Source organism: Escherichia sp. TC-EC600-tetX4 (genome assembly GCF_019356055.1).
GTDB lineage: Bacteria > Pseudomonadota > Gammaproteobacteria > Enterobacterales > Enterobacteriaceae.
On sequence record NZ_CP079924.1, the window covers coordinates 3,623,877 to 3,739,219 of the forward strand.

General features: G+C 51.7%; 99 protein-coding genes, 2 tRNA genes and 2 rRNA genes (1 of these 103 only partly in view). 45 read left to right on the forward strand and 58 right to left on the reverse strand.

Annotated elements, in window-relative coordinates; all coding sequences use genetic code 11:
- The 6 genes from KXD89_RS22605 to gmhB all read right to left on the reverse strand — a co-directional run.
- A protein-coding gene (locus KXD89_RS22605) for an IS1-like element transposase (RefSeq protein ID WP_024133889.1) crosses the window boundary here: on the reverse strand, positions 1 to 78 show its 5' portion. The gene continues 24 nt to the left of window position 1, outside the view; the window shows 78 of its 102 coding nt (coding positions 1-78); it begins with the start codon at positions 76 to 78; its stop codon lies beyond the left edge, outside the window.
- Positions 79 to 101: 23 nt separating this feature from the next.
- Positions 102 to 3,006 (reverse strand): 23S ribosomal RNA (locus KXD89_RS17665).
- A gap of 183 nt (positions 3,007 to 3,189) precedes the next feature.
- Positions 3,190 to 3,265: transfer RNA gene (locus KXD89_RS17670), tRNA-Ala, on the reverse strand.
- A gap of 42 nt (positions 3,266 to 3,307) precedes the next feature.
- Positions 3,308 to 3,384, reverse strand: a tRNA-Ile gene (locus KXD89_RS17675).
- Positions 3,385 to 3,452: 68 nt separating this feature from the next.
- Positions 3,453 to 4,994, reverse strand: a 16S ribosomal RNA gene (locus tag KXD89_RS17680).
- The 16S and 23S rRNA genes sit together here with 2 tRNA genes alongside, the layout of an rRNA operon.
- A 362-nt stretch (positions 4,995 to 5,356) precedes the next feature.
- Positions 5,357 to 5,932: a D-glycero-beta-D-manno-heptose 1,7-bisphosphate 7-phosphatase gene (gene gmhB / locus KXD89_RS17685; protein WP_001140187.1), complete on the reverse strand. Its 576-nt coding sequence runs from the start codon at positions 5,930 to 5,932 to the stop codon at positions 5,357 to 5,359.
- A gap of 187 nt (positions 5,933 to 6,119) precedes the next feature.
- Between gmhB and metN the strand changes: the two genes are divergently transcribed.
- The 7 genes from metN (at position 6,120) to KXD89_RS17720 (ending at position 12,586) form a co-directional block, all read left to right on the forward strand.
- Complete coding sequence (metN, locus tag KXD89_RS17690) at positions 6,120 to 7,151, forward strand: methionine ABC transporter ATP-binding protein MetN (protein ID WP_000594006.1); 1,032 nt, start codon at positions 6,120 to 6,122, stop codon at positions 7,149 to 7,151.
- Positions 7,144 to 7,797 (forward strand): methionine ABC transporter permease MetI, encoded by a 654-nt coding sequence (locus KXD89_RS17695; protein WP_001294600.1) that lies wholly within the window; start codon positions 7,144 to 7,146, stop codon positions 7,795 to 7,797. The genes metN and KXD89_RS17695 overlap by 8 nt, the downstream gene beginning before the upstream one ends.
- A gap of 39 nt (positions 7,798 to 7,836) precedes the next feature.
- Entirely contained in the window at positions 7,837 to 8,652 is an 816-nt protein-coding gene (metQ, locus tag KXD89_RS17700) for a methionine ABC transporter substrate-binding lipoprotein MetQ (protein WP_000874226.1), read from the forward strand.
- 117 nt (positions 8,653 to 8,769) lie between these two features.
- The gene (gene rcsF / locus KXD89_RS17705; RefSeq protein WP_001202329.1) at positions 8,770 to 9,174 is read left to right on the forward strand and encodes an Rcs stress response system protein RcsF; all 405 of its coding nucleotides are present in this window, start codon (positions 8,770 to 8,772) and stop codon (positions 9,172 to 9,174) included.
- Complete coding sequence (tsaA, locus tag KXD89_RS17710; RefSeq protein WP_000094011.1) at positions 9,171 to 9,878, forward strand: tRNA (N6-threonylcarbamoyladenosine(37)-N6)-methyltransferase TrmO; 708 nt, start codon at positions 9,171 to 9,173, stop codon at positions 9,876 to 9,878. Before rcsF ends, tsaA begins: the two co-directional genes overlap by 4 nt.
- A 111-nt stretch (positions 9,879 to 9,989) precedes the next feature.
- On the forward strand, positions 9,990 to 11,708 hold the full coding sequence (gene proS / locus KXD89_RS17715; RefSeq protein ID WP_001260717.1) for a proline--tRNA ligase: 1,719 nt from the start codon (positions 9,990 to 9,992) through the stop codon (positions 11,706 to 11,708).
- Positions 11,709 to 11,761: 53 nt separating this feature from the next.
- Positions 11,762 to 12,586 (forward strand): YaeF family permuted papain-like enzyme, encoded by an 825-nt coding sequence (locus KXD89_RS17720; RefSeq protein ID WP_001336393.1) that lies wholly within the window; start codon positions 11,762 to 11,764, stop codon positions 12,584 to 12,586.
- 199 nt (positions 12,587 to 12,785) lie between these two features.
- Here KXD89_RS17720 and nlpE read toward each other — a convergent pair whose 3' ends face one another.
- Genes nlpE through KXD89_RS17735 form a run of 3 tightly spaced genes read right to left on the reverse strand, consistent with a single transcriptional unit; the run spans position 12,786 to position 14,474 of the window.
- Complete coding sequence (gene nlpE, locus KXD89_RS17725; protein ID WP_000239163.1) at positions 12,786 to 13,496, reverse strand: envelope stress response activation lipoprotein NlpE; 711 nt, start codon at positions 13,494 to 13,496, stop codon at positions 12,786 to 12,788.
- Positions 13,497 to 13,509: 13 nt separating this feature from the next.
- Positions 13,510 to 13,932 (reverse strand): alternative ribosome rescue aminoacyl-tRNA hydrolase ArfB, encoded by a 423-nt coding sequence (arfB, locus tag KXD89_RS17730; RefSeq protein ID WP_000635537.1) that lies wholly within the window; start codon positions 13,930 to 13,932, stop codon positions 13,510 to 13,512.
- Entirely contained in the window at positions 13,929 to 14,474 is a 546-nt protein-coding gene (locus tag KXD89_RS17735) for a YaeQ family protein (RefSeq protein ID WP_001185290.1), read from the reverse strand. The genes arfB and KXD89_RS17735 overlap by 4 nt, the downstream gene beginning before the upstream one ends.
- A gap of 165 nt (positions 14,475 to 14,639) precedes the next feature.
- Here KXD89_RS17735 and KXD89_RS17740 point away from each other — a divergent pair, with 165 nt between their 5' ends.
- Positions 14,640 to 14,840 (forward strand): YaeP family protein, encoded by a 201-nt coding sequence (locus KXD89_RS17740; protein WP_000417058.1) that lies wholly within the window; start codon positions 14,640 to 14,642, stop codon positions 14,838 to 14,840.
- Entirely contained in the window at positions 14,827 to 15,087 is a 261-nt protein-coding gene (gene rof, locus KXD89_RS17745) for a Rho-binding antiterminator (RefSeq protein WP_000062312.1), read from the forward strand. Before KXD89_RS17740 ends, rof begins: the two co-directional genes overlap by 14 nt.
- A 48-nt stretch (positions 15,088 to 15,135) precedes the next feature.
- Here rof and tilS read toward each other — a convergent pair whose 3' ends face one another.
- From tilS to rpsB, 20 genes are all read right to left on the reverse strand, one after another.
- A complete protein-coding gene (tilS, locus tag KXD89_RS17750) occupies positions 15,136 to 16,434 on the reverse strand; it encodes a tRNA lysidine(34) synthetase TilS (RefSeq protein WP_000176549.1) in 1,299 nt (432 codons plus the stop codon).
- 64 nt (positions 16,435 to 16,498) lie between these two features.
- Complete coding sequence (locus tag KXD89_RS17755) at positions 16,499 to 16,888, reverse strand: VOC family protein (RefSeq protein WP_000901099.1); 390 nt, start codon at positions 16,886 to 16,888, stop codon at positions 16,499 to 16,501.
- Positions 16,889 to 16,944: 56 nt separating this feature from the next.
- On the reverse strand, positions 16,945 to 19,086 hold the full coding sequence (gene ldcC, locus KXD89_RS17760) for a lysine decarboxylase LdcC (protein WP_001020973.1): 2,142 nt from the start codon (positions 19,084 to 19,086) through the stop codon (positions 16,945 to 16,947).
- 98 nt (positions 19,087 to 19,184) lie between these two features.
- Entirely contained in the window at positions 19,185 to 20,144 is a 960-nt protein-coding gene (gene accA / locus KXD89_RS17765) for an acetyl-CoA carboxylase carboxyl transferase subunit alpha (RefSeq protein WP_000055741.1), read from the reverse strand.
- 12 nt (positions 20,145 to 20,156) lie between these two features.
- Positions 20,157 to 23,639: a DNA polymerase III subunit alpha gene (dnaE, locus tag KXD89_RS17770; RefSeq protein WP_001294757.1), complete on the reverse strand. Its 3,483-nt coding sequence runs from the start codon at positions 23,637 to 23,639 to the stop codon at positions 20,157 to 20,159.
- 36 nt (positions 23,640 to 23,675) lie between these two features.
- Complete coding sequence (rnhB, locus tag KXD89_RS17775; RefSeq protein ID WP_000569430.1) at positions 23,676 to 24,272, reverse strand: ribonuclease HII; 597 nt, start codon at positions 24,270 to 24,272, stop codon at positions 23,676 to 23,678.
- Positions 24,269 to 25,417 (reverse strand): lipid-A-disaccharide synthase, encoded by a 1,149-nt coding sequence (gene lpxB / locus KXD89_RS17780; protein ID WP_000139654.1) that lies wholly within the window; start codon positions 25,415 to 25,417, stop codon positions 24,269 to 24,271. Before lpxB ends, rnhB begins: the two co-directional genes overlap by 4 nt.
- On the reverse strand, positions 25,417 to 26,205 hold the full coding sequence (lpxA, locus tag KXD89_RS17785; protein WP_000565966.1) for an acyl-ACP--UDP-N-acetylglucosamine O-acyltransferase: 789 nt from the start codon (positions 26,203 to 26,205) through the stop codon (positions 25,417 to 25,419). Before lpxA ends, lpxB begins: the two co-directional genes overlap by 1 nt.
- Before the next feature lie 3 nt (positions 26,206 to 26,208).
- Entirely contained in the window at positions 26,209 to 26,664 is a 456-nt protein-coding gene (gene fabZ, locus KXD89_RS17790) for a 3-hydroxyacyl-ACP dehydratase FabZ (RefSeq protein WP_000210739.1), read from the reverse strand.
- Between the two features lie 104 nt (positions 26,665 to 26,768).
- A complete protein-coding gene (gene lpxD, locus KXD89_RS17795; protein ID WP_001139279.1) occupies positions 26,769 to 27,794 on the reverse strand; it encodes a UDP-3-O-(3-hydroxymyristoyl)glucosamine N-acyltransferase in 1,026 nt (341 codons plus the stop codon).
- 3 nt (positions 27,795 to 27,797) lie between these two features.
- A complete protein-coding gene (skp, locus tag KXD89_RS17800; protein ID WP_000758956.1) occupies positions 27,798 to 28,283 on the reverse strand; it encodes a molecular chaperone Skp in 486 nt (161 codons plus the stop codon).
- Between the two features lie 121 nt (positions 28,284 to 28,404).
- Positions 28,405 to 30,837 (reverse strand): outer membrane protein assembly factor BamA, encoded by a 2,433-nt coding sequence (gene bamA / locus KXD89_RS17805; RefSeq protein WP_001240896.1) that lies wholly within the window; start codon positions 30,835 to 30,837, stop codon positions 28,405 to 28,407.
- 29 nt (positions 30,838 to 30,866) lie between these two features.
- Positions 30,867 to 32,219, reverse strand: a complete 1,353-nt coding sequence (gene rseP, locus KXD89_RS17810; protein WP_001295561.1) for a sigma E protease regulator RseP — start codon at positions 32,217 to 32,219, stop codon at positions 30,867 to 30,869.
- Between the two features lie 11 nt (positions 32,220 to 32,230).
- Complete coding sequence (cdsA, locus tag KXD89_RS17815; protein ID WP_000922446.1) at positions 32,231 to 33,088, reverse strand: phosphatidate cytidylyltransferase; 858 nt, start codon at positions 33,086 to 33,088, stop codon at positions 32,231 to 32,233.
- A gap of 12 nt (positions 33,089 to 33,100) precedes the next feature.
- On the reverse strand, positions 33,101 to 33,859 hold the full coding sequence (ispU, locus tag KXD89_RS17820; protein WP_001295562.1) for a (2E,6E)-farnesyl-diphosphate-specific ditrans,polycis-undecaprenyl-diphosphate synthase: 759 nt from the start codon (positions 33,857 to 33,859) through the stop codon (positions 33,101 to 33,103).
- 188 nt (positions 33,860 to 34,047) lie between these two features.
- Positions 34,048 to 35,244, reverse strand: a complete 1,197-nt coding sequence (gene ispC, locus KXD89_RS17825) for a 1-deoxy-D-xylulose-5-phosphate reductoisomerase (RefSeq protein WP_000811923.1) — start codon at positions 35,242 to 35,244, stop codon at positions 34,048 to 34,050.
- Between the two features lie 91 nt (positions 35,245 to 35,335).
- Entirely contained in the window at positions 35,336 to 35,893 is a 558-nt protein-coding gene (gene frr, locus KXD89_RS17830; protein WP_000622418.1) for a ribosome recycling factor, read from the reverse strand.
- Positions 35,894 to 36,184: 291 nt separating this feature from the next.
- Positions 36,185 to 36,910, reverse strand: coding sequence for a UMP kinase (gene pyrH / locus KXD89_RS17835; protein WP_000224573.1), 726 nt, complete (start codon positions 36,908 to 36,910; stop codon positions 36,185 to 36,187).
- Positions 36,911 to 37,056: 146 nt separating this feature from the next.
- Positions 37,057 to 37,908, reverse strand: coding sequence for a translation elongation factor Ts (gene tsf / locus KXD89_RS17840; RefSeq protein WP_000818114.1), 852 nt, complete (start codon positions 37,906 to 37,908; stop codon positions 37,057 to 37,059).
- Between the two features lie 257 nt (positions 37,909 to 38,165).
- Positions 38,166 to 38,891 (reverse strand): 30S ribosomal protein S2, encoded by a 726-nt coding sequence (gene rpsB, locus KXD89_RS17845; RefSeq protein WP_000246882.1) that lies wholly within the window; start codon positions 38,889 to 38,891, stop codon positions 38,166 to 38,168.
- A 367-nt stretch (positions 38,892 to 39,258) separates the two neighbouring features.
- Between rpsB and map the strand changes: the two genes are divergently transcribed.
- From map to KXD89_RS17870, 5 genes are all read left to right on the forward strand, one after another.
- Positions 39,259 to 40,053, forward strand: coding sequence for a type I methionyl aminopeptidase (map, locus tag KXD89_RS17850; protein WP_001018194.1), 795 nt, complete (start codon positions 39,259 to 39,261; stop codon positions 40,051 to 40,053).
- Between the two features lie 61 nt (positions 40,054 to 40,114).
- On the forward strand, positions 40,115 to 42,787 hold the full coding sequence (glnD, locus tag KXD89_RS17855; protein ID WP_001094586.1) for a bifunctional uridylyltransferase/uridylyl-removing protein GlnD: 2,673 nt from the start codon (positions 40,115 to 40,117) through the stop codon (positions 42,785 to 42,787).
- Positions 42,788 to 42,817: 30 nt separating this feature from the next.
- Positions 42,818 to 43,642 (forward strand): 2,3,4,5-tetrahydropyridine-2,6-dicarboxylate N-succinyltransferase, encoded by an 825-nt coding sequence (gene dapD / locus KXD89_RS17860; RefSeq protein ID WP_001186650.1) that lies wholly within the window; start codon positions 42,818 to 42,820, stop codon positions 43,640 to 43,642.
- Between the two features lie 53 nt (positions 43,643 to 43,695).
- Complete coding sequence (gene yaeI / locus KXD89_RS17865; protein WP_000625631.1) at positions 43,696 to 44,508, forward strand: phosphodiesterase YaeI; 813 nt, start codon at positions 43,696 to 43,698, stop codon at positions 44,506 to 44,508.
- A 161-nt stretch (positions 44,509 to 44,669) separates the two neighbouring features.
- Positions 44,670 to 45,056, forward strand: a complete 387-nt coding sequence (locus KXD89_RS17870; protein WP_000272188.1) for a DUF3461 family protein — start codon at positions 44,670 to 44,672, stop codon at positions 45,054 to 45,056.
- A gap of 88 nt (positions 45,057 to 45,144) precedes the next feature.
- Here the strand turns inward: KXD89_RS17870 and cdaR are convergent, their stop codons facing one another.
- The 3 genes from cdaR to dgt all read right to left on the reverse strand — a co-directional run bounded on the left by cdaR (position 45,145) and on the right by dgt (position 49,528).
- A complete protein-coding gene (cdaR, locus tag KXD89_RS17875; RefSeq protein WP_000929443.1) occupies positions 45,145 to 46,302 on the reverse strand; it encodes a DNA-binding transcriptional regulator CdaR in 1,158 nt (385 codons plus the stop codon).
- Positions 46,303 to 46,456: 154 nt separating this feature from the next.
- The gene (gene degP / locus KXD89_RS17880) at positions 46,457 to 47,881 is read right to left on the reverse strand and encodes a serine endoprotease DegP (protein WP_000753946.1); all 1,425 of its coding nucleotides are present in this window, start codon (positions 47,879 to 47,881) and stop codon (positions 46,457 to 46,459) included.
- Positions 47,882 to 48,010: 129 nt separating this feature from the next.
- Complete coding sequence (gene dgt, locus KXD89_RS17885) at positions 48,011 to 49,528, reverse strand: dGTPase (RefSeq protein ID WP_000057073.1); 1,518 nt, start codon at positions 49,526 to 49,528, stop codon at positions 48,011 to 48,013.
- Positions 49,529 to 49,611: 83 nt separating this feature from the next.
- Here dgt and mtnN point away from each other — a divergent pair, with 83 nt between their 5' ends.
- From mtnN to KXD89_RS17900, 3 genes are read left to right on the forward strand one after another with little or no spacing between them, the layout of a single operon-like run.
- Positions 49,612 to 50,310, forward strand: coding sequence for a 5'-methylthioadenosine/S-adenosylhomocysteine nucleosidase (gene mtnN, locus KXD89_RS17890; RefSeq protein ID WP_000689844.1), 699 nt, complete (start codon positions 49,612 to 49,614; stop codon positions 50,308 to 50,310).
- The gene (btuF, locus tag KXD89_RS17895; RefSeq protein ID WP_001129927.1) at positions 50,303 to 51,103 is read left to right on the forward strand and encodes a vitamin B12 ABC transporter substrate-binding protein BtuF; all 801 of its coding nucleotides are present in this window, start codon (positions 50,303 to 50,305) and stop codon (positions 51,101 to 51,103) included. Before mtnN ends, btuF begins: the two co-directional genes overlap by 8 nt.
- A gap of 37 nt (positions 51,104 to 51,140) precedes the next feature.
- On the forward strand, positions 51,141 to 51,764 hold the full coding sequence (locus tag KXD89_RS17900; protein ID WP_000964221.1) for a TRIC cation channel family protein: 624 nt from the start codon (positions 51,141 to 51,143) through the stop codon (positions 51,762 to 51,764).
- Between the two features lie 46 nt (positions 51,765 to 51,810).
- Here the strand turns inward: KXD89_RS17900 and erpA are convergent, their stop codons facing one another.
- From erpA to yadX, 4 genes are read right to left on the reverse strand one after another with little or no spacing between them, the layout of a single operon-like run.
- The gene (gene erpA, locus KXD89_RS17905; RefSeq protein ID WP_001295564.1) at positions 51,811 to 52,155 is read right to left on the reverse strand and encodes an iron-sulfur cluster insertion protein ErpA; all 345 of its coding nucleotides are present in this window, start codon (positions 52,153 to 52,155) and stop codon (positions 51,811 to 51,813) included.
- Entirely contained in the window at positions 52,148 to 52,213 is a 66-nt protein-coding gene (gene yadW, locus KXD89_RS17910; RefSeq protein ID WP_120795373.1) for a small protein YadW, read from the reverse strand. Before yadW ends, erpA begins: the two co-directional genes overlap by 8 nt.
- Before the next feature lie 23 nt (positions 52,214 to 52,236).
- Entirely contained in the window at positions 52,237 to 53,658 is a 1,422-nt protein-coding gene (clcA, locus tag KXD89_RS17915) for a H(+)/Cl(-) exchange transporter ClcA (protein ID WP_000845394.1), read from the reverse strand.
- Positions 53,659 to 53,669: 11 nt separating this feature from the next.
- Complete coding sequence (gene yadX, locus KXD89_RS17920) at positions 53,670 to 53,717, reverse strand: protein YadX (RefSeq protein ID WP_211180485.1); 48 nt, start codon at positions 53,715 to 53,717, stop codon at positions 53,670 to 53,672.
- Positions 53,718 to 53,882: 165 nt separating this feature from the next.
- Here yadX and hemL point away from each other — a divergent pair, with 165 nt between their 5' ends.
- A complete protein-coding gene (gene hemL, locus KXD89_RS17925) occupies positions 53,883 to 55,163 on the forward strand; it encodes a glutamate-1-semialdehyde 2,1-aminomutase (protein ID WP_000045315.1) in 1,281 nt (426 codons plus the stop codon).
- 157 nt (positions 55,164 to 55,320) lie between these two features.
- Here hemL and fhuB read toward each other — a convergent pair whose 3' ends face one another.
- The 6 genes from fhuB to hrpB all read right to left on the reverse strand — a co-directional run bounded on the left by fhuB (position 55,321) and on the right by hrpB (position 66,660).
- Complete coding sequence (gene fhuB, locus KXD89_RS17930) at positions 55,321 to 57,303, reverse strand: Fe(3+)-hydroxamate ABC transporter permease FhuB (RefSeq protein WP_000044072.1); 1,983 nt, start codon at positions 57,301 to 57,303, stop codon at positions 55,321 to 55,323.
- Positions 57,300 to 58,190, reverse strand: a complete 891-nt coding sequence (gene fhuD / locus KXD89_RS17935; RefSeq protein WP_001310529.1) for a Fe(3+)-hydroxamate ABC transporter substrate-binding protein FhuD — start codon at positions 58,188 to 58,190, stop codon at positions 57,300 to 57,302. The genes fhuB and fhuD overlap by 4 nt, the downstream gene beginning before the upstream one ends.
- Complete coding sequence (gene fhuC / locus KXD89_RS17940) at positions 58,190 to 58,987, reverse strand: Fe3+-hydroxamate ABC transporter ATP-binding protein FhuC (RefSeq protein ID WP_001158931.1); 798 nt, start codon at positions 58,985 to 58,987, stop codon at positions 58,190 to 58,192. Before fhuC ends, fhuD begins: the two co-directional genes overlap by 1 nt.
- Positions 58,988 to 59,037: 50 nt before the next feature.
- Positions 59,038 to 61,281, reverse strand: coding sequence for a ferrichrome porin FhuA (gene fhuA / locus KXD89_RS17945; protein ID WP_000124438.1), 2,244 nt, complete (start codon positions 61,279 to 61,281; stop codon positions 59,038 to 59,040).
- Positions 61,282 to 61,500: 219 nt separating this feature from the next.
- On the reverse strand, positions 61,501 to 64,035 hold the full coding sequence (gene mrcB / locus KXD89_RS17950; protein WP_000918162.1) for a bifunctional glycosyl transferase/transpeptidase: 2,535 nt from the start codon (positions 64,033 to 64,035) through the stop codon (positions 61,501 to 61,503).
- A 195-nt stretch (positions 64,036 to 64,230) separates the two neighbouring features.
- Positions 64,231 to 66,660: an ATP-dependent helicase HrpB gene (gene hrpB / locus KXD89_RS17955; protein WP_001350480.1), complete on the reverse strand. Its 2,430-nt coding sequence runs from the start codon at positions 66,658 to 66,660 to the stop codon at positions 64,231 to 64,233.
- Positions 66,661 to 66,733: 73 nt separating this feature from the next.
- Between hrpB and thpR the strand changes: the two genes are divergently transcribed.
- From thpR to panC, 15 genes are all read left to right on the forward strand, one after another.
- Positions 66,734 to 67,264, forward strand: coding sequence for an RNA 2',3'-cyclic phosphodiesterase (gene thpR, locus KXD89_RS17960; protein ID WP_001294700.1), 531 nt, complete (start codon positions 66,734 to 66,736; stop codon positions 67,262 to 67,264).
- Positions 67,265 to 67,278: 14 nt separating this feature from the next.
- The gene (gene sfsA, locus KXD89_RS17965; protein WP_000396036.1) at positions 67,279 to 67,983 is read left to right on the forward strand and encodes a DNA/RNA nuclease SfsA; all 705 of its coding nucleotides are present in this window, start codon (positions 67,279 to 67,281) and stop codon (positions 67,981 to 67,983) included.
- A 177-nt stretch (positions 67,984 to 68,160) separates the two neighbouring features.
- Positions 68,161 to 68,616, forward strand: a complete 456-nt coding sequence (dksA, locus tag KXD89_RS17970; RefSeq protein WP_001155227.1) for an RNA polymerase-binding protein DksA — start codon at positions 68,161 to 68,163, stop codon at positions 68,614 to 68,616.
- A 66-nt stretch (positions 68,617 to 68,682) separates the two neighbouring features.
- Positions 68,683 to 69,579: a tRNA glutamyl-Q(34) synthetase GluQRS gene (gene gluQRS / locus KXD89_RS17975; protein ID WP_000132715.1), complete on the forward strand. Its 897-nt coding sequence runs from the start codon at positions 68,683 to 68,685 to the stop codon at positions 69,577 to 69,579.
- A gap of 59 nt (positions 69,580 to 69,638) precedes the next feature.
- On the forward strand, positions 69,639 to 71,036 hold the full coding sequence (gene pcnB, locus KXD89_RS17980; protein ID WP_010723084.1) for a polynucleotide adenylyltransferase PcnB: 1,398 nt from the start codon (positions 69,639 to 69,641) through the stop codon (positions 71,034 to 71,036).
- Entirely contained in the window at positions 71,033 to 71,512 is a 480-nt protein-coding gene (gene folK, locus KXD89_RS17985) for a 2-amino-4-hydroxy-6-hydroxymethyldihydropteridine diphosphokinase (protein WP_000215139.1), read from the forward strand. The genes pcnB and folK overlap by 4 nt, the downstream gene beginning before the upstream one ends.
- Positions 71,513 to 71,881: 369 nt before the next feature.
- Positions 71,882 to 72,466, forward strand: coding sequence for a fimbrial protein (locus KXD89_RS17990; RefSeq protein ID WP_072647333.1), 585 nt, complete (start codon positions 71,882 to 71,884; stop codon positions 72,464 to 72,466).
- A gap of 97 nt (positions 72,467 to 72,563) precedes the next feature.
- Entirely contained in the window at positions 72,564 to 73,304 is a 741-nt protein-coding gene (locus KXD89_RS17995) for a fimbrial chaperone (RefSeq protein WP_000465923.1), read from the forward strand.
- 34 nt (positions 73,305 to 73,338) lie between these two features.
- Complete coding sequence (gene htrE / locus KXD89_RS18000) at positions 73,339 to 75,936, forward strand: Yad fimbria usher protein HtrE (RefSeq protein ID WP_000151605.1); 2,598 nt, start codon at positions 73,339 to 73,341, stop codon at positions 75,934 to 75,936.
- Between the two features lie 16 nt (positions 75,937 to 75,952).
- Positions 75,953 to 76,522: a fimbrial protein gene (locus KXD89_RS18005; RefSeq protein ID WP_000598300.1), complete on the forward strand. Its 570-nt coding sequence runs from the start codon at positions 75,953 to 75,955 to the stop codon at positions 76,520 to 76,522.
- Between the two features lie 11 nt (positions 76,523 to 76,533).
- Positions 76,534 to 77,139 carry a fimbrial-like protein YadL gene (yadL, locus tag KXD89_RS18010; protein ID WP_001310526.1) on the forward strand — a complete coding sequence of 202 codons (606 nt, stop codon included), beginning with the start codon at positions 76,534 to 76,536 and terminating at the stop codon, positions 77,137 to 77,139.
- Positions 77,140 to 77,165: 26 nt separating this feature from the next.
- Positions 77,166 to 77,762 (forward strand): fimbrial-like protein, encoded by a 597-nt coding sequence (locus KXD89_RS18015; protein ID WP_000553749.1) that lies wholly within the window; start codon positions 77,166 to 77,168, stop codon positions 77,760 to 77,762.
- 49 nt (positions 77,763 to 77,811) lie between these two features.
- Entirely contained in the window at positions 77,812 to 79,050 is a 1,239-nt protein-coding gene (gene yadC, locus KXD89_RS18020; protein ID WP_000848455.1) for a fimbrial tip-adhesin YadC, read from the forward strand.
- 113 nt (positions 79,051 to 79,163) lie between these two features.
- Positions 79,164 to 79,958: a 3-methyl-2-oxobutanoate hydroxymethyltransferase gene (panB, locus tag KXD89_RS18025; protein WP_000805497.1), complete on the forward strand. Its 795-nt coding sequence runs from the start codon at positions 79,164 to 79,166 to the stop codon at positions 79,956 to 79,958.
- 11 nt (positions 79,959 to 79,969) lie between these two features.
- Complete coding sequence (panC, locus tag KXD89_RS18030; RefSeq protein WP_000905383.1) at positions 79,970 to 80,821, forward strand: pantoate--beta-alanine ligase; 852 nt, start codon at positions 79,970 to 79,972, stop codon at positions 80,819 to 80,821.
- A gap of 73 nt (positions 80,822 to 80,894) precedes the next feature.
- Here panC and rpnC read toward each other — a convergent pair whose 3' ends face one another.
- Complete coding sequence (gene rpnC / locus KXD89_RS18035; RefSeq protein ID WP_000339954.1) at positions 80,895 to 81,797, reverse strand: recombination-promoting nuclease RpnC; 903 nt, start codon at positions 81,795 to 81,797, stop codon at positions 80,895 to 80,897.
- Between the two features lie 273 nt (positions 81,798 to 82,070).
- On the opposite strand from rpnC, the gene panD reads away from it, so the two are divergent.
- On the forward strand, positions 82,071 to 82,451 hold the full coding sequence (gene panD / locus KXD89_RS18040; protein ID WP_000621515.1) for an aspartate 1-decarboxylase: 381 nt from the start codon (positions 82,071 to 82,073) through the stop codon (positions 82,449 to 82,451).
- Positions 82,452 to 82,454: 3 nt separating this feature from the next.
- On the opposite strand, the gene KXD89_RS18045 is transcribed toward panD, so the two are convergent.
- The 4 genes from KXD89_RS18045 to KXD89_RS18060 all read right to left on the reverse strand — a co-directional run bounded on the left by KXD89_RS18045 (position 82,455) and on the right by KXD89_RS18060 (position 85,986).
- Positions 82,455 to 83,684 (reverse strand): polysaccharide deacetylase family protein, encoded by a 1,230-nt coding sequence (locus KXD89_RS18045; RefSeq protein ID WP_000277917.1) that lies wholly within the window; start codon positions 83,682 to 83,684, stop codon positions 82,455 to 82,457.
- Between the two features lie 63 nt (positions 83,685 to 83,747).
- A complete protein-coding gene (locus tag KXD89_RS18050) occupies positions 83,748 to 84,188 on the reverse strand; it encodes a PTS sugar transporter subunit IIA (RefSeq protein ID WP_000901987.1) in 441 nt (146 codons plus the stop codon).
- 104 nt (positions 84,189 to 84,292) lie between these two features.
- Positions 84,293 to 85,063, reverse strand: coding sequence for an ABC transporter permease (locus tag KXD89_RS18055; protein WP_000972203.1), 771 nt, complete (start codon positions 85,061 to 85,063; stop codon positions 84,293 to 84,295).
- Positions 85,060 to 85,986 carry an ABC transporter ATP-binding protein gene (locus KXD89_RS18060; RefSeq protein ID WP_000150637.1) on the reverse strand — a complete coding sequence of 309 codons (927 nt, stop codon included), beginning with the start codon at positions 85,984 to 85,986 and terminating at the stop codon, positions 85,060 to 85,062. The genes KXD89_RS18055 and KXD89_RS18060 overlap by 4 nt, the downstream gene beginning before the upstream one ends.
- Before the next feature lie 108 nt (positions 85,987 to 86,094).
- On the opposite strand from KXD89_RS18060, the gene can reads away from it, so the two are divergent.
- The gene (gene can / locus KXD89_RS18065) at positions 86,095 to 86,757 is read left to right on the forward strand and encodes a carbonate dehydratase (protein WP_000651599.1); all 663 of its coding nucleotides are present in this window, start codon (positions 86,095 to 86,097) and stop codon (positions 86,755 to 86,757) included.
- 40 nt (positions 86,758 to 86,797) lie between these two features.
- On the opposite strand, the gene hpt is transcribed toward can, so the two are convergent.
- A complete protein-coding gene (gene hpt, locus KXD89_RS18070; protein WP_000683335.1) occupies positions 86,798 to 87,334 on the reverse strand; it encodes a hypoxanthine phosphoribosyltransferase in 537 nt (178 codons plus the stop codon).
- A gap of 205 nt (positions 87,335 to 87,539) precedes the next feature.
- On the opposite strand from hpt, the gene gcd reads away from it, so the two are divergent.
- The gene (gene gcd, locus KXD89_RS18075) at positions 87,540 to 89,930 is read left to right on the forward strand and encodes a quinoprotein glucose dehydrogenase (protein WP_001306211.1); all 2,391 of its coding nucleotides are present in this window, start codon (positions 87,540 to 87,542) and stop codon (positions 89,928 to 89,930) included.
- A gap of 201 nt (positions 89,931 to 90,131) precedes the next feature.
- Here gcd and cueO read toward each other — a convergent pair whose 3' ends face one another.
- The gene (cueO, locus tag KXD89_RS18080; protein ID WP_072647334.1) at positions 90,132 to 91,682 is read right to left on the reverse strand and encodes a multicopper oxidase CueO; all 1,551 of its coding nucleotides are present in this window, start codon (positions 91,680 to 91,682) and stop codon (positions 90,132 to 90,134) included.
- A 165-nt stretch (positions 91,683 to 91,847) separates the two neighbouring features.
- On the opposite strand from cueO, the gene KXD89_RS18085 reads away from it, so the two are divergent.
- The 3 genes from KXD89_RS18085 (at position 91,848) to speD (ending at position 93,977) form a co-directional block, all read left to right on the forward strand.
- Complete coding sequence (locus tag KXD89_RS18085; protein WP_001295568.1) at positions 91,848 to 92,195, forward strand: YacC family pilotin-like protein; 348 nt, start codon at positions 91,848 to 91,850, stop codon at positions 92,193 to 92,195.
- 105 nt (positions 92,196 to 92,300) lie between these two features.
- On the forward strand, positions 92,301 to 93,167 hold the full coding sequence (speE, locus tag KXD89_RS18090) for a polyamine aminopropyltransferase (RefSeq protein ID WP_000818411.1): 867 nt from the start codon (positions 92,301 to 92,303) through the stop codon (positions 93,165 to 93,167).
- A 15-nt stretch (positions 93,168 to 93,182) separates the two neighbouring features.
- Positions 93,183 to 93,977 (forward strand): adenosylmethionine decarboxylase, encoded by a 795-nt coding sequence (speD, locus tag KXD89_RS18095; protein WP_000734287.1) that lies wholly within the window; start codon positions 93,183 to 93,185, stop codon positions 93,975 to 93,977.
- Between the two features lie 37 nt (positions 93,978 to 94,014).
- Here speD and yacL read toward each other — a convergent pair whose 3' ends face one another.
- Both yacL and acnB read right to left on the reverse strand, forming a co-directional pair.
- A complete protein-coding gene (gene yacL / locus KXD89_RS18100) occupies positions 94,015 to 94,377 on the reverse strand; it encodes a protein YacL (protein WP_000384306.1) in 363 nt (120 codons plus the stop codon).
- Positions 94,378 to 94,552: 175 nt separating this feature from the next.
- Entirely contained in the window at positions 94,553 to 97,150 is a 2,598-nt protein-coding gene (acnB, locus tag KXD89_RS18105) for a bifunctional aconitate hydratase 2/2-methylisocitrate dehydratase (RefSeq protein ID WP_001307570.1), read from the reverse strand.
- Positions 97,151 to 97,504: 354 nt separating this feature from the next.
- Between acnB and KXD89_RS18110 the strand changes: the two genes are divergently transcribed.
- Positions 97,505 to 99,358 carry a DUF3300 domain-containing protein gene (locus tag KXD89_RS18110; protein ID WP_000784470.1) on the forward strand — a complete coding sequence of 618 codons (1,854 nt, stop codon included), beginning with the start codon at positions 97,505 to 97,507 and terminating at the stop codon, positions 99,356 to 99,358.
- A gap of 70 nt (positions 99,359 to 99,428) precedes the next feature.
- Here the strand turns inward: KXD89_RS18110 and lpdA are convergent, their stop codons facing one another.
- From lpdA to pdhR, 4 genes are all read right to left on the reverse strand, one after another.
- The gene (lpdA, locus tag KXD89_RS18115) at positions 99,429 to 100,853 is read right to left on the reverse strand and encodes a dihydrolipoyl dehydrogenase (protein WP_000102485.1); all 1,425 of its coding nucleotides are present in this window, start codon (positions 100,851 to 100,853) and stop codon (positions 99,429 to 99,431) included.
- A 324-nt stretch (positions 100,854 to 101,177) separates the two neighbouring features.
- The gene (gene aceF, locus KXD89_RS18120; protein ID WP_000963518.1) at positions 101,178 to 103,070 is read right to left on the reverse strand and encodes a pyruvate dehydrogenase complex dihydrolipoyllysine-residue acetyltransferase; all 1,893 of its coding nucleotides are present in this window, start codon (positions 103,068 to 103,070) and stop codon (positions 101,178 to 101,180) included.
- A 14-nt stretch (positions 103,071 to 103,084) separates the two neighbouring features.
- Positions 103,085 to 105,748 (reverse strand): pyruvate dehydrogenase (acetyl-transferring), homodimeric type, encoded by a 2,664-nt coding sequence (gene aceE, locus KXD89_RS18125; RefSeq protein WP_072647335.1) that lies wholly within the window; start codon positions 105,746 to 105,748, stop codon positions 103,085 to 103,087.
- 160 nt (positions 105,749 to 105,908) lie between these two features.
- The gene (gene pdhR / locus KXD89_RS18130) at positions 105,909 to 106,673 is read right to left on the reverse strand and encodes a pyruvate dehydrogenase complex transcriptional repressor PdhR (RefSeq protein ID WP_000331776.1); all 765 of its coding nucleotides are present in this window, start codon (positions 106,671 to 106,673) and stop codon (positions 105,909 to 105,911) included.
- Between the two features lie 540 nt (positions 106,674 to 107,213).
- Between pdhR and aroP the strand changes: the two genes are divergently transcribed.
- Positions 107,214 to 108,587: an aromatic amino acid transporter AroP gene (aroP, locus tag KXD89_RS18135; RefSeq protein WP_000969915.1), complete on the forward strand. Its 1,374-nt coding sequence runs from the start codon at positions 107,214 to 107,216 to the stop codon at positions 108,585 to 108,587.
- 42 nt (positions 108,588 to 108,629) lie between these two features.
- On the opposite strand, the gene ampE is transcribed toward aroP, so the two are convergent.
- The gene (gene ampE, locus KXD89_RS18140; RefSeq protein ID WP_000172005.1) at positions 108,630 to 109,484 is read right to left on the reverse strand and encodes a beta-lactamase regulator AmpE; all 855 of its coding nucleotides are present in this window, start codon (positions 109,482 to 109,484) and stop codon (positions 108,630 to 108,632) included.
- Positions 109,481 to 110,032, reverse strand: coding sequence for a 1,6-anhydro-N-acetylmuramyl-L-alanine amidase AmpD (gene ampD, locus KXD89_RS18145; RefSeq protein ID WP_000923721.1), 552 nt, complete (start codon positions 110,030 to 110,032; stop codon positions 109,481 to 109,483). The genes ampE and ampD overlap by 4 nt, the downstream gene beginning before the upstream one ends.
- A gap of 87 nt (positions 110,033 to 110,119) precedes the next feature.
- Here ampD and nadC point away from each other — a divergent pair, with 87 nt between their 5' ends.
- The 4 genes from nadC (at position 110,120) to hofC (ending at position 114,243) form a co-directional block, all read left to right on the forward strand.
- Positions 110,120 to 111,013, forward strand: coding sequence for a carboxylating nicotinate-nucleotide diphosphorylase (gene nadC, locus KXD89_RS18150; protein ID WP_001135174.1), 894 nt, complete (start codon positions 110,120 to 110,122; stop codon positions 111,011 to 111,013).
- A 202-nt stretch (positions 111,014 to 111,215) separates the two neighbouring features.
- On the forward strand, positions 111,216 to 111,656 hold the full coding sequence (ppdD, locus tag KXD89_RS18155) for a prepilin peptidase-dependent pilin (RefSeq protein ID WP_000360904.1): 441 nt from the start codon (positions 111,216 to 111,218) through the stop codon (positions 111,654 to 111,656).
- Between the two features lie 9 nt (positions 111,657 to 111,665).
- Positions 111,666 to 113,051, forward strand: a complete 1,386-nt coding sequence (gene gspE / locus KXD89_RS18160) for a type II secretion system protein GspE (RefSeq protein ID WP_001025145.1) — start codon at positions 111,666 to 111,668, stop codon at positions 113,049 to 113,051.
- Positions 113,041 to 114,243 carry a protein transport protein HofC gene (gene hofC, locus KXD89_RS18165; protein WP_000157266.1) on the forward strand — a complete coding sequence of 401 codons (1,203 nt, stop codon included), beginning with the start codon at positions 113,041 to 113,043 and terminating at the stop codon, positions 114,241 to 114,243. The genes gspE and hofC overlap by 11 nt, the downstream gene beginning before the upstream one ends.
- Positions 114,244 to 114,277: 34 nt before the next feature.
- Here the strand turns inward: hofC and guaC are convergent, their stop codons facing one another.
- Positions 114,278 to 115,321: a GMP reductase gene (gene guaC / locus KXD89_RS18170; protein WP_001217338.1), complete on the reverse strand. Its 1,044-nt coding sequence runs from the start codon at positions 115,319 to 115,321 to the stop codon at positions 114,278 to 114,280.
- Positions 115,322 to 115,343 lie beyond the last annotated feature (22 nt).

Consider the following 115,343-nt stretch of genomic DNA (forward strand, 5'->3'; position numbering starts at 1 on the left):
TAAGTGACGTAAAATCGTGTTGAGGCCAACGCCCATAATGCGGGCAGTTGCCCGGCATCCAACGCCATTCATGGCCATATCAATGATTTTCTGGTGCGTACCGGGTTGAGAAGCGGTGTAAGTGAACTGCAGTTGCCATGTTTTACGGCAGTGAGAGCAGAGATAGCGCTGATGTCCGGCGGTGCTTTTGCCGTTACGCACCACCCCGTCAGTAGCTGAACAGGAGGGACGGCTGATAGAAACAGAAGCCACTGGAGCACCTCAAAAACACCATCATACACTAAATCAGTAAGTTGGCAGCATCACCGACAACCCGAACACCAGTGATGCGTCCACTCCGGTCCTCTCGTACTAGGAGCAGCCCCCCTCAGTTCTCCAGCGCCCACGGCAGATAGGGACCGAACTGTCTCACGACGTTCTAAACCCAGCTCGCGTACCACTTTAAATGGCGAACAGCCATACCCTTGGGACCTACTTCAGCCCCAGGATGTGATGAGCCGACATCGAGGTGCCAAACACCGCCGTCGATATGAACTCTTGGGCGGTATCAGCCTGTTATCCCCGGAGTACCTTTTATCCGTTGAGCGATGGCCCTTCCATTCAGAACCACCGGATCACTATGACCTGCTTTCGCACCTGCTCGCGCCGTCACGCTCGCAGTCAAGCTGGCTTATGCCATTGCACTAACCTCCTGATGTCCGACCAGGATTAGCCAACCTTCGTGCTCCTCCGTTACTCTTTAGGAGGAGACCGCCCCAGTCAAACTACCCACCAGACACTGTCCGCAACCCGGATTACGGGTCAACGTTAGAACATCAAACATTAAAGGGTGGTATTTCAAGGTCGGCTCCATGCAGACTGGCGTCCACACTTCAAAGCCTCCCACCTATCCTACACATCAAGGCTCAATGTTCAGTGTCAAGCTATAGTAAAGGTTCACGGGGTCTTTCCGTCTTGCCGCGGGTACACTGCATCTTCACAGCGAGTTCAATTTCACTGAGTCTCGGGTGGAGACAGCCTGGCCATCATTACGCCATTCGTGCAGGTCGGAACTTACCCGACAAGGAATTTCGCTACCTTAGGACCGTTATAGTTACGGCCGCCGTTTACCGGGGCTTCGATCAAGAGCTTCGCTTGCGCTAACCCCATCAATTAACCTTCCGGCACCGGGCAGGCGTCACACCGTATACGTCCACTTTCGTGTTTGCACAGTGCTGTGTTTTTAATAAACAGTTGCAGCCAGCTGGTATCTTCGACTGATTTCAGCTCCATCCGCGAGGGACCTCACCTACATATCAGCGTGCCTTCTCCCGAAGTTACGGCACCATTTTGCCTAGTTCCTTCACCCGAGTTCTCTCAAGCGCCTTGGTATTCTCTACCTGACCACCTGTGTCGGTTTGGGGTACGATTTGATGTTACCTGATGCTTAGAGGCTTTTCCTGGAAGCAGGGCATTTGTTGCTTCAGCACCGTAGTGCCTCGTCATCACGCCTCAGCCTTGATTTTCCGGATTTGCCTGGAAAACCAGCCTACACGCTTAAACCGGGACAACCGTCGCCCGGCCAACATAGCCTTCTCCGTCCCCCCTTCGCAGTAACACCAAGTACAGGAATATTAACCTGTTTCCCATCGACTACGCCTTTCGGCCTCGCCTTAGGGGTCGACTCACCCTGCCCCGATTAACGTTGGACAGGAACCCTTGGTCTTCCGGCGAGCGGGCTTTTCACCCGCTTTATCGTTACTTATGTCAGCATTCGCACTTCTGATACCTCCAGCATGCCTCACAGCACACCTTCGCAGGCTTACAGAACGCTCCCCTACCCAACAACGCATAAGCGTCGCTGCCGCAGCTTCGGTGCATGGTTTAGCCCCGTTACATCTTCCGCGCAGGCCGACTCGACCAGTGAGCTATTACGCTTTCTTTAAATGATGGCTGCTTCTAAGCCAACATCCTGGCTGTCTGGGCCTTCCCACATCGTTTCCCACTTAACCATGACTTTGGGACCTTAGCTGGCGGTCTGGGTTGTTTCCCTCTTCACGACGGACGTTAGCACCCGCCGTGTGTCTCCCGTGATAACATTCTCCGGTATTCGCAGTTTGCATCGGGTTGGTAAGTCGGGATGACCCCCTTGCCGAAACAGTGCTCTACCCCCGGAGATGAATTCACGAGGCGCTACCTAAATAGCTTTCGGGGAGAACCAGCTATCTCCCGGTTTGATTGGCCTTTCACCCCCAGCCACAAGTCATCCGCTAATTTTTCAACATTAGTCGGTTCGGTCCTCCAGTTAGTGTTACCCAACCTTCAACCTGCCCATGGCTAGATCACCGGGTTTCGGGTCTATACCCTGCAACTTAACGCCCAGTTAAGACTCGGTTTCCCTTCGGCTCCCCTATTCGGTTAACCTTGCTACAGAATATAAGTCGCTGACCCATTATACAAAAGGTACGCAGTCACACGCCTAAGCGTGCTCCCACTGCTTGTACGTACACGGTTTCAGGTTCTTTTTCACTCCCCTCGCCGGGGTTCTTTTCGCCTTTCCCTCACGGTACTGGTTCACTATCGGTCAGTCAGGAGTATTTAGCCTTGGAGGATGGTCCCCCCATATTCAGACAGGATACCACGTGTCCCGCCCTACTCATCGAGCTCACAGCATGTGCATTTTTGTGTACGGGGCTGTCACCCTGTATCGCGCGCCTTTCCAGACGCTTCCACTAACACACACACTGATTCAGGCTCTGGGCTGCTCCCCGTTCGCTCGCCGCTACTGGGGGAATCTCGGTTGATTTCTTTTCCTCGGGGTACTTAGATGTTTCAGTTCCCCCGGTTCGCCTCATTAACCTATGGATTCAGTTAATGATAGTGTGTCGAAACACACTGGGTTTCCCCATTCGGAAATCGCCGGTTATAACGGTTCATATCACCTTACCGACGCTTATCGCAGATTAGCACGTCCTTCATCGCCTCTGACTGCCAGGGCATCCACCGTGTACGCTTAGTCGCTTAACCTCACAACCCGAAGATGTTTCTTTCGATTCATCATCGTGTTGCGAAAATTTGAGAGACTCACGAACAACTTTCGTTGTTCAGTGTTTCAATTTTCAGCTTGATCCAGATTTTTAAAGAGCAAAACTTCGCAGTGAACCTTTGCAGGTACACTCTGAAGTATTTTTTATTTAATCACTACAGAGATGGTGGAGCTATGCGGGATCGAACCGCAGACCTCCTGCGTGCAAAGCAGGCGCTCTCCCAGCTGAGCTATAGCCCCATAACATGTAGTTAAAACCTCTTCAAATTTGCCGTGCAAATTTGGTAGGCCTGAGTGGACTTGAACCACCGACCTCACCCTTATCAGGGGTGCGCTCTAACCACCTGAGCTACAAGCCTGTAGAGGTTTTACTGCTCATTTTCATCAGACAATCTGTGTGAGCACTGCAAAGTACGCTTCTTTAAGGTAAGGAGGTGATCCAACCGCAGGTTCCCCTACGGTTACCTTGTTACGACTTCACCCCAGTCATGAATCACAAAGTGGTAAGCGCCCTCCCGAAGGTTAAGCTACCTACTTCTTTTGCAACCCACTCCCATGGTGTGACGGGCGGTGTGTACAAGGCCCGGGAACGTATTCACCGTGGCATTCTGATCCACGATTACTAGCGATTCCGACTTCATGGAGTCGAGTTGCAGACTCCAATCCGGACTACGACGCACTTTATGAGGTCCGCTTGCTCTCGCGAGGTCGCTTCTCTTTGTATGCGCCATTGTAGCACGTGTGTAGCCCTGGTCGTAAGGGCCATGATGACTTGACGTCATCCCCACCTTCCTCCAGTTTATCACTGGCAGTCTCCTTTGAGTTCCCGGCCGGACCGCTGGCAACAAAGGATAAGGGTTGCGCTCGTTGCGGGACTTAACCCAACATTTCACAACACGAGCTGACGACAGCCATGCAGCACCTGTCTCACGGTTCCCGAAGGCACATTCTCATCTCTGAAAACTTCCGTGGATGTCAAGACCAGGTAAGGTTCTTCGCGTTGCATCGAATTAAACCACATGCTCCACCGCTTGTGCGGGCCCCCGTCAATTCATTTGAGTTTTAACCTTGCGGCCGTACTCCCCAGGCGGTCGACTTAACGCGTTAGCTCCGGAAGCCACGCCTCAAGGGCACAACCTCCAAGTCGACATCGTTTACGGCGTGGACTACCAGGGTATCTAATCCTGTTTGCTCCCCACGCTTTCGCACCTGAGCGTCAGTCTTCGTCCAGGGGGCCGCCTTCGCCACCGGTATTCCTCCAGATCTCTACGCATTTCACCGCTACACCTGGAATTCTACCCCCCTCTACGAGACTCAAGCTTGCCAGTATCAGATGCAGTTCCCAGGTTGAGCCCGGGGATTTCACATCTGACTTAACAAACCGCCTGCGTGCGCTTTACGCCCAGTAATTCCGATTAACGCTTGCACCCTCCGTATTACCGCGGCTGCTGGCACGGAGTTAGCCGGTGCTTCTTCTGCGGGTAACGTCAATGAGCAAAGGTATTAACTTTACTCCCTTCCTCCCCGCTGAAAGTACTTTACAACCCGAAGGCCTTCTTCATACACGCGGCATGGCTGCATCAGGCTTGCGCCCATTGTGCAATATTCCCCACTGCTGCCTCCCGTAGGAGTCTGGACCGTGTCTCAGTTCCAGTGTGGCTGGTCATCCTCTCAGACCAGCTAGGGATCGTCGCCTAGGTGAGCCGTTACCCCACCTACTAGCTAATCCCATCTGGGCACATCCGATGGCAAGAGGCCCGAAGGTCCCCCTCTTTGGTCTTGCGACGTTATGCGGTATTAGCTACCGTTTCCAGTAGTTATCCCCCTCCATCAGGCAGTTTCCCAGACATTACTCACCCGTCCGCCACTCGTCAGCAAAGAAGCAAGCTTCTTCCTGTTACCGTTCGACTTGCATGTGTTAGGCCTGCCGCCAGCGTTCAATCTGAGCCATGATCAAACTCTTCAATTTAAAAGTTTGATGCTCAAAGAATTAAACTTTGTAATGAATTACGTGTTCACTCTTGAGACTTGGTATTCATTTTTCGTCTTGCGACGTTAAGAATCCGTATCTTCGAGTGCCCACACAGATTGTCTGATAAATTGTTAAAGAGCAGTTGCGACGCGGCTTTCAGCTCACTGTCGCGAGGTGGCGTATATTACGCTTTCCTCTTTCAGAGTCAACCCTGAATTTCAGGATTTTTCTCTTCAACCGAACCGGCTGTTTGTGTGAAGTGATTCACATCCGCCGTGTCGATGGAGGCGCATTATAGGGAGTCGGCTCAGGAAGACAAGCGGAAAAATGCATTTTTATTTCAACCGCTCATCTTTTAATCATTGTGCCGGTTTTTGCTGCTTTTTTATCGCTTGCGGCAGGTCTGCCAGGCTATTTAACACCCAATCCGCCGCGTTTTCTGCTTCAGGCGTAATAGGTTTACCCGTACGCACCAGCACTTTTGTTCCCACGTTCGCCGCAACCGCTGCCTGCATATCTTCTAATTTATCGCCCACCATATAAGAAGCGGCCATATCAATATGCAAATAATCGCGTGCTGACAAAAGCATCCCCGGATGTGGTTTGCGGCAATCGCAGACCTGGCGAAACTCTTCAACACTACCCTGCGGATGATGCGGGCAATAATAGATACCATCCAGATCGACATCTCGGTCCGCCAGCGACCAGTCCATCCACTCGGTCAGCGTTTCAAACTGTGCTTCGGTAAATTTACCGCGAGCAATGCCAGACTGGTTGGTTACTACCACCAGCGCAAAGCCCATTTTTTTTAGCTCGCGCATGGCGTCAATAACACCGTCGATAAATTCAAAGTTGTCGATCTCATGGACATAGCCGTGATCGACATTAATGGTGCCATCACGGTCAAGAAAAATTGCGGGTACGCTCTTCGCCACCTTTTATAGCTCCTTAATAAGGCATGTGACGCTAGTATCGCATGTTTCGACCTGCAAGAAAGTGCTCTTCGCATAAACCTGATTGATTTAGACGTCTGGATGCCTTAACATCCATTTCATTGACGGCGTTGCCCGTTTCAGGCATTCGAGATGCCACGACTAACTTAATGACGATAATAAATAATCAATGATAAAACTTTCGAATATCACCAAAGTGTTCCACCAGGGCACCCGCACCATCCAGGCGTTGAACAACGTCAGCCTGCATGTGCCAGCTGGACAAATTTATGGCGTTATCGGTGCCTCAGGCGCGGGTAAGAGTACGCTTATACGTTGTGTAAACCTGCTGGAGCGCCCAACCGAGGGTAGCGTGCTGGTCGATGGCCAGGAACTGACCACGCTGTCAGAATCCGAGTTGACCAAAGCTCGCCGCCAGATTGGTATGATTTTCCAGCATTTTAACCTGCTCTCTTCGCGTACTGTTTTTGGCAACGTGGCTCTGCCGCTGGAGCTGGACAACACACCGAAAGACGAGGTCAAACGTCGCGTGACGGAATTGCTGTCATTGGTTGGTCTTGGCGATAAGCATGATAGCTACCCGTCGAATCTTTCCGGTGGGCAGAAACAACGTGTGGCAATTGCCCGTGCGTTAGCCAGCAATCCCAAAGTATTGCTGTGTGATGAAGCCACCAGCGCGCTGGACCCGGCAACGACACGTTCTATTCTCGAACTGCTGAAAGACATCAACCGCCGTCTGGGGTTGACGATTCTGTTGATCACCCACGAAATGGACGTTGTGAAGCGCATTTGTGATTGCGTGGCGGTCATCAGCAATGGAGAACTGATCGAGCAGGACACGGTAAGTGAAGTGTTCTCGCATCCGAAAACGCCGCTGGCGCAGAAGTTTATTCAGTCGACCCTGCATCTGGATATCCCGGAAGATTACCAGGAACGTCTGCAAGCGGAGCCATTTACTGACTGCGTGCCGATGCTGCGTCTGGAGTTTACCGGTCAATCGGTCGATGCCCCACTGCTTTCTGAAACCGCGCGTCGTTTCAACGTCAACAACAACATTATTAGCGCGCAGATGGATTACGCCGGTGGCGTTAAGTTCGGCATCATGCTGACTGAAATGCACGGCACACAACAAGATACGCAAGCCGCCATTGCCTGGCTGCAGGAACACCATGTAAAAGTAGAGGTACTGGGTTATGTCTGAGCCGATGATGTGGCTGCTGGTTCGTGGCGTATGGGAAACGCTGGCAATGACCTTCGTATCCGGTTTTTTTGGCTTTGTGATTGGTCTGCCGGTTGGCGTTCTGCTTTATGTCACGCGTCCGGGGCAAATTATTGCTAACGCGAAGCTGTATCGTACCGTTTCTGCGATTGTGAACATTTTCCGTTCCATCCCGTTCATTATCTTGCTTGTATGGATGATTCCGTTTACCCGCGTTATTGTCGGTACATCGATTGGTTTGCAGGCAGCGATTGTTCCGTTAACCGTTGGTGCAGCACCGTTTATTGCCCGTATGGTCGAGAACGCTCTGCTGGAGATCCCAACCGGGTTAATTGAAGCTTCCCGCGCAATGGGTGCCACGCCGATGCAGATCGTCCGTAAGGTGCTGTTACCGGAAGCGCTGCCGGGTCTGGTGAATGCGGCAACTATCACCCTGATTACCCTGGTCGGTTATTCCGCGATGGGTGGTGCAGTCGGTGCCGGTGGTTTAGGTCAGATTGGCTATCAGTATGGCTACATCGGCTATAACGCGACGGTGATGAATACGGTACTGGTATTGCTGGTCATTCTGGTTTATTTAATTCAGTTCGCAGGCGACCGCATCGTCCGGGCTGTCACTCGCAAGTAACGTTCAACACAACATAAATAATTGAAGAAGGAATAAGGTATGGCGTTCAAATTCAAAACCTTTGCGGCAGTGGGAGCCCTGATCGGATCACTGGCACTGGTAGGCTGCGGTCAGGATGAAAAAGATCCAAACCACATTAAAGTCGGCGTGATTGTTGGTGCCGAACAGCAGGTTGCAGAAGTCGCGCAGAAAGTTGCGAAAGACAAATATGGCCTGGACGTTGAGCTGGTAACCTTCAACGACTATGTTCTGCCAAACGAAGCATTGAGCAAAGGCGATATCGACGCCAACGCCTTCCAGCATAAACCGTACCTTGATCAGCAACTGAAAGATCGTGGCTACAAACTGGTCGCAGTAGGCAACACTTTTGTTTATCCGATTGCTGGTTACTCCAAGAAAATCAAATCACTGGATGAACTGCAGGATGGTTCGCAGGTTGCCGTGCCAAACGACCCAACTAACCTTGGTCGTTCACTGCTGCTGCTGCAAAAAGTGGGCTTGATCAAACTGAAAGATGGCGTTGGCCTGCTGCCGACCGTTCTTGATGTTGTTGAGAACCCCAAAAATCTGAAAATTGTTGAACTGGAAGCACCGCAACTGCCGCGTTCTCTGGACGACGCGCAAATCGCTCTGGCAGTTATCAATACCACCTATGCCAGCCAGATTGGCCTGACTCCGGCGAAAGACGGTATCTTTGTTGAAGATAAAGAGTCCCCGTACGTAAACCTGATCGTGACGCGTGAAGATAACAAAGACGCCGAGAACGTGAAGAAATTCGTCCAGGCTTATCAGTCTGACGAAGTTTACGAAGCAGCAAACAAAGTGTTTAACGGCGGAGCTGTTAAAGGCTGGTAATTTTTAGGCTGTTTCCACAATTTGTAATATCATTCAGGACGGGCGCTTGCCCGTCTTGTCATTTTTACAAGCTCCTGATTCAATATTGACGTTTTGATCATACATTGAGGAAATACTATGCGTGCTTTACCGATCTGTTTAGTAGCACTCATGCTAAGCGGCTGTTCCATGTTAAGCAGATCCCCTGTCGAACCCGTTCAAAGCACTGCACCCCAGCCGAAAGCGGAGCCTGCAAAACCGAAAGCGCCGCGCGCCACGCCGGTCCGAATTTATACCAATGCAGAAGAATTAGTCGGCAAACCGTTCCGCGATCTCGGTGAAGTCAGTGGCGACTCTTGCCAGGCCTCTAATCAGGACTCTCCGCCGAGCATTCCAACCGCACGTAAGCGGATGCAAATCAACGCCTCTAAAATGAAAGCCAATGCTGTATTACTGCATAGCTGCGAAGTCACCAGCGGTACGCCAGGCTGCTATCGTCAGGCTGTATGTATCGGTTCTGCGCTTAACATTACGGCGAAATGAGCAGTTTCCAGTTCGAGCAAATAGGCGTTATTCGCTCGCCCTATAAAGAAAAGTTCGCCGTTCCGCGCCAGCCAGGTCTGGTAAAAAGCGCCAACGGCGAACTGCATCTCATTGCTCCCTACAACCAGGCCGACGCCGTTCGCGGCCTGGAAGCGTTCAGCCATTTATGGATCCTTTTCGTCTTTCATCAAACGATGGAAGGCGGCTGGCGTCCGACTGTGCGTCCACCGCGCCTCGGCGGTAACGCCAGAATGGGGGTTTTCGCAACACGCTCTACTTTCCGCCCTAACCCAATTGGCATGTCGCTGGTAGAGCTGAAAGAGGTTGTTTGCCATAAAGACAGCGTGATTCTGAAGCTCGGCAGTCTGGATCTGGTCGATGGTACGCCGGTAGTGGATATCAAACCGTATCTCCCCTTTGCCGAATCGCTTCCCGATGCCAGTGCCAGCTATGCGCAAAGTGCGCCAGCTGCAGAGATGGCGGTGAGTTTTACCGCAGAGGTCGAAAAGCAGCTTTTGACGCTGGAGAAGCGTTATCCGCAGTTAACGCTGTTTATCCGCGAAGTACTGGCGCAGGACCCGCGCCCGGCCTATCGTAAAGGTGAGGAAACGGGCAAAACCTATGCCGTCTGGCTACATGATTTTAACGTTCGCTGGCGCGTCACCGACGCAGGTTTTGAAGTCTTTGCGCTGGAACCGCGTTAAATTCACGCCCTTCTCTTTTGACATTTCTTTTGCACTGGTAAACTAAATCACTTTTTTTTGTCCCAGGCTCGCCTTGAGCCTGTTCTACCTTCCAACTGGAACCGTAACAACATGCGTACTAGCCAATACCTGCTCTCCACTCTCAAGGAGACACCTGCCGACGCCGAGGTGATCAGCCATCAGCTGATGCTGCGCGCCGGGATGATCCGCAAGCTGGCCTCCGGGTTATATACCTGGCTGCCGACCGGCGTGCGCGTTCTGAAAAAAGTCGAAAACATCGTGCGTGAAGAGATGAACAACGCCGGTGCGATCGAGGTGTCGATGCCGGTGGTTCAGCCAGCCGATTTGTGGCAAGAGAGTGGTCGTTGGGAACAGTACGGTCCGGAACTGCTGCGTTTTGTTGACCGTGGCGAGCGTCCGTTCGTACTCGGCCCAACTCATGAAGAAGTTATCACTGACCTGATTCGTAACGAGCTTAGCTCTTACAAACAGCTGCCGCTGAACTTCTATCAGATCCAGACCAAGTTCCGCGACGAAGTGCGTCCGCGTTTCGGCGTCATGCGTTCCCGCGAATTCCTGATGAAAGATGCTTACTCTTTCCATACTTCTCAGGAATCCCTGCAGGAAACCTACGATGCAATGTATGCGGCCTACAGCAAAATCTTCAGCCGCATGGGGCTGGATTTCCGCGCCGTACAAGCCGACACCGGTTCTATCGGCGGCAGCGCCTCTCACGAATTCCAGGTGCTGGCGCAGAGCGGTGAAGACGATGTGGTCTTCTCCGACACCTCTGACTATGCAGCGAACATTGAACTGGCAGAAGCTATCGCGCCGAAAGAACCGCGCGCTGCTGCTACCCAGGAAATGACGCTGGTTGATACGCCGAACGCGAAAACCATCGCGGAACTGGTTGAACAGTTCAATCTGCCGATTGAGAAAACGGTTAAGACTCTGCTGGTTAAAGCGGTTGAAGGCAGCAGCTTCCCGCAGGTTGCGCTGCTGGTGCGCGGTGATCACGAGCTGAACGAAGTTAAAGCAGAAAAACTGCCGCAGGTTGCAAGCCCGCTGACTTTCGCGACCGAAGAAGAAATTCGTGCCGTGGTTAAAGCCGGTCCGGGTTCACTGGGTCCGGTAAACATGCCGATTCCGGTGGTGATTGACCGTACCGTTGCGGCGATGAGTGATTTCGCTGCTGGTGCTAACATCGATGGTAAACACTACTTCGGCATCAACTGGGATCGCGATGTCGCTACCCCGGAAGTTGCAGATATCCGTAACGTGGTGGCTGGCGATCCAAGCCCGGATGGCCAGGGTAGGCTGCTGATCAAACGTGGTATCGAAGTTGGTCACATCTTCCAGCTGGGTACCAAGTACTCCGAAGCACTGAAAGCCTCCGTACAGGGTGAAGATGGCCGTAACCAAATCCTGACGATGGGTTGCTACGGTATCGGGGTAACGCGTGTGGTAGCTGCGGCGATTGAGCAGAACTACGACGAACGAGGCATCGTATGGCCTGACGCTATCGCGCCGTTCCAGGTGGCGATTCTGCCGATGAACATGCACAAATCCTTCCGCGTACAAGAGCTTGCTGAGAAACTGTACAGCGAACTGCGTGCACAAGGTATCGAAGTGCTGCTGGATGACCGCAAAGAGCGTCCGGGCGTGATGTTTGCTGATATGGAACTGATCGGTATTCCGCACACTATTGTGCTGGGCGACCGTAACCTCGACAACGACGATATCGAATATAAATATCGTCGCAACGGCGAGAAACAGTTAATTAAGACTGGTGACATCGTCGAATATCTGGTGAAACAGATTAAAGGCTGATGCCAGAAAGGGTCCTGAATTTCAGGGCCCTTTTTTTACATGGATTGTATAAAATGGATAAACCAAAGGCGTACTGCCGCCTGTTTCTCCCCAGCTTTCTTTTACTTTCGGCTTGTACCGTTGATATCAGCCAGCCAGACCCATCAGCCACAGCAGTAGATGCCGAGGCAAAAACATGGGCTGTCAAATTCCAGCATCAAAGCTCTTTCACCGAACAATCAATAAAAGAAATAACGGCACCTGATCTCAAACCCGGCGATTTGCTGTTCTCCTCAAGCCTTGGGGTAACCTCATTTGGAATCCGCGTCTTCAGCACTTCCTCTGTGAGTCACGTTGCAATCTTTCTGGGTGATAATAACGTTGCAGAAGCGACAGGCGCTGGCGTCCAGATCGTTTCCCTTAAAAAAGCGATGAAGCATAGTGATAAGCTTTTCGTCTTACGAGTCCCGGATCTTACCCCGCAACAAGCCACAGATATCACCGCGTTTGCCAATAAAATCAAAGATAGCGGTTATAACTATCGCGGCATTGTCGAATTTATTCCCTTTATGGTGACTCGCCAGATGTGCTCACTGAATCCGTTCTCCGAGGATTTTCGCCAACAGTGCGTCAGCGGCCTGGCGAAAGCGCAGTTAAGCAGTGTGGGCGAAGGAGACAAAAAGTCGTGGTTTTGTTCGGAATTTGTCACGGATGCCTTTGCCAAAGCCGGGCATCCACTTACACTGGCGCAATCGGGCTGGATTAGCCCTGCCGATCTGATGCATATGCGTATTGGTGATGTCTCTGCGTTTAAGCCAGAAACGCAGTTACAGTATGTTGGGCACCTGAAGCCTGGGATTTATATCAAGGCGGGTCGCTTTGTTGGTTTGACCCGGTGATAAAGTAAATGCCTTATCCGCCTTAAGGTATGAGGGGGGTTGTAGGCATGATAAGACGCGCCAGCGTCGCATCAGGCGTTGAGCACCATTGCCGGATGCGGCGTAAACGCCTTATCCGGCCTACAAAAAACGTGCAAATTCAAAATGTTGAAATATATCCTTCTGGCCTGTTTTGCGTTTGTTTCTGTCTCAAGACGGGTTACTGCCCCAAACTACTGCAATCCTGGTTGGGGTAAAATTTCCCTGCCGTATCGGGTGCCAATACTTTAGTCGGCGCACCGGTATCCGGATTACCCTCAAGCGTAAAGTGACCTTCTACTGACAGTAACACCGGTTTTTCACTGTGACCGCGCGCAGCCAGGTAGCTACGCTCCAGCTCTGCGTTATTCGCTACCATGAAACGTTTTCCGGTCGCGCAATCAGTGAAGGTCGCCGCATCAGCCATATAAAAATACATGCCCCGCAGGGTCATCGGCGTCATAGGTAAACTGGATTGTGCCGCTTCCAGCGTATAGTTGAACTGCGATTCAATCGGATTGCCTTCACGATCGAGCATCTCCAGCGCATCGCCTTTCGCCCGATAATATGACTTTTCACCTTTGCTGTCGGTTAATACCAGCTTGTCAGCGGTTCGCGCCCATGTACCGTAGGAAGCGAAGGAGGAAGGTTCTTCACGAGCACCGAGATAACGCTCATTCATCACCCATGTTCCGTCTTTTTCGAGGAACAGAGAGGTTTCGATTCCTTCGCAATCGGCACACGGCAGCACGCCGCGCCAACTTTGCGGCATCGGTTTCAGTTCGGCAGCCTGCGCCGGAGAAAGCGTATCGACTTCGGCCCGATTATTACATCCCATCAGAGTAAAGAGGCTGATTACAGCCATCGCTGTCACTATCGCTTTTTTCACCATCCATTCCTTCTTTTTATTCCCGACCGCTGCGCACTTTGCCGCGCATCGCCTTCACGCTTGATTTTTGTGCTTTCGATGCCAGCCTGCGCTCTTTCGATGCACGGGTGGGCCGCGTGGGTCGTCGGGCTTTTTTTTCTGTTGTTAATTCTTTAATCATAGCCACCAGCCGGGCCAGAGCTGCTTCGCGGTTCAGTTCCTGACTGCGGTATTCCTGTGCCTTAATGACAATCACGCCATCACTGCTGATCAAATGATGGCTGGCGGCGAGCAGACGCTCTTTGTAATACTCTGGCAGGCTGGACGCCCGAATGTCAAAACGCAGATGAATAGCCGTTGAGGTCTTATTAACATGCTGCCCGCCCGCGCCCTGCGCACGAATGGCGGTGATCTCAAGCTCACCATCGGGAATAGCAACATGTCGGGAAATCACAATCATGAAGGTTGTTGCCAGGCGGTTAAGTTCACTTCCAGATTATTCTTATCATCCGATAACCAGATCACGCCATCCTGAATCGTTGCCTGCAGCGTCATGGTACGATCGGCAAAGGCGCTTACTTTCGCCAGTTGTTCATCGTCCAGATACCAGACGGAAAGATTGGCAAACTGCACACATTTGCTCTGATTTTGCTGCCACCAGATTTGCGCCGCCCGACTATTATAGGTAAACAGCGCCACTTCTGCGGCCTGGGTGCAGGCTTTCTTAATCCGCCGCTCATCCGGCAGCCCCAGCTCAATCCACAAATCAATGCCCAGGTGATCGTTACGCAGCCACGCTTCCGGCTCATCATCGGCACACAAACCACGGGTAAATTGCAGACGTTCATCAGCATATTTCAGCCACGCCAGCAAGCGCAGCATCATACGCTCCTGGGTTTCTGAAGGATGGCGCGCCAGCGTCAGAGAGGCATCGAGAAACTGGTTGCGGTCGAGATCGGCCACATTAACCGTCGCTTTATAAATTGTCGCTTTAAGCGCCATAAGAAAACTCCTTTCGAATCAGGAGGCCATTGTAACGGAATACGTGCAGTTGCGGCGCTGATATTGCAGAAATGAGTGTGGTATAGTCACCTTGCGAAACAGAGTTTATCTTCGTAGGCTTAGACTTGCATCCACGGTTAAGTCAGAGTGCTGACAGGAGGGCATGTGGAAAAATATTGTGAGTTAATACGCAAGCGGTACGCGGAAATCGCCAGCGGAGACTTAGGATACGTTCCGGACGCGCTGGGCTGCGTTTTGAAAGTGCTGAATGAAATGGCTGCCGACGACGCCCTTTCTGAGGCTGTCAGGGAAAAAGCAGCATACGCTGCGGCAAACTTACTGGTGAGCGATTATGTCAATGAATGATACGTATCAACCAATCAATTGTGATGATTACGATAATCTTGAGCTCGCCTGCCAGCATCATTTAATGCTGACACTTGAGCTGAAAGATGGCGAAAAATTGCAGGCAAAAGCCAGTGATTTAGTCTCCCGCAAAAATGTGGAGTACCTGGTCGTCGAGGCCGCTGGCGAAACCCGCGAGCTGCGTCTGGATAAAATTACCAGCTTTAGCCACCCGGAAATCGGTACGGTGGTGGTAAGCGAATCCTGATTGACTTTCGCCGGATGCGACGTTTGATGCGTCTTATCCGGCTTTCACTTAACTAAGCGTTTTCTGCCAGACAAAACTTACGCCATTCTCACCTTCAGCCACACCTTCTTGCGTCACAAATACCCCTGCCGCCGCAATCAGCGTTTCGCCATAAAACAGCAGTGGCGTGGTGTCACGTAGCCACGGCGGCACGCCCAGCTCTTGCCAGATTTTCTTTAGCTTACGTCCGCCGTTACGCCCGACAATATGCAGCAATCCTGGCGCTTTGAAACGCACGCTGACCGCTTCGTCTGCACGCGGAGGGCGAATATCGCCTCCCGCATTAAGCTGTACACTTCCCAGCCCCGCCGGTAATTCCAGCGGTTGAAGCCACGTCTGCCACGGCACAATGTTTTCGCTTTGCCCGGTGACGGATTTAATCCACCACAGTTGCGACTGATAGCGTCGGATTTCAAACGCGCCCAAACGTAAACAGGGTGAGGCATCTTCCCGCGCCAGCGCCACTTCCTGCCAGATCCTCACCAACGCGTCGCGGGAAGGCATCGGTGCATTCTGCCCTGCCAGCCAGCGGCGGATAATCGCCGCGCGGCGGGCATCACTCATCGCCAGCATTGGCACAATCTGCAGCGTCCCCTGCGGCGATTGACAGTGTGCTAAATCATCTGCCAGCAGTTCATCCAGCAGGCTCTCTTGTTCAGCACAAAGTGCGGCGCTGCGGGCCGTTGCTTCGGCAAAATGCGGCCAACGCTGCTGCAATAACGGCACTACGCGCAGGCGCAGAAAGTTACGATCGTATGAGTCGTCCTGATTACTTTCGTCTTCAATCCAGCGTAAATCATACTGACGCGCCCACTGCACCAGTTCCCCCCGCGTGCGGGCGAGCAACGGGCGAATAAGCCGCGTTCCGGCAAACTCCGAGACTTCCGCCATAGCCGAAAGCCCGGCAGGGCCACTGCCGCGTTTTAGCGCCAGCAGAAAGGTTTCACATTGATCGTCGAGATGTTGCGCGGTGACCAGCACTTCACCGGGCAACAAGGTGCGGGCAAATGCCTGATAACGTGCCTGCCGCGCCTGGGCCTCAATGCCCAGTCCTTCTTGCGCAAGTTGTACGCGTTCGACCACCAGCGGCACCTGCCACTGTTGGCAGACGTTTTCGCAATGCGTAACCCAGGCATCGGCATTGGCACTTAAACCGTGATGCACATGAATAGCGCGCAGAGCGACACCCGGATTTTCCGTCCGCCACTGCACCAACTGATGCAGCAGAACGGTGGAGTCAAGCCCGCCGCTAAAGGCCACCAGAATCTGGCGTGAGGTGAGAAGTTGTCTATTGAGCGTGAGTGTCATGATGGTGCGATTTTACAGTAGCAATGCCCGGCACGTTACCGGGCAAATGCGGCGATGACAAGCCTTACTGCTCATACAGTTCCAACGGCAGCCCGTCCGGATCGTTAAAGAAGGTGAAGCGTTTTTGCGTGTATGGATCGACACGGATGGTTTCACACTTCACGTTATGGCTTTCAAGGTGCGCCACTGCCGCATCGATGTCATCAACGCTAAAAGCCAGATGACGCAGACCGCAAGCTTCCGGTCGGCTGGGTCGTTCCGGCGGGAACGGAAATGAGAAAAGCTCAATCACATATTGCCCATTAAGCGCCAAATCCCCTTTCCATGAGTCGCGCGCTTCGCGATAGACTTCGCTTTGCAGCGTGAAACCAAGAATATCGCAGTAGAAAGCTTTGCTCACCGCATAATCCGTCGCAATAATCGCAATATGGTGAACCTGTTTTAAACCCAGCATAACGTCTCCTTTATTTGTTAACAGCACGTTACTCGCCCGGAAGCCGCTCTGGCAAGTTATCCCGCCATTTTTAGGACTCGTACGCGGTAAACGCCGTCTTCGTCCTGTTTCGCGCCGTGAATATCCGTTTCAAAACCGGGGTAATGTTGCCCGACGGAACAAAGCATCAGTAGAAAATCGAGTACTGTGCGGCTCTCTTTGGTCAGCATTTCTCCAGGCATCAACAGCGGTACGCCCGGTGGATAAGGCAGGATCATATTTGCCGATACTCTACCGACCAGTTGTTCCAGCGCAATGGTTTCTACTTCGCCTTTAATTTGTCGTTGCCATGCCTGATGTGGCGTCATGATCATCTCCGGCAAAGTATCGAATGCCCGCAACATCAAACCGGGAAGATCGTGTTTACGAATCAGCTTATGGATCCCTTGTGCCAGATCCTGAATACGCATATTGCGGTAGAAATCGGGATCTTCTGCATAGAGATCGGGTAGCATATTTTTGATCCGCAGGTTGAGATCGTAAGAGCGTTTGAATTCCGTCAACCCACGCAATAATCCCATTGCTTTGGTTTTATCGATGCCAATACTAAAGAGAAACAGCAGGTTATAAGGGCCGGTTTTCTCTACTACGATCCCACGTTCGTCGAGGAATTTTGCTACCAGCGCCGCCGGGATCCCCTCCTCGCTCATATTGCCCTGCTCGTCCATCCCCGGTGTCAAAATAGTGACTTTAACCGGATCGAGAAACATATGATCGGCATCCGCATCGTTAAAGCCGTGCCACTGTTCGCCAGGCGCAACGGGCCAGCATTCGGCTTCATCCACCTGCGGCGGTTGCCAGATATCGAAAAACCAACCGTCAGACTCTTCCCGCAGCCGCTGGACCTCTTTGCGAAAATGCAGAGCTCGTTCTACTGAACGGTTAATCAGCCGTTTGCCCGGATTACCACGCAGCATCGCCGCCGCCGTCTCAACCGAAGCAACAATGGGATAACTGGGCGAGGTGGTGGTATGCATCATAAAGGCTTCGTTAAAGGCCTCTTCGTCATACTCGCCTTTAATGTGGATCAGCGAAGCCTGCGATAACGCCGCCAGCATTTTGTGGGTCGATTGCGTTTCGAAGATCACTTTTCCCGCAACACGCTCGCCGCTCATACCACTTTTACCCTGGTAGATCGGATGAAAATGGGTGTACGGCACCCAGGCAGAATCGAAGTGAATCGACGGGACATCCAGCGTCTGTTTGATCCAGTCGGTGTTGTAGAGCAAGCCATCATAGGTGGAGTTGGTGATCACCGCATGAACCGGCCATTGTGCTTGCGTGGTAGCAGCGACTTTCTCTTCGATGCTGTCGCGAGTAAATTCACGGCGCGGGATCCCACCAAGAATCCCCAACGCATTACGCGTCGGTTTCAGCCAGACTGGCACTACATCGTTCATCATCAACAGATGCGCCAGCGATTTATGACAATTGCGGTCGATCAACAGCGTACTGCCGGATGGCGCGGCGTACATACCCACAATTTTGTTCGACGTCGATGTTCCGTTGGTAACGATATAACTCTGTTCCGCGCCAAAAGTCCGCGCGATGTACTCTTCCGCTTCCAGGTGTGGCCCGGTGTGGTCGAGCAACGAACCAAGCTCGGTGACCGAAATAGAGACATCAGCCTTAAGAGTATTCCCGCCGAAAAAATCATAAAACAGACAGCCAACCGGGCTTTTTTGATATGCGGTGCCGCCCATATGCCCCGGCGTACAAAAGGTGTACTTCCGCTCTTTGACGTAGGTAAACAAGGCTTTCGTGAACGGCGGTGTAATGTTATCAAGATATTCGTCGGTGTACTGACGCATACGAATGGCGATATCTTCCGCCTGCCCCAGCGCATATTCAAAAAACCAGAGCGCCATCCGCATATCCTGCACGCTGACATCCATCGTCGAGTGGGTGTTGATGAAGGCATAAAGCGGGAGATATTCATTAAGCTGATTGATATCGCTACATAAATCGAGACTGTACTCATCCCAGTCAAAAATCACGCCGCAAATTCGAGGGTTATGCTCGATAAATTTCAGCAAATCAACGCTGTTTTGTGGCCAGATAATCTGAAAGCCTTGCGCCACCAGCGCCGACTCCAGTTCTTTGATGGGCTCATCTTTATAAAAGACGCCATGCGGTCCCATAATGGCAATGATGTTCATGTGTTCCTCCTGGAAAATCCTTCCTTAATCATAGCCTGCTCAAACCGTGGCGATAAAAAAGGGCCACCGAAGTGACCCTTTTTCAGAACTTTTGCGAATTACGCGTAACCGTAGCTCATCAGGCGCTGATAACGACGATTTTTTAAATCTTCAGTGCTTAACACGTCGAGATCGGCCAGATCCGCCAGCAGTTGCGCTTTCAACGATGCCGCCATCGCTTCCGGGTTACGGTGAGCACCACCCAGTGGTTCCGGGATGATGGAGTCGATCAGTTTCAGTTCTTTCAGACGCGGAGCAATGATACCCATCGCTTCAGCCGCCAGCGGCGCTTTGTCGGCGCTCTTCCACAGAATGGACGCACAACCTTCCGGCGAGATAACGGAATAGGTGCTGTATTGCAGCATATTCACTTTATCGCCCACGCCAATCGCCAGCGCACCGCCAGAACCACCTTCACCGATAACCGTACAAACTACCGGTACGCCGAGGCGAGACATTTCACGCAGGTTGCGTGCAATGGCTTCAGACTGACCACGCTCTTCTGCGCCCACGCCAGGATAAGCCCCCGGGGTGTCGATAAAGGTGATGATAGGCATCTTAAAGCGTTCAGCCATTTGCATCAGACGCAGTGCTTTGCGGTAACCTTCTGGCGCTGGCATACCAAAGTTACGGCGAATTTTTTCTTTGGTTTCACGACCTTTTTGATGACCAATGATCATCACCGGACGACCATCGAGACGGGCGATACCACCGACGATAGCTTTATCGTCTGCATACGCGCGGTCGCCAGCCAGTTCGTCAAATTCATCAAATGCCAGGCGAACGTAATCCAGGGTATAAGGACGCTGTGGATGGCGTGCCAGTTGCGCAATCTGCCATGCACCGAGATCGGCGAAGATTTTACGTGTCAGTTCTACGCTTTTTTCACGCAGACGATGCACTTCTTCATCGATGTTAATATCCAGTTTCTCATCCTGACGGCTAACCGCAGTCAGAGAATCGATTTTCGCTTCCAGCTCTGCAATCGGCTGTTCAAAATCAAGGAAATTCAGACTCATAGTATTCCTGTATTAGTCAAACTCCAGTTCCACCTGCTCCGAACCAATGAGGCCACGGAGATCGTTTAATAAACGATCGCTCGGAGAGACACGCCACGTCGCGCCAAAACGCAACCGCGCGCGTGCATCCGCCCTCTGATAGTAGAGATGTACTGGAATTGTCCCAGAGCGGTGGGGTTCCAGAGACTGACGGAGTCGGTTTAAAAGCTGGTCATCAATTTGCCTGTCCGTCAGCGAGATAGCAAGCCCGCGAGCATATTTTTCCCGGGCTTCGTCAATATCCATCACTTCGCGAGCGGTCATTTTAAGCCCACCGCTGAAGTCATCAAAGCTGACCTGTCCGCTGACGATAAGTATGCGGTCTTTTTCCAGCAATTGCTGGTATTTATCCAGGGCGTCAGTAAACAACATCACTTCCAGCCGCCCGGAACGGTCATCCAGCGTGCAGATACCGATACGATTGCCGCGCTTGGTGACCATAACCCGCGCGGCAACAACGAGCCCCGCAGCCGTGATGACTTTACCACGTTCTGTCGGGTGCATGTCTTTCAGCCTTACGCCTCCGACATAACGCTCAATCTCTTTTAAATACTGGTTGATAGGGTGTCCGGTCAGGTACAGGCCTAACGTTTCACGTTCCCCATCTAATACCACCTGCTCCGGCCACGGTTGGCAGCTGGCGTAGGATTGTTCAATTTGTTCCGGCTCTTCGGCCAGCACGCCGAACATATCGGCCTGACCGATAGCTTCCGCTTTCGCGTGTTGATCTGCCGCTTTTAACGCATCGCCCAGCGAGTTCATCAGCGCTGCGCGATGTGGCCCAAGACGGTCAAACGCCCCGGACATGATCAGTTTTTCCAGCACGCGACGGTTCAACTTTTTGGTGTCGGTACGGGCGCAGAGATCAAACAGTTCGCGGAAGTAGCCGCCTTTATTACGGGCTTCGATGATGGCCTCAATCGGACCTTCACCGACCCCTTTGATCGCGCCAATACCATACACGATTTCGCCGTCGTCGTTGACGTGGAAATGGTAAAGACCGGAGTTTATATCTGGTGGCAGGATTTTCAGCCCCATCCGCCAGCACTCATCCACCAGACCCACCACCTTCTCGGTGTTGTCCATATCGGCGGTCATTACCGCCGCCATAAACTCCGCAGGATAGTGCGCTTTCAGCCATAACGTTTGATATGACACCAAAGCATAGGCCGCAGAGTGCGATTTGTTAAATCCGTAACCAGCGAATTTCTCCACCAGGTCGAAGATTTTCATCGCCAGTTCAGCGTTGATTCCGTTCTTTTCTGCACCTTCAGCAAATACAGAACGTTGCTTAGCCATCTCTTCCGGCTTTTTCTTACCCATCGCACGACGCAGCATATCCGCGCCACCGAGGGTATAACCAGAAAGCACCTGCGCAATCTGCATGACCTGTTCCTGATACAGGATAATGCCGTAGGTTGGCTCCAGTACCGGTTTCAGGCTTTCATGCTGCCACTGTACGTCCGGATAGGAGATCTCTTCACGACCATGTTTACGGTCGATAAAGTTATCCACCATCCCTGATTGCAACGGACCGGGGCGGAACAGTGCCACTAGGGCGATCATATCTTCGAAGCAGTCAGGTTGTAGACGCTTGATCAGGTCCTTCATGCCGCGCGATTCAAGCTGGAATACCGCCGTGGTTTCCGAGCGTTGCAGCATGTCGAAGCTTTTCTTATCATCCAGCGGGATCGCAGCGATATCCAGCGGCGGCTCGCCATTCTTCGCCCGCCGCTTGTTGATCATCTCCAGCGCCCAGTTGATGATGGTGAGCGTACGCAAACCAAGGAAGTCGAACTTCACCAGTCCGGCGTATTCAACGTCGCTTTTATCAAACTGGGTGACCGGATGTTTGCCCTCTTCATCGCAGTAAAGCGGCGCAAAATCGGTAATTTTGGTCGGCGCGATAACCACCCCACCGGCGTGCTTACCGGCGTTACGGGTGACCCCTTCCAGTTTGCGCGCCATGTCGATCAGCGCCTTAACTTCTTCATCCGCTTCGTAGATTTCCGGCAGCTGCGGCTCGGCTTCAAACGCTTTCGCCAGCGTCATCCCCGGATCGGGCGGGATCAGTTTCGAGATACGATCGACAAAGCCGTACGGATGCCCCAGCACGCGGCCTACGTCGCGGATCACCGCTTTCGCCGCCATTGTACCGAAGGTGATGATCTGCGATACCGCATCACGACCGTACATGTCCGCTACGTGCTCGATAACCTGATCGCGTTTCTCCATACAGAAGTCAACGTCGAAGTCAGGCATGGAGACACGTTCCGGGTTAAGGAAACGTTCGAACAGCAGGTCAAATTCCAGCGGATCGAGGTCGGTGATTTTCAGCGCGTAGGCCACCAGTGAACCCGCACCGGAGCCACGGCCTGGCCCTACCGGTACGCCGTTATCTTTCGACCACTGGATAAATTCCATAACGATGAGGAAGTAGCCCGGGAAGCCCATCTGGTTGATAACCTGAAGTTCAGTCTCCAGACGTTCGTCATATTCCGGGCGGCGCTTAAGACGTTCTTCCTCATCAGGGAATAAAAAGGCCAGACGCTCTTCCAGGCCCTCTTTTGCACGCTTGACCAGATAATCTTCGGTGCTCATGTCCCCGGTCGGGAACTGCGGCAGGAAGTATTCACCAAGACGCACGGTTACGTTACAGCGTTTGGCGATCTCAACGGTGTTGGCAAGGGCTTCGGGGATGTCGGCAAACAGCTCACACATCTCCTCTTCGCTACGCATATATTGCTGCGGCGAATAGTTACGCGGGCGTTTAGGATCGTCGAGGGTAAAGCCGTCGTGGATCGCGACGCGGATTTCGTGTGCGTCAAAGTCGCTGCTGTCGATAAAGCGCACGTCGTTGGTCGCCACGACGGGCAAACCGCGCGCTTCCGCCAGTTCCACCGCCGCGTGCAGATAGCTTTCTTCATCCGGCCTGCCGGTGCGGATCAGCTCGAGAAAATAGCGATCCGGGAAGTGTTCTTCATAAAACGCGACACACTCATCTACCAGCGCGCTGTTACCACGCAAAAGACTGCGTCCGACGTCGCCCATGCGTCCGCCGGAAAGAAGGATCAACCCTTCGTTTAATTCGATAAGCCAGTCGCGATCGATGATCGGCCCGGCGGCACCGTACCCGCGCTGATACGCTTTTGAGATCAGCAACGTCAGATTCTGATAGCCGGTATTGTTCGCCGCCAGTACCGTCAGGTGGGTTAACTCATCACCCAGCAGGTCGCACTGGACGTTAAAATCTGCCCCGACGATAGGCTTAATCCCTGCGCCATGTCCCGCTCCGTAGAACTTCACCAGACCACAAAGGTTGGTGAAATCGGTGATCGCCAGTGCTGGCATACCCAACGCCGCCGCCTTTTTTACCAACGGTGCGGTTTTGGCCAGGCCATCGATCATCGAGTAGTCGCTGTGCACCCGCAGGTGTACGAAACGTGGTTCAGACATCTTCAGATTCCGGTTTACTTAATCTCGACACAAGAATCAGGACGCAAGTCCCAGTGCGCGTTTGACAGGCCCAAAGCTGCGCCGATGGTGTTCGGTCGCGCCGTGTTCAGCCAGTTTTTCCAGATGAAAAGCGGTTGGGTACCCTTTGTGTTGGGCAAAACCATATTGCGGGAAAACAATATCCAGCGCCGCCATTTCGGCGTCACGCGTCACTTTCGCCAGGATAGACGCGGCACTGATTTCCGGTACGCGGCTATCGCCTTTCACCACAGCCATCGCAGGCATCGGTAATTTCGGGCAGCGGTTACCATCAATCAACACATATTCCGGCGCAATATGCAGCCCAGCGACGGCACGCTGCATCGCCAGCATGGTCGCATGAAGAATGTTCAGCTCGTCGATTTCGTGGGGTTCCGCGCGGCCCAGACTCCAGCTCAACGCTTTCTCTTTGATCTCTTCATAGAGCGCCAGACGGCGTTTTTCGCTCAGCTTTTTGGAATCATTCAGCCCGGCAATCGGGCGCGCCGGGTCAAGGATCACCGCAGCGGTGACGACCGCGCCAACTAACGGCCCGCGTCCGACTTCATCCACACCCGCAACCAGCTGCGTGTGCGGATAAACAAATTCGATCATTGTGCTAACTCCAGAACGGCTTGTGCCGCCTGCTCATCGGCATTGCAGCGGATCTGCTGATGCAGTTCACGGAAGGTATCGTGCATCGCGTGGCTGGTTTTCCCGTTCGCCAACAGCGGTAACAGCGCCGCAGCCAGTTTTTGCGGCTCACACTCTTCCTGCAATAATTCTTTGACTAACTCTCTGCCCGCCAGCAGATTTGGCAGCGAGACATAATCAGTTTTCACCAGCCGCTTCGCCAACCAGAAGGTAAAAGGCTTCATGCGATATCCCACCACCATCGGGCATTTCGCCAGCATACACTCCAGGGCTGCCGTACCCGACGCCAGTAGCGCCGCATCGCTGGCGACCATCGCCTCACGGCCCATCCCATCCAGCAAATGAACTGAAAGGTCTGGCGCGACTTCAGCTTTGATGCGTTCAAACTGCTCGCGGCGTTTGGCATTCACCAGTGGCACCACGATTTCGAGATCCGGATATGTCTGGCGCAAAAGCTGGGCCGTTTTCAGGAAATCGGCACTAAGCATTTCAACTTCTGCACCACGGCTCCCCGGTAGCAACGCCAGGCAGTGGGCATCGTGAGGGATCCCCAGCACATCACGGGCGGCATTTTTATCTGGATCTAATGGCATGGCATCAGCCATGGTATGACCGATAAAGCGGCACGGTACGTTGTATTTGTCATAAAACGCTTTTTCGAAAGGCAGAAATGCGAGCACCAGATCGGTGGCTCTGCCTATTTTGAAAACACGTTTCTGTCGCCACGCCCAGACTGACGGACTGACGTAATGAATGGTTTTGATACCCTGCTTTTTGAGGTTACCTTCAAGAGTAATATTGAAGTCAGGCGCATCAATACCAACAAAAACATCTGGCTTCAGTTCGCCAAAACGCTTTGTCAGATCGGCACGAATATGCAGTAAGCGACGCAGACGACCGAGCACTTCAACAATGCCCATCACCGCCAGTTCTTCCATTTCGTACCAGGCTTCGCAGCCTTCAGCCTGCATTCGTGGCCCGGCAACACCAACAAAGCGGGCGTTGGGCACATGTTCTTTCAGAGCGCGGATTAAACCGGCCCCCAGGATATCGCCGGAGGTTTCTCCGGCGACCAGGGCAATCGTTAATGGACGCTGTTCAGTCATTAACGAATCAGACCGCGCGTTGAGCGTGCAAAGAAATCGGTAAAGGCTTTCACTTCCGGATATGTTTCCGCCAGTTCAGCAATTTCCGGTTTCACTTCATCGAGCGTTTTACCGCTACGATAAATCAGCTTATACGCATTGCGGATAGCGGTAATCGCCTCACGGCTGAATCCGCGGCGCTTCAGCCCTTCGATATTGACACCGAACGGCGTTGCGTGGTTACCCTGCGCAATGACATAAGGAGGGACGTCCTGCGCCACACCGGAGCAGCCGCCAACCATCACGTGCGCACCAATGATGCAGAACTGATGGACTGCGGTCATGCCGCCGATGATCGCGAAGTCGTCAACCGATACGTGACCCGCCAGCGTTGCGTTGTTGGCGAGAATACAGCGGTTACCTACCGTACAATCGTGCGCAATGTGCGCGTTGATCATCAGTAAGTTGTCGCTGCCCACCTTCGTCAATCCACCGCCCTGGACTGTGCCACGATGAATGGTGACGCTTTCGCGAATGCGGTTACGATCGCCGATTTCCACACGGGTCGGTTCGCCAGCATATTTCAGATCCTGGTTAACTTCGCCGATGGAGGCGAACTGATAAATCTCATTATCGCGGCCAATTTTAGTATGACCATTCACGACAACGTGAGATTTCAGTACGGTACCCTCACCAATTTCGACATGGGGTCCAACGATACAAAAAGGACCAATGTGTGCGTTCGCGCCAATTGACGCGCCCTCTTCCACAATGGCGGTTGGATGCACAAAGGCGGATTTATCAATCACGTATCAGGCCTCCCGGCTACGAGCACACATCATCGTTGCTTCGCAAACTACTTTACCATCGACCAGAGCAACCCCTTTAAAACGGGTCAGGCCGCGGCGCGTTTTTTCGAAAGTGACTTCCATGATCATTTGATCGCCAGGCACGACCGGGCGCTTGAAGCGCGCTTCGTCAATACCAGCGAAGTAGTACAGCTCACCCGGTTCCAGTTTTCCTACGCTTTTAAACGCCAGAATACCTGTTGCCTGTGCCATTGCTTCCAGAATCAGCACACCCGGGAAAATCGGTTTTCCAGGGAAATGGCCCTGGAAGAATGGCTCATTGACAGAGACATTTTTTACTGCGCGCAGAAAACGACCTTCTTCAAAATCCAGCACGCGATCCACCAGTAAGAACGGGAAACGGTGCGGCAGAAGTTCTAAAATCTCTTCAATCTGCAGAGTATGAGTGTTAGTAGTCAAGATACTCTTCCTGTCAAAATATAAGAAACGACAATAATAACACGGCCTGCCGCAATCGTAAGAATGAGACAGGCCGTAAAGTTTGGCGAACAAAAGATGGAACGTTAGTCTTGTTGATTAACCTTGCGCTCAAGCGATTTCAGACGCTTGCTCATGTCATCAATGTTCATCACCAGTGCAGCGGTTTTGCGCCAGACTTTGTTGGGTTGCAGCGGAATGCCTGAGGAATAGACGCCTGGTTCAGTGATGGGACGCATCACCATACCCATGCCCGTAACCGTCACTTTGTCGCATATTTCCATATGCCCGTTGATTACGCTGGCTCCGCCGATCATGCAGTAACGACCAATTTTCAGGCTGCCCGCCATAATGACGCCACCGGCAACCGCCGTATTGTCGCCAATCACGACGTTATGTGCAATCTGGCACTGGTTATCAATGATCACGCCATTGCCAATAATAGTGTCATCCAGCGCGCCGCGATCGATGGTTGTGCAGGCACCGATCTCCACGCGATCGCCAATAATTACGCGACCAATCTGTGGGATCTTCACCCAGTTACCACGATCGTTGGCATAACCAAAGCCGTCTGCGCCTACCACTGTTCCGGACTGGATCAGGCAATTCTGACCGATCTGGATCTCATGGTAAATGGTTACGTTCGCCCAGAGACGCGAACCTGCACCGATTTTGCTGTTTTTACCTACGAAGCAACCGGCACCGATAATCACGTTATCGCCCAGTTCAACGCCGGACTCAATCACCGCGTTAGCGCCAATCGATACGTTGTTACCCAGCTTCGCCGTCGCGTCGATCACCGCACTGGGTGCAATGTTCTGCGCGGGCTGCGGCGTGGTATCTAAAATTTGCGCCATGCGCGCGTAAGTCAGGTAGGGATTCTTCACTACCAGTGCGGCACTTTTCGCGAAAGGAAGATCGTCCTGGGTCATGACAACCGCGGACGCCTGGCACAAGCCTAAATGCTCACGGTATTTTGGGTTAACCATGAACGTAATGTGACCTGTTTGTGCAGATTGCATGGACGCAACGCCGGTGATGACGATATCGCCATCACCGTGTAGTTCTGCATCCAACTGCTGCGCTAAATCAGCCAGTCGAATTGAAGGCATTACTTATTTAACCTGTTTCAGTACGTCGGCAGTGATGTCTTTTACATCGCTGCTGTTGTAAGCAACGGCGTTTGCATCAACAACCAGATCGATATCCTGGCTGTTGGCAACGGATTTCACAGCAGTCTGGATACGAGTAACCAGTTTGCCGCGTTCTTCGTTGGAACGACGTGCGCGATCCTGCTCAAAAGCCTGCGCTTTCTGAGCAAAAGTCTGGCGCTGAGCCATCACGTCTTTTTCCAGCTTAGTGCGATCGCTGCCCGCTTTCATGGACTGCAGCTTTTTCATTTTAGCCTGCAGATCGGTTTCCATACGCTGCAGTTCGCTGGCACGGCCTTTGAACTCATTTTCCAGCGTGTTAGAAACACCGGTTTTCTGCGCTACCTGCTGGAACAGGCTGCCCATGTTGACGATTGCAATTTTGTCAGCCGCCTGAGCAGAAGTTGCCAGTGCTAAACCGAGACCTGCAGCTAATAACCACTTTTTCACAATAAACTCCTTACCATCCCATTTGCACCGGAGGGTGCAGTTCTTTGCGTGGCCCGGCGATCTTATATTGATCGCCTAAAGTCATCGCTACACTACCACTACATTCCTTTGTGGAGAACACTTACCAGGTTTTACCGATGTTAAACTGGAACTGTTCTGCCTTGTCTCCATCGTACTTTTTGAACGGCTGGGCGTAGGAGAACACCAACGGCCCCAATGGGGACATCCATTGTAATGCGATACCCGCAGACATACGGATATTGCTTGGATCACTATAGTCCGGATATCCAGAATATTGGCTGGAATCCCAGTTTGTATCCCAAACGGTACCCATATCCCAGAAGAAGGAAGTACGAACCGAGTTAGCATACTTATCGCTAATAAACGGCGTCGGGGTGATGAACTCGAGGCTGGCAACCGCCATGGCGTTACCGCCTACAGCATCATCCGATTTACACAGGTCTTTCGCGCCGTCCTGAGTCGCACATTCGTAATCATAGTCCGGATCATAATTACTGGCCTGATGCGGGAAGTAAACTGCTTTCGGACCAATGGTATTGGACTGGAAGCCACGCACGGTGCTGGAACCACCGGCATAGAAGTTCTCGTAGAACGGCATCTCTTTGCCGCCTAAACCATCACCATAACCCCAGCGGGTACGCCCCAGAACAACCCATTTGTGATCGTCATCGATCGGCACATAAGTCGCCGTGTCTAACGTCACTTTGTAGTATTCGTTATCCGATCCAGGAATGGTCACTTTACCGGTCAGGTTGACACGTGAACCATCTGTCGGGAAGTAACCACGGTCAAGCTTGTTATAGGTCCAACCATAGTTGAACGTGAAGTCGTCCGTTTTGAAGCTGTTATCCTGATCAGAGGTGCTCGGATGTTCACCCATAGAGTACAGATAACGCCACATCGCAACCTGAGGCTGCATGTTGGACAGGGAGTTATGTACATAACCCAGACCTGCACGCAGCGAGTTATATTCGTTAATCGGGAAGCCCAACGTCACGTCTGTACCATAACTCTTGTTGGTATAGTCGGACAGGTCGGCGTCATCTGCCTGGAAGTCATTATAGAAGAGACGACCACCGAGGCTTACGCCATCTACGGTGAAGTACGGGTTGGTTACCGACAGTTCAGCATAGGTCTGGTAATCGTTTTTGGTCCCGTTGATACCAACAGCATAACCTGTACCTAACCAGTTATCCTGCTGCACACCAGCCTGGAAGCTCACGCCACTTTCAGTACCGTAACCAATACCAAAGTTGAAGCTACCGGTGTTGCGCTCTTTTACCTTGTAGACGACATCAACCTGGTCCGGGCTACCCGGAACACGTTGGGTATCGGTATCGACAGTTTCAAAGAAGCCCAGACGATTCAGACGCTCCTTACCCTGATCGACCAGATCGCTCCCCAGCCATGCACCTTCCATCTGACGCATTTCGCGACGCAGGACGGCATCTTTCGAGGTATCGTTACCTTCAAAACGGATCTTACGCACGTAGAAACGGTTACCCGCATCAACGTTCACACGTAATTTAACGGTTTTGTCGGCATCGTTAATTTCGGGCATCGACTGTACGCGCGGATAGGCATAACCATAGCGACCGAGAAGCTTTTTGATGTCATCTTCCATCTTGGTCACTTTGGTGCCGTTATACAGCTCACCCGGCTCGATCTTAGTCAGCTGCTCAATTTCAGCGGAGTGCCCGGCAAGGTTGCCGCTCACTTCAACGCCAGAAAGCTTGTACTGATCGCCTTCGGTGATGTTCACCGTGACGTAAATACCTTTTTTATCTGGCGTCAGACTGACCTGGGTAGAGTCGATGTTGAAACGGGCATAACCGCGATCCAGATAGTAGCTGCGCAGGGTTTCAAGGTCGCCCGCCAGTTTCTGTTTCTGGTATTTACGATCGCCTACCACGTTCCACCACGGCACTTCGTCACGCAGTTGGAAATGAGAGATCAGTTCGTCGGTGGTGAAAGCATGGTTACCAACAATGTTAATTTGCTGGATTTCAGCTGACACACCTTCCTGGAACACCAGTTTTAGGTCAACACGGTTGCGCGGCAGCGGGGTCACGACAGCTTTTACGCTGGCGCTATATTTACCGACGCTGTAGTAGAAGTCTTCCAGACCTTTCTCGATATCGGCAATGGTGGTGCGATCGAGGGATTCGCCCACACGCACACCAGAAGCCTCGAGGTTTTGCTTCAGCATGTCATCTTTCACCGATTTGTTACCGGAGAAAGTAATGCTGGCAATGGTCGGACGTTCTTTTACCTGAACCAGAAGGGTATCACCATCACGAAGGACGCGAACATCCTCAAAGTTGCCGGTAGCAAACAGAGCGCGAATGGTATTACTGATATCTTCATCATTAACCGTGTCGCCTGTGCGCACCGGCATACTGAGGAGGGCCGCACCAACGGCGACACGCTGAAGGCCTTCGAAATGAATATCTTTCACTACGAACCCTTCAGCACCGTATACGGTGGCGCTGCTAAACAGCAGCGACGCTATGAGCAACTTTTTCATCGCCATCGTTATTATGCGTTCTTCCTAACTAACTCTCATAACCGAGAGAAATCATTGAAAAGTGCAAGCCCCATTAACAGCACCAGCAGAATCGAGCCAATGCGATAACAAAAGTCTTGAACCCGCTCGGATACCGGTCCGCCCTTGATCTTTTCGATCGCAAGGAACAGCAGATGCCCCCCGTCAAGTACGGGCAACGGAAACAGGTTAATTATCCCTAAGTTCACGCTAATAAGCGCAAGAAACGGCAGGTAATAAACAACCCCGAGTTCCGCTGTCATCCCAGCCCCCTTGGCGATAGAGATCGGCCCACTGAGGTTGTTCAGTTTCACATCACCGGTGATCAATTTTCCCAGCATACTGACCGTCAGCTTCATCAGCTGCCACGTTTTGTCCGTGGCTTCGACGATGGCGTTGAACGGCCCATACTGGCGTACAACTTTATACTCATCTGGCAAAGGAATGACTTTCGGCTCAATACCGACAAAACCAATCGCTTTACCATTACCCGGTTTACTCTCCGGGATTAATGTCAAAGACAAGGGACTCCCCTGCCTTTCGATTTCTAACGCTAAGGATTTACCCGGGTTATCCCGGACAAGCATCACAAAGGTCACCCACTGCGTTAAGGGCTGACCATCGACTTTAACGATCCTGTCGCCTGCTTGCAAACCTGCCTTGCTTGCCGCCGAGTTTGGCTGCACATTTTCCAGTACAGGTTCAATTTGCGGCCCACGAGGACGAATCCCCAGCGAAGATACCGGATCTTCTTTATCAGGCTCAAACGCCCAGTGACGTAAATCGAGCTTTACATCCCGCCGTTGGTCGCTGCCAAATGGCGCTACTGTAATGGTGGTGCTTTCATCGCCAATTTTATCGACCAACTGCAAACGCACGGCATCCCAATCAGGCGTTTCGATACCATCTACGGCTTTTAGTTCCGTACCTGGTGCAATTTGTGCTTCCGCAGCTATCGAATTGGCTGCTATTTCGCCAACCACCGGACGTACGCCAGGCACACCAATAATAAAAACCAGCCAGTAGGCAAAGATAGCAAAAATGAAGTTTGCAACCGGACCTGCGGCAATAATCGCCGCTCGTTGGCCGACAGATTTATTATTGAAGGCATGGTGGCGGAGTTCCGGAACGACCGGTTCTGCGCGCTCATCCAGCATTTTGACATAACCGCCCAACGGGATCAGGGCGATAACATATTCGGTGCCGAGCTTATCAGTTCGCCGCCAGAGCGCCTTACCAAACCCTATTGAGAAACGCTCAACGCGAACACCACAACGCCGGGCAACCCAGAAATGACCAAATTCATGCACGGTGATAAGTACACCCAGTGCAACGATGAACGAAGCCAAATCCCAGAGAAAACTCAGCATATTACCTTCCGTTAAAGCGTCCTGAATACCAGTAACAACAAGCAAGCAAAGACCGGTACCGCAGCCGTCAGGCTATCAATACGATCTAAAATACCACCGTGTCCTGGAATTAAATGACCGCTGTCCTTAATTCCTGCTTCACGCTTAAACATACTCTCGGTCAGATCGCCGAGCACTGAGGCTAACGCTGCGACAATAGAGCAAATGAGTAAGGTGACGGGAGCGACGTCGAGATTCGCCCACATGCCATAACCCCATGAGATTACCGCTGCAGTAGCGAGTCCACCGATAAAGCCTTGCCAGGTTTTACCCGGAGAAACCTTCGGTGCCAGCTTATGTTTACCAAACAATTTGCCAAACATATATGCGCCGGAGTCAGCGCCCCATACCAGGATCATGACATAGAGCAGCCATATTGCGCCACTGTAATGATTCTCGTCATAGTGCCAGGCCCGTAACGCCAGCATGCCCCAGAAGAAGGGAACAATGGTTAGCACGCCAAAAATAAGGCGCAATGTTTTAGAGTTACGCCAGATTGCTGCGGAACCTGGGTAAAACAGCACCAGCAATAGCGCGACAATCCACCAACCCAGCGAAGCCCAAAGTGAGATTTCAACCAGCGGTTGATGAATATTTCGGTGATATTCCGGCAACAGAAAAAGCATCAGCGCCAACAATAACCCGCATAACACCGCCAACCATACTCGCTGCGAACGAGTGGTAAAACCGCTAAGCTGTCCCCATTCCCACGCTGCCAGCATGCAGACCACCAGCGTTACAATGGCGAACCCCACCGGCGGCAACAGAAACAACGCCGCGATGACGACGGGTATTAACACAAAAGCAGATATCAGGCGATACTTCAGCAAAAGCGACCCCCATCAGGCTGTTTCATCACCGGGCTCGGTGCCGCCGAAACGACGCTCTCGATTAGCAAAGGCATTTAACGCCCCTTCAAAGTCTTGTTCATCGAAATCGGGCCAGAGAACATCTGTAAAGTAAAGTTCGGCATAGGCAATTTGCCAAAGCAAAAAGTTACTAATGCGATGCTCCCCCCCAGTCCTAATTACTAAATCTACAGGGGCCAGTTCATGCATACAGACATGCTGGTTTAGCATCTCTTCATCTATCTGATCTGGTTGCAGGTTTCCTTGCTGCACCTTTTCAGCCAGTTGCCTGACTCCCTGGACTATATCCCAACGTCCACCGTAGTTCGCCGCAATATTCAGCGTCAGACCGGTATTCCCGGCTGTTAGCGCTTCAGATTTACGAATACGTTCTTGCAAACGCGAGTTAAAGCGACTGGTATCGCCAATAATACGCAGACGCACGTTATGTCGGTGCAGACTTTTTACTTCGCTATCGAGCGCCCACACAAACAGTTCCATTAACGCACTGACTTCCTGCGCTGGTCGGTTCCAGTTTTCACTACTAAAGGCATACAGCGTTAACGCCTCAATACCGTTGTTGGCCGCAAAAGAGACAGCCCGGCGGACGGATTTTGCCCCGGCTTTATGCCCAAAGGCACGAATCTTCCCTTGCTTTTTTGCCCAGCGGCCATTGCCGTCCATAATGATCGCAACATGACGGCAGCCATGCGCTGGCAATTTTTCGCTAAGTGGTTGAGTAGCAGACAACATCACGCGTTTTTTATTCCCTGACAGGGTTTACGGTACTCAGGAATACTGAAGCCTATACAAAAAAAAGCCGTGTAAAACCACGGCATATCTGACCTTATAAAGCCAACTACTTACGATCAGATGGCGCAGACTATATCACTGAAGCCCTACGCTAACAAATAGCGCGACTCTCTGTAGCCGGATTATCCTCAGCTTGCGAGACGCATCACCTCTTTTCTGGCGACTTCACGCGCGTTCGCATCAACAGATAACACATCGTCCACACATTGTGGTTCGCGCATATCCATTTTTTCCAGTACGGATAAATTCAACGCAGCGATATCCGTAAAGCGGATTTGTTGCGCAAGAAAAGCAGCAACGGTGATTTCGTTTGCGGCATTCAATGCTGTCGTCGCTGCCTGGCCTTGTTCGAACGCCTCCATCGCCAGTTTCAGGCATGGATAACGATCATAATCCGGTGCGGCAAATGTCAACGCACTTAGTTTGCAAAAATCGAGCGGCTTCACGCCAGAGTTCACGCGATTCGGCCATGCCATGGTGTGGGCAATTGGCGTACGCATATCCGGTTCCCCCAGCTGCGCCAGAACACTGCCGTCCTGATAGCGCACCATTGAGTGAATCACTGACTGCGGGTGAATCAGCACTTCCATCTGGCTGGCGCTGGCGTTAAACAGCCAACGCGCTTCAATGTATTCCAGACCTTTGTTCATCATGGTAGCCGAATCGACAGAAATTTTACGCCCCATCGACCAGTTCGGATGACGGCAGGCTTGATCCGGCGTCATTGTTGCCAAATCGCGCAATGGCGTCTCACGGAAAGGGCCACCAGACCCGGTAAGTAAAATGGACACCACGCCATTTTGCTCAAGGTCAGCGTATCCCAGATTATGCTGGATAGGTTGCGGTAAACTCTGAAAAATGGCGTTATGTTCGCTATCGACCGGTAACAATTGCGCTTTGCTCTGCTTTACGGCGTCCATAAACAGACGTCCGCAGGTAACCAGTGATTCTTTATTGGCCAGCAAAATGGTTTTACCCGCGCGGATCGCAGCAAGCGTAGGTAACAGCCCAGCAGCGCCAACAATGGCTGCCATCACCTGATCAACATCCTCAAGCGCTGCCATATCGCAAGCGGCTTGTTGCCCACTTAAGACTTCGGTGCGGCTACCCTGTTGCTGTAGCATCGTTTTAAGAAGTTTCGCACTCGCTTCATCGTCCATTACGGCATAGCGGGGAGAGAATTCCAGGCACTGTTCTACCATGCGAGTGACATTTTTGCCTGCCACCAGCGCAACTACGCGGAAGTGTTCGGGATTATGGCGCACCACGTCCAGCGTGCTGCAACCAATCGAGCCGGTCGAGCCCAGAATGGTGAGTTGCTTCATGAAACATCCAGAGTTGAGACAGAATAAAAAGCAAAACGCCGCCAGCCGATCCGCAAGGATCTACTGAGCGGCGTTTTTGTCGTTCAAGAAATCAGAACTGCATCAGTTCTGCTTCTTTGTCTGCCAGCGCCGCTTCAATTTTCTTGATTGCAGCATCAGTCAGTTTCTGTACATCGTCCTGAGAACGGCGATCGTCGTCTTCGCTGATCTCTTTATCTTTCAACAGTGCTTTCACTTTGTCGTTCGCGTCACGACGCACGTTACGTACTGCAACACGCGCTTGTTCTGCTTCACCACGAACGATTTTGGTCAGATCTTTACGACGTTCTTCCGTCAGCGGCGGCAGCGGAACACGGATGTCGCTACCCGCAGAGTTCGGGTTCAGGCCAAGATCGGACGCCATAATCGCTTTTTCAACGGCCGGAGACATTGAACGATCAAACACGTTGATTTTCAGTGTACGGGAATCTTCTACCGTTACGCTTGCCAGCTGACGCAGCGGCGTCGGCGTGCCGTAATATTCCACGACAATGCCATCCAGCAGGCTGGGAGAAGCACGACCCGTGCGTATTTTGCTGATTTGGGTTTTGAACGCTTCTACGCATTTGTCCATGCGTACTTCAGCATCTTTTCTGATATCGCTAATCACGTTACGAATCCTTGAAAACTTGTCTCAGTCAGACCAGACAGTCACACACAGTGGAAGTGTGCTAAGTATAGCCCTGATTAAACATATTACGGGTAATCGTCTGGATTATTAGGCTATTTTATTTGCCATTTTGGCCCCGGGCAGTGCTCGCCATCCTCACGTACTTTTGTACGCTCCGGTTGCTGCGCGCTGGCCGTGACCAAACTGCCTGCAACAATAACGCCTTATAACCAGACTTACGCCCCCGCGATACTTACGCGGAATCTTACCCTTATTTATCCATCACGGGAATTATTCCGTGATTAAAGTCCCTTCTTTTTCACCCATTACCACACGGCGCAGCGCACCCGGTTTGTTCATATTGAAAACACGAATCGGTAATTTATGGTCACGAGCCAGCGTGAAGGCCGCCAGGTCCATGACTTTCAGCTCTTTTTCCAGCACTTCGCTGTAAGTCAGTTGCTCGTACATGGTTGCGGTTGGATCTTTCGCCGGATCAGCGGTAAACACGCCGTCAACTTTGGTTGCTTTCAGCACCACATCGGCTTCAATTTCGATACCACGCAGGCAAGCTGCTGAGTCGGTGGTAAAGAACGGGTTACCTGTACCGGCGGAGAGGATCACCACACGGTTGTTGCGCAACAGGCTGATAGCTTCTGCCCAGCTGTAGCTGTCGCACACGCCATTCAATGGAATAGCGGACATCAGACGAGCGTTCACATAGGCGCGGTGCAGTGCATCACGCATTGCCAGGCCGTTCATTACGGTCGCCAGCATCCCCATGTGGTCGCCCACAACGCGGTTCATACCCGCTTTCGCCAGACCAGCGCCACGGAACAGGTTACCCCCACCAATCACCACACCAACCTGAATACCCAGTTCAACCAGTTCTTTGATTTCCTGAGCCATACGATCCAGTATGCTTGCATCAATACCGAAGCCTTCAGTGCCCTGCAGAGCTTCGCCACTCAACTTAAGCAGAATGCGTTTATAGACGGGTTTTGCATTGGTAGCCATGTTTCTTTCCTGAGACTGTCAACGATTGAAATGAATTAATACTAGCGACATTGTACGTCGCTTTTCAGCGCAGCCCCACAAGGGTTAGCTGAATTTACAAGATGGGCACAAAAAGAAGCCGCCCTCAGGCGGCTCCTTTTTGATAATTAAGACTGCTTGGACATCGCAGCAACTTCTGCTGCAAAGTCAGTCTCAACTTTCTCGATGCCTTCACCCACTTCGAAGCGGATGAAGCCAGTCACTTCAGCGTTATGCTCTTTCAGCAGCTGACCAACAGTTTTGCTTGGTTCCATAACGAACGGCTGACCGGTCAGAGAAACTTCGCCGGTGAATTTCTTCATGCGGCCTTCAACCATTTTCTCTGCGATTTCTTTCGGCTTACCAGACTGCATCGCGATATCCAGCTGTACCTGGTATTCTTTTTCTACCACTTCAGCGGATACGTCTTCCGGTTTGATGAATTCTGGCTTGCTTGCAGCAACGTGCATAGCGATGTGTTTAACCAGCTCTTCGTCAGCGCCTTTAGCAGCAACCAGAACGCCGATACGCGCACCGTGCTGATAAGAACCCAGAACGTCGCCTTCCAGCGCAGCAACGCGGCGAATGTTGATGTTTTCACCAATTTTCGCTACCAGCGCAACACGTTCTTCTTCGAACTGTGCTTTCAGAACTTCAACGTCAGTGATTTTGCCAGCAACAGCTGCGTCCAGAACTTTGTCTGCGAACGCCTGGAAACCAGCGTCTTTTGCAACGAAGTCAGTCTGGCAGTTAACTTCCAGAATGATGCCGTAGTTGCCGTCGATTTTGGTTTTGATCACGCCGTCAGCAGCAACGTTGCCTGCTTTTTTCGCTGCTTTAATAGCACCGGACTTACGCATGTTTTCGATTGCCAGCTCGATGTCGCCGTTAGCTTCAGTCAGTGCTTTTTTGCAATCCATCATGCCTGCGCCAGTACGCTCACGCAGCTCTTTTACCAGGGATGCGGTAATTTCAGCCATTCTAAAATCCTCGGAGATGTGATCTGCCCGGCATTAAACCGCACAGATATAAAAGTGAAAAAGGGGGCCATATGCAGGCCCCCTAACCAAACGTGTACTACCTGGTCTATAAGGGCTCTCCCCCTTCATATTTCGCGCCGCAGATGCGTTATCTTCGCTCGCTCATCCCGGTCACTTACTGATGTAAGCTCCCGGGAATTCTCGAGCTTGCCGCCTTTCTGCAACTCGAACTATTTTGGGGGAGTTATCAAGCCTTATTACTCAGCTTCTACGAAGCTTTCTTCCGCCTGGGAAGCCAGATCCTGAGAACGGCCTTCACGTACGGTTGCAGCAACAGCGCCCAGGTACAGGGTCACAGCACGGATTGCGTCGTCGTTACCCGGGATAACGAAGTCAACACCGTCCGGATCAGAGTTGGTATCAACGATAGCAAATACCGGAATACCCAGGTTGTTTGCTTCTTTGATAGCAATGTGTTCGTGGTCAGCATCGATTACAAACAGAGCGTCCGGCAGACCGCCCATGTCTTTGATACCGCCCAGGCTGTTTTCCAGTTTCTCCAGCTCACGAGTGCGCATCAGCGCTTCTTTCTTGGTCAGCTTGTCGAAAGTACCGTCCTGAGACTGAGTTTCCAGGTCTTTCAGACGTTTGATGGACTGACGAACGGTTTTCCAGTTAGTCAGCATACCGCCCAGCCAGCGATGGTTCACGAAGAACTGGTCGCAGCTCAGAGCAGCGTCTTTCACCGCTTCGCTTGCAGCGCGTTTAGTACCAACGAAAAGGATTTTACCTTTGCGAGAAGCAATCTTGTTCAGTTCAGCCAGAGCTTCGTTGAACATCGGTACAGTTTTCTCAAGGTTGATGATGTGAACTTTGTTACGCGCACCGAAGATGAACGGCTTCATTTTCGGGTTCCAGTAACGGGTCTGGTGACCGAAGTGAACACCAGCCTTGAGCATGTCGCGCATGGAAACAGTTGCCATGATTAAAACCTCTATATAAAAGTTGGGGTTATGCCTCCACGTATCCCATATTACCGACCCCAAAGGGCACCCCGGAATATGTGCCGATACGTGTGTGTTGTTACACAAAGTGAGATTGTCGCTTCCGTCCAGTCTGTGTATACGAAATGGATCGGAAGTCCGGCGCGCTTTATACCACAAATACGTCGTGGACACCAATAATTGTTGGCGCTGTGTACAGCATCAGACGTCGAATTTTCTATTATAGAAAACCTTCAGTGGCACGTTTGGCGAAATTCAGAATGATTCTCAATTTGCCCGGGTGTGATACCATTGACGGCACTTACATATATATTGTCGGTATCACCGACGCTGATGGACAGAATTAATGGCTATCTCAATCAAGACCCCAGAAGATATCGAAAAAATGCGCGTCGCTGGCCGACTGGCTGCCGAAGTGCTGGAGATGATCGAACCGTATGTTAAACCGGGCGTCAGCACCGGCGAGCTGGATCGCATCTGTAATGATTACATTGTTAATGAACAACACGCGGTTTCTGCCTGCCTCGGCTATCACGGCTATCCGAAATCCGTTTGCATCTCTATTAATGAAGTGGTGTGCCACGGTATCCCGGACGATGCTAAGCTGCTGAAAGATGGCGATATCGTTAACATTGATGTCACCGTAATCAAAGATGGTTTCCACGGCGATACCTCGAAAATGTTTATCGTCGGTAAGCCGACCATCATGGGCGAACGTCTGTGCCGCATCACGCAAGAAAGCCTGTACCTGGCGCTACGCATGGTAAAACCAGGCATTAATCTGCGCGAAATCGGTGCGGCGATTCAGAAATTTGTCGAAGCAGAAGGCTTCTCCGTCGTTCGTGAATATTGCGGACACGGTATTGGTCGCGGCTTCCATGAAGAACCGCAGGTGCTGCACTATGACTCCCGTGAAACCAACGTCGTACTGAAACCTGGGATGACGTTCACCATCGAGCCAATGGTCAACGCGGGTAAAAAAGAGATCCGCACCATGAAAGATGGCTGGACGGTAAAAACCAAAGATCGCAGCTTGTCTGCACAATATGAGCATACTATTGTGGTGACTGATAACGGCTGCGAAATTCTGACGCTACGCAAGGATGACACCATCCCGGCGATAATCTCGCACGACGAATAAGATGAAGCCGGCGAATGCCGGCTTTTTTAATGCGATAATTTAATCTTATGGGTGGCGCACAATGAATACCCTTCCAGAACAGTACGCAAACACCGCTCTCCCCACCCTGCCCGGTCAACCGCAAAATCCATGCGTCTGGCCCCGTGATGAATTAACCGTCGGTGGGATAAAAGCCCATATCGATACTTTCCAGCGTTGGCTGGGTGATGCCTTTGACAATGGGATCTCTGCAGAACAGTTGATTGAGGCGCGCACCGAGTTTATCGACCAGCTCCTGCAACGATTATGGATTGAAGCGGGATTCAGCCAGATTGCCGACCTGGCATTGGTCGCCGTCGGTGGCTACGGTCGTGGCGAGCTGCATCCACTTTCAGACGTCGATTTACTGATTTTAAGCCGTAAAAAGCTCCCGGACGATCAGGCGCAAAAAGTGGGCGAGCTGTTAACGCTGCTCTGGGATGTAAAGCTGGAAGTCGGTCATAGCGTGCGCACGCTTGAAGAGTGCATGCTGGAAGGGTTATCGGATTTAACCGTCGCCACCAATTTAATCGAATCCCGCTTATTAATTGGCGATGTTGCGCTGTTCCTCGAACTGCAAAAACATATTTTCAGCGAAGGATTCTGGCCTTCCGACAAGTTCTACGCGGCGAAAGTTGAAGAACAGAACCAGCGCCATCAGCGTTACCATGGCACCAGCTACAACCTTGAACCAGACATCAAAAGCAGCCCTGGCGGCTTGCGCGATATCCACACTCTGCAATGGGTGGCCCGCCGTCATTTTGGCGCAACATCGCTGGATGAAATGGTCGGGTTTGGCTTCTTAACCTCAGCGGAGCGGGCGGAATTAAACGAATGTCTGCATATATTGTGGCGTATTCGCTTTGCCCTGCATCTGGTCGTCAGCCGTTACGATAATCGCCTGTTATTCGATCGCCAGCTTAGCGTCGCCCAGCGTCTGAATTACAGTGGTGAAGGTAACGAACCGGTCGAGCGGATGATGAAGGATTACTTCCGCGTTACACGCCGCGTCAGTGAACTCAACCAGATGCTGCTGCAACTGTTCGATGAAGCCATCCTCGCCCTTCCCGCCGACGAAAAACCACGTCCAATCGACGATGAGTTTCAGCTACGCGGTACGCTAATCGACCTGCGTGATGAAACACTATTTATGCGCCAGCCGGAAGCCATCTTGCGTATGTTCTACACCATGGTGCACAACAGTGCGATCACCGGCATTTACTCCACCACGCTGCGCCAGTTACGCCATGCCCGTCGCCATCTGCAACAACCGCTGTGTAATATTCCGGAAGCACGAAAACTGTTTTTGAGCATTCTGCGTCACCCCGGAGCGGTGCGGCGCGGGCTATTGCCAATGCATCGCCATAGCGTGCTCGGCGCGTATATGCCGCAATGGTCGCATATCGTCGGGCAGATGCAGTTTGATCTGTTCCACGCCTACACGGTGGATGAACATACTATCCGCGTGATGCTGAAACTGGAGAGTTTTGCCAGTGAAGAAACGCGCCAGCGCCATCCGTTGTGTGTGGACGTCTGGCCGCGCCTGCCGTCAACTGAGCTGATTTTCATCGCCGCGCTGTTTCACGATATCGCCAAAGGACGCGGCGGCGACCACTCCATTCTCGGTGCTCAGGATGTAGTGCATTTTGCCGAACTCCACGGGCTGAACTCACGCGAAACACAGCTGGTCGCCTGGCTGGTTCGCCAGCACCTGTTGATGTCGGTGACCGCCCAACGCCGCGATATTCAGGACCCGGAAGTCATCAAGCAGTTTGCCGAAGAAGTGCAAACGGAAAATCGTCTGCGCTATCTGGTATGCCTGACTGTGGCTGACATTTGCGCCACCAACGAAACGCTGTGGAATAGCTGGAAGCAAAGTCTGTTGCGTGAGCTCTACTTTGCCACCGAAAAGCAGCTACGACGCGGAATGCAAAACACGCCGGATATGCGCGAACGGGTTCGCCATCACCAACTCCAGGCACTGGCACTACTGCGCATGGATAACATCGACGAAGAGGCGCTGCACCAAATTTGGTCACGCTGTCGTGCTAACTATTTTGTCCGCCATAGCCCAAATCAACTGGCCTGGCATGCCCGCCATTTATTACAGCATGATTTAAGCAAACCGCTGGTATTGCTTAGCCCGCAGGCTACGCGTGGAGGCACCGAGATTTTTATCTGGAGCCCGGACCGCCCTTATCTGTTTGCCGCCGTCTGTGCCGAATTAGACCGCCGCAATTTAAGTGTTCACGACGCACAAATTTTCACCACTCGCGACGGTATGGCGATGGATACCTTTATCGTGCTGGAACCCGATGGCAACCCGCTGTCCGCAGATCGTCATGAGGTTATTCGGTTTGGTCTGGAGCAAGTACTGACGCAAAGTAGCTGGCAGCCACCGCAGCCCCGTCGCCAACCCGCCAAATTACGCCATTTTACTGTTGAAACCGAAGTAACGTTTTTGCCGACCCATACCGACCGCAAATCGTTCCTCGAACTGATCGCCCTCGACCAACCTGGACTGCTGGCGCGAGTCGGGAAAATTTTTGCCGATCTGGGAATTTCGCTTCATGGTGCCCGAATTACAACCATTGGCGAGCGAGTAGAAGATTTATTCATAATTGCCACCGCTGACCGGCGTGCGCTTAATAACGAGTTGCAGCAGGAAGTGCATCAGCGGTTGACAGAGGCCCTCAATCCAAACGATAAAGGGTGATGTGTTTACTGATATGAAAAGAGTTTAACAATGCAGCAGTTACAGAACATTATTGAAACCGCTTTTGAACGCCGTGCCGAGATCACGCCAGCCAATGCAGACACCGTTACCCGCGAAGCGGTAAATCAGGTGATCGCCCTGCTGGATTCCGGCGCACTGCGTGTAGCGGAAAAAATTGACGGTCAGTGGGTGACGCATCAGTGGTTGAAAAAAGCGGTGCTGCTCTCTTTCCGTATTAATGATAATCAGGTGATCGAAGGGGCAGAAAGCCGCTACTTCGACAAAGTGCCGATGAAATTCGCCGACTACGACGAAGCACGTTTCCAGAAAGAAGGCTTCCGCGTTGTGCCACCAGCGGCGGTACGTCAGGGTGCGTTTATTGCCCGTAACACCGTGCTGATGCCGTCTTACGTCAACATCGGCGCATATGTTGATGAAGGCACCATGGTTGATACCTGGGCGACCGTCGGTTCTTGTGCGCAGATTGGTAAAAACGTCCACCTTTCCGGTGGCGTGGGCATCGGCGGCGTGCTGGAACCGCTGCAGGCTAACCCAACCATCATTGAAGATAATTGCTTCATCGGCGCGCGCTCTGAAGTGGTTGAAGGGGTGATTGTCGAAGAAGGTTCCGTCATTTCCATGGGCGTATACATTGGTCAGAGCACCCGTATTTACGACCGTGAAACCGGCGAAATCCACTACGGTCGCGTTCCGGCGGGGTCTGTGGTTGTTTCAGGTAATCTGCCGTCAAAAGATGGCAAATACAGCCTCTACTGTGCGGTTATCGTTAAGAAAGTTGACGCGAAAACTCGCGGCAAAGTCGGCATTAACGAACTGCTGCGTACCATCGACTAAAAGTATGCACACGGGCAGCACGACGCTGCCCGATTTTTTTGCAGGGATGAGCGATGATTTCACGCCGCCGATTTTTGCAGGCTACTGCCGCGACGATAGCCACGAGCTCAGGTTTCGGTTATATGCATTACTGTGAGCCAGGCTGGTTTGAATTAATCCGTCACCGCCTCGCCTTTTTTAAAGACAACGCAGCACCATTCAAAATTCTTTTTCTGGCCGATCTCCATTACTCTCGTTTTGTTCCTTTAAGCCTGATTTCTGACGCGATTGCTCTTGGCATAGAACAAAAGCCCGATTTGATATTACTGGGCGGCGATTACGTATTATTTGATATGTCGCTGAATTTTTCGGCGTTTAGTGACGTACTCTCCCCCCTTGCCGAATGTGCGCCGACGTTTGCCTGCTTCGGCAACCACGATCGCCCTGTTGGTACAGAAAAAAATCACTTAATTGGCGAGACGTTGAAATCAGCGGGCATCACGGTGTTGTTTAACCAGGCTACGGTGATCGCCACGCCGAACAGGCAATTCGAACTGGTAGGCACTGGTGACTTATGGGCCGGACAATGCAAACCGCCTCCCGCCAGCGAAGCCAATCTGCCAAGACTGGTGCTGGCGCATAATCCCGACAGCAAAGAAGTCATGCGTGATGAACCCTGGGATCTGATGCTGTGCGGCCATACTCACGGCGGGCAACTGCGCGTACCGTTGGTTGGTGAACCTTTTGCCCCTGTCGAAGATAAACGTTACGTCGCCGGATTAAATGCCTTTGGCGAAAGACACATCTACACAACCCGTGGCGTGGGCAGTTTGTATGGTTTGCGTCTGAACTGCCGCCCGGAAGTAACGATGCTGGAACTGGTGTAGATCGTGAATTTTATCACCAGAATAAAGCAGGTAATTTTTTGATTTTTACGCCATGATAGAAGTCTGGAAGAAAAAGGCTTTCTGCGATCACAGTCGAGCCGGGCGGGCCAGGCCAAATGCTAAAATAAGCACAATTTACTGACTCATTTTGAGGTAACGCTATGTACGACAATCTGAAAAGTCTGGGTATTACCAATCCTGAAGAAATTGATCGTTACAGCCTCCGGCAGGAAGCCAACAACGATATTCTGAAAATCTATTTCCAGAAAGACAAAGGCGAGTTTTTCGCCAAGAGCGTTAAGTTTAAATATCCGCGTCAGCGTAAAACGGTCGTCGCTGATGGTGTGGGTCAGGGTTATAAAGAAGTCCAGGAAATCAGCCCGAATCTACGGTATATCATTGATGAGCTTGATCAAATCTGCCAGCGTGACCGCAGCGAAGTTGATCTTAAGCGTAAGATCCTCGACGACTTACGTCACCTGGAGTCAGTCGTAACCAATAAGATCAGCGAGATTGAAGCCGATCTGGAAAAACTAACGCGTAAATAATCCCGAACTGACGGTTAATTCGGGCATTCCCCTCTACCCTTCGGGCTGAGGGGAATGAGCCAGCGCCGCCTCAACCTTAACGCATAACCTACCGCTCTTCATCCAGTTGTAACGCCACATACAGCAGCAACCTGTCATCAAAATTGCCCAAATCAAGCCCGGTCAGTTCCGATATACGATTAAGCCGATACTCCAGGGTATTACGATGAATAAACAACGCCTTTGACGTTGCCAGCGGTTGCACATTGTGGCGAAACCACGCCGCCAGCGTTCGTCGCAGCAAGCCGTTATTGTCCATCGTTTTCAGCCGCGCCAGCGGTCGCGCCAGTTCGTTGGCCTGCCAGTCGCCACGCAAACTGTCGAGTAACACAGGTAACATCAGATCCTGATAAAAATAGCAGCGACTTTCTGGCATCCGCTGTTTACCCACCACCATCGTCGTTTTCGCCGTACGATAGGATCGGGCAATACTGCCAGGACCGGTAAAATAGTTGCCCAGTGAAACGCGAAAACGCAGCTGGCCGTACTCTTTCATGCGGGTAATCAGTTGTTCAACTCGCTTACGATGATCTTCTGCATCCCAGCGCCCAAAAGAGTTCAACGCCGGTTTCAACACCACCATTTCGGTTAGCGAGACAATCGCCACCAGATTATTACGCTCGGGCGTAGTCAGCGCGTTTTGCAGTTGTTGTAACTCCGCCATTGCGCTGTCCACGCCAAGCTGACCGCTGTCGACCTCAACAATAGCCACCACTCGCGGTTGATTGAGATCGATCCCCAGCCGTTGCGCCCATTCAGTAAGTGCGGGAGTATTCTCCTCTGCCTGAATCAGGTTCATCACCAGTTCTTCCCGCAAACGGCTATCCTGCGCCAACAAGTGCATCAACCGCGACTGTTCCAGCATCATTTCAGCCGTCATGCAGACCAGTTCGCCATATTTACGCAGATTCTCTGGTTCACCTGTCAGGCCAATTACGCCGACAATTTCACCTTCCAGCCGTAACGGTAGATTAATCCCCTGCCGCACACCGTGCAGATGACGTGCTACCGCGTCATCGATATCGACGACTCGTCCCTGTGAAAGTACCAGCAATGCACCTTCGTGCAATTCACCAATACGCTCACGATCGCCGCTGCCGATAATTCGCCCACGGGCATCCATTACGTTGATATTGGTATCGATGATGCGCATGGTACGTGCCACGATATCCTGCGCCATTTTGGTATCAAGATGCCAGCCAGCCATAAGTCCTCCGTTATGCACGGCTTAGCATAAGGAAGTACGTAACGTACGGCATTGTGCAAATGCCTAAAGGATGATGAAGATGTATGGAGTTGTGGTGAAGTTCACAGATTGTAAGGAGAACCCCTTCCCGTTTTCAGGAAGGGGTTGAGGGAGATTACTGCATTAACAGGTAGATGGTGCTGTCGCCGCGCTGAATGTTGAGTGCCAGCACAGACGGTTTGCTGTCGAGAACTTTACGCAGTTCAGCGATGTTTTTCACTGCCTGCTGGTTCGCGCCAATAATCACATCACCTTTCTTCAGGCCGATCTGCGCAGCCGGAGTGCCCGTTTTCACGTTGTTCACTACCACGCCCTGATCTTTGCCTTTGTTGCTCATCTCAGCGCCTTCAATGCCGTTGAAGATGGAGCTGGAATCAACCTGATTCTGGCTGCTCTGCTGCAGTTCCAGGTTCACGTTAACCTGCTTACCGTCGCGCAGTAAGCCCAGGGTCAGTTTGCTGCCTACCGGCATAGTACCCACCTGAGCACGCAGTGCGGCAAAGCTGCTGATCGGCTTACCGTTCAGTGAGGTGATCACATCACCCGCTTTAATGCCCGCTTTTGCAGCGGAGGAATTAGGCAGAACCTGGCTTACGAAAGCACCGCGCTGGGCGTCAACTTTCATCGCTTTCGCCAGTTCGGAGTTCAGCTCAGTCCCCATAATACCCAGCTCACCGCGTTTCACCTGGCCGTATTCCACCATCTGCGAGGTCAGGTTTTTCACCATGTTACTCGGGATAGCAAAACCGATACCGATGTTGCCGCCGTCCGGTGCGAGGATCGCGGTGTTGATACCGATCAGTTCGCCGTTCAGGTTAACCAGCGCACCACCGGAGTTACCACGGTTGATCGCTGCATCGGTCTGGATGAAGTTTTCGTAGTTTTCGGCATTCAGGCCGCTACGCCCCAGCGCAGAGACAATCCCGGAAGTTACCGTCTCGCCCAGACCAAACGGGTTACCAATCGCTACGGTGTAATCACCCACGCGCAGTGCATCAGAATCCGCCATCTTAATTGCGGTCAGGTTTTTCGGGTTCTGGATTTGGATCAGCGCGATATCAGAGCGCGGATCTTTGCCAACCATCTTCGCGTCGAACTTACGGCCATCGCTCAGTTGAACTTTAATGACCGTCGCGTTATCAACAACGTGGTTGTTGGTGACGACATAGCCTTTATCGGCATCAATGATGACGCCGGAACCCAGCGCCATGAATTTCTGTTGCTGGCCGCCACCATTACCGCCCTGGCCACCCTGGCAGAACGGAGAGCTCTGGAACGGAGAACCTTCCTGGCAGAACGGAGAATCATCACCGAAGAACTGCTGGAAATTACGCGGCATACGCGGCGTATTAACGGTTGTGCTACCTTCTACGTTAATGCTGACCACTGAAGGCATCACCTTTTCGAGCATCGGTGCAAGGCTTGGCATCTGCTGGGCTGTCGTTGCTGAAGAAGTCTCAGCCGCCGTTGCAGAGAGCGGAGATAACGCCAAACCTAAACTCAGAGCCAGTGCACTCAGTGCTAATGTGGTTTTTTTCATGTATTTCAGTCTCGATTAACAGATAACGCAAAATTGCTGTGTTCTTCAGATTCGTTTTATAGCCTGAAGTTCCGAACTAAAGTTTCTGCAAAAGGTAAAAATTTATTGTTCGTCTTTACAAAAGCCTGGTTATTGTTCTACGGCCATCAGACGTCGGTATTCATCCCACGCATAGAGGTCGGTCATACCGCTGATATAATCCTGCAGCAGGCGGCAACGGTAATAATATTCCCATAGCGGAAACTCAGGAGAATCTGACGGTAATTTACTGACAGCCTCGACATAGGCCAGCCGATGGCGCGTCGAGAGTTTGTGGAATAAGCGCGATTCAATAGGGAAACGTTTCACCCGTTCTTTTTCTACCAGTTCAGTAAAGTCTGATAACGACAGGCTTAATAAAGGACGATAAATCTCTAATAATCCGCTAATGACCCGATAGCCCTGCAATTCAAGCCGCTCGACATCTGGATGGCTAAACACATGTTTTACAGCGACATTTTTATATAGCTTAAGAAGATCGCTGCATTCGCTGGCATCTTCCAATAATGCATGATTAAACGTTCCGGCGAAAATCGCAGGCAGATTATCAATAAATCGTTGTGCCGCGTAGGGTACCAGTTTATTTAGGGTGTTTACCCGTAAATACATAAAAAACTGATCTTCCGTACTGCGGCTTAAACTATTTGAGCGTGATTTTTCCCAGGCATTTTCAACCACCAGCGAAAAGAGCGAACCTTTCTCATGCTGGCCCCACGCTTCGTGCAAATGATGATAAAGCTGCTCAACGGTAAATATTCTTTTCTCTACCGCATCTTCAAGGTCTGCCACACAATAGGAGATGTCGTCGGCAGCTTCCATAATCCACGTTAATGGAAAACGACTGTAAAGCGCCAAATTAAGTTCTTTACGCAACCGGGCAATATAGGCTTCTTCAGAAAGATAATAACCCGGCTTTTTCATTAAATAGTGATGTGTCTCAGGCGTTTCGCCACGCCACCACGCCGGACGGGTATATTTTAAAATACCGCCAACCTGTGCCCAGGTGAGATTCATCCGCATCAATGTATGCACCAGGCGAATGCCTTGTGCATTCCCCTCAAAATGACATAAGTCCTGACGAATCTTGCGCCGCAGCTCGTTAAGCGGTTCTTCCCCGTCCCGTAAACGTAGTGCCGCCACGCTGCAGCGATCGTCAGTCAGAGGCTGGCTTTCGGCATCTTCCGGGTGCAAACGTTGGCGAAACCAGTCATTTATCGCCGCTTCGCCAAAATGACCAAACGGCGGATTGCCGATATCGTGCATCAGGCATGACATCTCAACAATGCTTTCAAAGGGACCGGTCAGTTCATCCAGGCCGTATGCTTCCAGTAATTTAAGCTCTTTCAGACGGCTTAAAATTTCTTTGGCGATGTAGCGCCCCACCTGCTGGACTTCCATCGAGTGGGTAAGACGCGTGCGCACGGCGGCATTGCGCTCCAGTGGAAAAACCTGGGTCTTTTGTTGCAGACGACGAATTGCCGGAGAGTTGATGATACGCCCGCGATCGCTCTCGAAGATCCGCAGGATCTCATGTTCGGTTTTAACGCCCTGCGGTGAACGGTAACGACGATGCCAGTTTATTTTTTTTCGGAAATCAATCTGTGCCATGTCCTCTCCCGCGTGAGAAATACGCTTCCCCGTAAGCGCATGGTAAACTATGCCTTCAAATCGGGCTTATCGCGAGTAAATCTATGAAAATCGGCATCATTGGTGCAATGGAAGAAGAAGTTACGCTGCTGCGTGACAAAATCGAAAACCGTCAAACTATCAGTCTCGGCGGTTGCGAAATCTATACCGGCCAACTGAATGGAACCGAGGTTGCGCTTCTGAAATCGGGCATCGGTAAAGTCGCTGCGGCGCTGGGTGCCACTTTGCTGTTGGAACACTGCAAGCCAGATGTGATTATTAACACCGGTTCTGCCGGTGGCCTGGCACCAACGTTGAAAGTGGGCGATATCGTTGTCTCGGACGAAGCACGTTATCACGACGCGGATGTCACGGCATTTGGTTATGAATACGGTCAGTTACCAGGCTGTCCGGCAGGCTTTAAAGCTGACGATAAACTGATCGCTGCCGCTGAGGCCTGCATTGCCGAACTGAATCTTAACGCTGTACGTGGCCTGATTGTTAGCGGCGACGCTTTCATCAACGGTTCTGTTGGTCTGGCGAAAATCCGCCACAACTTCCCACAGGCCATTGCTGTAGAGATGGAAGCGACGGCAATCGCCCATGTCTGCCACAATTTCAACGTCCCGTTTGTTGTCGTACGCGCCATCTCCGACGTGGCCGATCAACAGTCTCATCTTAGCTTCGATGAGTTCCTGGCTGTTGCCGCTAAACAGTCCAGCCTGATGGTTGAGTCACTGGTGCAGAAACTTGCACATGGCTAAGTCACTGTTCAGGGCGCTGGTCGCCCTGTCTTTTCTTGCGCCACTGTGGCTCAACGCCGCGCCGCGCGTCATCACGCTTTCTCCCGCCAACACTGAACTTGCCTTTGCCGCCGGGATCACGCCGGTTGGGGTCAGCAGCTATTCCGACTATCCTCCACAAGCGCAAAAGATTGAGCAGGTTTCCACCTGGCAGGGGATGAATCTGGAACGCATTGTCGCGCTGAAACCCGATCTGGTGATTGCCTGGCGTGGAGGTAATGCCGAGCGGCAGGTTGACCAGCTGGCTTCGCTGGGAATAAAAGTGATGTGGGTCGATGCGACAAGCATTGAACAAATTGCCAATGCGTTACGTCAACTGGCCCCCTGGAGTCCGCAACCAGACAAGGCCGAACAAGCCGCGCAATCCCTGCTGGATCAGTACGCGCAATTGAAAGCGCAATATGCTGATAAACCTAAAAAACGTGTTTTTCTGCAATTCGGCATTAATCCGCCATTTACCAGTGGAAAAGAGTCGATTCAGAACCAGGTACTCGAAGTTTGTGGCGGAGAAAACATCTTTAAAGACAGCCGGGTTCCCTGGCCGCAAGTTAGCCGCGAACAGGTGTTAGCACGCTCGCCACAGGCGATTGTCATTACAGGCGGACCGGACCAAATTCCTAAAATCAAACAATACTGGGGTGAACAGCTCAAAATTCCCGTTATTCCTCTCACGAGTGACTGGTTTGAACGTGCAAGCCCACGTATTATCCTCGCTGCACAACAGCTCTGTAATGCGCTTTCACAGGTAGATTAGCGCCTGACCTTTTCAGGTGCTCAGTGGGGATTGAACAATGCTCGTCTATTGGCTGGATATAGTCGGCACAGCGGTATTTGCCATCTCCGGCGTTTTGTTAGCCGGAAAATTGCGTATGGACCCTTTTGGTGTTCTGGTACTGGGCGTGGTAACCGCAGTAGGCGGCGGGACAATTCGCGACATGGCGCTGGATCACGGCCCGGTATTTTGGGTGAAAGATCCCACCGATCTGGTCGTTGCAATGGTCACCAGCATGCTGACCATCGTGCTGGTGCGCCAGCCAAGACGCTTACCAAAATGGATGTTGCCGGTGCTGGACGCCGTTGGTCTGGCGGTGTTTGTCGGCATTGGCGTGAATAAAGCCTTTAATGCGGAAGCCGGTCCGTTAATCGCGGTTTGTATGGGCGTCATTACTGGCGTTGGCGGCGGGATCATTCGTGATGTTCTGGCCCGCGAAATCCCCATGATTTTACGTACAGAAATCTACGCAACTGCCTGTATTATCGGCGGTATTGTCCACGCTACGGCTTATTACACATTTTCCGTACCACTGGAAACAGCCAGTATGATGGGCATGGTCGTGACGCTATTGATTCGGCTGGCGGCTATTCGTTGGCATCTTAAGCTACCGACGTTTGCGCTGGATGAGAATGGGCGTTGAAGAGAGAAGATGTGCCGGATAGTTTATCCGGCACATGAACAACAGATTAGATACTAAAGGAAGAACCGCAACCGCAGGTGCTTTTCGCGTTCGGGTTGGTCACGATGAAACGAGAACCTTCCAGACCTTCGGTATAATCAACGGAACCGCCGACCAGATATTGCAGGCTCATCGGATCAACCACCAGGCCAACGCCCTGTTTTTCGATGGTCATATCGCCTTCGTTCACCTGATCATCAAAGGTGAAACCATACTGGAAGCCGCTGCAACCGCCACCGGTGATATACACGCGTAATTTCAGATTCGGGTTATCTTCGTCAGCGATCAGGCTTTTAACTTTGTTGGCTGCTGCGTCGGTAAACTCCAGCGGCAGTGCTACGTCATCACTCATATTTTGCTCCAAACGACATCGGCAATTGGGCAAATTCTAACCCAATAATAATCGCCATTATCTAATACCCTGGTATTTCGTTCAAGTATTCTCGCTGGCTGATGCGGCCTTGCTTCGCGCCAGTTGCTCAGCTTCCTGTTTTGCCAGCGTGCGCGCAAGAATCGCCGAGTATAGCGGTTTCCCGCCGGTAAATTGCGCTAATAGTGTTGCGCCAAGACCGGTAATAATCATTGGCAAAATGAGCTGGTAGTTATCGGTCATCTCCAGAACCAGAATGATCCCCGTTAACGGCGCGCGAATAGATGCCGCCAGTAATGCCCCCATTCCGGCAATAGCAAACGTCCCCGCCTCAAGGTGATATTGCGGAAACAGCTCAACGGCAACCATTCCGAAAGCGGTTCCCAGCACAGTACCCAGCGCCAGCATCGGGGCAAAAATACCGCCCGGCGCGCCGGAAGAGAAGCAGAGTAAGGTGGTAATGACCCGCGCGACGAAGATAAACACCAGCATTCCCATGCTGAAATTCCCCGCGGTAGCGATAGGAATCAGGTTAAAACCGCCGCCCGACGTTGCTGGTGCCACAAACCCCAGCAATCCACACAGACCGCCAATCGCACCGCCCATTAGCACCCATTTGGTAATATTGCCGCCGTGCACACGGTGCAGCAAATCCTGCATCCCCAGCACCCATTTATTAAAAATAGGGCCGAAAATGCCAAAAATAATACCGAGGATCAGATAAAGCCACAGCGTATTAAGCGGCGCATCAGAAAGTTTACCGACGTCAATCAACGCAACTTCATGATTAAAAATCCGGTACATAATGGTCGACATAATGACACCAATAAATACCGCTTTAATCGAAATTAACGTATAGCGAAACTGCGGACGCATCTCTTCGATAATAAACAAAATACCCGCCAGCGGCGCGTTAAAGGCCGCAGCCAGCCCCGCAGCAGCACCGGTTGCCAGCAGCGTATGGCGAGCTTCGTCACCTTTCAGGCGGAAAATATCAAGCACCATACGGCCAATGTTACCGCCGATCTGCACGGTTGGCCCTTCGCGCCCCAACACCATGCCTCCGCCGAGTGTCCCCAGCCCGCCAAAGAACTTCACCGGCAATACACGCCACCAGCGAACGGGACGTTGATCTTCCAGCGCCCCTTCAATTTCCGGGATCCCCGAACCACCTGCTTCCGGCGCGTATTTGCGCACCAAAAAGTAGCCAAACATCGCCAGCACCGCCGAACAGAGAAAAGCGACGGTTAACAGAAGCGGATAATTATCAGCAGTATGTACCAGCGCCCCCATACGTTGGTTCTGCAACCAGGCGACACCTTTGTCAAAAGCAACCGCTGCCAGCCCAACAAGCGTGCCGACGACTGCCGCCATAAACAAAATGGCTAACGGGGTTTTATCGCGCTCAAGAAGTTGGCGAATCAGTTGTCTGCGTCGCAGGCGCGCGGCCTGCGGTGTTTCTAAAGAGGGAGTATCAGTTTTCATCCAATGATCACTTATTGGTCATACAAATAAGATGACGGCATTTTACTCGCACGTTCCATGAAAATCCTTTGCAAAGCGTAATGTTTCAAATGCACAAAACTTTTATACTCTAAGAAATCAGGATTGCACCAGTACAAGCAGCCTGATGTTTGACGAGTATTTAACTTGTTATGAATAACATAGAATAGCAGCCATTCACTTTTTCTACGAATCAGGAACCCTCCATGAGTAAGTCTGAAAATCTTTACAGCGCAGCGCGCGAGCTGATCCCTGGCGGTGTGAACTCCCCTGTTCGCGCCTTTACTGGCGTGGGCGGCACTCCACTGTTTATCGAAAAAGCGGACGGCGCTTATCTGTACGATGTTGATGGCAAAGCCTATATCGATTATGTCGGTTCCTGGGGGCCGATGGTGCTGGGCCATAACCATCCGGCAATCCGCAATGCCGTGATTGAAGCCGCCGAGCGTGGTTTAAGCTTTGGTGCACCAACCGAAATGGAAGTGAAAATGGCGCAACTGGTGACCGAACTGGTCCCGACCATGGATATGGTGCGCATGGTGAACTCCGGCACTGAAGCGACCATGAGCGCCATCCGCCTGGCCCGTGGTTTTACCGGTCGCGACAAAATTATTAAATTTGAAGGGTGTTACCATGGTCACGCTGACTGCCTGCTGGTGAAAGCCGGTTCTGGCGCACTCACGTTAGGCCAGCCAAACTCGCCGGGCGTTCCGGCAGATTTCGCCAAATATACCTTAACCTGTACTTATAATGATCTGGCTTCTGTACGCGCCGCATTTGAGCAATACCCGCAAGAGATTGCCTGTATTATCGTCGAGCCGGTGGCAGGCAATATGAACTGTGTTCCGCCGCTGCCAGAGTTCCTGCCAGGTCTGCGCGCGCTGTGCGACGAATTTGGCGCGTTGCTGATCATCGATGAAGTGATGACCGGTTTCCGCGTAGCGCTAGCTGGCGCACAGGATTATTACGGCGTAGTGCCAGATTTAACCTGCCTCGGCAAAATCATCGGCGGTGGAATGCCGGTAGGCGCATTCGGTGGTCGTCGTGATGTAATGGATGCGCTGGCCCCGACGGGTCCGGTCTATCAGGCGGGTACGCTTTCCGGTAACCCGATTGCGATGGCAGCGGGTTTCGCCTGTCTGAATGAAGTCGCGCAGCCGGGCGTTCACGAAACGCTGGATGAGCTGACAACACGTCTGGCAGAAGGTCTGCTGGAAGCGGCAGAAGAAGCCGGAATTCCGCTGGTCGTTAACCACGTTGGCGGCATGTTCGGTATTTTCTTTACCGACGCCGAGTCCGTGACGTGCTATCAGGATGTGATGGCCTGTGACGTGGAACGCTTTAAGCGTTTCTTCCATATGATGCTGGACGAAGGTGTTTACCTGGCACCGTCAGCGTTTGAAGCGGGCTTTATGTCCGTGGCGCACAGCATGGAAGATATCAATAACACCATCGATGCTGCACGTCGGGTGTTTGCGAAGTTGTGATCCAGCATGGTTTGTCGGATGCGGCGTGAACGCCTTATCCGACCTACGATTCGGGGCCGTTTGTAGGCCCGATAAGACGCGCCAGCGTCGCATCGGGCATCCGTTGTCGCGTAAACGCTTTATCCGTCCAGGCGTACAGGGCCGTTATATGGAAAAATTAACGGCTCTGCTTTCTCAACAAATAGATAAAATATGGCGCGCCGATAAAGGTTGACAGCAGCCCCGCCGGGATCTGGAATGGAAACAGCACCATCCGCCCACACCAGTCAGCGAACACCAGCAGTAAACCACCCACCAGCGCCGAAATTACGATGTGTGGCATCGTCCGTCGAAAGCCCATCATCCGCGCAATATGCGGTGCCATTAAACCAACAAAACTCAACGGTCCAATAGTCATCGTCGCGGTCGCCGTCAGGCAAGCCGCTAACAGCAGCAGCGCAATTCGCGTCGGCGTCAGCGCCATTCCTACGGCTCGGGCGGTATCACCACCCAGCGGTAAAATGGTCAGCCAGCGGCGGCACAGCGGGGTAATCGCCAGCAAAATCACCATCACAATTCCGGTGCGCCAGACCTGCGCATCGGTCGCGTTGTAGGTCGAACCGGAAATCCAGGTCAGCACTTGCGCCATTCGCGGGTCACCACTTGCCTGCAACATCATCAAAAGCATGGTGAACGCGGTGCTTAACGCCATCCCCGCCAGTAACATACGGTGTGGGGAAAATCCACCGCGGCCGGCGGCGATCATAATGATCAACAGCGTCACCGCCGCGCCGAGACTGCCTGCAGGTAACAGCCAGCCAAAGGCATTACCCGGCACCAGAAACAGCATCAACACCACGCCAAACGCCGCGCCGGAGCTAATCCCCAGCACTTCCGGGCTTGCCATCGGGTTTCCGGTCAGTCGCTGAATAATACAGCCCGCCACCGCCAGCATGACGCCCGCAAACAGCGCCGCCATAATTCGCGGCCAGCGCCAGGGCATTAAATCCTCGAGCAACGCCCCGCTCGCCCACGTCCAGCCGTGCGCATCACGACCAAACGACAGCGCCACCACCACAGCCATCAACAGCAGCACGCCGCCCGCGAGGGCAAACGCCAGCACATGTTGGCGTTCAGCCGCGACACGATCGTTGACCTTCATATCCGGCGCGCTAATGCTGCGTAAACGCGGCAACAGCCACAGTAGCAGCGGCGCACCGATCAACGCAGTGACCGAACCGGTGGACACTTCCATCCACACGCGAGTCAGCCAGAGGATGATTTGATCGGAAAGCCAGAGGATCAGCGCACCAATCAACGACGCCAGCATCAGTCGTGGCAGCAGACGCCGCGCCCCCAGCATTTTTGCCAGCAGCGGCGCGAACAACCCGATAAAGCCGATAATCCCCACAGCGTTCACCAGCAGCGCACTGATGACAATCGCCAGCGACAGCGCTGCCAGACGCGCAAGCGACAAGGCCAGCCCGAGATTGCGCGCCACGCCATCATCAAGCCCCATCAGGGTTAACGGACGAAGTAGCAGCAACGTCAGCATCACACCGCCCAGCAGCTGCGGCCATAAACGCTCAACGCCGCCCCAGTCGGTTTGCGTCAGCGTTCCAGTGCTCCACAGAAACATGCTTTGCAGTTGGTCATGATGGAAGATAACCAGTAACTGATTGATTGCGCCGCAATAAAGGCTCACTACCAACCCCGCGAGAATCAGCGTTACCGGCGACAGCCGTTTCCCCCACGCGACGCCAAAGACAATTAAGCCAACAACACAAGCCCCTGCCTGCGCAGCAAACTGGCTCGCCATCGCACCAGGGATCGCCCAGAGCGTAGTGACGGTAATCCCCAGTTGCGCGCCTGTAGCAACGCCAAGCGTCGTCGGCTCCGCCAGCGGGTTACGCAGCACTTGCTGAAACAGCACGCCCACCAGCCCCAGACCCGCGCCCACCAGCAGCGAAATCGCCAGACGCGGCAACAAGCTGTAGTGAAAAATCATCTGCTCGATGACGTCAATATCCGGCGACCAGGCAGCCTGCGCCCACTGGCTACGCGGCAGCGCCTGCGAGAAGTTCATCCAGGTGAGCGCCGTAGCGACAATCACTAACAGCGCCAGCAATAACGCCGGGAAAAGCGCAATTCGTTTACTCACGCTTTACCTCCGATGGCGTTATCCAGAACGCGCACAAAGTGCATTGCCGAGAGCGTCGCACCATAAAACCAGACTGCAGGTACGCGCTGAAAGCGTCCGGCGCGGACAAACGGCATGGCCTGCCACAGCGGCGTTGCCATTAGCGCATCCATGTCTTTGCTGTTGTCGTGATCAAAACAGAGCACATCAACGTCTTTATACGCCGCCAGACGATCGATACTGACGGCGGTACTGCCCCAGAAGTTGGTTTCCCCTTGCCAGGCATTTGGGATGCCGTACTCATCAAGAATTTCCTGGAACAAGCTGTTTGGACCGAAGACCAGCATATGGCGCGGATCGATAAGCGTCGTCAGCAATAACGGACGCGCACCACGCTTCACAAAGCGGGGTTTCATGCTGCGGATAAAGTCTTCATATTGCGCTAAATGCGTTTCCGCTGCGCTTTGCAGGTTAAGTAAATCTGCCATTTCCGTCAGCGATTTACGCGCCATCGCCAACGGCTGTTTGCCGTCACTGAAGTTAAATCCGCGACCCGGCGCAATACGAGCCAGCATTTCTGGTGAAGGGCCATATCCTGCCGACCAGACCATAAACGATGGTTTCATTTCGGTCAGCAGTTCAAGGTTAGGTTCTGTGCGCAAACCGACGTCGATCACTGAGTCCGGCAATGGTGGTTCGCTGACCCACAGGCGATAGTTGATGGTATCCGCCACGCCGTAAGGCACGATGCCGAGCGCCAGCAGTAATTCCACCGGCAACCACTCCAGCGCCACAATACGATTGGGATCAATAGCCGCCGCGTGGGCGGTATTCATCTGCCATAACAACGGAGAAAGCGCCATCGCCGTTAACAGTCGACGGCGCGAAATAAGAGGTAAGCCGCTCATCAATAAACAAAACTCACAGGTGCAGCACCCGCCGGATGCGGCAAAATACCCATCGGGATGCCATAAATCATTTCGAGGGTTTCGCCGCGCATAATTTCCGCAGGCGTTCCCTGAGCAATCATTTCACCGCCGCGCAGGGCGACCAGATAATCACAGTAGCGTGCCGCCATATTGATATCGTGCAACACGGCAATGACCGTCAGGCCACGCTCCTGACTTAAACGGTGCACCAGCGACAGCACATCAACCTGGTGGGCGATATCCAGCGCCGAGGTCGGTTCGTCGAGCAACAGACAACGGCTATCCTGCGCCACCAGCATGGCGATCCACGCCCGCTGACGTTCGCCGCCAGAGAGACTATCGACCAGCCGATGCGCCAGCGGTTTTAAGCCAACCAGCGAGATAGCTTCCTCGACTTTTTCGCGATCTGCCGCCCCAAAGCGCCCCAGCGCGCCATGCCACGGGTAACGACCAATCGCCACCAGTTCACGCACGGTCATCCCTTCTGCCGGAGGAAGCTGCTGCGGCAAATAAGCCACTTTGCGGGCAAACGCTTTGCTGCTCCAGCTTTCCAGCGGTTGGGCATCAAGAAGAATCTCCCCTTCCGACGGCGGCTGATGACGGCCAAGCATTTTGAGCAGAGTGGATTTACCAGAACCGTTGTGACCAATCAGACCGGTCACTTTCCCGGCAGGAAAGGTTAACGACAGCGGATGCAAAAGCGTGCGCCCGGGCACACGAAAGGAGATATTACGCAGTGCAAAAGTGGTATCGGAATGATTCGTGTATTCCTGCATAACAGCCAACTTGTGAAATGGGCACGGAAATCCGTGCCCCAAAAGAGAAATTAGAAACGGAAGGTTGCGGTTGCAACGACCTGACGTTCTGCGCCCCAGAAGCAGCCATAAGTGTTAAAGCAGCTGGCGACGTATTCACGATCGAACAGGTTGTTAACATGCAGCGCCACGTTGGAGCCAGCCATGCCGACTCGCGCCAGATCATAACGTACTAACGCATCCACGACCGTATAACTTCCCACTTTAAAGGAGTTAGCCGGATCACCATAACTGGAGCCAGTATAACGACCACCGGTGCCCAGCGTCAGACCTGAAAGCGGACCGTCAAAGAAGGTGTAGTCAGCCCACAACGAAGCCATGTGTTTTGGCACCTGTGCAGGCGTATTGCCTTTATAGGTAGTATCGGTGGTGTATTCCGCATCGGTGTAAGTATAAGAACCGACTACGTTAACACTCGCCGACAGCGCCGCTTTCGCTTCGATTTCTACGCCACGTGCGCGGATCTCGCCACCTTCAACCGAGAAGAAGGAACCCTCAGGGTCCGCCATCAGGTTGTTGGTTTTAGTGAGATTATACACGGCACCAGTAACTACAATCGGACGATCTTCCGGTACATATTTCACGCCGACTTCATACTGCTTACCTTTAGACGGTGCGAAAATATTACCATCCTTCCCAACTTGCGAAGAAGGTTCAAACGATTCGCTATAGCTGAAGTAAGGTGTTACACCATTATCAAACAGGTAGTTAACACCACCACGCCAGGTAAACTGTTTGTCATCACGTTTATCGGTCGTCCCGGCAACGCGGTTAAGAGATTCTTGATCTGCCCAGTCATAACGACCGCCTAGGGTGACCAGCACTTTATCCCACTGCGCCTGATCCTGAACATAAACGCCCGTTTGTTTCTGTTTATTCAGAATGCGGTAAGGGCCGGAGTTTGCCGGATCTTTGGCATTGAAGTCGAAATCGGTATTCACCGGATTGTACAGATTGAGCAGTGGCACAGAGTCGTCGTAACCAAACCAGGCGTTGATGTCATTACGCATACGCATAAAGTCGACACCGGTCAGCAGGGTGTGGTCGATATCGCCAGTGGCAAACTTGCTCTGCAACTGGGTATCAACGGAGAAGTTTTGCAGCTTCTCATCATCAACGACGTATTTACGTGCCAGATAATGGCCTTTATCCGCTGGCGCTAATGCCGCACACTGTTTGCTGTAAGCATTCGCCGGATCGGAGCAGACGCCGTAACCATAAACGCTGTTTTGCGAGGTTTTGTTTTCAGCAAAGCGCAGGTTCTGACGCACAGTAAAGGTGTCGTTAAATTCGTGATCGAAGCTGTAGCCGACCATCTTCTCATTACGAGAATAGGTGTTGTTCTTCGCCCCTTCATTAAAGTCTGTCGGCAGACGCTTACCGTTCGGCAGCGGCTCAACGGTTCCCTCTTTCGGCAACCAGCCGTAATAACCGGTTTCCGGCTCGTTCTGGAAGTAAGAAAGGAAGGTAAAATTGGTTTTATCATCCGGACGCCAGGTGAACGCCGGTGCAATAGCATAACGCTGCTCTTCTGACCCTTTCTGCTGGGCATTGGCAGAACGCGCAAGACCGGTCAGGCGATAAGAGTAAACACCGTCATCATCCAACGAATCGCTAAAGTCAAAACCAGTCTGGAACAGGCTGTCAGTACCGGCTTTAAACTGAACTTCTTTCAGCGGTTCGGTGGTCGGACGCTTGCTGACCATATTCAACAGGCCGCCAGGACTGCTTTTACCGTAAAGCACGGAAACCGGGCCACGCATAATTTCAGCGCGTTCCAGCATATACGGGTCAATGACCGCATCGTTATAGAAGTTGCCCTGCAACTTCAGGCCATTCAGATAGTTATTCTGGCTTTGGCCTTCTGCCGCAAAGCCGCGAATGATCAGGTGGTCATAGGTGTTGGATGCGCCACGCGTACCAACAGAGACACCCGGCGTGTAGCTAAGCGCTTCTTTTACCGACTTCGGCTGATGCAGCGCCATCTCTTCGGCGGTCACAACAGAAATAGACTGTGGCACTTTTTGAATCGGCGTATCGGTTTTAGTGCCGGTAGCAGACTGTCGCGCCGCAATAGTTGCAGCAGGCCCCCATGCGCTTTCTTGCGGCGCAGGTGCAGCGGTAACGGTGATAGTGTCTTCTTTCGGTTCAACCGCTGCCTGTGCATAAACAGACATGCCGCTAACCGCTGTGGCTACTACAACTGCGATTTTACGCAGTGAGTGTTTTGGCTGAGCAGTTTTGGAACGCGCCATTGGTATATCTCTGATGTAAAGTGAATGATAACGTAAACGAGAATGATTATTATAAAGATAAGATAATATTCGAAACGCTGGCGGGTTCGCAAGCGGTACGCAATCTGAGCGTTCCTGAAGGGTTAATAAACAACCAGATGAAAAGAAAGGGTTAATATCTTAGATGGGATGTTATTTTACCGGATGGCAACTCGCCATCCGGTATTTCACGCTTAGATGTTAATTACTACCAAACATATCCTTGATCCAACCGGCTACACCGTCGCTGTCTTTCTGCTCTTGCTGAGCAGGTTGCTGTTGCGGCTGTTGCTGCGGCTGAGAAGACTGATCAAACGGATTGCCTGACGGCTGCTGCTGCATCTCGCTCTGCTGGCACAGCGATTGCGGATCGCTGGTCCAGACCGGCAAGATACGCATGCCACCGCTGCAAACAAAGTTGCCGTCGTAGTCCACGCCCATATCTGCAATATCTTCTGGCGGAACAAGATTCAGCGGCGTTGGCGTCTGGTTAGCCAGATAACGCTGATAAATCGACATTGCCCCGCTGGCACCATACAGTTTGGTCGGCTGGTTGTTATCACGGCCGACCCAGGTGATGGTCACCGTGCTGCCGTCAATGCCCGCAAACCAGGTATCTACGTTATTGTTGGTAGTCCCTGTTTTCCCTGCCAGATGCAGGTTCGGGTATTTCGCCCCAAGCTGACGACCCGTACCGCGTTGTACCACCTGCTGCATGGTCCATAGTGTCAGATACGCCGCCTGCGCCGGAACAGCGCGTTCCGCCTGCGGGAAGCTCTGATACAGCACTTTGCCATCTTCCGCGATTACCGAACGCAGCGCAGAAAGCGGTGCACGGTTACCACCGCTGGCGATGGTCTGGAATGCCTGCGCCACTTCGATTGGCGTTAAGTTCAACGCCCCCAGCAGCATTGCCGGAACCGGATGCAACTGATCTTTCGGTACGCCCAGTTTAATCCAGGTCTCCGTAACCGCAGGCAGCCCCAGCGCCATCCCCAGATTTACCGTCGGCACGTTCATCGAACGGGTCAACGCATCCACCAGCATCACTCTGCCGCTTTCGCTATAACGACGGTCATCATTCTGCGGTGACCAGACCTGGCCATTCGGCTGACGCAGCGCAATTGGCGCATCCGCAATCCACGTATTCAGACGATAGATTTTCGGCTGGCTTAAGGCCGTCAGATAAGTCGCTGGTTTTGCAAGGGAACCAATCGAACGACGCGCCTGCATCGCACGGTTGTAGCCCGCAAACTGCGGCTCAGAACCTCCGACCATCGCACGAACTTCACCACTAAAGCGGTCGACGACCACAATCGCAGTTTCAAGATCGCTCAACTTACGCTGTTTCTTCAGTGCCGGAATGCCTTCCACGGCGGCTTTTTCTGCCGCGTCCTGGGCCACCGAGTCAAAGGTAGTGAAGATCTTCACGCCGGAGAGATCTTTTACCTTATCGCCCAGTTTTGCCTGCAGCTCCTGACGCACCAGTTGCATAAAGGCTGGCTGAGGAGAGATCACCCCACCGCGCGGCTGAACCCCCAGCGGACGGGCACTCAACATGTCATAGAGTTCTTGATCAATAATCTGTTGCTGTTGCAGCAGACGCAGCACCAGATTACGTCGCTCCAGCGCCAGTTTTGGGTTACGCCACGGGTTGTAGATGGACGCCCCTTTCACCATACCGACTAACAGCGCCTGCTGGTCGAGGCTTAGCTCTTCTACCGGGCGACCAAAGTAATACAAGCTTGCCAGCGGGAAGCCGCGGATTTCGTTGTCGCCGCTCTGACCGAGATACACCTCGTTCATATACAGCTCAAGAATACGGTCTTTGCTGTAACGCGCGTCCATGATCAGCGCCATGTAAGCTTCGTTCGCTTTACGCCAGTAAGAACGCTCGCTGGAGAGGAACAGGTTTTTCACCAGCTGTTGCGTCAGCGTACTCGCACCCTGTACCGTGCGTCCGGCGGTCAGGTTTGCCAGCACCGCACGTCCGATTGAGTAGAGACTGATTCCATCATGCTCGTAAAAATGACGGTCTTCTGTCGCCAGCAAAGTATCCACCAGCAAATCCGGGAAACCACTGCGCGGCACAAACAGACGCTGCTCACCGTTTGGCGAAGAGATCATGGTGATCAGACGCGGATCAAGACGGAAGAAACCGAACTGACGGTTGTTCTCCATATTGACGATCGTCGCCAGATGATCGCCATCAAAGGTCAGACGCGCGCGCACCTGTCCTTCTTTACTGTCCGGGAAATCAAACGGACGGCGAATCATCTCAATGCTGTTGGCCTGCACGGTAAATTCGCCAGGACGGGTCATTTTCGACACCTGACGATACTGGGTCGCCTCCAGCAGCTTCACCATCTCGTTCTTGCTGATGGTCATGTCTGGCTCAAGATTGACCATTCGGCCATAAACTGCCGCAGGCAGTTGCCAGACCTTGCCATCAATACGGCTACGAATTTTTTGATCGAGATAAACGCCGTAAATGGCGATCAGCACGGCAAAAACGATAGCCAGTTTTAGCAGTAGCCATAGCCAGCCGCGTTTGCCACGAGGCTTACGCCCTTTGCCTTTGCCCTTACCTTTGCGCGGCATCGGTTCTTCATCCTCATAGTCATCATAATCGTCGTAATCATCGTCATCTTCGTAACGACGACGGCTTACCTTTTGTTTGACCGGACGCGTCGGTTTCCCTTTGCGTCCAATTGGCTCGCGGTCATTCCCGGCCATGCTTTTTCTCCGCAATATTCAGGCGCAAAAGCCCGATTTTCTGTTCTTCTGTTACAAGACAGAAGAAGATATCTCTCAAAATTTGTGCTCGATCGGTCCCCTCTCCCTTGAGGGAGAGGGTTAGGGTGAGGGTGAACGTGCGCGCTGATGCCCTCACCCCGGCCCTCTCCCACAGGGAGAGGGAGAAAACCAACCTTACGAATACTTTTTCGTCCGTCGCGTCGGTGCAGTATTTGCCGGGTCGTCCGGCCAGACATGTTTGGGATAACGCCCTTTCATCTCTTTTTGCACCTCACGGTACGCTCCTTTCCAGAAGTCGCTCAAATCTCGTGTGATTTGTAATGGCCTTTGGGCAGGTGAAAGCAACTCCAGCACCAGCGGCACGCGCCCCTGGGCGATCGTCGGATTGGTGGCCTCGCCAAACATCTCTTGCATTCTCACCGCCAGCGCGGGCGGGTTATCTTCATGATAACGAATGGCGATCCGGCTTCCCGTCGGCACAGTGTAATGCGCAGGCAATTCACTATCCAGACGTTGCTGCATTCCCCAATCAAGTAATCCGCGTAGTGCCTGATAAATGTCGAGTGATTTCAGGCCGCGTAGTGAATGTACGCCAGTCATATGTGGCAGCAGCCACGTTTCCAGCGCTGCCAATAAACTTTCATCATCAACCGCTGGCCAGTCATATTCCGGCAACCACTTTGCGGCGCATAACAAACGCAAGCGTAGCTGTTCCGCTTCCGCCGTCCAGTTGAGCACGCTTAAACCTTTATCACGGATGCCATTAAGCATCGCCTGATGCAACTCGTCTTCTGACGGTTTCGCCAGCGGCTGCACTTTCACCGTCAACTGACCGATTTGTAGCCGACGCCAGGCTTTCAGCGTACCTTGCGCGTCATCCCACTCCACAGTGTCAGACTGCTGTACCAGCTGCGGGCAGCGTTGTACTAACTCATCAATATCGACCAGCAGCGCCAGTAAAATCCGCGCATCCGGCGAGGCGCTGCCCTGCAATAATAACGGTGCGATCAACCATTCGTGGCGGCTTAGCGCGTCGTTGGCATCGAGCATCGCTCCCATGCCGTTTGCCAGTTGATAGCGTCCATCTTGCCCACGGCGACGAGCAATGCGATCGGCAAACGCCCCGGCAAGTAGCGGCGCGATAAGCGAACTGTCTGCCTCACCGCCACGTACGTTTAAGCGTTTTAACAGTTGCTGACTACGTTGCTGCCAGGCTGGTTGATTGCGCGAAAACGCCACGCCCAGGTCACTATTGCCCATCCGTGGCGGCTCTTCGAGAATGGCGGCAATTTTTGCCGCGGTAGCAGCTTCGTCGTCGTTCTTCGCGCTAACCAGCATTGCCGCTAAACGCGGATCGTTACCCAGCGCTGCCATTTTTTGCCCTTGCGCACTAAGCCGTTCACCCTCCAGTGCCCCCAGCATTTGTAACAGACGTTTCGCGGCCAGTAGATTCACTACTGGCGGTTGATCCAGCCAGCTCATCTGCGCCGGATCGCTGCATCCCCATTGCAGTAATTCCATCAGCAAACCGGAAAGATCGCTTTGTAAGATCTCCGGTTCACTTTGCGCCGCGGCGCGTTCTGCTTGTTCTTTGGCGATTAAATGCAGGCTGATACCCGGCTCCAGACGCCCGGCGCGCCCGGCACGCTGCGTCATGGATGCCTGGCTAACGCGTTGAGTAATCAGTCGCGTAAGCCCCGTGCGCGGATCAAAACGCGCCACACGCTCCTGGGCACAATCCACCACCAGACGAATACCTTCAATGGTTAAACTGGTTTCAGCAATATTGGTCGCCAGCACCACTTTGCGCATCCCTTGCGGTGCCGGGAGGATCGCTTTTCGCTGATCGTTCAGCGACAACGCGCCATACAGCGGGCAGAGCAATACATCACTGCCGATGCGCGAAGCCAGTTGTTCCTGCACACGCTGAATTTCTCCGACGCCAGGTAAAAATAACAGTAATGATCCGCTTTCCTGACGCAGCATTTCAGCGGTGGCTACCGCAACGGCATCGTCAAAACGCTGATGCGCGGGCAGCGGTAAATAACGGCGTTCAACCGGAAACGAGCGCCCTTCTGAGATGACGACAGGCGCTTCTGGCAGCATTTGCTGCAAGCGGTCGTTGTCCAGGGTAGCCGACATAATCAGCAGTTTAAGGTCATCACGCAGACCTTGTTGCACATCGAGTAACAGCGCCAACGCCAAATCCGCCTGCAAGCTGCGCTCATGAAATTCATCAAGGATCACCAGTCCAACACCGCTCAGTTCCGGGTCACGCTGGATCATGCGCGTCAGCACGCCTTCGGTAACCACTTCCAGGCGGGTATTCGGCCCGACGCAGTTTTGCGCACGCATCCGGTAGCCAACGGTATCGCCTGGCTTTTCGTTAAGCAGCTCCGCCAGCCGTTGCGCGACGTTACGCGCCGCCAGACGACGCGGCTCCAGCAGGATAATTTTCCCGTTAATGCCGGGATGCGCCAGCAGTTGCAGCGGCAGCCAGGTTGATTTCCCGGCCCCGGTCGGCGCACTTAATAATACCTGCGGCGCACAATCGAGAGCGGTAAGTAATTCAGGTAAGACGGCAGCAACGGGCAACGACGACACAAAACGCTCCAGAGGGTTAACATTCTTCGCGCCACATTGTAGCATCGCGGTAATTCATAACCGAGTGCCTCACATGTCTGAACCGCAACGTCTGTTCTTTGCTATCGACTTACCTGCAGAAATCCGCGAACAGATTATCCATTGGCGCGCCACACACTTCCCACCTGAGGCGGGACGTCCGGTCGCCGCCGATAATTTGCATCTGACTCTGGCATTTTTAGGCGAAGTGAGCGCCGAGAAAGAGAAGGCGCTTTCTCTTTTAGCCGGACGGATTCGTCAACCTGGTTTCACACTCACGCTTGATGACGCCGGACAATGGCTGCGTTCGCGTGTGGTGTGGTTAGGGATGCGTCAGCCGCCACGCGGCTTAATCCAGCTGGCGAATATGCTCCGTTCACAGGCTGCCCGCAGCGGTTGTTTTCAAAGCAATCGTCCGTTTCATCCACATATTACCTTATTGCGCGACGCCAGCGAGGCGGTGACAATCCCGCCGCCAGGTTTTAACTGGTCGTATGCGGTGACGGAGTTCACCCTTTACGCCTCCTCGTTTGCCCGTGGACGCACACGCTACACGCCGCTAAAACGCTGGGCGCTAACGCAATAACAAGGATTGTCGCAATGGAATTTTCTCCCCCTCTACAGCGCGCGACGCTAATTCAGCGTTACAAACGTTTTTTAGCCGATGTGATCACACCCGATGGTCGCGAATTAACGCTACACTGCCCGAATACGGGTGCGATGACCGGTTGTGCAACGCCTGGCGATACCGTCTGGTATTCGACTTCAGACAACACCAAACGGAAATACCCACACACCTGGGAATTAACTCAAAGCCAGAGCGGCGCATTTATTTGCGTCAACACGCTTTGGGCTAACAGGTTGACGAAAGAGGCTATCCTTAATGAATCAATTTCAGAACTGTCAGGCTATAGCTCGCTGAAAAGCGAAGTAAAATACGGCGCAGAACGCAGCCGTATTGACTTTATGTTGCAGGCGGATTCGCGTCCAGACTGCTATATTGAAGTGAAATCGGTTACGTTAGCGGAGAACGAACAGGGATATTTTCCCGATGCGGTCACTGAACGAGGTCAGAAACACCTTCGGGAGTTGATGAGCGTAGCGGCTGAAGGCCAGCGTGCGGTTATCTTTTTCGCCGTGCTGCATTCAGCCATTACACGGTTTTCACCCGCGCGCCACATCGATGAGAAATACGCGCAACTATTGTCAGAAGCTCAACAGAGGGGGGTAGAAATTCTGGCTTACAAAGCGGAAATTTCTGCTGAAGGCATGGCTCTTAAAAAATCACTGCCGGTTACATTGTAGTAAAGTAAGTAACTGGTTAATTTACATTCTGGTCGCGTGCGCAAATACGCTTTTCCTCACACAGTTGTCAAGTGTTACGTTTAGATAATTGCTATCCGGAAAAGCATCTGCTATTTATAGCGGCCTCATTTTTCCCCCGAACATGGGGATCGATAGTGCGTGTTAAGGAGAAGCAACATGCAAGAAGGGCAAAACCGTAAAACATCGTCCCTGAGTATTCTCGCCATCGCTGGGGTGGAACCATATCAGGAGAAGCCGGGCGAAGAGTATATGAATGAAGCCCAGCTGGCGCACTTCCGTCGTATTCTGGAAGCATGGCGTAATCAACTCAGGGATGAAGTCGATCGCACCGTTACACATATGCAGGATGAAGCAGCCAACTTCCCGGACCCGGTAGACCGTGCAGCCCAGGAAGAAGAGTTCAGCCTCGAACTGCGTAACCGCGATCGCGAGCGTAAGCTGATCAAAAAGATCGAGAAGACGCTGAAAAAAGTGGAAGACGAAGATTTCGGCTACTGCGAATCCTGCGGTGTTGAAATTGGTATTCGCCGTCTGGAAGCGCGCCCGACAGCCGATCTGTGCATCGACTGCAAAACGCTGGCTGAAATTCGCGAAAAACAGATGGCTGGCTAATTACAGCCGTTCCATCACGTTTACCACAGGCGGGAAATGCTCCCGCCTTATTTTTTGTTCAAAGAGATGACAGACACACAGTATATTGGCCGCTTCGCCCCCTCTCCTTCCGGCGAGCTTCATTTTGGCTCTCTGATCGCCGCGCTCGGCAGCTATTTGCAGGCTCGCGCCCGGCAAGGTCGCTGGCTGGTACGCATAGAAGATATCGACCCGCCTCGTGAAGTTCCCGGTGCCGCAGAAACTATCCTGCGCCAGCTGGAACATTACGGTCTGCACTGGGACGGCGATGTTCTCTGGCAATCGCAACGTCACGACGCCTATCGTGAAGCACTCGCCTGGTTACATGAACAAGGACTAAGTTATTACTGCACCTGTACGCGTGCGCGTATTCAAAGCATTGGCGGTATTTACGACGGTCATTGCCGGGTGTTGCATCATGGACCAGACAACGCCGCAGTGCGTATCCGCCAGCAGCATCCGGTCACGCAATTTACTGACCAGCTGCGCGGCATTATTCACGCCGACGAAAAACTGGCACGGGAAGATTTTATCATTCATCGCCGTGATGGGTTGTTCGCCTACAACCTGGCTGTTGTGGTTGATGATCATTTCCAGGGCGTTACAGAAATAGTGCGTGGGGCTGATCTGATTGAACCAACAGTAAGGCAAATCTCGCTGTACCAGCTTTTTGGCTGGAAAGTGCCAGATTACATTCATCTGCCGCTGGCGCTTAATCCACAAGGCGCTAAACTTTCCAAGCAGAATCATGCGCCTGCGTTGCCGAAAGGCGATCCACGCCCGGTACTAATCGCGGCACTTCAATTTCTGGGGCAGCAGGCAGAAGCACACTGGCAGGATTTCAGCGTCGAGCAAATCCTTCAGTCAGCCGTCAAAAACTGGCGGCTTACCGCCGTGCCCGAGTCGGCAATTGTAAATTCAACATTCTCAAATGCGTCATGCTGAGCTATGATTAGCCGCTATTTTTTTGTCCTGAATGATGTTTGACACTACCGAGGTGTACTATTTTTACCCGAGTCGCTAATTTTTGCCGCAAGGTGCTAAGCCGCGAGGAAAGCGAGGCTGAACAGGCAGTCGCCCGTCCACAGGTGACGGTGATCCCGCGTGAGCAGCATGCTATTTCCCGCAAAGATATCAGTGAAAATGCCCTGAAGGTAATGTACAGGCTCAATAAAGCGGGATACGAAGCCTGGCTGGTTGGCGGCGGCGTGCGCGACCTGTTACTTGGCAAAAAGCCGAAAGATTTTGACGTAACCACTAACGCCACGCCTGAGCAGGTGCGCAAACTGTTCCGTAACTGCCGCCTGGTGGGTCGCCGTTTCCGTCTGGCTCATGTAATGTTTGGCCCGGAGATTATCGAAGTTGCGACCTTCCGTGGACACCACGAAGGTAACGTCAGCGACCGCACGACCTCCCAACGCGGGCAAAACGGCATGTTGCTGCGCGACAACATTTTCGGCTCCATCGAAGAAGACGCCCAGCGCCGCGATTTCACTATCAACAGCCTGTATTACAGCGTAGCGGATTTTACCGTCCGTGATTACGTTGGCGGCATGAAGGATCTGAAGGACGGCGTTATCCGTCTGATTGGTAACCCGGAAACGCGCTACCGTGAAGATCCGGTACGTATGCTGCGCGCGGTACGTTTTGCCGCCAAATTGGGTATGCGCATCAGCCCGGAAACCGCAGAACCGATCCCTCGCCTCGCTACCCTGCTGAACGATATCCCACCGGCACGCCTGTTTGAAGAATCGCTTAAACTGCTACAAGCGGGCTACGGTTACGAAACCTATAAGCTGTTGTGTGAATATCATCTGTTCCAGCCGCTGTTCCCGACCATTACCCGCTACTTCACGGAAAATGGCGACAGCCCGATGGAGCGGATCATTGAACAGGTGCTGAAGAATACCGATACGCGTATCCATAACGATATGCGCGTGAACCCGGCGTTCCTGTTTGCCGCCATGTTCTGGTACCCACTGCTGGAGACGGCACAGAAGATCGCCCAGGAAAGCGGCCTGACCTATCACGACGCTTTCGCGCTGGCGATGAACGACGTGCTGGACGAAGCCTGCCGTTCACTGGCAATCCCGAAACGTCTGACGACATTAACCCGCGATATCTGGCAGTTGCAGTTGCGTATGTCCCGTCGTCAGGGTAAACGCGCATGGAAACTGCTGGAGCATCCTAAGTTCCGTGCGGCTTATGACCTGTTGGCCTTGCGAGCTGAAGTTGAGCGTAACGCTGAACTGCAGCGTCTGGTGAAATGGTGGGGTGAGTTCCAGGTTTCCGCGCCACCAGACCAAAAAGGGATGCTCAACGAGCTGGATGAAGAACCGTCACCGCGTCGTCGTACTCGTCGTCCACGCAAACGCGCACCACGTCGTGAGGGTACCGCATGACAGTGGCGTATATTGCCATAGGCAGCAATCTGGCCTCTCCGCTGGAGCAGGTCAATGCTGCCCTGAAAGCATTAGGCGATATCCCTGAAAGCCACATTCTTACCGTTTCTTCGTTTTACCGCACCCCACCGCTGGGGCCGCAAGATCAACCCGATTACTTAAACGCAGCCGTGGCGCTGGAAACCTCTCTTGCACCTGAAGAGCTACTCAATCACACACAGCGTATTGAATTGCAGCAAGGTCGCGTCCGCAAAGCTGAACGCTGGGGACCACGCACGCTGGATCTCGACATCATGCTGTTTGGTAATGAAGTGATAAATACTGAACGCCTGACCGTTCCGCACTACGATATGAAGAATCGTGGATTTATGCTGTGGCCGCTGTTTGAAATCGCGCCGGAGTTGGTGTTTCCTGATGGGGAGATGTTGCGTCAAATCTTACATACAAGAGCATTTGACAAATTAAACAAATGGTAATTTATTTATATTGCGAATATAAATATTTTCTGAAAATCATATCTCATCTCTTTCCTTAATTACGATTTTAGTTTAAACATCTCTTTGCGGAAATAATATAACTTCCTATAAATAAATATCAATCCCATCTCCATACCCTAACCAATTGCACTTGTGAACTTATTTTTACTTAATTTTGAATTAAGTAAATTTAATTTGTTCAAAAGCTTCTAAAGTGCACAATAGGCGACCTAATGAACAATGGTTGTAAATTTGGGTAACAAATATCATTGCTCATTAATATCTAACATTTGTTTCTCCTATTTGTGTCATGAATAGTCATTCTTCAAACATGTAGTCTGACTAATGGAATTTTATTAAAGGATTTTTATGTCTAAAAAATTAGGTTTTGCCCTGTCTGGTCTTATGCTGGCGATGGTTGCAGGTACTGCTTCTGCTGATATGGACGGCGGTCAGTTAAATATCAGTGGTCTGGTTGTTGATAACACCTGTGAAACCCGCGTTGACGGCGGTAACAAGGATGGTCTGATCCTGCTGCAAACCGCAACCGTTGGTGAAATCGATGCTGGCGTACTGAATGACACCGTTGGCGCTAAAGCTAAACCTTTCAGCATCACCGTTGACTGCAGCAAAGCAAATCCGAATCCAGGTAGCACGGCTAGAATGACCTTCGGTTCTGTTTTCTTTGGTAACAGCAAAGGGACTTTGAACAACGACATGTCTATTAACAACCCATCTGACGGCGTTAATATCGCTCTACACAATATTGATGGTTCCACTATCAAACAGGTTCAAATTAACAACCCTGGCGATGTGTATACTAAAGCCCTGGATGCAACGACAAAATCTGCTGTTTATGATTTTAAAGCGTCTTACGTTCGTGCCGTCGCAGACCAAACAGCAACTGCTGGTTATGTAAAAACTAACACTGCATACACCATTACTTATCAGTAAGTATTCACCAGTTAAATTGATTGAATGAATATACAGGGAATAATAATTTCTATTTTATATTATTCCCTGTTTTAATTAACTCTATCAGGGATGGTTTATGTTTTTTAACACCAAACATACAACAGCTTTATGCTTCGTAACCTGTATGGCTTTTAGTTCATCGTCTATTGCGGACATTGTCATTTCGGGTACTCGCGTAATATATAAAAGCGATCAAAAAAGTGTCAACGCACGTCTGGAAAATAAAGGGAATAACCCGTTGCTTGTCCAGAGTTGGTTAGATACTGGCGATGACAACGCTGAGCCTGGCAGTATTACAGTCCCTTTTACTGCTACGCCGCCAGTATCGCGTATTGATGCCAAACGTGGGCAAACAATCAAATTAATGTACACAGCCAGCACCTCACTGCCTAAAGACAGAGAGAGCGTGTTCTGGTTTAACGTACTGGAAGTTCCACCAAAACCAGATGCAGAAAAGGTCGCGAATCAAAGCCTGCTGCAACTGGCATTTCGCACACGTATAAAACTTTTCTATCGCCCGGATGGATTGAAGGGAAATCCCTCTGAAGCCCCGTTAGCCCTGAAGTGGTTCTGGTCAGGTTCAGAAGGTAAGGCGTCATTACGAGTGACCAATCCAACCCCTTACTACGTCTCTTTTAGCAGTGGTGATTTAGAAGCTAGCGGTAAACGCTATCCGATTGATGTGAAAATGATTGCACCATTTAGTGATGAGGTCATGAAAGTCAATGGCCTTAATGGCAAAGCGAATTCTGCAAAAGTGCATTTTTACGCCATTAATGACTTTGGTGGCGCAATTGAAGGTAATGCCAGGCTGTAATCAGGCAAGGATATAATTCCGCAGGAAGCATAGCGTGACTATAGAATATACTAAAAATTATCATCATCTGACCCGTATCGCCACGTTTTGCGCGCTGCTGTATTGCAATACTGCTTTCAGTGCTGAACTCGTTGAATATGACCATACCTTCCTGATGGGGCAGAATGCATCTAATATTGATCTCAGCCGGTACAGTGAAGGTAACCCCGCTATACCGGGTGTTTACGACGTCAGTGTTTATGTAAACGACCAACCAATCATTAACCAAAGTATTACATTTGTCGCAATTGAAGGAAAAAAGAACGCCCAGGCTTGTATCACATTAAAGAATTTATTGCAGTTTCATATTAATTCTCCCGATATAAATAACGAAAAAGCCGTTCTGCTTGCCAGGGATGAAACGCTCGGCAATTGCCTCAATTTGACGGAAATTATCCCTCAGGCTTCTGTTCGTTATGACGTTAACGATCAACGTCTGGATATAGACGTTCCTCAAGCCTGGGTAATGAAAAATTACCAAAACTATGTTGATCCATCGTTATGGGAAAACGGCATTAATGCGGCCATGTTGTCATACAACCTCAACGGATATCATAGTGAAACCCCTGGTCGAAAAAATGAAAGCATTTATGCTGCATTTAACGGTGGGATGAATTTAGGTGCATGGCGACTGCGTGCCTCGGGCAACTACAACTGGATGACCGATTCTGGCAGTAATTATGATTTTAAGAATCGGTATGTTCAGCGTGATATCGCCTCGCTGCGTTCTCAACTCATTCTTGGTGAGTCTTATACGACGGGCGAAACCTTTGATTCCGTCAGTATCCGAGGCATTCGTTTATACAGTGACAGCCGCATGTTGCCTCCGACTTTAGCCAGCTTTGCGCCTATCATTCATGGCGTTGCCAATACCAACGCCAAAGTCACTATTACGCAAGGTGGCTATAAGATTTATGAAACGACGGTGCCGCCAGGCGCTTTCGTCATTGATGATCTGAGTCCGTCAGGGTACGGCAGCGATCTTATTGTTACCATCGAAGAATCCGATGGCTCAAAGCGGACATTCTCGCAACCTTTCTCATCCGTTGTTCAAATGTTACGCCCTGGCGTTGGACGTTGGGATATTAGCGGCGGTCAGGTCTTAAAAGATGATATTCAGGATGAGCCTAATTTATTTCAAGCAAGCTACTACTACGGCCTGAATAACTATCTGACGGGTTATACCGGTATTCAGATAACCGATAATAACTATACCGCTGGTTTGTTAGGTCTTGGTCTGAATACTTCAGTTGGTGCATTTTCTTTCGATGTGACTCATTCCAATGTTCGTATCCCGGATGATAAAACATACCAGGGGCAAAGTTATCGTGTTTCCTGGAACAAGTTATTCGAAGAAACAAGTACTTCACTGAATATCGCGGCCTATCGCTATTCGACACAGAATTACCTTGGTCTTAATGATGCACTAACTCTAATTGATGAAGTGAAACATCCCGAACAAGATCTTGAACCGAAATCCATGCGTAATTACTCACGCATGAAAAATCAGGTTACGGTCAGTATTAACCAACCGTTGAAATTTGAGAAAAAAGATTACGGTTCATTTTATCTTTCCGGAAGTTGGTCCGATTACTGGGCTTCCGGACAAAATCGTAGCAATTACTCTATTGGCTACAGTAACAGTACATCCTGGGGCAGCTACAGTGTCAGTGCCCAGCGTTCATGGAATGAAGACGGCGACACTGACGATAGCGTTTATCTTAGTTTCACCATTCCAATTGAAAAATTACTTGGCACTGAACAACGTACTTCAGGTTTCCAGAGTATTGATACTCAAATAAGCAGTGACTTTAAGGGTAATAACCAACTCAACGTTAGCAGCAGTGGCTATAGCGATAACGCTCGCGTCAGTTATAGCGTGAATACTGGCTATACGATGAATAAAGCCAGCAAAGATTTGAGTTATGTTGGGGGTTATGCCAGCTATGAGTCACCATGGGGAACGCTGGCAGGTTCAATTTCTGCAAATAGCGATAACAGCCGTCAAGTTTCTCTCAGCACCGACGGTGGTTTTGTATTGCATAGCGGTGGACTGACTTTCAGTAATGATAGTTTTAGCGACTCCGATACACTGGCGGTAGTTCAGGCTCCAGGTGCTCAAGGAGCGCGAATAAATTATGGCAACAGTACTATCGATCGATGGGGTTATGGTGTCACCAGCGCTCTTTCTCCTTATCATGAAAACCGTATCGCGCTGGATATCAACGATCTTGAGAACGATGTTGAATTAAAAAGTACCAGTGCAGTAGCTGTACCGCGTCAGGGTTCAGTCGTCTTTGCTGATTTTGAAACCGTGCAAGGGCAATCAGCCATTATGAACATCACACGAAGTGATGGTAAAAATATTCCATTTGCTGCAGATATTTATGATGAGCAAGGCAATGTCATTGGTAATGTTGGACAGGGTGGACAAGCATTTGTTCGTGGTATTGAGCAGCAGGGAAATATCAGCATTAAATGGCTCGAACAAAGTAAACCCGTAAGTTGTCTTGCGCATTATCAACAAAGCCCAGAAGCAGAAAAAATAGCACAATCTATTATTCTGAATGGAATTCGGTGTCAGATTCAGTAACTACAAGGGACGTCAAATGATAAAAACAACGCCACATAAAATAGTGATACTGATGGGAATATTATTATCACCCTCAGTATTTGCAACGGATATTAATGTAGAGTTTACAGCCACTGTCAAAGCGACAACCTGTAACATCACACTTACTGGTAATAACGTCACGAATGATGGCAATAATAACTACACATTGAGAATCCCTAAGATGGGTCTGGATAAGATCGCGAATAAAACGACAGAATCTCAGGCTGATTTTAAACTGGTTGCCAGTGGGTGCAGCAGTGGCATCAGTTGGATTGATACCACTCTGACCGGAAATGCATCATCAAGCTCACCTAAGCTTATTATACCGCAGTCTGGTGATTCATCTTCGACGACAAGTAATATCGGTATGGGTTTCAAAAAACGGACTACTGATGATGCCACTTTCCTTAAACCTAACAGTGCGGAAAAGATACGCTGGAGCACAGACGAGATGCAGCCCGATAAGGGTCTTGAAATGACCGTTGCGCTACGTGAAACAGATGCAGGGCAAGGCGTACCGGGGAATTTTCGTGCACTGGCGACGTTTAATTTCATCTATCAATAAGAAGGATAATTATGATGACATTTAAAAATTTACGTTATGGATTATCCAGCAGTGTCGTTTTGGCTGCCTCATTGTTCAGCGTACTCTCTTATGCGGCAACAGACAGTATTGGACTGACCGTTATTACTACTGTAGAAATGGGTACTTGTACCGCTACATTAGTAAATGACTCTGATCAGGACATTTCTGTTGTTGATTTTGGTGATGTATATATTTCTGAAATCAATGCCAAGACCAAAGTAAAAACATTCAAACTCAAATTCAAAGACTGTGCGGGTATCCCCAATAAAAAAGCGCAAATAAAATTAACCAAGCGAGCCACATGCGAGGGAACTGCTAATGACGGTGCGGGGTTTGCAAATGGTTCCACAGCCGCAGATAAAGCAAGTGCTGTCGCCGTTGAAGTCTGGAGCACTGTAACTCCGGCAACAGGGAGTGCAACACAATTTAGCTGTGTAACACCAGCATCACAAGAGGTAACAATCTCCACTGCAGCCAATGCGGTCGTTTATTATCCGATGAGTGCACGCCTGGTCGTGGAAAAAAATAAAACCGTAAACAATGTCACTGCGGGTAAGTTTTCTGCACCAGCCACATTTACAGTAACCTATAACTAACAGACTTACAGATTCAGGAACTATATATGCATCCCACTCAACGTAAGCTGATGAAGAGAATAATTCTGTTTCTGTCATTACTGTTTTGCATCGCCTGTCCAGCCATTGCTGGACAGGATATTGACCTTGTTGCCAATGTAAAAAACAGCACCTGCAAAAGCGGAATCAGTAACCAGGGTAATATTGATCTTGGCGTCGTTGGGGTGGGATATTTTTCAGGTAATGTTACTCCTGAAAGTTATCAACCAGGTGGAAAAGAGTTCACTATCACTGTATCCGACTGTGCATTACAGGGAACTGGCGATGTGCTAAATCAGTTACATATTGATTTTAGAGCCCTTAGCGGTGTCATGGCTGCTGGCTCTAGGCAAATATTTGCTAATGAAATTTCGTCAGGAGCAAGTAATGTAGGAGTAGTTATATTTTCTACTCAGGATTCGGCGAATACATTCAATGTTCTTAATGCTTCAGGCGGATCTCGTTCCGTTTATCCAGTAATGTCGGATGACATGAATGGTTCATCCTGGAAATTTAGCACCCGAATGCAAAAAATCGATCCTGCATTGAGTGTTACATCTGGTCAACTTATGAGCCATGTGTTAGTGGATATTTACTACGAATAACAAACAAAAACAGCGCAAACCATAACAATAAAGAAACATTGGAGTAAAAATGAAGACTATCTTCAGGTACATTCTTTTTTTAGCACTGTATTCTTGTTGTAATACAGTCAGTGCATATACAAGTTTTATTGTGGGAAATAATGCAGGAGTTGATAACTATCGAGGCCCCTCCACTGCCGCACAGATGACCTTTAATTACACATCAACAGCAAGCAACTTGGTTTTTTATAAACCCACGCAGCTCGGCCCGACTGGGGTAAAAATGTACTGGTCATACCTGGATACAGGTACCGGTGGTGGTATTCTTTACTGCAATACATCTGGCAGAGCGAATCCTGGTCCAATAACTATTGAAAATGCCATGGTCTATTCAGGTAAAGATTATGGCGGACATAAACTATTTAATACATCTGTTCCTGGTCTGTATTACACCATGTTAATATCAAGGGTCTGGTCTGCATACGATACAATAACTGACATTCAATCGCCAGGAATCTATATCGGAGATCCTTCCAACCAAGAATTTTTCTTTTCCGTCACAGACAGCGATCTACAAACTAAGGGTTGCAACAAAGCAGACGACTACGATAAGTTTTGGGCTATTGGTGGTATAGTACACAACATAACTGTTGAATTTTATACAGATACTAATTTCGATCCTACACTTAATCAGCAAGTCCAGTTATCCAGTTCATCAAATTACCTTTATTCGTTTAAGGCCTACAGTCCTGGTACAAAAGTTGTAGATCACAGCAACCACATTTATGTCAATTTCACACTGAATAATGTCAAATTAACCTTACCAACATGTTTTACCTCCATACTTACCGGGCCATCAGTCAATGGTTCAACGGTTAGAATGGGAGAATATAGCTCTGGGACAATTAAAAATGGCGCTTCACCTGTTCCCTTTGATATCTCGCTTCAGAATTGTATTCGTGTGCGTAATATTGAAACAAAACTCGTCACTGGAAAAGTAGGTACTCAAAACACACAACTGCTTGGTAATACGCTTACTGGAAGCACTGCCGCCAAAGGCGTTGGCGTACTCATTGAAGGTTTAGCAACCAGTAAAAATCCGCTAATGACATTAAAACCTAATGATACGAATTCTGTTTATATAGATTATGAAACCGAAGATGACACCTCCGATGGGGTTTACCCTAATCAAGGTAACGGCACATCACAGCCTCTTCATTTCCAGGCAACATTAAAGCAAGACGGGAATATTGCTATCGAACCCGGCGAATTTAAAGCCACCAGTACTTTCCAGGTAACCTATCCCTGATAACGTAGCAGCACTGTCACCTTCTGGCAGTGCTGCTACGGATAAATCATTGCCCCCACCAATGTGACTGATAAAATGCCAGACAGCACAACATCAATTTATCAGGATACGTTATGAAACCGACCACCATCTCCTTACTGCAGAAGTACAAACAGGAAAAAAAACGTTTCGCGACCATCACCGCTTATGACTATAGCTTCGCCAAACTCTTTGCTGATGAAGGGCTTAACGTCATGCTGGTGGGCGATTCGCTGGGCATGACGGTTCAGGGGCACGACTCCACCCTGCCAGTTACCGTTGCCGATATCGCCTACCACACTGCCGCCGTACGTCGCGGCGCACCAAACTGCCTGCTGCTGGCTGACCTGCCGTTTATGGCGTATGCCACGCCGGAACAAGCCTTCGAAAACGCCGCAACGGTTATGCGTGCCGGTGCTAACATGGTCAAAATTGAAGGCGGTGAGTGGCTGGTAGAAACCGTACAAATGCTGACCGAACGTGCCGTTCCTGTATGTGGTCACTTAGGTTTAACACCACAGTCAGTGAATATTTTCGGTGGCTACAAAGTTCAGGGGCGCGGCGATGAAGCGGGCGATCAACTGCTCAGCGATGCATTAGCCTTAGAAGCTGCTGGGGCACAGCTGCTGGTGCTGGAATGCGTGCCGGTTGAACTGGCAAAACGTATTACCGAAGCACTGGCGATCCCGGTTATTGGCATTGGCGCAGGCAACGTCACTGACGGGCAGATCCTCGTGATGCACGACGCCTTTGGTATTACCGGCGGTCACATTCCTAAATTCGCTAAAAATTTCCTCGCCGAAACGGGCGACATCCGCGCGGCTGTGCGGCAGTATATGGCTGAAGTGGAGTCCGGCGTTTATCCGGGCGAAGAACACAGTTTCCATTAAGGAGTCACGTTGTGTTAATTATCGAAACCCTGCCGCTGCTGCGTCAGCAAATTCGCCGCCTGCGTATGGAAGGCAAGCGCGTGGCGCTGGTGCCTACCATGGGTAACCTGCACGATGGCCATATGAAGCTGGTCGACGAAGCCAAAGCCCGCGCCGATGTGGTCGTCGTCAGTATTTTCGTTAACCCGATGCAGTTCGACCGCCCGGAAGATCTGGCTCGTTATCCACGGACCTTGCAGGAGGACTGCGAGAAGCTAAACAAACGTAAAGTGGATTTAGTTTTCGCCCCTTCGGTAAAAGAGATCTACCCGAACGGTACTGAAACCCACACTTACGTTGACGTTCCTGGCCTTTCGACCATGCTGGAAGGTGCCAGCCGTCCGGGACATTTTCGCGGCGTTTCGACTATTGTCAGCAAGCTGTTCAACCTGGTCCAGCCGGACATCGCCTGCTTCGGTGAAAAAGATTTTCAGCAACTGGCGCTGATCCGCAAAATGGTTGCCGATATGGGCTTCGATATTGAGATTGTCGGTGTGCCAATTATGCGCGCCAAAGACGGTCTGGCGCTAAGTTCCCGTAACGGTTATCTGACGGCGGAACAACGCAAAATTGCGCCTGGTCTGTACAAAGTTTTAAGTTCGATTGCTGACAAATTGCAGGCTGGGGAACGGGATCTCGATGAAATTATTACCATTGCGGGGCAAGAACTGAATGAAAAAGGCTTCCGCGCCGATGATATTCAGATTCGCGATGCCGACACATTGCTGGAAGTTTCTGAAACCAGCAAACGGGCAGTAATTCTGGTAGCCGCCTGGCTTGGCGATGCTCGCCTGATCGACAACAAAATGGTCGAGCTGGCGTAATACTTAACTGGCGCTACGGCTGATGGCGCCAGTTATTAATTTACCCCACGTCATCTGTCATAACACAGGTAACTTAAATAAGGTTAATTACCTTATCAATCTCAGCAAGAGGTAAATTTGCCATCTCTGCAACGTCTTCCCGAGACATTCCTTTACTCAGAAGACGCTGGGCGAATTCCTGACTTACTTCCTGTCTTCCCTGCTGAATCCCCTTCTCAATCCCTTTCTCTTCAAACCACTGCGCCAGCGTCATCATAGACTCCCCTCCCGTTTCCCTGTCTCTCAACACACCGTAAAACAAATCCGCTTGTTCAGTATGACCGCGTTGCAGCATATAGTTTTGCATGGCAACTAACTGACTTCCGCTAGTGTACCCTTCGTCGATCAGCGTGACCAGTTGCTCAAGCAATAACATTAAGTCGCGCTGGCGAATATGTTTTTGCAGTAGTTCGAGAATCGCAATCCGCCGATGTTGCATGATTTCGTCATCCGGTGTGATGGTGATATCCACCAGCGGGAAAGGACTGTTATAGACGCGTCGCGCCAGCTCCGGCGAGTAAAACATATCAAACCAGCACATTGATAGCGGATAAGGTGTGGCCTCGCCCTGATAAAACAGTATCGGCACCACCAGCGGCAGCTTATCGTGGTCAGCCTCCAGATGCCGGTGCATGGCGGCTATAGAATAACGCATCATGCGAAAGGCCATTTTCTTATCCGGCTTGCTTTGGTGTTCAATCACAACATGCAGATAACCGGGATTGCCCTGCATTTGCACGGAATAGAGCACGTCCGTGCTGTGTCCTTTCAGGCTCTCTTCAATGAAACTCCCCGACTCTAAATGAAGCGTGTTGAGGTCACAAAGTTCGCGTAATTCCACTGGCAAATGTATCTCCAGAAAGTCGCGAGCCGTCTCCGCATGCATTAAAAATTGTTTAAATACCGCGTCATGCGGTGTGGTACTCGGTGCATCCATCTTCCCTGTCTTCCGTGTGGCTTTGCGTGAAGGCAGTATCCAGTCAAGGCGCGCTATCGTCAGCCACCTCTTTATTGTTTACCGAGCAGCGTTCAGAGAAATATCAATTCGTTACAGGCGATACATGGCACGCTTCGGCGCGGTACGCAAACTGCTGACGCAAATGCCGTCAGATGAGTAGACACTAAACAAAAATCGGGCAATACTGCGTGAGAATTTCCTCAAAGCAGGCATCGCCTGCTTCGTTAACGACAGGGTAGAAAGGTAGAAGTTATGATTCGCACGATGCTGCAGGGCAAACTCCACCGCGTGAAAGTGACTCATGCGGACCTGCACTATGAAGGTTCTTGCGCCATTGACCAGGATTTTCTTGACGCAGCCGGTATTCTCGAAAACGAAGCCATTGATATCTGGAATGTCACCAACGGCAAGCGTTTCTCCACTTATGCCATCGCGGCAGAACGCGGTTCGAGAATTATTTCTGTTAACGGTGCGGCGGCCCACTGCGCCAGTGTCGGCGATATTGTCATCATCGCCAGCTTCGTTACCATGCCAGATGAAGAAGCTCGCACCTGGCGACCCAACGTCGCCTATTTTGAAGGCGACAATGAAATGAAACGTACCGCGAAAGCGATTCCGGTACAGGTTGCTTGATTGTTATCCCTGCGGCTGGTTACTCACCAGCCGCGACATCGTCTCCAGCGAATCCGTTCTTAAGATATAAAGTCGTTTTAGTAACAACGGATTATCCCCCGGTTTTACTTTGCCTTTCATGGTTGTCACCGCCAGGTGAAATCCGGCATCGTTTGCTGCCTTCACGGCGTTGTCATTAAATCCGCCAAACGGATACGAAAGATACCAGACATGCGGATTAAATTGCGCCAGAGCGCGGCGTGAACGTGCAAAATCAAACAGAATATTGTGCTCACTACGGCTCAGTAATATGGGTCGGCGATAACCATCTACCCGATGCAAAAAATGGGTATGTGACTGGAAATCAAATACATCGCGAATTTCGTTAAGCTCAGAAACGCTCATAAATTGCAGCGATTTTGGGTTCCACTTCTGCGGGTGACGTTTGATGCGTGAGGTAACAATAAACGCCGTCGCCTTCATGCCATATTGTTTCAACACAGGATACGCATAGCGGCTCACCGACTTGAGGCCATCATCAAAGGTAATCACCACCGCTCGCGCAGGGAGATTGATCTTATTCTTCACGTAGCCTTCCAGCTGCACCATGCTCAGTGTCGCGTATCCCCTGTCACGCAGCCAGGCCATCTGGTTATTGAAAGCGCGTACCGATGTGGTCGTCGAAGTATGGCGAAAACGGGTGTTTTCTTCGTCGCGCAGAATATGGTGATAGGTTAGCACCGACAGGCCATTATCGGGTTGGGCATCCAGTGCGCTGATATAGGCCAGTCGATCGCCAATACGGATCTGATACCAGGTTTGATTTAACCTGTCTTTCAGTTTATGCAAAATCGGGTAGCGCAAATTGTCCGCCAGTACCCCAAATGGCGCACTTCCCGCACTCGGCGCGTTATAGACCGGCGTATCTTTCCAGGTAACTAAGTTCTGATTACTCAGCGGCTTGTTGAGGTCGCCCAAACCGTCTTCAACTTTTTGTCGCCCCTGAACCGGCTCGAGATGACCTTTATCGATAAAACCTTTGCCAAAGCCAAAATTAAATGCGTAATAACTTGCGGCAGTGGGCTCCACGGCAATGATTTGTCCGGCCCGAATATTCCCCACGGTCACCATCTTGTCACCAATTTGCGCCCAGACCGCAGCATTTTCGATGGTTTGCATATAACGGGCAGGTAACGCGGCACTGACACTTGCGGTAAACAGCATCAGCAGGAGAATAACAGCTTGTTTGTACATGAAAAAATAACCGAGGGTGAAACAACGCTTTTATTGTAGCAAAAGCGCCATCAGAATCGCGGGTTAATACTCATACAAATTATGTTTGAGGACGAAAGGCGGATTTTTTTGTTGTTGGTGCCAAAGACTACTCACCTCCGGCGCACCCAGTTCGACAATACGCTCGCGAAACTCTGAACTGGTCATGGTTTCACGGCAAGCCATCATCTGTTCAATTAACGGTAACGTGACACCAGAAATCACTTCGCAACGGGAGTGTTTGTGGCTTAATAATGAAGCCACGCGATACGGTGGCGCTCCGGCTATATCGGTTAAGAAGATGACACCCTCACCAGAGTCCGCTTCATGCAGAGCATCGCACATCATGCGGCTGAGCATATTAGAGCTTAATCCGCGCCAGAAATTCACGGCCCGGCACTGAAGAAGTGCCCCATGTTTTTTCTCCAGCGCATCCAGTATCTCTTGCGCCCGGTCATCGTGACAGGTAATTACCCAACCTAACATCGCCTTCCTCCTTAGCCGAAAATCAGTCTACCCTGACCATTGTTGATAAAGGGTGATAGCCGTCAAAACTCCTCTCCCCCAAATCCAGAGGAGAGGAAATAGCCTTAGCTACGCAAACCACGTCCACGTTGGATCAGCGACCAACAGATCAAATAAAACGCCACAATAAAGACCACCAGTACGCCAAAGGTAGTGACCAGCGGAACATCATTGATACCGAGGAAGCCGTAGCGGAAACCACTGATCATATAAACGATTGGGTTCAGGTGCGACAGCCCTTGCCAGAACGGCGGCAACAAAGTCAGTGAGTAAAAGACCCCGCCCAAATACGTGAGTGGCGTTAACACAAAGGTTGGCACCAGGCTGATGTCATCGAACGTTTTGGCAAACACACCGTTCAGCAAACCCGCAAGGGAGAACAACACCGCCGTGAGCACCAGCGTTAAGGCAACGAATACCCACGAATGCACCTGAAATGGCACAAAAAACAGTGAAATTGCCGTCACCAGAATGCCAACAAACAGACCACGCGCCACGCCACCGCCGACATATCCGGCAATAATGACGTGAGTCGGAACCGGCGCTACCAGCAGCTCTTCAATATTACGCTGGAACTTGGCACCAAAAAATGATGACGCAACGTTGGCGTAGGCATTGGTGATCACCGACATCATGATCAGCCCCGGTACGATGAACTGCATATAGCTGAAGCCATGCATATCGCCAATACGCGAACCAATCAGGTTACCGAAGATAATAAAGTAAAGGGTCATGGTGATGACTGGCGGCACCAGCGTCTGCACCCAGATACGCATAAAGCGATGGATCTCTTTCGCCCAGATGCTTTTTAGCGCCACCCAGTAAAGATGCATCATGCGCGATCTCCTTGTTTTTCATTAACCAGTGAAACAAACAGCTCTTCCAGACGGTTAGCTTTGTTACGCATACTTAATACCTGAATGCCCTGCTCACTTAACTGCGTAAATACGCTGTTGATCCCCTGCTCACGCAGCACTTCAACTTCCAGCGTCGCGGTATCGACCAGTCGATACTGATAGCCATCGAGCTTCGGTAACGGGCTTTTCGGTGCGAGATCGAGAATAAAGGTTTCCGATTTCAGCTTCGCCAGCAGCGCCTTCATCGAGGTATTTTCCACCAGCTCACCGTGTTGAATAATGCCGATATTGCGGCACAGCATTTCTGCTTCTTCCAGGTAGTGTGTGGTGAGAATGATGGTGGTGCCTTTGTCGTTTAAATCCTTCAAAAAGCCCCACATTGAGCGGCGAAGTTCAATATCCACGCCTGCGGTCGGTTCGTCGAGAATCAGTAGTTTAGGTTCATGCATTAACGCACGGGCAATCATTAAACGGCGCTTCATCCCGCCAGATAACATACGCGCACGTTCGTTGCGTTTTCCCCATAGATCGAGTTGTTTAAGATACTTTTCGCTGCGGATGTACGCTTCTTTGCGCTCCACGCCGTAGTACCCTGCCTGATTCACCACAATTTGCTGCACGGTTTCAAACGGGTTGAAGTTAAATTCCTGCGGCACCAGTCCCAACTGACGTTTAGCGTTCACGACATCCTTCTCGAGATCGTAACCAAATACGCTGACCCGCCCGGAGGTTTTATTTACCAGAGAGCTGATAATACCGATAGTGGTCGATTTCCCGGCCCCGTTCGGCCCGAGAAGCGCATAAAAATCACCCGCTTCGACCTGCAAATCTATCCCACGAAGCGCCTGAACGCCGCCTGGATAGGTTTTTTTAAGCTGTTGAAGTTCCAGTGCAATGGTCATAAATTTTTACTTACCTTACGTTCTTACACTTTATCTGTGGTTTAAATCGTCCCGGAGTTGCCCTATATTAGCCAAACGTAATTATTTGGTTACAGGTCGTTAACCTCCATGAAAGACATAGATACACTCATCAGCAACAATGCACTATGGTCAAAAATGCTGGTGGAAGAGGATCCCGGGTTTTTTGAGAAACTGGCACAAGCGCAAAAACCGCGCTTTCTATGGATTGGATGTTCCGACAGTCGCGTTCCTGCAGAACGTTTAACCGGTCTTGAGCCGGGCGAACTCTTTGTTCACCGTAATGTTGCTAACCTGGTCATTCACACTGACCTGAACTGCCTTTCCGTGGTTCAGTATGCAGTGGATGTACTCGAAGTTGAACACATTATTATCTGTGGCCACTACGGTTGCGGCGGCGTACAAGCCGCAGTTGAAAACCCGGAACTGGGGCTTATCAACAACTGGCTGCTGCATATCCGCGATATCTGGTTCAAACATAGCTCATTGCTCGGCGAAATGCCGCAAGAGCGCCGTCTGGATACCTTGTGTGAACTGAACGTCATGGAACAGGTGTATAACCTGGGCCACTCCACCATTATGCAATCAGCGTGGAAACGCGGGCAGAAAGTTACCATTCACGGCTGGGCCTACGGCATTCACGACGGCTTGCTGCGTGATCTGGATGTTACCGCCACCAACCGCGAAACCCTTGAGCAACGTTACCGTCACGGGATTTCCAACCTCAAGCTGAAACACGCCAACCACAAATAAAAATGCCATGCCGGATGCAACACATCCGGCAACTTCACACTTACTCGTCCAGCAGAATCACTTTGCCGATATACGGCAGATGACGGTAACGCTGTGCGTAATCAATGCCGTAACCCACCACAAACTCATCCGGGATCGAGAAACCGATAAATTCTACCGGGACGTTCACTTCACGACGGGACGGTTTATCCAGCAGCGTACAAATCGCCAGCGACTTCGGTTCGCGCAGGCTTAAGATCTCACGCACTTTCGACAGTGTATTCCCCGAGTCGATGATATCTTCAACAATCAGCACGTCCTTGCCACGGATATCTTCATCCAGATCTTTGAGGATTTTCACATCACGGGTGGTGGACATGCCGCTACCGTAGCTGGAGGCGGTCATAAAGTCGACTTCATGAGATACCTGAACTTCACGGCACAGGTCCGCCATAAACATAAATGAGCCACGCAGCAGACCCACCAGCACCATATCGCTGCCGCTGTCTTTGTAACGCTCAGTAATCTGACGACCCAGTTCGGCGATACGCGCTTTAATCTCCGCTTCGGGGATCATTACTTCTACAGTATGTTTCATATCTCTAACCATATGATTTAAAAACAAATCACTTCGCACGGGCAGGTTTTGGCACCGCAACAAAGCGCAAGACACGCAGTATACCAGTAAAACTATTCATTCGCGGAATCTGTTAATAAAGCTCGAATTGTGATGACGATCACACATGTTAAAACCTATAATTAATTGCTACTAAAATATTAATGAATTGAAATGGTGTCTCTTTATGGCAATTAACAATACAGGCTCGCGACGATTACTCGTCACGCTAACAGCCCTTTTTGCAGCGCTTTGCGGGCTGTATCTACTCATTGGCGGAGGCTGGCTGGTCGCGATTGGCGGCTCCTGGTACTACCCTATCGCTGGCCTTGTGATGCTCGGCGTCGCCTGGATGCTGTGGCGCAGTAAACGCGCCGCGCTTTGGCTATACGCAGCCCTGCTGCTCGGCACCATGATTTGGGGCGTCTGGGAAGTTGGTTTCGACTTCTGGGCGCTGACTCCGCGCAGCGACATTCTGGTCTTCTTCGGCATCTGGCTGATCCTGCCGTTTGTCTGGCGTCGCCTGGTCATTCCTGCCAGCGGCGCAGTTGCCGCACTGGTGGTCGCACTGCTGATTAGCGGTGGTATCCTGACCTGGGCCGGATTTAACGATCCGCAGGAGATCAACGGCACCTTAAGCGCCGATGCCACACCTGCTGAAGCTATCTCCCCCGTAGCCGATCAGGACTGGCCTGCCTATGGTCGTAATCAGGAAGGTCAACGCTTTTCGCCGCTGAAACAAATTAACGCCGATAACGTCCATAATCTGAAAGAAGCCTGGGTGTTCCGTACTGGCGATGTGAAGCAGCCGAACGATCCGGGTGAAATCACCAATGAAGTGACGCCGATTAAAGTGGGCGACACCCTTTACCTGTGTACCGCTCACCAGCGCCTGTTTGCGCTTGATGCCGCCAGCGGCAAAGAGAAATGGCATTACGATCCTGAGCTGAAAACCAACGAGTCTTTCCAGCACGTAACCTGCCGTGGTGTCTCTTATCATGAAGCCAAAGCAGAAACCGCTTCGCCGGAAGTGATGGCGGATTGCCCGCGTCGTATCATTCTTCCGGTCAATGATGGTCGACTGATTGCGATTAACGCTGAAAACGGCAAACTGTGCGAAACCTTCGCCAATAAAGGCGTGCTCAATCTGCAAAGCAATATGCCAGACACCAAACCGGGTCTGTATGAACCGACTTCGCCACCGATTATCACCGATAAAACCATCGTGATGGCCGGTTCAGTTACCGATAACTTCTCAACCCGCGAAACGTCTGGCGTGATCCGTGGTTTTGATGTCAACACCGGGGAGCTGCTGTGGGCTTTTGATCCCGGCGCGAAAGATCCGAACGCAATCCCGTCTGACGAACACACCTTTACCTTTAACTCGCCAAACTCCTGGGCACCAGCGGCCTATGACGCGAAGCTGGATCTGGTCTATCTGCCGATGGGCGTGACCACGCCGGATATCTGGGGCGGTAACCGCACACCGGAACAGGAACGTTATGCCAGCTCGATTCTGGCGCTGAATGCCACTACCGGGAAACTGGCGTGGAGCTACCAGACCGTTCACCACGACCTGTGGGACATGGATCTTCCGGCACAGCCGACGCTGGCGGACATCACCGTTAATGGTCAGAAAGTGCCAGTTATTTACGCTCCGGCGAAAACCGGCAACATTTTTGTGCTCGATCGTCGTAATGGCGAACTGGTGGTTCCGGCACCGGAAAAACCGGTTCCCCAAGGTGCAGCGAAAGGCGATTACGTAACCCCAACTCAACCGTTTTCTGAACTGAGCTTCCGTCCGACGAAAGATTTGAGCGGTGCGGATATGTGGGGAGCCACCATGTTTGACCAACTGGTGTGCCGCGTGATGTTCCACCAGATGCGCTATGAAGGCATTTTCACCCCGCCATCTGAACAGGGTACGCTGGTCTTCCCGGGTAACCTGGGGATGTTCGAATGGGGCGGGATTTCCGTTGATCCAAATCGTGAAGTGGCGATTGCCAACCCAATGGCACTGCCGTTTGTTTCGAAACTGATCCCGCGTGGTCCTGGCAACCCGATGGAGCAGCCGAAAGATGCCAAAGGCACGGGTACGGAATCCGGCATTCAGCCACAGTACGGTGTACCGTATGGTGTCACGCTCAACCCGTTCCTCTCACCATTTGGTCTGCCATGTAAACAGCCAGCATGGGGTTATATCTCGGCGCTGGATCTGAAAACTAATGAAGTGGTGTGGAAGAAACGTATTGGTACGCCGCAGGACAGTATGCCGTTCCCGATGCCGGTTCCGGTGCCGTTCAATATGGGTATGCCGATGCTGGGCGGGCCAATCTCCACGGCGGGTAACGTGCTGTTTATCGCCGCTACGGCAGATAACTACCTGCGCGCTTACAACATGAGCAACGGTGAAAAACTGTGGCAGGGTCGTTTACCAGCGGGTGGTCAGGCTACGCCAATGACCTATGAAGTGAATGGTAAGCAGTATGTGGTGATCTCCGCAGGCGGTCACGGTTCATTTGGTACGAAGATGGGCGACTATATTGTGGCTTATGCGCTGCCGGATGATGTGAAGTAAGACTTGCTCAGATTGCTGACAACGTGCGCGTTGTTCATGCCGGATGCGGCGTGAACGCCTTATCCAGCCTACAAAATTGTGCAAAATCAATGGATTGCACAGCTAGCGTAGGCCTGATAAGCGTAGCGCATCAGGCAGATTTGCGTTTGTCATCAGTTTAATGCCCGGAGAGATCCGGGCATATTTCCGAATACGGTCTTTTTATACCGTAAACCCTAACATCATCCCCGTATCTTCATGCTCCAGCAGATGGCAGTGCGCCATATAAGCATGTTCTTTCGGTGCATCGTGATTAAACTTCACCAGCACTTCGCTGACATTACCTTCTACCTTAACGGTATCTTTCCAGCCCGCGCGATGAGCCGCTGACGGTTTGCCATTTTCTGACAAGATACGGAACTGCGTGCCGTGGATATGGAACGGATGCAGCATCATGTCGCCCACGCCAGAGATAACCCAACGTTCGTATTGCCCTTTCGCCGCCGCAAACATCGGCTTGTTCATATCAAACGCCTGACCGTTGATTTTGTTGGCATGGTGGAAATCGAACTTCCCGCCGTGGTTCATATGATTCATATTGCCGTGCCCCATATGGCCCATCATCTGGCTGTGATCCATCCCGGCCATCGCCTGATCGCCATATTTCTCCATTAGCATCTGCATCCCCATCATATCGAGCATCGGGTCCATAGAGAGTTGCAGCTTGCGTACCGTCAGCCCTTCCAGCGAAGGTAACGCAGGCAGGCTACTTAATGTGTCTGGCAAAGCACCGGAGGCACTAATAGCAATCGGCTGAATCCGCATTACCGGATGAGGCTTATCAAACGGCGCAATCGCCATCCCCATCTGGCTGACCGGCAGCGTCACCAGGTCAAAGGGTTTGTTATCGTTAACCTCCACCAGCACTTCAAAACGCTCGCCCATCAGCACCGGCAGTTCGCTCACCTTCACTGGTTCAGGTAGCAGACCACCGTCGCTGGCAATCACATACAGCGGGCGATTGTCGCTGGTGGCGAAATTGAGCGAACGGGCATTACAGCCATTGAGCAAACGCAGGCGCAGCCAACCACGCGGGGCAGCGTGTTGCGGGTAGATTGCACCGTTGGTCAGCAACGTATCGCCAAACCAGCCCACGGCGGCGGTCATCACATCCAGTTGATAATCAATCTGCCCGTCGGCGCTAAATTTCTTATCCTGAACGATCACCGGAACATCATCGATACCCCACTGTTTTGGCAGCATTAATTTCAGGATCTCGTCATCTTCAATCACCACCAGCCCAGCCAGCCCCATCGCCACCTGTCGCCCGGTTTTGCCGTGCTGATGCGGATGGAACCAGCAGGTAGCGGCAGGTTGATCAACGTTCAACGTCACCGAGCGCTTGCCACCTGGCGGAATAATTCCCTGCGGGCCGCCGTCGACTTCACCCGGTACTTCCAGCCCGTGCCAGTGCAACGTTGTCTCTTCCGTCAGTTGGTTGTAGATATCAACCGTTACCGCTTTGCCGCGCTGTAATTTCACCGCCGGCCCCAGCAGATTGCCGTTATAGCCCCAGGTAGTTGCAGTTTTCCCGCCAAAGGTGGACTGGCCTGCGCCAATAGTTAACTGAATGCGATTACGGGCATCGGTCGTGAGCAAATCAGGGATCGGTAACGTTGGGCGTTCTGCCGCAAATACTGCGCGGCTCCACAGCGGCAAAGCCGAAGCCACACCCAGCGCGACGGAATATTTTAAGAAATCACGACGTTGCATAGTTATTTCCTTATTCTTAAGCAGGCGAAACAAAATCAAACGTTGAGCATAGTCCTTCCCCTTACGGGAAGGTCAAGCCGCAGACACAATTTAATCGACAATAATGGTCGTCGCCTCGCTCGCAGTGTGCTAACGTTTATCTTCTTTAAGCCCCTGGTAGAAGCAATGAAGACGTTTTTCAGAACAGTGTTATTCGGCAGCCTGATGGCCGTCTGCGCAAACAGTTACGCGCTCAGCGAGTCTGAAGCCGAAGATATGGCCGATTTAACGGCAGTTTTTGTCTTTCTGAAGAACGATTGTGGTTACCAGAACTTACCTAACGGGCAAATTCGTCGCGCACTGGTCTTTTTCGCTCAGCAAAACCAGTGGGACCTCAGTAATTACGACACCTTCGACATGAAAGCCCTCGGTGAAGACAGCTACCGCGATCTCAGCGGCATTGGCATTCCCGTCGCTAAAAAATGCAAAGCCCTGGCCCGCGATTCCTTAAGCCTGCTTGCCTACGTCAAATAATCCCTGATACCTTTTTGTAGAAATATTGACCGTGCATCCGCGGTCAATGTTAGCTATTATGTTGCGCCCTTTTTTTACGGGTGTTAACAAAGGAGGTATCAACCCATGGCCGAAAAAAAACAGTGGCATGAAACGCTACACGACCAGTTTGGGCAGTACTTTGCGGTAGATAACGTTCTGTATCATGAAAAGACCGATCACCAGGATCTGATCATTTTTGAGAACGCTGCATTTGGTCGCGTAATGGCGCTGGATGGCGTAGTACAAACCACCGAGCGCGACGAGTTTATCTATCATGAGATGATGACCCATGTTCCGCTACTGGCCCATGGTCACGCGAAACATGTGCTGATTATCGGCGGCGGCGACGGTGCCATGCTGCGTGAAGTAACCCGACATAAAAACGTTGAGTCAATCACGATGGTGGAAATCGATGCGGGTGTCGTATCGTTCTGCCGTCAGTATCTACCCAACCATAACGCCGGTAGCTACGACGATCCGCGCTTTAAGCTGGTGATCGACGATGGCGTCAATTTCGTTAATCAAACCAGCCAGACCTTTGATGTCATTATCTCCGACTGCACCGATCCTATCGGTCCCGGCGAAAGCCTTTTCACTTCGGCATTTTATGAAGGCTGCAAACGTTGCCTGAATCCTGGCGGTATCTTCGTCGCACAAAACGGCGTCTGCTTTTTACAGCAGGAAGAAGCCATCGACAGCCATCGCAAACTCAGCCATTACTTCAGCGACGTTGGCTTTTATCAGGCGGCGATCCCGACCTATTACGGCGGTATCATGACTTTTGCATGGGCGACAGATAACGACGCCTTACGCCATCTCTCAACCGAAATTATTCAGGCGCGTTTTCTCGCCTCTGGCCTGAAATGCCGTTATTACAATCCGGCAATCCATACGGCAGCTTTTGCCTTACCTCAGTATCTGCAAGACGCACTGGCTTCACAGCCGTCCTAAGGAGAAGATAAGAAATTGAAAAAACTGAAACTGCATGGCTTTAATAATCTGACCAAAAGTCTGAGTTTTTGTATTTACGATATCTGCTACGCCAAAACTGCCGAAGAGCGCGACGGTTATATTGCTTATATCGATGAACTCTATAATGCCAACCGTCTGACCGAAATCCTGTCAGAAACCTGTTCCATTATCGGGGCTAATATTCTTAACATCGCCCGCCAGGATTACGAACCACAGGGTGCCAGCGTCACTATTCTGGTGAGTGAAGAACCGGTTGACCCGAAACTCATCGACAAAACAGAACACCCCGGCCCACTGCCAGAAACGGTCGTTGCCCATCTTGATAAAAGTCATATTTGCGTACATACCTACCCGGAAAGTCATCCTGAAGGCGGTTTATGTACCTTCCGCGCCGATATTGAAGTCTCTACCTGCGGCGTGATTTCTCCGCTGAAGGCGCTGAATTACCTGATCCACCAGCTTGAGTCCGATATCGTAACCATTGATTATCGCGTGCGCGGTTTTACCCGCGACATTAACGGTATGAAGCACTTTATCGACCATGAGATTAATTCGATTCAGAACTTTATGTCTGACGATATGAAGGCGCTGTATGACATGGTGGATGTGAACGTCTATCAGGAAAATATCTTCCATACCAAGATGTTGCTTAAAGAGTTCGACCTTAAGCACTACATGTTCCACACCAAACCGGAAGACTTAACCGACAGCGAGCGCCAGGAAATTACCGCTGCGCTGTGGAAAGAAATGCGCGAGATTTATTACGGGCGCAATATGCCAGCTGTTTAACGGCTCTGGCGGAGCTCCCAGGCTCCGCCAGATTTATTTACTTCTGCTGCACGAAATTGCGGTAAGCCGCCACGACCTGCAGAAAATCCTCAACGCCGCATAGCGACAGGCTTTCTTCGTCGTAGTAGTTCATCCCCTCTTCCATTTCATCGCCAGCGAATTCCAGTTGATTGGCGCGAACCATCACCTCTTCACCGTCCATCCACAGGGTGTATTCATGCCCTGCCCGTTGCCAGGACCGTTCGCTACCTTTCAGTGCGTGCGCTGCTTGTTCCACTTCATCAAGCAAGGCCAGGTTTTCTTTCACCTCTTCATTAAACCAGTGCCCGACCACTTCATGCCCCATGGACATACGCACCTTTACCACTCCGGTAATATCGCGCAGAAATTCGTAATCCATAGTGTGTTCCTCTGCTCCCGGCAATGCACCGAAATCGCATTGCGCCATTGATGTAATTATCGCAGCCTTACCGGAGAAAAACAGCGGAACGGCGATGGTTTAGAAATAAAAAAATGCCCGGGAATCTCATTCACCGGGCATTGTGTCGTTTATGCGCAGCGCGTGCGCTGACTTTTTAAACCGCAGTCTGGAAAATCACCCCATCGGCTTTCTCGGTGTACTGAGAAAGCTGGTTGAAGTTCAGATAACGGTAAGTATCAACGGCTGTTTTATCTACCTGCGCCACGTAGGTCTGGTACTCTTCCGGCGTCGGCAGTTTGCCAATCAGCGCCGCAACAGCCGCCAGTTCCGCAGAAGCCAGGAAGACATTCGCGCCAGTACCCAGACGGTTCGGGAAGTTACGGGTAGAGGTGGAAACCACCGTTGCACCGTCCGCCACACGCGCCTGGTTACCCATACACAGGGAACAGCCAGGGATCTCGATACGCGCACCACTCTTACCGAAGACGCTGTAGTAGCCTTCTTCGGTCAACTGTGCGGCGTCCATACGGGTTGGCGGTGCCACCCACAGGCGGGTCGGCAACTGACCTTTATGCGCATCCAGCAGTTTACCCGCAGCACGGAAGTGACCGATGTTGGTCATGCAGGAACCGATAAACACTTCGTCGATCTTCTCACCCTGTACCGCAGACAGCGGACGCGCGTCATCCGGGTCGTTCGGAGCACACAGGATTGGCTCTTTAATATCCGCCAGATCGATGTCGATCACTGCCGCGTATTCCGCATCTGCATCGGCTTCCAGCAGCTCAGGATTCGCCAGCCATTTTTCCATGCCCTGAATACGACGTTCCAGGGTACGACGATCGCCGTAACCTTCCGCGATCATCCACTTCAGCAGGACGATGTTAGAGTTCAGGTATTCGATGATCGGTTCTTTGTTCAGCTTGATGGTACAACCAGCGGCAGAACGCTCGGCGGACGCATCGGTTAGCTCAAAGGCCTGCTCAACTTTCAGATCCGGCAGACCTTCAATTTCCAGGATGCGGCCAGAGAAGATGTTTTTCTTGCCTTTCTTCTCAACGGTCAGCAGACCTTGTTTGATCGCATACAGCGGAATAGCGTGTACCAGATCGCGCAGGGTGATGCCCGGCTGCATTTTGCCTTTGAAGCGCACCAGAACGGATTCCGGCATATCAAGCGGCATTACGCCAGTTGCGGCAGCAAACGCCACCAGACCAGAACCCGCCGGGAAAGAGATACCGATCGGGAAACGGGTATGGGAGTCACCACCGGTACCGACGGTATCCGGCAGCAGCATACGGTTCAGCCAGGAGTGAATGACGCCGTCACCCGGACGCAGCGACACACCGCCACGGTTCATAATGAAGTCCGGCAGCGTGTGGTGCGTGTTCACGTCAACTGGCTTCGGATACGCCGCGGTGTGGCAGAAAGACTGCATCACCAGGTCAGCCGAGAAGCCCAGGCACGCCAGGTCTTTCAGTTCATCACGGGTCATCGGGCCGGTGGTGTCCTGGGAACCTACAGAAGTCATTTTCGGTTCACAGTACGCGCCCGGACGAATGCCTTTCACGCCACAGGCACGGCCTACCATTTTTTGCGCCAGCGAGAAGCCGCGATCGCTCTCAGCGACATCTTTCGCCTGACGGAACACATCACTGTGCGGCAGACCAAGTGCTTCACGCGCTTTGGTGGTCAGGCCACGCCCGATAATCAGCGGAATACGGCCACCAGCACGCACTTCATCAATCAGCACGTCGGTTTTCAGTTCGAAGGTCGCCAGCAGTTCGCCGGTTTCGTGGTTACGCACTTCACCTTTGTACGGGTAAACGTCAATCACGTCGCCCATGTTCAGGTTAGAGACGTCGACTTCGATTGGCAGTGCACCCGCGTCTTCCATCGTGTTAAAGAAGATGGGTGCAATTTTACCGCCGAGGCACAAACCACCGCCGCGTTTGTTCGGCACATGTGGAATATCATCGCCCATAAACCACAGAACGGAGTTAGTGGCGGATTTACGCGAAGAACCCGTACCCACAACGTCACCGACGTACGCCAGCGGGAAACCTTTCTGTTGCAGAGCTTCGATTTGCTTGATCGGACCAACAACACCAGGCTGGTCTGGCTCAATACCTTCACGGGCGTTTTTCAGCATCGCCAGCGCGTGCAGTGGGATATCCGGGCGTGACCACGCATCCGGTGCCGGAGAAAGGTCATCGGTGTTAGTTTCGCCAGTGACTTTGAAGACAGTAACGGTCAGTTTTTCAGCCAGCGCCGGGCGATTCAGGAACCATTCGGCATCCGCCCAGGACTGCATAACCTGCTTCGCATATTCGTTGCCTGCTTTCGCTTTCTCTTCTACGTCATAGAAGTTATCGAACATCAGCAGCGTGTGAGAAAGTGCTTTGGCAGCAATAGGTGCCAGTTTGGCATCATCCAGCGCGTCGATCAGCGGATGAATGTTGTAACCACCCTGCATGGTGCCCAGCAGTTCGATGGCTTTTTCCGGAGTCAGCAGAGGGGATTTGGCTTCGCCTTTCGCGATAGCAGCCAGGAAGCCTGCTTTGACATAGGCGGCTTCATCGACGCCTGGGGGAACACGGTTGGTTAACAGATCTAACAGGAATTCTTCTTCGCCCGCGGGCGGGTTTTTCAGCAGCTCTACAAGTGCGGCCATTTGGTTTGCATCCAGGGGTTTGGGCGCAATCCCCTCAGCGGCACGCTCAGCTACGTGCTTACGGTATTCTTCTAGCACGACGGTTCTCCTCGCTCTCATTGTCATAGTGCGGCAGGCGATTCTCTTCACGCTCCTGTGAGACAGCAGTTTGTAGGGTAAATGCCCAGTACCGCAACGGGCAGAATAGCAGGATTTTGACGAGGTGTTAATCTGTTTACAAAAAAGCAACATAAAAAAGTGGCTGAATCGTTAAGGATGGTCTAGAGATTGTTTCCCTCCGTAAAAACTTCGTTAATTCGCATGGTGATAATCACCTTTCTCAACGAATCCCAAGATTAGTCAAAATTTAAACTACCGCCTCTTTATACTCGGATTCACAGCACCTGCGGGTGGCAGTTCGCCGACCATTGCGATTTCCTTGAGATCCGAATTATGAAAATGACTTTGCCGTTTAAACCCCATGTGCTGGCGCTAATTTGCAGTGCCGGGCTTTGTGCCGCCTCTACCGGGCTATATATAAAAAGCCGCACAGTGGAAGCGCCTGTGGAACCGCAATCGACACAACTGGCTGTGTCTGACGCTGCCGCGGTTACGTTTCCTGCAACGGTTTCCGCACCTCCCGTAACACCCGCCGTCGTCAAATCCGCATTCAGCACTGCACAAATAGATCAATGGGTCGCGCCCGTCGCGCTGTATCCCGACGCCCTACTTTCGCAGGTGCTGATGGCATCAACCTATCCGACAAACGTTGCTCAAGCAGTGCAATGGTCGCACGATAATCCACTTAAACAAGGCGATGCTGCTATTCAGGCGGTATCTGACCAGCCGTGGGACGCCAGCGTTAAATCACTGGTGGCCTTTCCACAATTGATGGCATTGATGGGCGAAAACCCGCAATGGGTGCAAAACCTGGGCGATGCTTTTCTGGCCCAGCCGCAGGACGTGATGGACTCGGTACAGCGATTGCGGCAACTGGCGCAACAAACCGGCTCGCTGAAGTCATCAACCGAACAGAAAGTTATTACCACAACGAAGAAAGCTGTACCGGTAAAACAGACAGTCACGGCACCCGTCATACCATCCAATACAGTTTTAACTGCCAACCCCGTCATTACAGAGCCGGCAACAACCGTCATTTCCATTGAGCCCGCCAATCCTGATGTGGTCTATATTCCCAACTACAACCCAACCGTGGTTTACGGGAACTGGGCCAATACTGCGTATCCGCCGGTTTATCTGCCACCACCAGCCGGAGAACCGTTTGTTGACAGCTTTGTACGCGGATTCGGCTATAGCATGGGCGTTGCTACCACGTACGCACTATTCAGCAGCATCGACTGGGACGACGACGATCATGACCATCATCATCATGACAATGATGATTATCATCACCACGATGGCGGTCATCGTGACGGTAATGGCTGGCAACACAACGGCGACAACATCAATATCGACGTCAACAATTTCAACCGTATCACCGGTGAGCATCTTACTGATAAGAATATGGCATGGCGGCACAATCCAAACTACCGTAATGGTGTGCCCTATCATGATCAGGATATGGCAAAGCGGTTTCATCAAACCGATGTCAACGGCGGAATGAGCGCCACGCAATTACCTGCCCCAACGCGCGACAGCCAGCGTCAGGCGGCAGCAAATCAGTTTCAGCAACGAACACACGCCGCACCAGTCATTACACGAGATACCCAACGTCAGGCAGCGGCACAGCGGTTTAATGAAGCTGAACACTATGGGAGCTATGACGACTTCCACGACTTCAGCCGTCGCCAACCACTGACCCAGCAACAAAAGGACGCCGCTCGTCAGCGTTATCAGTCCGCCTCGCCTGAGCAGCGCCAGGCAGTTCGCGAGAGAATGCAGACTAACCCGAAGATCCAGCAGCGAAGAGAGGCAGCGCGTGAGCGCATTCAGTCCGCCTCGCCTGAGCAGCGCCAGGCGGTTCGCGAGAAAATGCAGACTAACCCGCAGAACCAGCAGCGAAGAGACGCAGCGCGTGAGCGTATTCAGTCCGCATCACCAGAGCAGCGCCAGGTGTTTAAGGAAAAAGTACAGCAGCGCCCACTGAATCAACAGCAACGTGATAACGCCCGCCAGCGTGTTCAATCGGCATCACCTGAACAACGTCAGGTTTTTCGGGAGAAAGTTCAGGAGAGCCGCCCACAACGTCTAAACGACAGTAACCATACTGTCAGGCTGAATAACGAGCAACGGTCAGCAGTATGCGAACGTCTCTCTGAACGTGGAGCAAGAAGACTGGAAAGGTAAATTGCAGACGTAAAAAAAGCGGCGTGGTTAGCCGCTTTTTTAATTGCCGGATGTTCCGGCAAACGAAAAATTACTTCTTCTTCGCTTTCGGGTTCGGCAGGTCGGTAATGCTACCTTCGAACACTTCTGCCGCCAGGCCCACAGACTCGTGCAGAGTCGGGTGCGCGTGGATGGTCAGTGCGATGTCTTCAGCATCACAACCCATTTCGATTGCCAGGCCGATTTCACCCAGCAGCTCGCCGCCGTTAGTACCGACAATCGCACCACCGATCACACGGTGAGATTCTTTGTCGAAAATCAGCTTGGTCATACCGTCTGCGCAGTCGGAAGCGATAGCACGACCAGAAGCAGCCCACGGGAAGGTGGCGGTTTCATAGCTGATGCCTTTCTCTTTCGCTTCTTTCTCAGTCAGACCCACCCATGCAACTTCTGGTTCGGTATAGGCGATGGACGGGATAACTTTCGGATCGAAGTAGTGTTTCTTACCGGCGATAACTTCAGCGGCAACGTGACCTTCGTGAACACCTTTGTGTGCCAGCATCGGTTGACCGACGATATCGCCGATAGCAAAGATGTGCGGTACGTTGGTACGCAGCTGTTTGTCAACGCGGATGAAACCACGGTCGTCAACTTCCACGCCTGCTTTGCCTGCGTCGAGGTTTTTACCGTTCGGCACACGACCAATCGCTACCAGCACGGCGTCGTAACGCTGCGGTTCAGCGGGTGCTTTTTTGCCTTCCATCGTCACATAAATGCCGTCTTCTTTCGCTTCAACGGCGGTAACTTTGGTTTCCAGCATCAGGTTGAATTTCTTGCTGATACGCTTGGTGAAGACTTTAACGATGTCTTTGTCAGCTGCCGGGATAACCTGGTCGAACATTTCAACCACGTCAATCTGTGAACCCAGCGCGTGGTAAACGGTGCCCATTTCCAGACCGATGATACCGCCACCCATTACCAGCAGGCGTTCTGGTACTTCTTTCAGTTCCAGCGCGTCAGTGGAGTCCCAGATACGCGGATCTTCATGCGGAATAAACGGCAGTTGGATCGGGCGAGAACCCGCTGCAATGATCGCGTTGTCGAAGTTGATCACGGTTTTGCCGTTCTCACCTTCAACTTCCAGGGTGTTAGCCCCGGTGAATTTACCCAGACCGTTGACCACTTTGACTTTGCGGCCTTTCGCCATACCAGCCAGACCACCGGTCAGCTGATTGATCACTTTCTCTTTCCAGGTACGAATCTTGTCGATATCGGTTTTCGGTTCGCCGAAGACGATACCGTGTTCAGCCAGCGCTTTGGCTTCTTCGATAACTTTTGCTACGTGCAGCAGTGCTTTAGAAGGGATACAGCCGACGTTCAGGCAAACACCGCCAAGGGTGTTGTAACGTTCTACGATTACGGTTTCCAGACCTAAATCAGCGCAACGGAAGGCAGCGGAGTAACCTGCGGGGCCTGCCCCAAGTACCACGACCTGAGTTTTGATTTCAGTACTCATCATGACCTCTATATATTTATCTCCGGCGGTCATACCCGTCGTCTTTCAGGCCGCAGCGGCGTTAGCTTCACGCCCTCACCCCAGTCACTTACTTATGTAAGCTCCTGGGGATTCTGGCGCTTGCTACCTTGCTGCACCCAGAAATCCATAGGGTATGTGAAGTAATACCCTAACCACCACCGGGTCGTTCTATCCGTCGGTATTTTACAAAATTGTTAACAATTTTTAAACAACAAACGGCAACCGATTTGTCTATTCGCTAATAACCTCAATACATTCATGAGATTACCAGAAAAAAGCCGGCCGTTGGGCCGGCTCTTTTACTTACATCACCAGACGGCGAATGTCAGACAGCGTGTTGTTAATGATGGTAATGAAACGGGCACCATCAGCACCGTCGATCACGCGGTGGTCGAAGGAGAGAGAAATCGGCAGCATCAGACGCGGCACGAACTCTTTACCATTCCACACCGGCTCCATCGCGGACTTGGAAACGCCGAGGATAGCCACTTCCGGCGCGTTCACAATCGGCGCGAAGTGGGTAGTACCCAGGCCGCCGATGCTGGAGATGGTGAAGCAACCGCCCTGCATTTCGCCCGCAGTCAGCTTACCGTCACGCGCTTTCTTAGAAATAGTCATCAGCTCGCGAGACAGCTCGATGATGCCTTTCTTGTTGACGTCTTTGAATACCGGAACAACCAGACCGTTCGGGGTATCCACCGCCACACCGATGTTGATGTATTTCTTCAGGGTCAGACGCTGACCGTCTTCCGACAGCGAACTATTGAAGCGAGGCATCTGCTCAAGAGCTGCAGCAACGGCTTTCATGATGAAGACAACCGGGGTGATCTTCACATCCAGCTTACGTTTCGCCGCTTCTTCGTTCTGCTGTTTACGGAACGCTTCCAACTCGGTGATATCGGTTTTGTCGAAGTGAGTAACATGCGGGATCATTACCCAGTTACGGCTCAGGTTCGCACCAGAGATTTTCTGGATGCGGCCCAGTTCCACTTCTTCGATTTCACCAAACTTGCTGAAGTCCACCTTCGGCCACGGCAGCATGCCAGGGATACCACCGCCAGTCGCTGCCGGAGCTGCTTCTGCACGTTTGATAGCTTCTTTCACGTAAGCCTGAACGTCTTCGCGCAGGATACGACCTTTACGGCCAGTGCCCTTCACTTTCGCAAGGTTAACACCAAACTCGCGTGCCAGACGGCGGATCAGCGGAGTCGCGTGAACATAAGCGTCGTTTTCAGCAAATTCAGATTTGCCTTCCGCTTTCGCAGCTGGTGCTGCTGCCGGGGCTTCAGCTTTTGCTGCCGGTGCCGGCGCTGCCGCTTCCTGTTTCGCAGGAGCTGCCGCAGGCGCTGCGCCTTCAACTTCGAAGATCATAATCAGCGAGCCAGTTTTCACTTTATCGCCAACGTTGACTTTCAGTTCCTTCACGACGCCTGCAAACGGCGCCGGAACTTCCATAGAAGCTTTGTCGCCTTCTACGGTGATCAGTGACTGTTCAGCGGCAACTTTGTCGCCCACTTTCACCATCACTTCAGTCACTTCAACTTCGTCACCGCCGATATCCGGAACGTTAACTTCTTTCACGCCAGCCGCTGGTGCAGGGGCCGCTGCCGGAGCTGCTTCCTGTTTAGCGGCCGGAGCTGCCGCGCCTGCTTCACCCGCGACTTCGAAGACCATAATCAGCGAGCCGGTAGACACTTTGTCACCCACGTTCACTTTGATCTCTTTCACGGTGCCAGCAAACGGAGCCGGAACTTCCATAGAAGCCTTGTCGCCTTCTACGGTGATCAGCGACTGTTCAGCTTCAACTTTATCGCCAACTTTCACCAGGATTTCGGTCACTTCAACTTCGTCGCTGCCGATATCCGGAACGTTAACGTCTTTTGCCGCCGCAGCCGCTGGTGCTGCTGCCGGAGCTGCTTCTTTCTTCTCTTCTGCCTGAGCAGGTGCAGCGTCTGCTGCACCGTCGGCGGAATCGAAAATCATAATCAGTGCGCCGGTCTGGGTTTTATCGCCAACAGAGACTTTGATCTCTTTAACGATACCCGCCTGCGGAGACGGAACTTCCATAGAGGCTTTGTCGCCTTCTACGGTGATCAGCGACTGTTCGGCTTCAACTTTGTCGCCCACTTTGACCAGGATCTCGGTGATTTCAACTTCATCAGCCCCGATGTCCGGTACTTTGATTTCGATAGCCATTATTCTTTTACCTCTTACGCCAGACGCGGGTTAACTTTATCTGCATCGATGTTGAATTTGGCGATTGCGTCAGCAACCACTTTCTTATCGATTTCGCCACGTTTAGCCAGTTCGCCCAGCGCCGCAACCACGACATAAGAAGCATCAACTTCGAAGTGGTGACGCAGGTTCTCACGGCTGTCGGAACGACCGAAGCCATCAGTACCCAGTACGCGGTAGTCGTCAGCCGGTACGTAAGTACGGACCTGCTCAGCGAACAGTTTCATATAGTCGGTAGATGCCACTGCCGGAGCGTCGTTCATCACCTGAGCGATATACGGAACGCGCGGAGTTTCCAGCGGGTGCAGCATGTTCCAGCGTTCACAATCCTGACCATCACGCGCCAGCTCGGTGAAGGAGGTCACGCTATAAACGTCAGAACCTACGCCGTAATCTTTCGCCAGGATCTCAGCTGCTTCACGGACGTGACGCAGGATAGAACCGGAGCCGAGCAGCTGAACTTTACCTTTGCTACCTTCAATAGTTTCGAGTTTGTAGATACCTTTACGGATACCTTCCTCAGCACCTTCCGGCATTGCCGGCATGTGGTAGTTTTCGTTCAGCGTAGTGATGTAGTAGTAAACGTTCTCTTGTTTTTCACCGTACATACGCTCCAGACCGTCATGCATGATGACAGCAACTTCGTAAGCGTAAGCCGGGTCGTAAGAGATACAGTTCGGGATAGTCAGCGACTGAATGTGGCTGTGACCATCTGCGTGCTGCAGACCTTCGCCGTTCAGGGTGGTACGACCGGAAGTACCGCCGATCAGGAAGCCACGCGCTTGCTGGTCGCCAGCCGCCCAGCACAGATCGCCAATACGCTGGAAGCCGAACATCGAGTAATAGATGTAGAACGGGATCATCGGCAGATTGTTGGTGCTGTAAGAGGTCGCCGCTGCCAGCCAGGAACAACCTGCGCCCAGCTCGTTGATCCCTTCCTGCAGAATCTGACCTTTCTCGTCTTCTTTATAGTAAGCAACCTGCTCGCGGTCCTGCGGGGTGTACTGCTGACCGTTCGGGCTGTAAATACCAATCTGACGGAACAGACCTTCCATACCGAAAGTACGCGCTTCGTCGGCGATGATCGGTACCAGACGATCTTTGATCGACTTGTTCTTCAGCATCACGTTCAGAGCACGAACGAAAGCGATAGTGGGAGAGATCTCTTTGCTCTGCTCTTCCAACAGCGCGCCGAAGTCTTGCAGGCTCGGCAGCTCAAGCTTCTCGGTGAAGTTCGGCTGACGGCTTGGCAGATAACCGTGCAGTTTCTGACGCTGAGCGTGCAGATAGGTATGCTCTTCAGAACCTTCCGGGAAGGTGATGTACGGCAGTTTTTCGATATCTGCATCAGACACCGGCACATTGAAACGGTCGCGGATATGACGCACACCGTCCATGTTCATTTTCTTAACCTGGTGCGCGATGTTTTTACCTTCAGCCGCGTCGCCCATGCCGTAACCTTTAATGGTATGAGCAAGGATTACTGTCGCTTTGCCTTTGGTTTCCTGCGCTTTCTTGAATGCAGCGTAGATTTTCTTCGGATCGTGACCACCACGGTTCAGTGCCCAGATCTGCTCGTCAGTCCAGTCTGCAACCAGTGCTGCGGTTTCAGGATATTTACCGAAGAAGTGTTCACGAACGTACGCACCATCTTTCGATTTGAAGGTCTGGTAGTCGCCGTCAACGGTTTCGTTCATCAGCTGGATCAGTTTACCGCTGGTATCCTTACGCAGCAGTTCATCCCAACGGCTACCCCACATCACTTTGATCACGTTCCAGCCAGCACCTTCGAAGATGCCTTCCAGTTCGTTGATGATCTTGCCGTTACCGGTGACCGGGCCGTCAAGACGCTGCAGGTTACAGTTGATAACGAAGACCAGGTTATCCAGTTTTTCACGGGTAGCGATGGTGATCGCACCTTTGGATTCCGGTTCGTCCATTTCACCGTCACCGAGGAACGCGTAAACGGTTTGTTTAGAGGTATCTTTCAGGCCACGGTGTTCCAGATATTTCAGGAATTTAGCCTGGTAAATAGCACCAATCGGACCCAGACCCATAGATACGGTCGGGAACTGCCAGAATTCCGGCATCAGTTTCGGGTGCGGATAGGAAGAGAGGCCATTGCCGTGAACTTCCTGACGGAAGTTATCCAGCTGCTCCTGAGTCAGACGACCTTCCAGGAAAGCACGAGCGTACACGCCCGGGGAGATGTGGCCCTGGAAGTAAACCAGGTCGCCGCCATCCTGCTCGTTGCGTGCACGGAAGAAGTGGTTAAAGCACACATCATAAATGGTTGCGGAAGACTGGAAGGACGCCATATGGCCGCCCAGTTCGAGGTCTTTTTTCGACGCACGCAGCACCGTCATGATGGCGTTCCAGCGGATAGCTGAACGAATACGGCGTTCCAGTTCCAGATTACCCGGATACTCCGGTTGTTCTTCAACGGGGATGGTGTTGATGTAGTTGCTGATACCTGTGCCTGCGGCTACGTTTACACCGCCTTTGCGGGCTTCAGCAAGCAGTTGGTCGATCAGATACTGAGCACGCTCAACACCTTCTTCACGGATGACCGATTCGATCGCCTGGAGCCAGTCGCGAGTTTCGATCGGATCCACGTCATTTGGGAAACGTTCTGACATGGGTTATTCCTTATCTATCTAATAACGTTGAGTTTTCTGGAACCTGTCCCATTGAACTCTCGCCGGAAAGCTCAATAAGACAGGTTCTACGTTTAGTTGCCGCGCTTTTATATGCGCTTGATTTACAACATCTTCTGGATAATTTTTACCAGAAAAATCACTAATTCTTTCGTTGCTCCAGACGACGCAGAGAACGCTCACGGCGGCTCTCTTCACGACTTCTGTCGAGCAAAATTTCTTCGATAAAGGCCAGATGGCGATGCGATGCTTCGCGCGCTTCTTCCGGCTTACCGGCCATAATCGCTTCAAATATGCGGGTGCGGTGACTACTCACCAGCGGCAGCATCTCGCGACGCGAATAGAGCAATTCGAAGTTCTGGCGGACATTCTGGGCCAACATCGGCTCCATACACCTTAGCAGATGAAGCAGAACCACATTGTGGGCCGCTTCGGTGACGGCAATCTGATACTGGAGTACGGCGTTTGATTCCGCGTCCAGATCGCCAGACTGCTGCGCCAGCTCTATGGCGTGGTGGAGTTCACGGATGCGTTCCTTGTCTTCATCGGTACTACGCAGCGCGGCGTAATAAGCGGCGATACCTTCCAGGGCGTGTCGTGTTTCGAGCAAGTCATACTGTGACTCAGGATGGTCGGAGAGCAGCTCCACCAGCGGATCGCTGAAGCTTTGCCATAGGCTGCTCTGGACAAAAGTGCCGCCACCCTGGCGACGAAGCAACAAGCCCTTCGCTTCGAGACGTTGAATCGCCTCACGCAAGGAGGGACGGGAGACGTCAAACTGTTTTGCCAGTTCGCGTTCCGGTGGGAGTTTTTCGCCCGGGCGGAGAGTGCCTTCGAGGATCAAAAACTCCAGTTGCTGCTCAATCACATCGGAGAGTTTTGGTTGGCGGATTTTGCTGTAGGCCATGAGTTCCTGTCTTAAGCCACTTGCCGAAGTCAATTGGTCTTACCAATTTCATGTCTGTGACGCTAAAGTAACAAAGTATTCACCTTATGTCCATACAGGTTTTGATTGAAATCATGAAACTGTGCACATTTTAACAACTTGACATATATAACGTTTCAAAGTTGTAACTATGCACAAATGTAGACTTTACGTAGGAAAGGAGTTTTTTAACGATTATTAAACTATAAAAATCCGAATTGAACCGATTCACTTACCAATTTTGTGATTTTTAATTCAATTAAAACGAATTTAAATTCATTCTACATATTGAGAGGGGTTGAGGCTGAGCTTTACAAACGGTTTCTTTTTAAGCAACTCATCTTCAACCATGCATAAAGCGGGTGCATTCGCTGCCGCATACCATTATTCTTGATCTGACGGAAGTCTTTTTGTAACAATTCAAACTTCTTTGATGTAAACAAATTAATACAACAAACGGAATTGCAAACTTACACACGCATCACTGCGTAGATCAAAAAAACAACCACCGCACGAGGTTTCATGATGGAAGGTCAACAGCACGGCGAGCAGCTAAAGCGCGGCCTTAAAAACCGCCATATTCAGCTTATCGCGCTGGGTGGCGCGATAGGGACCGGGTTATTCCTGGGTAGCGCCTCCGTAATACAGTCCGCAGGGCCAGGGATTATCCTGGGTTACGCCATTGCTGGTTTTATCGCCTTTCTGATCATGCGTCAGCTGGGTGAAATGGTGGTCGAAGAACCTGTCGCAGGCTCCTTTAGCCACTTTGCTTATAAATACTGGGGCAGTTTTGCCGGTTTCGCCTCTGGCTGGAACTACTGGGTACTGTACGTTTTAGTTGCCATGGCTGAGCTGACTGCCGTGGGTAAATACATTCAGTTCTGGTATCCGGAAATCCCCACCTGGGTTTCTGCCGCCGTATTCTTTGTGGTGATTAACGCCATCAACCTGACCAACGTTAAAGTGTTTGGCGAGATGGAGTTCTGGTTTGCCATTATCAAAGTTATCGCGGTGGTAGCGATGATCATCTTCGGCGGCTGGCTGCTATTCAGTGGCAACGGCGGCCCGCAGGCGACCGTTAGCAACCTGTGGGATCAGGGTGGTTTCCTGCCGCACGGCTTCACCGGGCTGGTGATGATGATGGCGATTATCATGTTCTCGTTCGGTGGTCTGGAACTGGTGGGGATCACCGCAGCAGAAGCTGATAACCCGGAGCAAAGTATACCGAAAGCAACTAACCAGGTTATCTACCGCATCCTGATTTTCTATATTGGTTCGTTAGCCGTTCTGCTCTCACTGATGCCGTGGACCCGCGTTACCGCCGATACCAGTCCGTTTGTGCTGATCTTCCACGAGTTAGGCGATACCTTTGTGGCGAATGCGCTGAACATCGTGGTACTGACTGCGGCGCTCTCCGTGTACAACAGCTGCGTATATTGCAACAGCCGTATGCTGTTTGGTCTGGCACAACAGGGTAATGCGCCAAAAGCGCTGGCGTCTGTCGATAAACGTGGTGTACCAGTAAATACCATTCTGGTGTCTGCACTGGTAACGGCGTTGTGCGTACTGATTAACTACCTTGCCCCAGAGTCCGCTTTCGGACTGTTAATGGCGCTGGTGGTATCTGCACTGGTAATCAACTGGGCGATGATTAGCCTGGCGCATATGAAATTCCGTCGCGCCAAGCAGGAACAAGGCGTGGTAACTCGCTTCCCTGCTCTGCTTTATCCGCTGGGTAACTGGATCTGCCTGCTGTTTATGGCGGCGGTACTGGTGATTATGCTGATGACCCCAGGAATGGCGATTTCGGTATACCTGATCCCGGTATGGCTGATCGTGTTAGGTATCGGCTATCTGTTTAAAGAGAAAACCGCCAAAGCCGTAAAAGCGCATTAATCTCTCTACGCCCTCACCCGTACAGGGTGAGGGCAATAATCTTTACACCAACGCCCCGTAAATCGTCAGTAGTGCAATCACCACCACGACCACGAACGAGGTTTTCTTCGCCATTGAAACCGCTGCCTTCGGCGTCTCCACCTTATCGACATGCGGTTCACGCGCCAGAGAGAACTGCGCCAGACGCGTTAACACCTGATACTGCGAAGTATGGAAATCACCCAGCGAAGCAAACCAGGCCGGTAACGCTTTCTCACCATGACCGATCAAGGCATATACCACACCCGCAAGACGAACCGGCACCCAATCCAGTACATGAAGCACGGCATCAATGCCGGACTGTAAACGATGATGCGGCGTCTGATATCGCGCCAGCCAGTATTGCCATGCACGCAAAAACGCATACCCCATCAGCGTAACGGGTCCCCAGGTTCCCCCCACAATCAGCCAGAACAGCGGTGCAAGATAAAAACGAAAGTTAATCCACAGCAATGCATTTTGCAGCTCACGCAAATACTCACGTTCGTCGCAGCCTGCCGGGACGCCGTGAATCATGGTGAGTTCGCCAGCCATCGTGGCACGGGCATGGCTATCATTACGTGAAGCAGCTGTCAGATAAGCATGATAATGAAGACGAACTTTACCTGCGCCAATACACAGCAAACCAATCAGCAGCCACACCAGTAGCGTGGGAACGTTGAACAATACTCCCTGCAATGCGCGTAACAGTAAAAAAGTCACGCCCATCGCAATAATGGTCATGCCTAACGTGCGCCCGAGAGAAAAATGTTTCACCCGCCGAAAGAACGCTTCAAGACGATGATCAAGCTGCCAGTGCTCGCCCAACTTAAACAGGCGCTCGAAAATTAACACCAGTAAGGTTGTAAATAGCGTCATGTTGTCTCCTTGCTGACCAGCACACGAAACCGTGCCCAATCAAATGCAGGACCGGGATCGGTTTTCCGATCCGGCGCAATATCACAATGGCCCGTCATGTTTTTAGCGATATCCGGATAGCAATCAATCAGTGCCCGCGTAACCGCCGCAAGCTGTTGATACTGCGCATCGGTATACGCCAGCGTATCGGTGCCTTCAAGCTCAATCCCAATAGAAAAATCATTGCAGCGTTCGCGCCCCTGATACTGAGAGACTCCCGCATGCCATGCACGTTTATCGAAAGGAACATACTGGACTATTTCACCATCACGGCGAATCAAACAGTGAGCGGAGACGCGCAAATGGGCGATCTCAGCAAAGAAAGGATGTGCCTGCGGATCAATAGTTCCAGTGAATAATGCGTCGATCCACGGACCGCCAAACTCGCCTGGCGGCAGGCTAATATTGTGCACCACCAGCAGGGTGGGTGTTTCGTCATCCGGGCGGCAATCGTAATGTGGTGAGGGAACGCGGCGCGCGCCAACCAGCCACCCCTGTTCTAACAACATGCAGGATCTCCTTATATGTGGTGCTAATACCCGGTTCAGAGTAGCATGTTTCTACCTTATGATTCGTTAGCTATCTGGAGTTTTAACATGCCGCCTCGCCGCTATAACCCTGACACCCGACGTGACGAGCTGCTGGAACGCATTAATCTCGATATCCCCGGCGCGGTGGCCCAGGCGCTGCGGGAAGATTTAGGCGGAACAGTCGATGCCAACAATGATATTACGGCAAAACTTTTACCGGAAAATTCTCGCTCTCATGCCACGGTGATCACCCGCGAGAATGGCGTCTTTTGCGGCAAACGCTGGGTTGAAGAGGTGTTTATTCAACTGGCAGGCGACGATGTCACCATAATCTGGCATGTGGATGACGGCGATGTCATCAATGCCAATCAATCCTTGTTCGAACTTGAAGGCCCATCCCGCGTGCTGTTAACGGGCGAACGCACTGCGCTTAATTTTGTGCAAACCCTTTCAGGAGTTGCCAGTAAGGTACGCCACTATGTCGAATTGCTGGAAGGCACCAACACGCAGTTGTTGGATACGCGCAAAACCTTACCCGGCCTGCGTTCAGCTCTGAAATACGCGGTACTTTGCGGCGGCGGAGCGAATCACCGTCTGGGGCTTTCTGATGCCTTCCTGATCAAAGAAAACCATATTATTGCCTCCGGCTCAGTGCGCCAGGCGGTCGAAAAAGCGTCCTGGCTGCACCCGGATGCGCCAGTAGAAGTCGAAGTAGAGAATCTGGAAGAACTTGATGAAGCCCTGAAAGCAGGAGCCGATATCATCATGCTGGATAACTTCGAAACAGAACAGATGCGCGAAGCCGTCAAACGCACCAACGGCAAGGCGCTACTGGAAGTGTCTGGCAACGTCACTGACAAAACACTGCGTGAATTTGCCGAAACGGGCGTGGACTTTATCTCCGTCGGTGCGCTAACTAAACACGTACAAGCACTCGACCTTTCAATGCGTTTTCGCTAATAGTTGACAGATTTATCCGCTCCATCGCGGGCGGATAATCTCCCCTTCCCCAACTTTCTTCGTAACGCCTCGCAAATTTCTTGTCTTTCGCTGCAACGAAATAAAAAACCTCGGAATCTGCTTTCCCGTTTCGTTTTTTGCCCCTCGCCTGTGCTGATGGCGTTTGCCAAAGTAGCGCCAACCAAATCAAGGAGCGAAACAGATGGACAAGCAACGCGGTTTTACACTTATCGAACTGATGGTGGTTATTGGCATCATTGCCATTTTAAGCGCCATTGGTATTCCCGCTTATCAAAACTACCTGCGCAAAGCCGCACTCACCGACATGCTACAAACCTTTGTGCCTTACCGTACCGCCGTAGAGTTGTGCGCGCTGGAACATGGTGGATTAGATACCTGCGACGGTGGCAGCAATGGCATTCCCTCGCCTACCACCACCCGCTATGTTTCAGCCATGAGTGTGGCAAAGGGCGTGGTGTCGCTGACCGGGCAAGAAAGTCTCAATGGGCTAAGCGTCGTCATGACACCGGGTTGGGATAACGCAAACGGCGTCACCGGCTGGACGCGCAACTGCAATATTCAAAGTGACAGCGCATTGCAGCAAGCCTGCGAAGATGTCTTCCGCTTTGATGACGCCAACTAAGGAGCGGCAATGAATATTCCACAGCTCACTGCCCTGTGTCTGCGTTATCATGGAGTCTTGCTGGATGCCAGCGAAGAGGTGGTTCATGTTGCGGTAGTCGATGCACCTTCGCATGAGCTACTGGACGCATTGCATTTCGCTACCACCAAACGTATTGAGATCACCTGCTGGACGCGCCAACAAATGGAAGGTCACGCCAGTCGCACACAACAGACATTGCCCGTAGCTGTTCAGGAGAAGCATCAGCCCAAAGCAGAGTTGCTAACTCGAACGTTACAATCTGCGCTGGAACAACGCGCGTCTGATATTCATATCGAACCAGCGGACAATGCCTACCGCATCCGCTTGCGTATCGACGGCGTATTGCATCCTTTACCGGATGTTTCACCGGATGCCGGAGTCGCATTAACCGCCAGATTAAAAGTGCTGGGAAACCTGGATATTGCGGAACATCGCCTGCCGCAGGACGGGCAATTCACTGTCGAACTGGCAGGAAACGCCGTCTCATTTCGTATTGCGACCTTACCATGTCGGGGTGGTGAAAAGGTGGTATTAAGGTTGTTACAGCAGGTGGGTCAGGCACTGGATGTCAACACGCTTGGAATGCAGCCGTTACAACTGGCGGACTTTGCTCATGCCTTGCAACAACCACAGGGACTGGTGCTGGTAACTGGCCCTACCGGCAGCGGCAAAACGGTCACGCTTTATAGTGCCCTGCAAAAGCTGAATACCGCTGACATTAATATTTGTAGCGTCGAAGATCCAGTTGAGATCCCCATAGCCGGACTAAACCAGACGCAAATCCATCCGCGTGCCGGACTCACCTTTCAGGGCGTTTTGCGTGCGTTATTGCGCCAGGATCCTGACGTCATCATGATCGGAGAGATCCGCGATGGCGAAACAGCAGAGATCGCTATTAAAGCGGCGCAAACTGGTCACCTGGTGTTGTCTACCCTACACACTAATTCCACCTGCGAAACGCTGGTACGTTTACAGCAAATGGGGGTCGCCCGCTGGATGCTATCATCGGCGCTTACGCTGGTAATAGCCCAGCGTCTGGTACGCAAACTTTGCCCACATTGTCGCCGGCAGCAAGGGGAGCCCATCCACATTCCAGACAATGTATGGCCATCGCCGCTGCCCCACTGGCAGGCACCCGGTTGTGTACATTGCTACCACGGTTTTTATGGTCGTACGGCCTTATTTGAAGTTCTGCCCATAACGCCGGTCATTCGTCAGCTTATTTCCGCTAATACCGACGTTGAATCGCTGGAAACGCACGCACGACAGGCGGGTATGCGTACGCTTTTTGAAAACGGCTGCCTGGCCGTAGAGCAAGGCTTAACCACCTTTGAAGAGTTAATCCGCGTACTGGGGATGCCGCATGGCGAGTAAGCAACTCTGGCGCTGGCATGGCATAACCGGCGACGGCAATGCGCAAGATGGGATGCTATGGGCAGAGAGCCGTACTTTACTGCTTATGGCACTACAGCAACAGATGGTTACCCCACTAAGCCTGAAGCGAATCGCCATCAATTCTGCGCAGTGGCGAGGAGATAAAAGCGCGGAAGTCATTCATCAACTGGCGACGCTACTCAAAGCAGGGTTAACGCTTTCTGAAGGGCTGGCTCTGCTGGCGGAACAGCATCCCAGTAAGCAATGGCAAGCGTTGCTGCAATCGCTGGCGCACGATCTCGAACAGGGCATTGCTTTTTCCAATGCCTTATTACCCTGGTCAGAGGTATTTCCGCCGCTCTATCAGGCGATGATCCGCACGGGTGAACTGACCGGTAAGCTGGATGAATGCTGCTTTGAACTGGCGCGTCAGCAAAAAGCCCAGCGTCAGTTGACCGACAAAGTGAAATCAGCGTTACGTTATCCCATCATCATTTTAGCGATGGCAATCATGGTGGTTGTGGCAATGCTGCATTTTGTTCTGCCGGAGTTTGCCGCTATCTATAAGACCTTCAACACCCCACTACCGGCACTAACGCAGGGGATCATGACGCTGGCAGACTTTAGTGGCGAATGGAGCTGGCTGCTGGTGTTGTTCGGCTTTCTGCTGGCGATAGCCAATAAGTTGCTGATGCGCCGACCGACCTGGCTTATAGTGCGGCAGAAATTGCTGTTACGCATCCCGATTATGGGTTCACTGATGCGGGGACAAAAACTCACGCAGATCTTTACGATTCTGGCGCTGACACAAAGTGCAGGCATTACTTTTTTACAGGGCGTAGAGAGCGTCAGAGAAACAATGCGCTGCCCGTACTGGGTGCAACTTCTGACACAAATCCAGCACGATATCAGTAACGGTCAACCCATCTGGCTGGCGCTAAAAAATACCGGTGAGTTTAGCCCGCTCTGTTTGCAATTAGTGAGAACAGGAGAGGCATCCGGCTCTCTGGATCTCATGTTAGACAACCTCGCCCATCATCATCGGGAAAACACAATGGCGCTGGCGGATAACCTCGCAGCCTTACTGGAACCGGCGTTGCTGATCATAACGGGAGGAATTATTGGTACGCTGGTGGTGGCAATGTATCTGCCAATTTTCCATTTAGGCGATGCGATGAGTGGGATGGGATAACGCTGGCGTGTTGCTCCACGCCAGCGTTGGGAGATTACAGGTTGTTGAAGATGCGGTTTTCTTGTTCCTGCACACGAATAAACGTGGTGCGCTTGGTCAGCTCTTTCAGGCGTGAAGCCCCAACGTATGTACAAGCTGAACGCAGGCCGCCCAAAATATCTCGCGCGGTATTTTCAACCGGGCCTCGCAGCGGCAGCTTAACGGTTTTACCTTCTGCTGCGCGATATTCCGCAACGCCGCCAACGTGACGTTTCATCGCAGACTCGGAGCTCATGCCGTAGAACAGCATAAATTTCTCGCCGTTCTCCTCAACGATGCGACCGCCGCTCTCTTCGTGGCCCGCCAGCATGCCGCCAAGCATGACGAAATCGGCACCGCCGCCAAAGGCTTTCGCCACATCGCCCGGCGTGGTGCAGCCACCATCGCTGACGATCATTCCGCCCAGACCGTGCGCAGCATCGGCACATTCGATTACCGCAGAAAGTTGCGGATAACCGACGCCTGTTTTGACGCGAGTTGTACAAACAGAACCTGGGCCAATGCCAACTTTAACGATATCGGCACCTGAGAGGATAAGCTCCTCACACATTTCACCAGTCACTACGTTACCAGCACAAATGGTTTTGGTCGGCCACGCTTCACGCGCTTTCGCAACGAACTGCACGAAGTGTTCGGAATAACCATTCGCCACGTCAATACAAACGAAGTTTAATGCCGGGTTCAGGTCGAGAATCTGTTTAGTTTTTTCGAAATCCGCATCAGACGTACCGGTAGAAACCATCACATGTTTCAGCACATCAGCGGAAGAATTGTTGATAAACGCTTGCCACTCTTCGACAGAATAGTGTTTATGCACAGCAGTCAAAATATCAAAAGAAGCCAGCGCAGAGGCCATAGAAAATGTGCCTACGGTGTCCATATTTGCGGCGATAATCGGCACGCCGGACCAGCTCTGACCTGAATGTTTGAAGGTGAATTGACGTTCCAGTTCAACATCGGAACGGCTTTTAAGAGTGGAGCGTTTAGGGCGGATGAGAACGTCTTTAAAACCTAACTTCAGATCTTCTTCAATACGCATGTGCGGATTCCTGGGGTTAATG

Bases quoted from the DNA above. Each gene is read 5' to 3' on its own strand.
- yadL (WP_001310526.1), top strand. From the start codon at position 76,534: ATGATGACATTTAAAAATTTACGTTATGGATTATCCAGCAGTGTCGTT.
- KXD89_RS18085 (WP_001295568.1), top strand. From the start codon at position 91,848: ATGAAGACGTTTTTCAGAACAGTGTTATTCGGCAGCCTGATGGCCGTC.
- KXD89_RS18060 (WP_000150637.1), bottom strand. From the start codon at position 85,986: ATGACCATTGCACTGGAACTTCAACAGCTTAAAAAAACCTATCCAGGC.
- yacL (WP_000384306.1), bottom strand. From the start codon at position 94,377: ATGGATTACGAATTTCTGCGCGATATTACCGGAGTGGTAAAGGTGCGT.
- ispC (WP_000811923.1), bottom strand. From the start codon at position 35,244: ATGAAGCAACTCACCATTCTGGGCTCGACCGGCTCGATTGGTTGCAGC.
- map (WP_001018194.1), top strand. From the start codon at position 39,259: ATGGCTATCTCAATCAAGACCCCAGAAGATATCGAAAAAATGCGCGTC.
- lpdA (WP_000102485.1), bottom strand. From the start codon at position 100,853: ATGAGTACTGAAATCAAAACTCAGGTCGTGGTACTTGGGGCAGGCCCC.
- sfsA (WP_000396036.1), top strand. From the start codon at position 67,279: ATGGAATTTTCTCCCCCTCTACAGCGCGCGACGCTAATTCAGCGTTAC.
- can (WP_000651599.1), top strand. From the start codon at position 86,095: ATGAAAGACATAGATACACTCATCAGCAACAATGCACTATGGTCAAAA.
- KXD89_RS17870 (WP_000272188.1), top strand. From the start codon at position 44,670: ATGTACGACAATCTGAAAAGTCTGGGTATTACCAATCCTGAAGAAATT.
- yaeI (WP_000625631.1), top strand. From the start codon at position 43,696: ATGATTTCACGCCGCCGATTTTTGCAGGCTACTGCCGCGACGATAGCC.
- KXD89_RS18055 (WP_000972203.1), bottom strand. From the start codon at position 85,063: ATGATGCATCTTTACTGGGTGGCGCTAAAAAGCATCTGGGCGAAAGAG.
- yadC (WP_000848455.1), top strand. From the start codon at position 77,812: ATGAAGACTATCTTCAGGTACATTCTTTTTTTAGCACTGTATTCTTGT.
- erpA (WP_001295564.1), bottom strand. From the start codon at position 52,155: ATGAGTGATGACGTAGCACTGCCGCTGGAGTTTACCGACGCAGCAGCC.
- cdaR (WP_000929443.1), bottom strand. From the start codon at position 46,302: ATGGCTGGCTGGCATCTTGATACCAAAATGGCGCAGGATATCGTGGCA.
- gluQRS (WP_000132715.1), top strand. From the start codon at position 68,683: ATGACAGACACACAGTATATTGGCCGCTTCGCCCCCTCTCCTTCCGGC.
- tilS (WP_000176549.1), bottom strand. From the start codon at position 16,434: ATGACACTCACGCTCAATAGACAACTTCTCACCTCACGCCAGATTCTG.
- ampD (WP_000923721.1), bottom strand. From the start codon at position 110,032: ATGTTGTTAGAACAGGGGTGGCTGGTTGGCGCGCGCCGCGTTCCCTCA.
- KXD89_RS18045 (WP_000277917.1), bottom strand. From the start codon at position 83,684: ATGTACAAACAAGCTGTTATTCTCCTGCTGATGCTGTTTACCGCAAGT.
- proS (WP_001260717.1), top strand. From the start codon at position 9,990: ATGCGTACTAGCCAATACCTGCTCTCCACTCTCAAGGAGACACCTGCC.
- rpsB (WP_000246882.1), bottom strand. From the start codon at position 38,891: ATGGCAACTGTTTCCATGCGCGACATGCTCAAGGCTGGTGTTCACTTC.
- gcd (WP_001306211.1), top strand. From the start codon at position 87,540: ATGGCAATTAACAATACAGGCTCGCGACGATTACTCGTCACGCTAACA.
- KXD89_RS18005 (WP_000598300.1), top strand. From the start codon at position 75,953: ATGATAAAAACAACGCCACATAAAATAGTGATACTGATGGGAATATTA.
- fhuA (WP_000124438.1), bottom strand. From the start codon at position 61,281: ATGGCGCGTTCCAAAACTGCTCAGCCAAAACACTCACTGCGTAAAATC.
- folK (WP_000215139.1), top strand. From the start codon at position 71,033: ATGACAGTGGCGTATATTGCCATAGGCAGCAATCTGGCCTCTCCGCTG.
- lpxB (WP_000139654.1), bottom strand. From the start codon at position 25,417: ATGACTGAACAGCGTCCATTAACGATTGCCCTGGTCGCCGGAGAAACC.
- bamA (WP_001240896.1), bottom strand. From the start codon at position 30,837: ATGGCGATGAAAAAGTTGCTCATAGCGTCGCTGCTGTTTAGCAGCGCC.
- ampE (WP_000172005.1), bottom strand. From the start codon at position 109,484: ATGACGCTATTTACAACCTTACTGGTGTTAATTTTCGAGCGCCTGTTT.
- arfB (WP_000635537.1), bottom strand. From the start codon at position 13,932: ATGATTGTGATTTCCCGACATGTTGCTATTCCCGATGGTGAGCTTGAG.
- pyrH (WP_000224573.1), bottom strand. From the start codon at position 36,910: ATGGCTACCAATGCAAAACCCGTCTATAAACGCATTCTGCTTAAGTTG.
- hofC (WP_000157266.1), top strand. From the start codon at position 113,041: ATGGCGAGTAAGCAACTCTGGCGCTGGCATGGCATAACCGGCGACGGC.
- clcA (WP_000845394.1), bottom strand. From the start codon at position 53,658: ATGAAAACTGATACTCCCTCTTTAGAAACACCGCAGGCCGCGCGCCTG.
- aroP (WP_000969915.1), top strand. From the start codon at position 107,214: ATGATGGAAGGTCAACAGCACGGCGAGCAGCTAAAGCGCGGCCTTAAA.
- fhuD (WP_001310529.1), bottom strand. From the start codon at position 58,190: ATGAGCGGCTTACCTCTTATTTCGCGCCGTCGACTGTTAACGGCGATG.
- ispU (WP_001295562.1), bottom strand. From the start codon at position 33,859: ATGTTGTCTGCTACTCAACCACTTAGCGAAAAATTGCCAGCGCATGGC.
- KXD89_RS18015 (WP_000553749.1), top strand. From the start codon at position 77,166: ATGCATCCCACTCAACGTAAGCTGATGAAGAGAATAATTCTGTTTCTG.
- dgt (WP_000057073.1), bottom strand. From the start codon at position 49,528: ATGGCACAGATTGATTTCCGAAAAAAAATAAACTGGCATCGTCGTTAC.
- aceF (WP_000963518.1), bottom strand. From the start codon at position 103,070: ATGGCTATCGAAATCAAAGTACCGGACATCGGGGCTGATGAAGTTGAA.
- hpt (WP_000683335.1), bottom strand. From the start codon at position 87,334: ATGAAACATACTGTAGAAGTAATGATCCCCGAAGCGGAGATTAAAGCG.
- hemL (WP_000045315.1), top strand. From the start codon at position 53,883: ATGAGTAAGTCTGAAAATCTTTACAGCGCAGCGCGCGAGCTGATCCCT.
- tsf (WP_000818114.1), bottom strand. From the start codon at position 37,908: ATGGCTGAAATTACCGCATCCCTGGTAAAAGAGCTGCGTGAGCGTACT.
- KXD89_RS17995 (WP_000465923.1), top strand. From the start codon at position 72,564: ATGTTTTTTAACACCAAACATACAACAGCTTTATGCTTCGTAACCTGT.
- panB (WP_000805497.1), top strand. From the start codon at position 79,164: ATGAAACCGACCACCATCTCCTTACTGCAGAAGTACAAACAGGAAAAA.
- rpnC (WP_000339954.1), bottom strand. From the start codon at position 81,797: ATGGATGCACCGAGTACCACACCGCATGACGCGGTATTTAAACAATTT.
- nlpE (WP_000239163.1), bottom strand. From the start codon at position 13,496: ATGGTGAAAAAAGCGATAGTGACAGCGATGGCTGTAATCAGCCTCTTT.
- guaC (WP_001217338.1), bottom strand. From the start codon at position 115,321: ATGCGTATTGAAGAAGATCTGAAGTTAGGTTTTAAAGACGTTCTCATC.
- nadC (WP_001135174.1), top strand. From the start codon at position 110,120: ATGCCGCCTCGCCGCTATAACCCTGACACCCGACGTGACGAGCTGCTG.
- accA (WP_000055741.1), bottom strand. From the start codon at position 20,144: ATGAGTCTGAATTTCCTTGATTTTGAACAGCCGATTGCAGAGCTGGAA.
- KXD89_RS17900 (WP_000964221.1), top strand. From the start codon at position 51,141: ATGCTCGTCTATTGGCTGGATATAGTCGGCACAGCGGTATTTGCCATC.
- ldcC (WP_001020973.1), bottom strand. From the start codon at position 19,086: ATGAACATCATTGCCATTATGGGACCGCATGGCGTCTTTTATAAAGAT.
- KXD89_RS17755 (WP_000901099.1), bottom strand. From the start codon at position 16,888: ATGCTGGGTTTAAAACAGGTTCACCATATTGCGATTATTGCGACGGAT.
- dapD (WP_001186650.1), top strand. From the start codon at position 42,818: ATGCAGCAGTTACAGAACATTATTGAAACCGCTTTTGAACGCCGTGCC.
- KXD89_RS17695 (WP_001294600.1), top strand. From the start codon at position 7,144: ATGTCTGAGCCGATGATGTGGCTGCTGGTTCGTGGCGTATGGGAAACG.
- ppdD (WP_000360904.1), top strand. From the start codon at position 111,216: ATGGACAAGCAACGCGGTTTTACACTTATCGAACTGATGGTGGTTATT.
- gspE (WP_001025145.1), top strand. From the start codon at position 111,666: ATGAATATTCCACAGCTCACTGCCCTGTGTCTGCGTTATCATGGAGTC.
- pdhR (WP_000331776.1), bottom strand. From the start codon at position 106,673: ATGGCCTACAGCAAAATCCGCCAACCAAAACTCTCCGATGTGATTGAG.
- rnhB (WP_000569430.1), bottom strand. From the start codon at position 24,272: ATGATCGAATTTGTTTATCCGCACACGCAGCTGGTTGCGGGTGTGGAT.
- thpR (WP_001294700.1), top strand. From the start codon at position 66,734: ATGTCTGAACCGCAACGTCTGTTCTTTGCTATCGACTTACCTGCAGAA.
- rseP (WP_001295561.1), bottom strand. From the start codon at position 32,219: ATGCTGAGTTTTCTCTGGGATTTGGCTTCGTTCATCGTTGCACTGGGT.
- cueO (WP_072647334.1), bottom strand. From the start codon at position 91,682: ATGCAACGTCGTGATTTCTTAAAATATTCCGTCGCGCTGGGTGTGGCT.
- mrcB (WP_000918162.1), bottom strand. From the start codon at position 64,035: ATGGCCGGGAATGACCGCGAGCCAATTGGACGCAAAGGGAAACCGACG.
- KXD89_RS17720 (WP_001336393.1), top strand. From the start codon at position 11,762: ATGGATAAACCAAAGGCGTACTGCCGCCTGTTTCTCCCCAGCTTTCTT.
- KXD89_RS18050 (WP_000901987.1), bottom strand. From the start codon at position 84,188: ATGTTAGGTTGGGTAATTACCTGTCACGATGACCGGGCGCAAGAGATA.
- panD (WP_000621515.1), top strand. From the start codon at position 82,071: ATGATTCGCACGATGCTGCAGGGCAAACTCCACCGCGTGAAAGTGACT.
- aceE (WP_072647335.1), bottom strand. From the start codon at position 105,748: ATGTCAGAACGTTTCCCAAATGACGTGGATCCGATCGAAACTCGCGAC.
- metN (WP_000594006.1), top strand. From the start codon at position 6,120: ATGATAAAACTTTCGAATATCACCAAAGTGTTCCACCAGGGCACCCGC.
- glnD (WP_001094586.1), top strand. From the start codon at position 40,115: ATGAATACCCTTCCAGAACAGTACGCAAACACCGCTCTCCCCACCCTG.
- rof (WP_000062312.1), top strand. From the start codon at position 14,827: ATGTCAATGAATGATACGTATCAACCAATCAATTGTGATGATTACGAT.
- fhuC (WP_001158931.1), bottom strand. From the start codon at position 58,987: ATGCAGGAATACACGAATCATTCCGATACCACTTTTGCACTGCGTAAT.
- speE (WP_000818411.1), top strand. From the start codon at position 92,301: ATGGCCGAAAAAAAACAGTGGCATGAAACGCTACACGACCAGTTTGGG.
- btuF (WP_001129927.1), top strand. From the start codon at position 50,303: ATGGCTAAGTCACTGTTCAGGGCGCTGGTCGCCCTGTCTTTTCTTGCG.
- rcsF (WP_001202329.1), top strand. From the start codon at position 8,770: ATGCGTGCTTTACCGATCTGTTTAGTAGCACTCATGCTAAGCGGCTGT.
- mtnN (WP_000689844.1), top strand. From the start codon at position 49,612: ATGAAAATCGGCATCATTGGTGCAATGGAAGAAGAAGTTACGCTGCTG.
- tsaA (WP_000094011.1), top strand. From the start codon at position 9,171: ATGAGCAGTTTCCAGTTCGAGCAAATAGGCGTTATTCGCTCGCCCTAT.
- degP (WP_000753946.1), bottom strand. From the start codon at position 47,881: ATGAAAAAAACCACATTAGCACTGAGTGCACTGGCTCTGAGTTTAGGT.
- KXD89_RS17735 (WP_001185290.1), bottom strand. From the start codon at position 14,474: ATGGCGCTTAAAGCGACAATTTATAAAGCGACGGTTAATGTGGCCGAT.
- dnaE (WP_001294757.1), bottom strand. From the start codon at position 23,639: ATGTCTGAACCACGTTTCGTACACCTGCGGGTGCACAGCGACTACTCG.
- dksA (WP_001155227.1), top strand. From the start codon at position 68,161: ATGCAAGAAGGGCAAAACCGTAAAACATCGTCCCTGAGTATTCTCGCC.
- KXD89_RS18110 (WP_000784470.1), top strand. From the start codon at position 97,505: ATGAAAATGACTTTGCCGTTTAAACCCCATGTGCTGGCGCTAATTTGC.
- lpxD (WP_001139279.1), bottom strand. From the start codon at position 27,794: ATGCCTTCAATTCGACTGGCTGATTTAGCGCAGCAGTTGGATGCAGAA.
- metQ (WP_000874226.1), top strand. From the start codon at position 7,837: ATGGCGTTCAAATTCAAAACCTTTGCGGCAGTGGGAGCCCTGATCGGA.
- KXD89_RS17990 (WP_072647333.1), top strand. From the start codon at position 71,882: ATGTCTAAAAAATTAGGTTTTGCCCTGTCTGGTCTTATGCTGGCGATG.